This window comes from Pseudomonas sp. PHC1 (assembly GCF_046487845.1).
Taxonomy (GTDB): Bacteria; Pseudomonadota; Gammaproteobacteria; order Pseudomonadales; family Pseudomonadaceae; genus Aquipseudomonas; species Aquipseudomonas sputi.
In genome coordinates, this window is the sequence record NZ_JBJXHJ010000003.1 from 344,317 (window position 1) to 457,195 (window position 112,879).

The window sequence follows — 112,879 nt, forward strand, 5'->3', positions numbered from 1 at the left end:
TTCGACGCGGGCGCTGATGTCGAGCCGGTCACCGCCGGCAATCCCGCCCGGCGGGTGGACGATGATGTGCTGGCAGACCTCGGGCCCTTCGGCGTACAGATGCTTTTGCACCCGCAGCGGGCCGAGGTGCCGGCGGCGGGTCGGCCGCGTGCAATCACCGAAGCGGGCGTAGGCCAGCTCCAGCTCGGCATGCCAGCTCGGGGTAAACAGGGCAGTCGCAACAGGTAAGTTCATGTTTTCTGATTATCGTTAGGACGCTACAGATTAGACCGTAACCTCAAATAGTCACCAGCCCGCGTACACCTTCGGCTTCCATATTTTCGCCACGGCCCTGCTGCACGATCTCGCCCCGGGACATCACCAGGTACTGATCGGCCAGTTCGGCGGCAAAATCGTAGAACTGCTCCACCAGCAGGATTGCCATGTCGCCACGGGCGGCGAGCTTCTTGATCACCGCGCCGATTTCCTTGATCACCGAGGGCTGGATGCCTTCGGTGGGCTCGTCGAGGATCAGCAGCCGTGGACGGCTGGCCAATGCGCGGCCAATCGCGAGCTGTTGTTGCTGACCGCCGGACAGGTCGCCGCCGCGCCGCTGTTTCATTTGCAGCAGCACCGGGAACAGCTCGTAGATGAACGCCGGCACCTCCTTGGCTTCGCTGCCGGGGAAACGCGACAGCCCCATCAGCAGGTTTTCTTCCACGGTCAGCCGGCCGAAGATCTCCCGGCCCTGCGGCACGTAGGCGATCCCGGCGTGTACCCGTTGATGCGGTTTGAACGTGGTGATCGGTTGGCCTTCCCAGTTCACCGCGCCTTCCTTGGCCGGCAACAGGCCCATCAGGCATTTGAGCAGTGTGGTCTTGCCCACGCCGTTACGCCCGAGCAGACAGGTCACTTCGCCGACCTTCACGTCGAAGCTCAGGCCGCGCAGGATGTGGCTTCCGCCGTAATACTGGTGCAGCTTGTCGACTTGCAGCATGTTGGAATTCCTCTTCAGCGGCCGAGATAGACTTCGATCACGCGCTCGTTGTCCTGCACCTGTTCCAGTGATCCCTCAGCCAGCACACTGCCCTGATGCAGCACGGTGACGTGGTCGGCAATCGAGCCGACGAAGCCCATGTCGTGTTCCACCACCATCAGCGAATGCTTGCCCGCCAACGACTTGAACAGCTCGGCGGTGAACTCGGTTTCGGCGTCGGTCATGCCCGCCACCGGTTCATCGAGCAGCAGCAGTTGCGGGTCCTGCATCAGCAACATGCCGATTTCCAGAAACTGTTTCTGCCCGTGGGACAGCAGCCCCGCCGGGCGATTGACCGAAGGGGTCAGGCGAATGGTGTCGAGCACTTCGCTGATCCGGTCTTTCTGCTCGCCGCTCAACGTCGCCCGCAGGCTGGCCCACACCGACTTGTCGGTTTTCTGCGCCAGCTCCAGGTTCTCGAACACGCTCAACGCTTCGAACACCGTCGGTTTCTGAAACTTGCGACCGATGCCAGCCTGGGCGATTTGCACTTCGCTCATCTGCGTCAGGTCGAGGGTTTCACCGAACCAGGCCTTGCCGTGGCTCGGCCGGGTCTTGCCGGTGATCACGTCCATCAGCGTGGTCTTGCCCGCGCCGTTGGGGCCGATGATGCAGCGCAGTTCGCCGACGCCGATGTACAGGTTCAGATTGTTCAGCGCCCGGAAGCCGTCGAAGCTGACGCTGATGTCTTCCAGGGTCAGGATCGTGCCGTGTCGGGTGTCGAGGCCCGGACCGACGCGTTGCCCGAGGCCGATCGAGTCGCGGCTGGTGCCTTCGTCCTTGTTGGGCTCCACCGGGAAAAAGGCCGGTTCCAGCATGAATTCAGCGCTCGCCGTGACTCTCATGATTCACCTCGTTTCTTCAGCAGACCGATCACGCCTTTGGGCAGGTACAACGTCACGACGATGAACAGTGCGCCAAGGAAGAACAGCCAGTATTCGGGGAAGGCCACGGTGAACCAGCTCTTCATGCCGTTGACCACACCGGCGCCGAGCAGCGGGCCGATCAGGGTGCCGCGCCCGCCAAGGGCCACCCACACGGCGGCTTCGATCGAGTTGGTCGGCGACATTTCGCTCGGGTTGATGATCCCCACCTGCGGCACGTATAACGCGCCGGCCAGACCGCACAGCACCGCGCTCAACACCCAGACGAACAGCTTGAAACCGCGCGGGTCGTAGCCGCAGAACATCAGGCGATTCTCCGCATCGCGCAACGCCGTCAGCACCCGGCCGAACTTGCTGCGGGCCAGCCGCCAGCCGATGAACAGGCTTGCCACCAGCAGCAACACCGTCGTCAGAAACAGCACCGCGCGGGTGCCGGGCTCGGTGATGCCGAAACCGAGGATCGTGCGGAAATTGGTGAAGCCATTGTTGCCGCCGAAGCCGGTCTCGTTGCGGAAAAACAGCAGCATCCCGGCGAAGGTCAGGGCCTGGGTCATGATCGAGAAATACACGCCCTTGATCCGCGAGCGGAAGGCGAAGAACCCGAACACCAGCGCCAGCAACCCCGGCGCCAACACCACCAGGCACATCGCCCAGAGGAAGCTGCCGGTGCCGCTCCAGTACCACGGTAACTCGGTCCACGACAGGAAGGTCATGAACGCCGGCAAGCCGTCGCCGGCGGCCTGGCGCATCAGGTACATGCCCATCGCATAGCCGCCGAGGGCAAAGAACAGGCCGTGACCCAGCGACAAGAGACCTGCGTAACCCCAGACCAGATCCAGTGCCAGGGCGACGATGGCGTAGCAGAGAATCTTGCCCACCAGTGTCAGGGTGTAAGCCGAGACATGCAGTGCGCTGTCTGCCGGCAACAACGACAGCAGCGGCAGGGCGATCAGCACGACGAGCACCAGCGCGCCGATGGCGAGGGTGACTTTGGGGCCGGCCTTTTGCGTGGCCGTGACGAGTAGAGGCTGGTTCATCAGTCGATCACCCGTCCTTTCAGTGCGAAGAGGCCTTGCGGACGTTTCTGGATGAACAGAATGATCAGCGCGAGGATCAGGATCTTGCCGAGCACCGCACCGATCTGCGGTTCGAGAATCTTGTTGGCGATGCCCAGGCCGAACGCGGCGAACACGCTGCCGGCCAGTTGGCCGACGCCGCCGAGCACCACCACCAGGAACGAGTCGATGATATAGCTCTGGCCGAGGTCCGGGCCGACGTTGCCGATCTGGCTCAGGGCCACGCCACCGAGCCCGGCGATGCCCGAGCCGAGGCCGAAGGCGAGCATGTCAACGCGCCCGGTGGGCACGCCGCAGCAGGCGGCCATGTTGCGGTTCTGGGTGACGGCGCGCACGTTCAGACCGAGCCGGGTCTTGTTCAGCAAAAGCCAGGTCAGCACCACCACGAACAGGGCGAAGGCGATGATCACGATGCGGTTGTACGGCAGCACCAGATTCGGCAGCACCTGAACCCCGCCGGACAGCCACGCCGGGTTCGCCACTTCAACGTTCTGCGCACCGAACAGCAACCGGACAAGCTGAATCAGCATCAGGCTGATACCCCAGGTGGCGAGCAGGGTTTCCAGCGGTCGGCCGTAGAGGTGACGAATCACCGTGCGCTCCAGGGCCATGCCGATTGTCGCCGTGACAAAGAACGCCACCGGCAGCGCAATCAGTGGATAGAACTCGATGGCCTGCGGCGCGTAGCGCTGGAACATCAACTGCACGACATAGGTCGAGTAGGCGCCGAGCATCAGCATCTCGCCGTGGGCCATGTTGATCACACCCAGCAGACCGAAAGTGATCGCCAGCCCCAGGGCCGCGAGCAGCAGAATCGAACCGAGGGACATGCCGCTGAACGCCTGACCGAGCAGTTCGCCGACCAGCAGTTTGCGTTTGACCTGGGTGAGGCTGGTTTCGGCAGCGGTGCGCACGTTGGCGTCGGTTTCGACACCAGGTTCGAGCAGGCCTTCGAGGCGGGTTCGGGCCAGCGGGTCGCCGGTTTCACCGAGCAGACGCACGGCCGCCAGGCGCACTGCCGGGTCTGTGTCGACCAGTTGCAGGTTGGCCAGCGCCAGGCTCAGGGCGGCGTGGACGCTTTCGTCTTGTTCGCCAGCCAGTTGCTGGTCGAGGAATTTCAGCTGCGCCGGTTTGGCGCTTTTCTGCAATTGCTGCGCGGCAGTCAGACGGGTTTTGGCGTCGGCGGCGAGCAATTGGTGGCTGGCCAGTGCGGTGTCGATCAGACCCCGCAGGCGGTTGTTCAGGCGCAGGGTTTTGGGTTGGCCGTCGACGGTCAGTTCGCCTTGTTGCAGGGCGTTGATCAGTTCGATGCGCGCCGGATCGGGCTGCGCGGCCCAGGCTTCCAGCAGTCTGGCCTGTTGCATCGGGTTGGCGGCGACGAAGTCTTCGGCGTCGCCTGCATGGGCGGCCATCGGCAGCAAAAGTGCGATGGCCAGGAGCAAACGGTAAAGGGCAGTGGGCATAACGGGCGTTCCTGTAGTGATCGTTCCCACGCTCCGCGTGGGAATGCCTCAACGGACGCTCTGCGTCCGCTCTTGGGACGCAGAGCGTCCCCGGCTGCATTCCCACGCAGACGGTTCGACGCCTCGACGTGGGAACGATCAGGTTGAGCGGGTTAACTCAGTTGCTCTTCACCGCATAATCCGGCTTCTTGTCATTACCCGGAATGAACGGGCTCCACGGCTGCGCCCGAATCGGTCCTTCGGTCTGCCACACCACGTTGAACTGACCGTCGGCCTGGATCTCGCCGATCATCACCGGTTTGTGCAGGTGGTGATTGGTCTTGTCCATGGTCAGGGTGTAGCCGGACGGCGCGGCGAAGGTCTGGCCGCCGAGGGCTTCGCGGACCTTGTCGACGTCGGTCGATTTGGCTTTCTCCGCCGCTTGCGCCCACATGTGGATGCCGACGTACGTGGCTTCCATCGGGTCGTTGGTCACCGCTTTGTCGGCGCCCGGCAAGTTGTGTTTCTTCGCGTAGGCTTTCCAGTCATCGACGAACTTCTTGTTCACCGGGTTCTCCACCGACTCGAAGTAGTTCCACGCCGCGAGGTTGCCCACCAGCGGCTTGGTGTCGATGCCGCGCAGTTCTTCTTCGCCCACCGAGAACGCCACCACCGGTACGTCGGTCGCCTTCAGGCCCTGGTTGGCCAACTCTTTGTAGAACGGCACGTTGGAGTCGCCATTCACGGTCGAAATCACAGCGGTCTTGCCGCCGGCCGAGAATTTTTTGATGTTGGCGACGATGGTTTGATAGTCGCTGTGGCCGAACGGGGTGTAGACCTCTTCGATGTCTTTATCCGCGACGCCTTTGGAATGCAGGAACGAACGCAGGATCTTGTTGGTGGTGCGCGGGTACACATAGTCGGTGCCGAGCAGGAAGTAGCGCTTGGCGCTGCCGCCTTCTTCGCTCATCAGGTATTCAACCGCCGGGATCGCTTGCTGGTTCGGCGCAGCACCGGTGTAGAACACGTTCGGCGACATCTCTTCGCCTTCGTATTGCACCGGGTAGAACAGCAGGCCATTGAGTTCTTCGAACACCGGCAGCACCGATTTGCGCGACACCGAAGTCCAGCAGCCGAACACCACCGCGACCTTGTCCTGGGTCAGCAGCTGCCGGCCCTTCTCCGCGAACAGTGGCCAGTTCGACGCCGGGTCGACCACCACCGGTTCAAGCATCTTGCCGTTCACTCCGCCCTTGGCGTTGATCTCGTCGATGGTCATCAACGCCATGTCCTTGAGCGATGTTTCGGAGATCGCCATGGTGCCGGACAACGAATGCAGAATCCCGACCTTGATGGTCTCGGCGGCCTGTACAGTCCAGGTCATGCCCATCGCGGCAATGGATGCCGTGAGTGTGAAAGCCTTGATCAAACTGCGACGCTTCATTGTGCGATCTCCATGAACGTTAAAGTTTTTTATGGTTGGCAGATGCGAACGACTGAAGGCTGTTTTGCAAGGGCTGTGCCCGGTCGGGATCGGGCAGCAAAAGGTCGGTTTAGAGCGGTTGCGCGCAGCGGTGGCGCACCAGGAGGGGACAGGCGGCAGGGTGTGGTGCGGGGAAGTGCTTCATTATGGTGCTGCCGCGAGGCGGCAGCGGGGATGCGTGACAGGTCAGTTCACGCCAGGCCAGGAGTCCACGTACTTGATGGTGAAATCAGGGTAAGAGTCGACGATCTGAATCTTGTAGTCGGGATACTGATCAACGATCTGCCATTTACCCACCGAGTCTGGCCATTGAGTGACTTGCTTCACTTTCAGATCGGGCCAGGAATTATCGATCTTTACTTTGTAATCCGGGTACGAGTTGACGAACTGGATCTTGCCGTAGATCTTCGAGACATCGACGGTCGTATCGGCCAGCACCGCGCTGGATCCCACAAACAACAACGCGACAACAGCTGCTTTCAACATGACGCTCATCCTGAGAAAAAACGGGTGTGCAGTCTAAGGCAGGCTCAGCGGCGGCGCATCAGGCCGATGAAAAACAGCCCGCCGAGCGCTGCGGTGGCGACGCCAATCGGCAAGTCCTCCGGTGCGATAAGCGTCCGTGCTGCGACATCGACCCATACCAGAAACACACTGCCGAGCAACACGCACACCGGCAGCAGACGCCGGTGCTCGGCACCGATCAGGCGCCGGGCAATGTGCGGCACCATCAGCCCGACAAAACCGATGGAGCCACTGATCGACACCAGCACCCCGGTCATCAGCGAGGCAATTACGAACACCCGCAGACGCACCGCCCGGGCATTCAGGCCGAGGGTGACGGCGGTCTGTTCGCCGGCCATCAAGGCATTCAGCGGTCGGGCCATGCCGATCAGCAGCAGCAACCCGAGCAACACGCTGAGCGCCGGCACCGCCAACAATTCCCAGCGCGCCAGGCCGAGGCCGCCGAGCATCCAGAACATCACCGCCGAGCTGGCCCGGTGATCGCCCATGAACAACAGCAGGTTGGCGATCGCCATCATCACGAACGACACCGCCACGCCACACAGCAGCAGACGATCACTGTCCAGCCGACCCTGACGGTTGGCGATGCCCAGCACCAGAAACATGCTCGACAACGCGCCGATGAACGCGGCGATCGGCAAGGTCAGCAGGCCGACGATTTCGCCGATGTGCAGCACCACGATCACCGCGCCGAGGGTCGCACCGGAGGTGACGCCGAGCAGGTGCGGATCGGCCAGCGGGTTGCGCGTGACTGCTTGCAGCACCGCGCCGATCAATGCCAGCCCGGCGCCGACCAGTGCACCGAGCAACATGCGCGGCACGCGGATCAGCCAGACGATGTGCTCCTGGCCGGCGCTCCAGTCCGGCACGCCGAGGCCGAACAACTTGTGCAGCAGAATCCGCCACACCACGTCCACCGGCACCCGCGCCGGGCCGAAGCCCAGCGACACCACGCACGACACCAGCAGCACGGCACCGAGGGCGATCAGCAGCAGCGCATAGCGACGATCGATCATTCGCCGTGGAAACCTTTGGCCAGGGTTTCCACCGCCAGCACGTTGTCGATCCCCGGCGTGGCCTGCACGTAAGGGATGATGATGAAACGCTGGTTCTTGATCGCGTCCACCGATTGCAGTGCCTTGTTCTTCAGCAGGAATTCAATCTTCTGCTCGGCCGTGATTTCGCTGTAGTCGACGATGACGATCACCTGCGGATTGCGCTCGACCACGGTCTCCCAGTTGACCCGGGTCCAGCTCGCTTCGACGTCATCGAGAACGTTGCGTCCGCCGGCGGCGTCGATCAGCGCCTGAGGCATACCGAGGCGGCCAGAGGTCATGGCGCGGTCTTCGCCGCTGTCGTACAGGAACACCCGGGGTTTTTCCGCAGGCAGGTTTTTGCGGATGTCGGCGACCTGGTTTTGCATGTCGGCGATCAGCGCGTTGGCGCGGTCCTGCACGTCGAAAATCTTTCCGAGGTTGCGCAGGTCGTTGTAGGTGTCATCCAGCGTGGCGGCCGGGCGCTTCATCACGAAGGCGCAGGACTCGGTCAGTTCATACACATTGATGCCCAGCGGTTGCAGGGTCTGCGGCGTGAGATCGCCGCCGACGCGCATGCCGTAGTCCCAGCCGGCGAAGAAGAAATCGACGTTGGCGTTGAGCAGGGTTTCCACCGACGGGTACTTGGCTGCCAGTTCCGGCAAACCGTCGAGCAGCGACTGCATTTCAGGCGTCACCGACTTCCAGCCACTGACGCCGCTGTAGCCGGCCATCTTCGATTTGAGGCCGAGGGCGAGCATCATCTGGGTCATGTTGATGTCGTGGCTGACCGCGTGTTGCGGCGCTTGCTGGAAGGTCACTTCGCGGTTGCAGCTGTGGATCGTCAGCGGGTACTTCGTGGCCTCGGCGAAGGCGTGGGTGGAGCCCAGCAACAGGGCGAGGCAAAGCAGGGAACGCACAGTCATGGTCGGGTTATCCAGGTGATTCGCGGGTAGCCGTGGAGGGGGTGTGGATCGATCAATGCTTGAACGCCGAACACATCGCGCAGCAGTTCAACAGTGAGCACTTCTTGCGGCGTGCCGCTGGCGACGATCCGGCCGTGGTTGATCACGTACAAACGGTCGCAGAACGCGGCGGCCAGGTTCAGGTCGTGGATGCTTGCCAGCGTGCCGATCTGCAAACGCTTGACCAATTGCAACAGTTCCAGCTGATAGCGCGGGTCGAGGTGGTTGGTCGGCTCGTCGAGGATCAGCAGTTGTGGTTGCTGGGTCAGGGCGCGGGCGAGGATCACCCGCTGTTTTTCTCCGCCCGACAGCGTGGCGAATGCGTGGTCTTCGAAGCCGTCGAGGCCCACGGATTTGAGGGCCTGGGTGGCGAGATGGCGGTCCTCCAGCGTGTCGCCGTCGAACAGACCTTTGTGCGGCGTGCGGCCCATGGCGACCACCTCTTCGACGGTCAGGCCGAAGGCGTCGGGGAATTCCTGCAGCACCACGGCGATGCGTTGCGCGCACCAGCGTGAAGATTGCTTCCACACGTTGTGATGATCGAGTCTGACCTCACCGTGTTCCGGCTGGCTGAAGCGATAGGCGCAGCGCAACAGGCTGGTCTTGCCGCTGCCGTTAGGCCCGATCAGCCCGACGAACTCACCGGCGGCCACCTGCAACGAGGCGTCACGCAGCTGGAACTGGTGATGGCAGTGGCCGTGGCCCAGAGGTGTCCAGGCGAGATGGGTGAGGGACAGTGAGGTCATTTCGTTCCTGTTCTAGAAGGTGTAGTCAGCGGTGACAAAGAACGAACGAGGCTCACCCAGAATCCACTGCTGGCCCTCATTGTATTGGCTTTGTGCGTACGTCCGGTCAAACAGATTGTTCACCCGCAGCCCCAGCGTGGTGTTGCGCAGGGCTTTCCATGACAGCGTCGCATCGACCACGGTGTAGCTCGGCAGCTCGTTGCGGTTGGCCATGTCGGCGTAGCGTGCATCGACGTAACGCACGCCGGCGCCGGCCTTCAGGTCATCGGTCAGCGCCTTGCTCAGCCACAGATTGGCGGTGCGGCGTGGCACGTCCACCGGGCGATTGCCGTTGCGCGACACGGGCACGCCGCCGACCCCTTCTTCGAAATCGTCGTACTTGGCTTTGGCGATTGCGGCGTTGGCTTGCAGTTGCCAGGCCCGTGGCAGTTGCAGGTCGAGGCTGGCTTCCAGGCCGTTCGACGATTGCTGGCCGACCTGCTGCTTGAGCGTCGGGTTGCCCGGATCGTCGGTCAGCAACTTCTTCTTGACGATGCGATACGCCGCCAGGGTGAACTCGCCGCGCTGATCCCAGAACAGCTGCTTCAGGCCGATCTCGGTTTGCCGCGCGGTGGACAGGTCATATTGCTGCTGGCTCGGGCTCAGGGAAATCAGGCCGCCGATGCCATCGGTGCTGGTGGCGACCTGGCCGTAGAACGAAGTGTCCGGGGTCAGCGCGAACACCAGGCCGGCCTTCCAGTTGTTGCCGGTCAGGGTCTTGTCGCTCTGACTGCCGTCGACCAGGTTGTTGCGATCCACATGCACGTAGTCGCGGCGCACACCGGTCACCAGCGACCAGCGCTCGCTCAGTTGCGTGCGGTTTTCGGCGAACACCGACATCTGTCTGGTGGTGCTGTCGAATTGATCGCGATACGCATTGGCGCTTTCGAAATAGCCGGTCTGCGGGTGATACCGATCCAGCGGCTGGCCGTTCGGCAATACGTCGTTGAACGGCGAGTTGCTGTTGAGTTGGAAGCGGATACGGTTGTAGTCGACGCCGGTCACGGTCTGGCTGTCGAGGCCGAACAGCGAGTGTTTGAAGGTGAAGGTCTGGCGGTCGCCGACCTGTTCCTGTTGGTGGCCGATGTCGAAGTAGCCGCTGCGGCTAAGTTGTTGGCTGCCGGGCTCGAAGTTGTAGTTCTCGGCGTTCTGCCAGCGGCGTTGAGCCTTGAGGTAGTACAGCTCGTTGCTGGCGCTGACTGCATCATTGATCTGCCAGTCAGTGGTCAGGCGCGTCCATTGATCGTTGTAGTGCTGCTTGTCGTCGCGCACGTTGTAGTTCTTGTTACGCAGGCTGTCTTTCAACTGGCCGTTGATCAATGGTGTGCCGAAGTAATTCTGCGGGCGCTGATCGCCGTAATCGTGGGCGAGGGTGAAGGTCAGATCGTCGGTGGCCTGCCAGCGCAGGGCGGCGCTGATGAAGTTGCTGGACGCGTCGCCGCGATCGACCCAGCCGTTGCTTCGCAGGCGATTGAGGTTGAGGCGATAGCTCAGGGTGTCGGTCAGCGAGCCGCCGCTGTCGAACGCCTGCTGCTGGCGGTCGAACGAGCCGTAGCCGACGCGCACATGGTTTTCGATTTCACCTTCGAACGGCTTCTTCGGGATCACGTTGACCACCGCGCCGGTCGCGCCCTCACCGTACAGCACCGAGGCCGGGCCGCGCAGGACATCGACGCGCTCCACCGACCAGGTGTCGACCGGAAACGTCACGGTGCCCATGCCGGTGTACAGGCGGTTGCCGTCAAACAACTGCATCACCGAGCTCTGCCCGGTAAAACCCCGGGCCTGCAACGAGGTACCGCCATCGCCCGGCGTGCCGGTGCGGCTGATGCCGGTGCTGCGCGATACCGCGTCCTGCACGCTGCGATCGCCACGGGCGCGGACTTGTTCGCCGCTGAGGCTTTCGACACTGGCCGGGGTTTCCATGGCCGTGAGGTTCAGGCGCGAGCCAGCGCTGGTCGGCGTGGTCAGGCTGACGATCGGGTCGTCATTGGCCGGGGCGGTGATGGTACCGGTGGGCAGCGTCAGCGGGGCGTTGTCGGCGTGGGCGCTGTTGTTCAGGGCGAACAGGCAGAGGCTGGACAAGAGGTACTGGTTCATCGGGGCGGTGAATCACTTCTTCAAAAGAAAAGCCCGCAGGCTCATGACAGTGCATGGCGGCGGGCAGAGCAGCAAATTTGCGTTATACAGTAACACTAAAAAATGCCGGAGTTTAAGCCCCGGCAGTTTAAAGATCTGTCTAGGTCGCGCATCTCGCCTGTTTCATGATGAAGTTGAGGCAGATTCAGTTTGTCGGCCCAGACGCGACAACAGCAGCCGATCCAGCAACCACACCACCACCAGCGAAGCTCCCACCAGCGGAAACACCACCGCCAGCACCAGCATGATCGCCACGCCGGTTTTCCATTTCGGCAGATCGTGACGCAGCGGCGGTACGCCGAACTTGCCCTGCGGGCGGCGCTTCCACCAGATCACCACACCGCTGACGGCGCTGAGCAGGATCATCAGGCAGATCAGCAGAACGATGATCTGGTTGAAAGTGCCGAACATCTTGCCTTCGTGGAGCATCACGCCGATCTCGGTAGCACGGGCAACCGCGCCGTACTGCTCGAAGCGCACGTCGGCCAACACCTTGCCGGTGTACTGATCGACGTGCAGGGTGGCGTCGTTACGCGGGTCGTCGGCAAACACGGCGATGGTGAACACGCCGGTGGCGGTGGTCGGCAGGGTGATGCTGTAACCCGGCTCGACCTTGCGCTCGGTGGCGATGTTCTGCACGTCCTGCAGGCGGATGCTCGGCGCGGCGGGACCGTGTTGCATGCCGCCGTGGGCCATGTGTTCGGCGTGGTCGCCGGACATCGGCATCGGCGTGTTTTCCATCGCCCAGGGTACGGTCTGGCGCGCGGCGTTGTTGAGGCTGCCGGCCTCGACGTCGGAGGTCGGCACGTTGTTCCACATCGCCGCCGGGAACACGTTCCACACCTGGGCATATTGCTTGCCCCAGAAGCCGGTCCAGGTCATGCCGCTGAGCAGCATCACCAACAGCAACGCGGCGCCCCAGAAGCCGGTCACGGCATGCAGGTCACGCCACAGAACACGACCGCGACTGCTCAGGCGTGGCCACAGAATTCCCGCTGCCTGACCGCGCGGCCACCACAGGAAAACCCCGGACACCACCAGCACCACGCCCCAGCCGGCGGCCATTTCGATCAGCCGGTCACCGACGGTGCCGATCATCAGTTCGCCGTGAATGGCCCGGGCGATGGCTTGCAGGTTCTGCTTGGCATCCTGCTCGCCGAGGATGTCGCCGTGGTACGGATCGACGAACACGTTCAGCTCATGGCCGGCATTGGCCACGACAAACTGCGCGCTGCGCTCGGCATTCACCGGCGGCAGGTACTGAGTGACCTGGCCCTGTGGATAAGCGCTTTTGACCTTTTGCAGCAAATCGTCGGCCGGCACGGTGTGATGCCCGGCCGGGACGTTCAGCAGGCTGCTGTACATCAGCGAATCGAGTTGCGGCTTGAACAGGTAAATGATGCCGGTCAGGGCCAGCATCACCATGAACGGGGCGACGAACAATCCGGCATAAAAATGCCAACGCCAGGCCAGGTTGTAGAAATTCGGTTTGGGCTGTTTCATCACGAGTGCTCCGCTTGGCTTGGATCTTTTAGTTGTCTGTGGCCGCCCGCCCCCAGAAGGGAGCGGGCGCCCTTGAGGGTTAGAAACTCATGTCCACCTTGGTCCAGAGCGTGCGCCCTGGCTCATTGATCGCTTGCGGGTCGTTGGCCGGGTAGCCGAATCCGGCGTTGCCCGCCAGGTTCAGGTGTTCGGCGTAGGCCTTGCCGAACAGGTTGTCGACGCCGGTACTGACCTTCCAGTGTTTGTTGATCCGGTAGGCACCGTTGAGCGAGAACACGCCGAAGCCTGAACTCTTGTCGTAATCCTTGCCGACCACGTTGCCTTTGTTCCGGTCGATGCGGTTTTGCGCGGCAACCACCCTCCACAGGGCGCCGGCGCTCCAGTTGTCTTCGGTATAGGTCAGGCCGAAGCGGGCATCCAGCGGCGGCATCTGCGGCAGGGCCTTGCCGTCGCTGCTGTTCTTGCCCCAGGCGTAGGCCAGGGTCGCATCGGCTTTCCAGTTGTCGGTGAGTTTGTAGGCGGCGCCGAGTTCGCCGCCCATGATCCGCGCATCGATGTTCTCGGCCCGGGAGGTGCTCATGCCCATCATCCCCGGCGTGTAGTCGAACAGGATGTAATCGCGCACCTGGCCGATGTAACCCGAGGCCCAGGCTTCGAGGTCGGCGCTCTTGTAGTTCACGCCGAAGTCGAGCTGAGTGGTCTTTTCCGGCTTGATCGAATCGAATGCATTGACCGAACCCGCCGGGCCGGACTTGGGCGAAAACAGCTCCCAGTAATCCGGAAACCGCTGCGCGTGGCCGAGGCCCGCGTAGAGCGTGGTCGGGCTGTCGGCCAGGTCATGCTCATAGCGGATGAAACCACTCGGCAGGGTATCGGCGCGGGTATCACCGGCGGTCGGGTTCGGCCGGGACATCATTCTCGAACCGGTGGTCTGGCGGAAATCTTTGGCCGAGGCGCGGTCGACCCGGGCGCCGGTCATCAGCCGGTCGCGGTCGGCGGCGTACCAGGTCATTTCGCTGAACACCCCATAGTTATGGAAGTCGGCGTCCTTGGTGTACGGCTGATCCTTGTAGGTATCGATGCCCATGCCGCTGCGCTGACGGTGTTCGTTGGTCTGCGCGTCGAGGCCGGTGATCAGCTGGATGTCGGCCCAGCGCCAGGTGGCCTTGATCCGTGCACCGAGGGTGCGGCGGTCGACGTTGGACGCCATGGGACCTGCCATCATCCCGGTGCCGGACGGCGTGCGCAGGGTGTAGTTGTCCATCACGTGGTCGGCGTAGTTGTAGTAGACCTGGGCTTCGAGCTTTTCCAGCACGTCGGTGATGTTGGACTTCTCGACGCGCAGACCAAGGCTTTCGCGCAGGAATTGCGAACCGTCCATGCCGCGTCCGGCGTAGCGCGCTTCGCCGTCGCCCTTGCCGGCGGTGAGTTCGATCAGGGTGTCGGCGTCCGGGGTCCAGCCCAGCGCCACGTCGCCGTTCCATTTGTCATAGCGCGAGGCAACGATGTCGTTGCTGCCGTCGCGGTAGTCGTCCGAGTGCGCGGTGTTGCCGATCACCCGCACGTAGCCCAGCGAACCGCCGGCTGCCGCGTCGACGACTTTGTCGAAGCGCCCGTGGGAGCCGGCCAGCACGCTGGCGTTCACGCGGGTGCCGAGTTCGCCGAAGCTTTCCGGCTCGCGGTCGAACAGGATCGTGCCGGCCGAGGCGCCGGGTCCGTAGAGCACAGTCTGCGGGCCTTTGATCACGGTGAGTTTGTCGTAGGTCTCGGGCGAGATGTACGAGGTCGGCGCGTCCATCCGGCCGGGGCAGGCACCGAGCATCATGCTGCCGTTGGTGAGGATGTTCAGCCGCGAGCCAAACATGCCGCGCAGCACCGGATCACCGTTGGTGCCGCCGTTGCGCACCAGCGCGAAGCCGGGAATGGTCTTCAGGTAGTCGCTGCCGTCGCTGGCCGGCACCGGTTGGCGCGGGTCTTTCGGGTTGGTGACGATGGTCAGCGGCGAGCTCGGGGCGATGGCGGTGATGACCGTCGGGCTCAGCTCATCAGTGTGGCTGGCGTGTTCATCGGCGTGGACCAGCGGGGACAGCAGGACGCCGCAAAGCACGGCGGTCGCGTGCCTGAACCGAACGCGGGATTCGTTCAGGGCAAAGGACGCCGGGGCAGACCCCGGGCGTGGGACAGCAGAAAACCTGGACATGACAATTTCCATCAAACAGTCGTAAACAACACGGCCGGCAGCCTGAAGCTGTCTTCTCAACCGTGTGCAATCAGAGTTGGGTGTTTACGCTGCGACGGGCGGGGCGCGGGTGCGGGCGCCGGGGAAGAATGTCTGCCGGGCATGGCCCAGACGCGGGGAGGGTGGGGTGAAGGTGTTGATGAGCGGAATGCTGAAAGTGGCGAAGCTGCCGCCGCCGGTCAGCGCCGGGCAGTTGAACAGCAGGCTGCAATAACCGCATTTTTCCCACAGTACGTGGTGCGAAGATTGCGGTGGACAGTGTTCAGCGGTGGGCTGCGCGGTGTGCCCGGAGTGATCCATACCCGCCATGTCCATCGACATGTCCACGTTCATCGGCATGGATGTCGAGGCGTGCTGATCCATCGGCATCGACTGGGAAATCAGCGGGCCGATGAAGATCATCAACATGGCAAACAGGGCGATCCAGCTGCCGCGGGTCAGGTGTTCGGTCTGACGGCGTTGCAGGGAGGGCCTGGCGCTCAGGGGGCGCATGGGCGGAGTCTGCCGGAACGGTTACTGGGCGTGCGCGTGGGCTTGTGTGGCTTCCGGTGGCTTCTTCTGCACGGCGACCTCGACGGTCACGTCACCGGCCTTCTCAAAGTGCATCGTCAGGGGAAAACGCTTGCCGTCGGTCAGCAGGCTGCGGTCAGTCGGGTTCATCAGCATCACGTGATAGGCCATCGGCGCGAAGGTCACGTTTCCACCGGCCGGGATGGCCACGTTCGGCACCTGTTGCATCTTCATCAGATCGCCCTGCATCACGTGCTCATGCAGTTCTGCTGTCGGGGCTATCGGGGAGTCGACGCTGAGCAGGCGATCAGCCGTCTTGCCGGCGTTGTGAATAATGAAGTAGGCGGCGACCGTCGGCGCGTTCGGCGGCAGTTCCTGCGACCATGGATGGGCGATTTCCAGCTCGCCGGCCTTGTATTCGTGGGCATGGGCGAAGCACGCCGGCAGCAACAGCGCAGCGATGACGATGAATTTGTTCAACATGGCAGTTCTCCAGAACGATTTGAAACGCAGGTCAAATGCGGGAACAAATCAAACCAGAGGAGAGGCGCGGGGGTTGAGGCTCGGCCATTGCTGGCGCGGTGTCGGGGTTTGCAGCAAGACGGGCGCCACGCTGCGATTGCTTTCGTACCGGGCGAAATACAGCTGCGGCGAATGCCCCGGCAACGCCAACACCGGCGCCGATCCGGAACAGCACCAGCAATGCTGCATGGTCGAATGAGTGTCACCGCTCTGCGGCGCTTTCTGATCGAGGCTGCCGATGTCGATCGCCACCATCTTCGTCCCGCTGCCGGTGCAGAAACTGCTCCAAAGCAACTGCTCGGCCGGCGTCTGCGCCGCCTGCGCCATCGTTCCCGTCAACGGCATGGCGAGCATGTTGAACAGCACTGCGAAGCAGGCGATCCAGGCAAATGCGAGCCGGTGTCGGTTCATGGGACAGATCCGTAGGGTGGGCGATCAGGCGCGGCTATTTAGCCTGATCAGGGCCGATAAGTAAAAAAGCGTCGTGCGGTTTGGTGTCGCAGAGGATTCAGCCTGCTACGGCATGCAACCGCAAACCCAGCGCCTTCATGACTTTCATGATAGTCGCGAATTCCGGATTTCCAGTGCTGCTCAGCGCTTTATAAAGGCTTTCGCGACCCAGCCCTGCATCTCGTGCAACCTGGGTCATGCCTTGGGCGCGGGCAATGTCATTAAGTGCTGCACGGATGAGAACGCCATCGCCAGCATCTTCGTCAAAACAAGCGTCCAGGTAAGCCGCCATTTCCTCGGGCGTTTTAAGAAACTCTGCAGCGTCGAAGCGGGTGAATTTTTCGGTCATGACTTACTCCTCATTACCGATGCTTTGCGCCATCCGGATGGCGCGTTTGATATCTCGTTTTTGTGTCGACTTGTCGCCCCCCAGCAGTAGCAGATAAATCACGTCACCTTTATGTGTGAAGTACATCCTGTAGCCGGGACCGTAATGAACACGCATTTCATAAACGGCACTGCCAACGAACTCGCAATCACCCATGTTTCCATGCTCTGCGCCTCGAAGTCTGGCGATGATGCGAGCTTTGCCGTTGGTGTCTTTCATCGAGTCGAGCCAATCGGCAAATGCAGGGGATCGTTCAAATTCGATCATGTCGAAATCGTATTCCTTGGGATACAGACTGACAAGCCGCATTTTTCTTGAACGCTGCAATGCGCTTCAAGAATTTGCTCGCTGCAAATCTGTGGGGATTAAAGGAATCGAAATCTTGGCGTGAGGTGGCAAGAGCGAACAGTCAGCTGCTTCCTGAAAATTTGCCGGTCAAATCAAGGATTAGCTCGAAATCAGGAATTATCTGACGTAGAGAGGGCTTCCAGGACTTCAGACGTACTCATGAACTCCCGATCAACCCCCGCCAATTTCGGCCGTTTCAAAACCATCACCGGCACCCCAAGCTCCCGCGCCACTTCCAGCTTCGGCTCGGTCGCGGTGCTGCCGCTGTTCTTGCTGATCAGCACGTCGATCTGCCGGCGTTCGAACAGTGCCCGCTCATCCTCCAGCAGATACGGCCCACGGGCGCCGATGACTTCGCAGCGTTCGTTGCCGGGGTAGGCGTCGAGGGCGCGCAGGGTCCAGAACTGGTGCGCGGGGATTTCGTCGAGGTGTTGCAGCGGTTCGCGGCCAAGGGTGAACAGGGGGCGGCGGAAGGGTTCGAGGGCGGTGATCAGTTCGGCCCAGTCGGCGACTTCGCGCCAGTCATCGCCGGGTTGCGGTTGCCACGCGGGGCGGCGCAGGGCCCAGCAGGGGATGCCGGTGAGTTGCGCAGCGGTGGCAGCGTTCCGGCTGATTTGTGCGGCGTAGGGATGGGTCGCGTCGAGCAAAAGTGTGATGCTTTCGTCGCGAATGAACTGCGCCAGACCTTCGGCGCCGCCGTAGCCGCCGACCCGCACCTGACACGCCAGATCGGTTGGCACCCGGCCCACCCCGGCCAGGCTGTAAATGTGTTGCGGCCCCAACGTGCGCGCGATCGCCAGCGCTTCAGTCACGCCGCCCAGCAACAAGATACGTTTCACACAAATGCCCCCGCATGACCGACGATGCCGCCCTGACGATCAATCGCAAACACCTCGACCTGCACCTGCGCCGGCACCACGCTGCGGGCGAATTCCAGCGCATGGCGGCAAATTTCATCACCCAGCGCAACACCTGCCGCACTGGCCATCGCTAACGCTTGCTGACTGGTGTTCGCCCCGCGAATGGCCTGCTGCAAGGTGTCGTCGGCGCCAATCGCCGCCGCCCATTCGGCCAGTTGCGGCAGGTCGATGCTCGAATGGCGCGAGTGCAGGTCCATGTGCCCGGCCGCCAGTTTGCTGATTTTGCCGAAACCGCCGCACAGGCTGAGTTTATCCACAGGCACTTTACGCAGGTGCTTGAGTACTGCGCCGACGAAGTCGCCCATTTCGATCAGGGCGATTTCCGGCAGGTTGTAGACCCGGCGCATGGTGTCTTCGCTGGCATTGCCGGTGCAGGCGGCGATGTGCAGGTAGCCGTTGGTTTTCGCCACGTCGATACCCTGATGGATCGAGGCGATGTACGCCGCGCAGGAAAACGGCCGGACGATGCCGCTGGTGCCGAGAATCGACAGGCCACCCAAAATCCCCAGGCGCGGGTTCATGGTTTTCAATGCCAGGGCTTCACCGCCCTCGACATTGACCGTCACCTCGAAGCCGCCGCGATAGCCGGTTTCTTCGGCGAGCAGCGTCAGGTGATCGCTGATCATCTTGCGCGGCACCGGGTTGATCGCCGGCTCGCCGACGCCCAGCACCAATCCTGGCCGGGTCACGGTGCCGACGCCCTTGCCGGCCATGAAGCGAATCCCCGGCCCGGCCATCAGTCGCACCCGCGAATAGAGCAGGGCGCCGTGAGTCACGTCCGGGTCATCGCCGGCATCCTTGATCGTTCCCGCTTCGGCGCCGTCTTCGGTCAGTCGGCAGAACTCCAGGCGCATCTGCACCTGCTTGCCCTTGGGCAACACGATCTGCACGGCGTCCGCCACCACGCCGCCGAGCAACAGGCGGGCAGCGGCGAGGCTGGTGGCCGTGGCGCAGCTGCCGGTGGTCAGGCCACTGCGCAGGGGCGCGGGTTGTTCGGCGGTTTCGTCACGCATCGAGGGGTTTGACCAGATCGAGCAGAGTAATCGGCAACGCTTGGCGCCAGGTATCGAATTCGCCCAGCGGTTGCGCCTGGGCGATGTGGATGCGGGTCAGCTCGCCGCCGTGGCGTTCGCGCCAGCTCATCAAGGTCATTTCGCTTTGCAGGGTCACGGCGTTGGCCACCAGTCGGCCGCCGGGTTTGAGGTGTTCCCAGCAGGTGTCGAGCACGCCTTCGCGGGTCACGCCGCCGCCGATGAAGATGGCGTCCGGACGTTCCAGCCCGGTGAGGGCCTGCGGGGCACTGCCGCGAATCAGTTGCAGGCCGGGAACGCCCAAGGCATCGCGGTTGTGTTCGATCAACTGCTGTCGGCCGTCGTCGGCCTCGATGGCCAGGGCGCGGCAACTCGGGTGAGCGCGCATCCACTCAATGCCGATCGAGCCGCTGCCGGCGCCGACGTCCCACAGCAGTTCGCCTGGGGTCGGGGCGAGGCGGGCGAGGGTGATGGCGCGCACGTCGCGCTTGGTCAGTTGGCCGTCGTGCTGGAAGGCCGAGTCCGGGAGGCCGGCGAGACGCGACAGGCGCGGTGTATCCGGATCGCCCAGGCATTCGATGGCGATCACATTGAGGTCGGCAATGAGCGGATCGTTCCAGTCGTTGGCGGTGCTGTCGATCCGGCGTTCGGCGCTGCCGCCCAGATGCTCCAGGACGCTCAGACGACTGGCGCCGAATCCGCGTTCACGCAGCAACGTGGCAACCGCCGCCGGGCTCTGGCCGTCATTGCTCAGCAGCAACAGGCGCACGCCGCTGAACAGTTGCGCATTGAGGGCCGCAAGAGGGCGGGCCACCAGCGACAGCACATTGACGTCCTGCAACGACCAGCCCAGTCGGGCGGCCGCCAGCGAGCAGGAGGAGGGCGATGGCAGAACCAGCATCTCGGCGTCCGGAACCTGCCGCGCCAGACTCGCGCCAACGCCATAGAACATCGGATCACCGCTGGCCAGCACGCACACCGCTTCGCCGCGACGTTCGAGAACCGGGGCCAGGGAAAACGGGCTCGGCCACAATTGGCGCTCGCCACGGATGCACACCGGCAACAGGTCCAGTTGACGCCGGCCGCCGATGATCCGCGAAGCGCCCATCAAGGCGCGCCGGGCATTCTTGCCCAGGCCCTTGAAGCCGTCTTCACCGATTCCCACTACCGTCAGCCAGGGTGTCATGCCGTTCCTCAATCTCATGCGCCGTTCAAGCGGCGCATGATAGCGCGGCTTCTGTTGTCTGGCGCTGCTGCCTTGTTGCAGGCGAAGGCAGCGGTAGACATGTTATGTGGTTGAAAACCGATTGGCGGATCTAACGTCTTTGTTATTTTGGTTTTTGATCAAGTTGAACGTTATCCATAAAACGGGCTGGATCATCTTCTGAACGATTATTTAATTAACTAGTGATTGAACGCCTTGCTGGCGTCCGGTGATAGGGATGTGAGGATAAACATGGATGACATAAAACATAATGCGACACTTGTCGGCGATATATTGCTGACCGGTAGTCGGGGGCAATCAAACGAGGATTATCAGTTCGCGTTGAACTGTACTTACCTGGCACAGCGCCAGGCGGATATGACTTATAACAGTACGACCCAGCCTGGACGATGGACCGATTATTTTACCGATGTACTGTGGTCGCATGGCTGGAGCCGCGATTATCAGCCGATCGAGCATGTTCAGACGCAGTTCAGGGGCAGCGTGCGCGAGGTCTGGTCACGACTGGCATCGCCGCTGCTGAGTGCTGAACAGGTGGCTGGCGTTGATCGAGGGCTGGTGGCGCTCGAAGGCGACGTTGCACTGTTGAAAAAGATCAAAGGCCTTAGTGGCAAAGTCTTCGATTTCAAAATCATGCCGATCAATTACAACGCCAATGGTGATATGGAATTGATCGTGACAAATACCCGGTTCATCAAGTCGAGCCTGAACACCGGGTATTTTTTCTGGAACGTTTCGCAAGTAATGACTCAGCTGGATGTTCTGGCTCGGAAGGTGGTGATCAGTCGCCGGGTCATGGACGCTCGTCGAGCCGGTGTGAGAAAGGCGCTGGAGGGGATCAAATTCAATTTCGAGGATTACCCGCTGTGACCGCCTCCCTTTGCGGCGATTTTCTTCCGCGGGAATAGCCCGGCAACGCAGAATCCGACCGGCAGGCATTTTCATGCGCTCGGGCAAAGCAGGCATAATGGCGACCTTTCGCCCTCACGGTGCTGCCAGCCAGCCGGTCATCCCTTGAACGAACGCTCGATGTCAACAGCTCTACGCCCCTCGGCTTGTCCGGGGTTGCTGCGTATCGTCCAGGCGCTGGATGGCGGTATCTGCCGGATCAAACTCAATGGTGGTTCGATCAGCGCCGATCAGGCTGAGGTGGTGGCGCATGCCGCCGAGCGTTTCGCCAGTGGCGTGATCGAGGCCACCAACCGCGCCAACCTGCAGATTCGCGGGATCGATGAGCACGGCACCGCGCTGATCGACAGCCTGCTGGCCGCCGGCCTCGGGCCGCGAACCGCCGCCGGTGATGATGTGCGCAACCTGATGCTAAGCCCTGCTGCAGGGATCGACCCGCAGATGCGCCTGGATACCCGCACGCTCGCCGGGCAGATTCTCGATACCCTGCAAAGCCATCCGCGTTTCCACGAGTTGAGCGCCAAGTTCGCCGTGCAACTGGATGGCGGTGAAGCGCTGGCGATGCTCGAACATCCCCATGATCTGTGGTTGTCGGTATACGAAGAGCGCGGGGAAACGCTGTTGGCATTCGGCCTGGCAGGTTGCCCGACGGATCGACCGCTGGCTGCGGTGGCGCTTGCGGACGGGCATGCGCTGGTGGTGGCGGTGCTGGAACTGTTCCTCGATCTGGCCCGGCCGGAGCAGACGCGAATGCGCCATCTGCTGGATGAATGTCCGGCGCCGGTGTTCCTGGAAAAACTCGGTCAGCGGATCAATCTGAAAGCCGTCGCTGATTGGCCGCGCGAAGCCGGACCGGAAGGTTTGCACCTCGGCATCCACCCTCAGCAATCGGCCGGTCAGGTCTATGTCGGTGCTGCACCGGCGCTCGGTCGCCTCGCTCCGGACATGCTGCGTGGTGCCGCGCAACTGGCCAGAACTTTCGGCGACGGCACCCTGCGTTTCACCCCTTGGCAGAGTCTGTTGCTGCCCAATGTGCGGGAAACCGCTGCGGTTCAAGTGCTCGACGAATTGGGCAAGCTGAACCTGCTGACCCATGCCGAAAATCCTGTAGCGCACCTGATCGCCTGCACTGGCTCCAACGGTTGCGGCAAAGGCCTGGCCGACACCAAACACGATGCCCGCCTTTTGGCGACGCTGTTACCCCGCGCCGTGGATGTGCACCTGTCCGGCTGCCCGCGTTCCTGCGCCGCCGCCCACCACGCTCCGGCAACGTTGCTGGCCGTCAGCCCCGGTCATTACGACCTCTATATTCGCGATGCAGCGGTGCCGGGTTTCGGCGCGCTGCACGCTCACAACCTTACTATCGAAGTGGCCGCGACCCTGCTCGCCGCCCGCTCACGGAGCCCCCTTGATGCTTGATTACATCCGCGACGGTCAGGAGATCTATCGCAACTCTTTCGCGATCATTCGCAGCGAGGCCAACCTCTCGCGCATCCCGGCCGACCTGGAAAAACTCGCGGTGCGGGTGATCCACGCCTGCGGCATGGTCGAGGCGATCGACGGGCTGCAATTCTCCGAAGGCGCCGGCAAGGCCGGGCGCGATGCGCTGGCCGCCGGTGCGCCGATCCTGTGCGATGCGCGGATGGTTTCCGAGGGCGTGACCCGTGCGCGCCTGCCGGCCAACAACCCAGTGATCTGCACCCTGCGCGATGACAGCGTGCCGGAGCTGGCGCGCGAGCTGGGCAACACCCGCTCGGCAGCGGCGCTGGAACTGTGGCGTCCGCATCTGGAAGGCAGCGTGGTGGTGATCGGCAACGCGCCGACCGCGCTGTTCTATCTGCTGGAAATGCTCGACGCCGGCGCCCCGAAACCGGCGCTGATCCTCGGCTTCCCGGTGGGCTTCGTCGGCGCTGCCGAGTCCAAGGCCGAGCTGGCCGCCAACAGCCGTGGCGTGCCGTTCGTGATCATGCAGGGCCGCCTCGGCGGCAGCGCCATGGCCGCCGCCGCGGTCAATGCCCTCGCCACGGAGATCGAATGATGCAGGCTCAAGGACGTCTGATCGGCCTGGGCGTCGGCCCCGGTGATCCGGAACTGATTACCGTCAAGGCCCTGCGCCTGCTGCGTGAGTCGCCGGTGGTGGCGTATTTCGTGGCCAAGGGCAAAAAGGGTAACGCGTTCGGCATCATCGAAGCGCACCTGCAGGACGCGCAGAACCTGCTGCCGCTGGTGTACCCGGTGACCACCGAAGTGCTGCCGGCGCCGCTGTCCTACGAACAGGTGATCAGTGATTTCTACGATGACGCGGCAGAGGAAGTGGCCGCGCATCTGGACGCCGGTCGTGACGTGGCGGTGATCTGCGAAGGTGACCCGTTCTTCTACGGTTCCTACATGTACCTGCACGATCGCCTCGCCAGCCGTTACGAAGCCGAAGTCGTGCCGGGCGTCTGCTCGATGCTGGGCGGCGCGTCGGTGTTGGGCGCGCCGCTGGTGTATCGCAATCAGAGCCTGTCGGTGCTGTCCGGCGTGCTGCCTCATGAGGAGCTCAAGCGCCGTCTGGCCGATGCCGATGCGGCGGTGATCATGAAGCTGGGGCGCAACTTTCCGAAAGTGCGCGACGTGTTGGCGGAGCTGGGCCTGGCCGAGCGTGCACTGTACGTCGAGCGCGCGACCATGGCCAACCAGAAGATCGTGCCGCTGGATGAGGTCGAGCCGATGTCGTCGCCGTACTTCTCGCTGATCATTGTGCCCGGCGAACGGTGGCAAGGCTGATGACCCATTCCACACCGGCCATCGTCATTCTCGGCCAGGGCGCGCTGGCCACGGCCCGTCGTCTGCAGCAGGTCTATCCGGGCGCGCAGGTTCTCGGACTGAAAGGGCGCGTCGAAGGCGCCGACCGGACTTACAGCGAATTCGGCGCGACCCTGCGCGAGCTGTATCAACAGGACACGCCGATCATTGCCTTGTGCGCGGCGGGCATTGTCATCCGCACACTGGCGCCGCTGTTGCTGGAGAAAGGCGCCGAACCGCCGGTGCTCGCCGTGGCTGAAGACGGCAGCGCCGTGGTGCCGCTGCTCGGCGGTCTGGGCGGGGTGAATGTCATGGCCCGCGAGATGGCTGCGGCGCTTGAAGTGGCCGCAGCGATCACCACCAGCGGCGAATTGCGTTTCGGCACTTGCCTGCTCAACCCGCCCGGCGGTTATGCCCTCGGCGATCTGGAGCAGGGCAAACGCTTCGTGTCCGATCTGCTCGCCGGCCACAGCGTGCGCATCGACGGTGCTGCGCCGTGGCTTGCGCAGGCGCAACTGCCGGAAGATCCACAGGCGCAGCGCTCGATTCACGTGGGCAGCGATGCTCGTGCGGCGAGCGCCAGTGAGTTGTTGATTTATCCACGCAGTGTGGCGGTAGCGGTAGGTGCTGATGTGGTCGACCTGCCGGGCACCATCCGTGATGCGTTGCGGCAGGCTGGTGTGGCGATTCAATCGCTGGCCTGTCTGGTGGCGGCGGACGTTCAGATGGCCAGCCCGGCGTTGCGTGAAGCAGCGCTCGAGCTGGGAGTGCCGCTGCGCTTTGTCGCGCCGGCGAGTGACATCGGTGAGCTGGCTCGCGATGCTGTTCCCGACGCTCGAATCATCACAACATCCCGCGACATTGCCATCGCCGTGACCGAACAGCCGTTGGATGTTTCGCAGGTCGGCCGTCCACGCGGTCGCCTGGCCGTCATCGGCCTCGGTCCGGGCGCGGCCGAGCTGATGGTGCCGGCGGTGAAAGCCGAGCTGGCCCGTGCCACCGACGTATTGGGTTATGAAACCTACGTGCGCATGGCAGGTCCCTTCCGCGACGATCAGGTGCAGCATTGCACCGACAACCGCGAAGAAATGCAGCGTGCCCGCCACGCTTTTCGACTGGCCGCACAGGGCCGTTCGGTGATTGTGGTTTCGTCCGGCGATCCGGGGGTGTTCGCCATGGCGGCGGCGGTGCTCGAAGCGTTGCACGAGTCGACGGATCCGGCGTGGCACAGCGTCGATCTGGAAATCCTGCCGGGAGTATCCGCTTCACTTGCCACCGCCGCTCAGGCCGGTGCACCGCTGGGACACGACTTTTGCGTGATGTCGCTGTCGGACAACCTCAAGCCGTGGTCGATCATTGAGAAGCGCCTGGACCTGGCCGCCGAGGCCGATCTGGCATTGGCGTTTTACAACCCGATCTCTCGCGCCCGTCCGTGGCAGTTGGGACGAGCCCTGGAAATCGTTGCCCAACATCGCACGCCGCAGACGCCGGTGGTGCTCGGTCGCGATATCGGCAGACCGGGGCAGACCCTGCGTACCACTACGCTGGGAGCGTTGACCCCGGATCAGGTGGACATGCGCACCATGGTGCTGATCGGTTCATCCACCACCTGCACCTTCCCCCGCTTAACGGGAGGCGACTGGGTATACACGCCTCGTTGGTATGGCGAAAAACCGAAAGGTTGATGCAAAAAAAGCGGCTCCTCGGGAGCCGCTTTTCATTTCGGTGTTTTTTGCAGGTCCGGTATCACGGCACCAGATAGCCTTTCACGCCGGTGAAGATGATCTGCGCAGCGAGCGCACAGACGAACAGCCCCATCAGTCGGCTGACGATCTGCAAGCCTTGATCGCCGAGGATCCGTTCGATGCGGTTCGACAGATAAAGCACGACGCCCACGGTAAAGCTGGCCAGGGCGATGCTCATGATGGCGGTGAGTTTATCGTCCCAGTGGGGCTGACTGACGCCCATGACCAGCAACGCACCAATAGTGCCCGGGCCGACAGTCAGGGGAATGGTCAGCGGCACGATCGTCACGTCCTGCTGCACATTGTCCGTCTGCACCACCGACTTGCCTTGCGCCATGCCCAGTGCAGAGATGAACAGCACGCTGCCGGCGCCGATCCGGAAAGCATCCACGGTAATGCCGAACACATCGAAAATCACTCGCCCGAACAAATACAGAAGAACGCTGGAGACCAGCGTGGCGATCGCCACTTTCCAGGCCAGGCGTCGTTGCTCCTTGCGCGAATAGCCACGGGTCAGGCTGATAAAGCAGGACAGCACGAAGAACGGGCTGTAGAGCACAAGCATCTTCAGGTAAACGCTGAACAACACATGGAGCATGGCTTCGACTCGCCGCTGTGGAGTGGACGACGTGGAGTCTATCAGTGGTTTAGTTGTTTGTGTCTGGAAGCGTGGTTTTAATCAGGTTTTATTTAACTTGTGTTGAAGTTGCTAAGTGGGTGAAAAGTTCAGATATGAAGTTACATGTTTTGCTTTGTTGTTTGTTTGATGCTTGGTTATTGTTATTTGGCAAGTTCATGAGGAGCTTGTGATTCTAACTAATGGATGTGTCGAATGTATAATCAAGCTGTTCGTGAAAGTTATGTAAACACCTGTCTTAAAACGCTGGGTGAGTGTGATATCGGTGACCCGCTGGTTATCAAGCCACGTGGCTTGCAGATTTCCGGCGATGATGTCGAAGCGCCGTCGCGCGGTAGCATCGTCGGTGAGGGCGTGCTGGGTTTCTCCAGTAAACTCACTGGCGATAACAAGTCCGATGCGCAGAATGCTTTTTTATTCGCAACGCGTGCAGCAAACAAAAAATACCCTGAAGAATCTCAGGGCAAGGAATGGTACCTGTACTTCCGGGAAATCATGACCATGGCAGGCTGGACACCCGTCAGCCGTTACTACAGCGATCTGCATGTGGGTGGTACCAGTGTTCGCATGGACAAACTGGTTCTGGAGATTCTGTCTTCGGTCGTCGCGGGTGTTGCCTTGCCTGGCCCAACCAGCGCATTGATGCTGAAAGTAGCGGGCGATGCCATTGCCGCCCTGCAAAAGCGTGACACCGCAGCACTGACCGTTTACGAACGCAATCTGCTCGAGCATGGCGTCGGTGGTGTTTCCAGCGCCGCCTGCGTGGAAGTCGACGGTGAAGCGATCATGGCGGTCGGCGCGGTGCGCTTCCTGCGTCGGAACACCTCGACCAAAGTCATGTTTGTGGATGTTGATATTCGTAATGTGAAGTTGTATCGCGGTGAAACGGTATTTGCCAAAAATACATTGGTGGCTGATGGTGTTCGTGATTTGATCAAGAACAAGTTGGTTCCGCACAAGGACAAGATTGACGAGATCGACATTTGATGAGTGAAAAGGCGGCCGTAACAGGTCGCCTTTTCTACGGGGGGACGATATGAAACTTGATTATTCGGTTTTAATCGTTGGCGCTTGCGTGATGTTGCTACCGGCAGCGGACGATGCGGATAGTTACAGCGATCTGGTCAACTCAGTGTTGTTGGCGCAGTTGGCCGCGAGCAAGAAAGTCGAAAAGTCGCAAGGTACCGACTGGTATGACGCTTACATCCAATTGATGGATGACTACTGGCTGCGATACGCGCGCGCCCGACAAGACTGGTCCGTCAATGAGGGGGATGTCGAATCCGTCAGCGAGTGGATCAGTGGCGCTATTGCCAAAGGTGATTCGCAAAACGCCAGTGCTGCGTTGGCGACCTTGCAGCGTTTGGCTCAGTTATCGGGAGCCGAACCCGTCATGGCGCTGCTGCGAGCCCATGTACAAAGGAACATGTCCCTACCCGGTGAGGCTCATGCCCCTGCCGGCCCCGTTCGATTGCTAGCGATCATCGCCTCGACGCCAATGCGCATTTCGAGCGTCTATGTTGAGTTTCAGGCTAATGGGTCTATCGAACTCAACCCGCTGGCCCAGCGTTACGAAGCACGGGACATACAGGGAGCGGTCTGCTTGCGCTACGCCAAAGCCAGTTTGTCGGAAACACTCTACGGGCCTGTACGTGATGCCATCGCCTTGAAAGTCAGGGACAGGCATGCGGCTCACGTTTTGGCGATGGCTGTTGAATAGCGGCGAGACGCATGATCGGCAACGCCGCTCAGAACGTTGAGGCGGTGCGATTCTGTTGGTCGCGCTGCGCCACCCAGTGTTCGATCAGCTCACGCAGTTGCGACAGCTCCACCGGTTTGGCCATGTGCCCGTCCATCCCGGCCTGACGCGCGCGCTCCTTGTGTTCAGCGAGGATGTGCGCGGTCAGCGCCACGATCGGCGTGCGGATGCGCTGGTTGCTGACTTCCCATGCGCGCAATTGCTGAGTCGCCGAGAACCCGTCGAGGATCGGCATTTCGCAGTCCATCAACACCAGGTCATAACGCTGGGCTTTCATTGCCTGCAGGGCTTCTTCGCCATTGCTGGCAGTGTCCGGTTGCAGATTGAGTTTGCCGAGCATGCCACGGATGACCTTGGTGGAAATCGTATTGTCTTCGGCCACCAGAATGCGGAAGTCGCTTGGCACCTTGACCGGCGCAGCGGGGCTGGCTGGCTGCGGCTGGAACACCACCTGGCCGCGGTTGCGCTGGTTCAACTCGTCAGCGAGCGTGGTCTTGAGGGTGTAGCCGGCCACCGGTTTGGCCAGGATGCGCTTGATCCCCGAATTGCGCGCGATGATCTTGCTCGGCGCATTGCTGATGCCGGTGAGCATGATTAGCAGGATGTCGTGGTTCAGGCTCGGGTCTTCCTTGATCTTGGCCGCCAGTTGCATGCCGGTCATGCCGGGCATGTTCTGGTCCAGCAGAACCACGTCAAAGTAATCCCGCAGGTGTGCCTTGGTGCGCAGCAGGGCCAGCGCTTCCTTGCCCGACGGCACGGCGCTGACGTTCAGGCCCCAGGCGCTGCATTGCTGCACCAGCACCTTGCGGCAGGTGTCGTTGTCGTCGACCACCAGCACGCGGGCGCCTTGCAGCGGGCTGTCGAGGTCCGAGGTCGGGTGCTCCAGACGATCGGGGTCCAGCGGCAGGGTCAGCCACAGCGTGCTGCCCTGGCTGGCGCCGCTCTTGATGCCGAACTCGCCCTGCATCAAACGGATCAATTGGCGGGCGATCACCAGACCGAGATTGCCGCCCAGGCGGTTGGCCGACAGGAAGTGCTTGCTGTGCAACTCGGCGTGCATCAGTGCGTCGCGTTCTTCCTGATCCATCGGCTGGCCGCTGTCCTGCACGGCAATGCGCAGGCGTGGCCCGGCGCCGCGTTCGTCGAGGGCGACCACCACCAGCACTTCGCCTTCTTCGGTTTTCTTCAGGGCGTTTTCCAACAGACTCAGCAATGTCTGGCGCAGGCGCGTCGGGTCACCACTGATGACCCGTGGCACTTGCGGCTGGATGAAGCTGATCAGTTCAACGTTCTGCTGTTCGGCCTTGGCGCGGTAAATACTCAGGCAATCATCGATCAGCGCGTTGAGGTCGAACTGCACATCGTCCAGTTCGATCTGGCCGGACTCGAGCCGCGAGATGTCGAGGATCTCGTTGATCAGGGTCAGCAGTTCGTTGCCGGCGCTGTGGATGGTCTGCACGTAGTCGCGTTGCTTGACCGACAGCGGCGTGCCAAGCAGCAGTTCGGTCATGCCCAGTACGCCGTTCATCGGCGTGCGGATTTCGTGGCTGATCTTGGCCAGGAATTCGGCCTTGGCATTGATCTCGGCGTTGCTCGCCGCAAGGTCGCGGCTGATGCTGAAGCGGCTTTCGGTGATGCTGCGCTGGCGCTCGCCCAGGGCGATGCTCATCAGCAGGCCGCTGATGCAGATGAAACCCATCAGGGTCATGATCAGGCCTTGTGGCGCCACCAGGGTCAGACCCAGCAAGGCCGGGAGGATGATCAGCGTGCCGATGTTGAACACCACCATGGCGGCAACGAACAGCCGGGCAGGGCGGTAGCCTTTTTGCCAGTGATAGGAACCCACCAGCAACATGCTCAGGCCGGCCAGGGCGACGAGTGCATAGGTAATGATGTTCAGCGGCAGGGTGTTGACGAACAACAGCAACAGGCTGCAGATCACGATGAACAGAATGTCGCCGATCAGCAGCTTGTTCAGCGGATGCGGGCCGAGCGGAGCGAAAAAGCGGTAGGCGAACATCAGGCCGGCCGGTGCGGTCAGCAGCAGCGCCAGATAGGCGCCGGGGGTCTGGATCGCGTGCCAGTTCGGCAGCCACGGCCCGGCGAGGTTGAGCAGCAGCAACAGGCTCAGGCTCAGCAGCGCTTCACAGACGGCCAGCCACAGGCTGCTGCGCGAGCGGGTGTAGGCGTAGCGGATCAGGTTGTGCAGGATCAGCATCGCCAGACAGCCGAACAGCAGGCCGTAGACCAGGGTCTGGTTGTGATTGGCCGCGGCCATCACCGCCGATTGCAGGGTGATGTAAGGGCGCAACTGATGATCGGAGACCAGTCGCAGGTAGACATCGAGGGGCTTGTCGCTCTGCGGCAACGGCAGCATGAAGTCGCTGCTCGGCAACGGTCGTTCCACCTGGGGTTGAGCGGTGCCGGTGTCGCGTTGCTCGATCAGACGGTCGCCGTCGAGGACATACAGATTGAGGTGCGACAGGTCTGGGGCGAAGATCCGCAGCACTTGCTCGTGCTTGCCGGGCGCCAGCCTGAAGCGCAGCCACAAGGCGCCATCGGGTTCGGCCGCGGTGAGGCGGTCAAGCTCGATAGGGCTGAATTGATTGGTGTAGCGGGCGGAGCGGATGTCGCTCAGCTGGAGGTTGCCCTGATCGTCGAGCAATACCGACCAGCCACTGCCTTGTGCGGCCTGGGCCGGGAGCATGCAGAGCAAGGTCAACAGCGTGACGGTGAAGCCTATGGCAATCCTGAGCCAGCGCACGGCGAAATCCCTTCGTAGGTTGATGCCAGAATATAACGATGCGCAGCGTCGGAACAGTCCGGCAAGGGCGATGAGCCCCTGCCGGAAACACAGCGTAGCTTATTACTGAGACTCACCGCGTTCACGGGCAATGGCACGGTAGCCAATGTCGGTGCGGTAGAAGCAGCCTTCCCAGTCGATGGCCTTGGCCAGTTTGTAGGCCTGCTCCTGGGCGGCGCCGACGCTGGCGCCCATGGCGGTGGCGCACAGCACCCGACCGCCGGCCGTCACGACGTTGCCGTCCTTGAGCGCAGTACCGGCGTGGAAGACCTTGCCTTCCAGTGCAGCGGCGGCGTCCAGACCGTTGATCGGCGCGCCCTTGGCGTAGTCGCCCGGGTAACCGCCGGCGGCCAGCACGATGCCGACGCTCGGACGTGGATCCCACTGCGCTTCAACCTTGTCCAGCGCCTGGGCCAGTGCCGCTTCGACCAGCAGCACCAGGCTCGATTGCAGACGCAGCATCACCGGTTGGGTTTCCGGATCGCCGAAACGGCAGTTGAACTCGATGACCTTTGGATTGCCGGCCTTGTCGATCATCAGACCGGCGTACAGGAAACCGGTGTAGACGTTGCCTTCCTCGGCCATGCCGCGCACGGTCGGCCAGATCACCTGGTCCATCACGCGCTGGTGCACGTCAGCGGTCACTACCGGAGCCGGGGAGTAAGCACCCATGCCGCCGGTGTTCGGGCCGCTGTCGCCGTCGCCGACGCGTTTGTGGTCCTGGCTGGTGGCCATCGGCAGGACGTTCTTGCCGTCGACCATGACGATGAAGCTGGCTTCTTCGCCGTCGAGGAACTCTTCGATGACGACGCGCGAACCGGCGTCGCCAAAGGCATTGCCGGCGAGCATGTCGCGCACGGCGTCTTCGGCTTCGGCCAGGGTCATGGCGACGATCACGCCTTTACCGGCGGCCAGGCCGTCGGCCTTGATCACGATCGGTGCGCCTTTTTCACGCAGATAAGCCAGGGCCGGCTCGATCTCGGTGAAGTTCTGGTAGTCGGCAGTCGGGATCTTGTGGCGCGCCAGGAAATCCTTGGTGAAGGCTTTCGAGCCTTCCAGCTGCGCGGCACCGGCGGTCGGGCCGAAGCAGTCCAGGCCACGGGTGCGGAACAGGTCGACGACGCCAGCCACCAGCGGCACTTCCGGGCCGACGATGGTCAGGGAAACGTTTTTCTCGGCGAAGTCAGCGAGCTGCTCGAGGGCCAGCACGTCGATGGCGACGTTCTCGCACTTGGCTTCAATCGCGGTACCGGCATTGCCCGGCGCGACGAAAACCTTCTGCACACGCGGATCCTGAGCCACTTTCCAGGCCAGGGCGTGTTCGCGGCCACCGCTGCCAATGATCAAAACATTCATTTCAAAAACCTCGGATGACGCTAATTCTGTTTTAGAACCTGAAGCGCTTCACGCTCCAGAAGGTCGCAATGAAGTCGGTAGATGCAAGGCGGAGTCGAGCTCGGTGAGCGGAGTTGCCGTTTGGCAATGAGCATCATCGAGGTCGGCTCCAACGCTGCAGATGCCGGCTTCTGTGCGGCCGTTGTCTGATTAGTGACGGAAGTGGCGCATGCCGGTGAAAACCATGGCGATGCCGGCTTCATCAGCCGCTGCAATCACCTCGGCATCACGCATCGAGCCACCCGGCTGGATCACCGCCGTGATACCGACCTTGGCCGCATTGTCCAGACCGTCGCGGAACGGGAAGAACGCGTCCGATGCCATCACCGAACCAGCCACTTGCAGACCGGCGTGCTCAGCCTTGATCGCCGCGATACGCGCCGAGTTCACGCGGCTCATCTGGCCGGCGCCGACACCGATGGTCTGACGGTTCTTGGCATAGACGATGGCGTTGGACTTGACGAACTTGGCCACTTTCCAGGCGAAGATCAGATCGTGGACTTCCTGTTCGGTCGGGGCGCGCTTGGTCACCACTTTCAGGTCGTCGGCGCCGATCATGCCGATGTCGCGGCTCTGTACCAGCAGGCCGCCGTTGACGCGCTTGTAGTCCCAGGCCGGAACGCGATCGGCCGACCACTCGCCGCAGGCCAGCAGGCGCACGTTGGCCTTGGCGGCGACAATGGCGCGGGCTTCTTCGCTGACGCTTGGGGCGATGATCACTTCAACGAACTGACGCTCGACGATCGCCTTGGCGGTCTCGGCATCCAGTTCACGGTTGAAGGCGATGATGCCGCCAAACGCGGATTCGGTGTCGGTGGCGTAGGCCAGTTCGTAGGCCTGACGGATACCGCCTTCGGCGTCCGGGCTCACGGCCACGCCGCACGGGTTGGCGTGCTTGACGATCACGCAGGCCGGTTTGACGAAGCTCTTCACGCATTCCAGCGCGGCGTCGGTGTCGGCCACGTTGTTGTACGACAGTTCTTTACCTTGCAGCTGGGTGGCGGTGGCGATGCCGACTTCGGCCGGTTTGGCTTCAACGTAGAACGCCGCGCTCTGGTGCGGGTTCTCGCCGTAGCGCATTTCCTGGGCCTTGATGAACTGGCTGTTGAAGGTGCGCGGGAATTCGCTGCGGCCTTCGGTGCTCAGGGTTTCGGCAGCCTGGTTCACGGTGCCCATGTAGTTGGCGATCATGCCGTCGTAGGCAGCCGTGTGTTCGAACGCCTTGAGCATCAGGTCGAAACGCTGAGCGTAGGTCAGGCCGCCGGCCTTGAGGTTTTCCAGGACGTTGGCGTAATCGCTGGCATTCACCACGATCGCCACGTCTTTGTGGTTTTTCGCCGCCGAACGGACCATGGTCGGGCCGCCGATGTCGATGTTCTCGATGGCGGTCGGCAGGTCGCAGCCTGGCTTGCTGATGGTGGCTTCGAACGGGTACAGGTTGACGGCTACCAGGTCGATCGGCTTGATGCCGTGCTCATTCATGATCGCGTCGTCGATACCGCGACGACCGAGGATCCCGCCGTGGATTTTCGGGTGCAGGGTTTTCACCCGACCGTCCATCATCTCTGCGAAACCGGTGTAATCCGCGACTTCCACTGCGGCCACGCCATTGTCCTGCAGCAGTTTGAAGGTCCCGCCGGTGGAAAGGATTTCCACGCCCAGGGCTTCCAGCTCCCTGGCGAATTCGAGGATCCCGGTCTTGTCGGAAACACTGATCAAGGCGCGGCGGATCGGCAGGCGGGTAGTCTGGTCGGTCATCTCAATTTCCATCAAAAGCAAGGGAAGTCAGCAAAAAAGGCGACCGGTTTTACGCGGGCGCCTTTCTGGTTTGATTGAATGCTTACAGCAGATCGTACTGCTTGAGTTTCTTGCGCAGCGTGCCACGGTTCAGTCCGAGCAGCTCGCTGGCCTTGGTCTGGTTGCCCTTGACGTAGTTCATCACGCTTTCGAGCAGGGGAGCCTCGACTTCGGAGAGCACCAGGTTGTACACGTCCGTGACGGACGCGCCCTCAAGGTGGGCGAAATAATTGTGCAGCGCCTTCTCGACACTCCCGCGAAGGGTCTGGCCTTCTTCGCTCGGGGTATTGAGGTGCTGTTTCAAATTCACGTTGTCGCTCACGGGTGTTGTTCCACTCACTAAAGTCTCGGTCATCATCGTCATGCGGCCACCCCTTCTCCGTCCCCTGTCAGGCTCTTGTAACGCTCGGCGAAGAACTCCCGAACGTTGGCGCATTGTGTTTCCGTACCATCCAAACGATTGAAGTGGGCGCGAAATTCCCTGGCGCCCGGCAAGGTTGCGAGATACCAGCCCACATGTTTGCGGGCAATTCGCACGCCCATCACGTCCCCATAGAAGGCGTGGAGGGCGGCCAGATGCTCAAGCAGAATGCGTTCCACCTCGATCAGCTCCGGCGCCGGCAGTTTTTCGCCGGTACGCAGGAAGTGTTCGATCTCACGAAAAATCCATGGCCGCCCCTGGGCGGCCCGGCCGATCAACAGGCCATCGGCACCGGTCGCGTCGAGCACGTAGCGGGCCTTTTCCGGCGATACGATGTCGCCGTTGGCAAAGACCGGAATCGACACTGCCTGCTTGATCGCGGCAATGGTGTCGTACTCGGCTTCGCCGGTGTACAGGTCGGCGCGGGTGCGGCCATGCACCGCCAGCGCCGTGATCCCGGCCTGCTCGGCGATCTTCGCCACCGTCAGGCCGTTCTTGTTGTCACGATCCCATCCGGTGCGGATCTTCAGGGTCACCGGTACATCAACCGCCGCCACGACGGCATGCAGGATCTCGGTAACCAGTGCCTCATCCTTCAACAACGCGGAGCCGGCGGCCTTGTTGCAGACCTTCTTCGCCGGGCAACCCATGTTGATATCGATAATCTGCGCGCCCAGCTCGACGTTGGCCCGGGCCGCATCCGCCAGCATCTGCGCATCGCCACCGGCGATCTGCACCGAGCGTGGCTCGGGATCACCTTCGTGGATCATGCGCATGCGCGACTTGCGGGTGTTCCACAGGCTCATGTCGCTGGTGACCATTTCCGAGACTACAAGCCCTGCGCCCAAACGCTTGCACAGCTGACGAAAGGGCTGGTCGGTGACGCCCGCCATCGGGGCGAGGATCAAGCCGTTCTGCAATGTATATGGGCCGATGCGTACCGCCGACATAGGACTTCCCTGAAGTGGGGCCGGATCATGAGAGTTCGAAAAAGGGTTGGCATGATACCCGCTCTCGATGACTGGATAAAGGCTGAATTGAACAAAATCTGAACAGTTATTCTGTTATTACCGCCGGTTTGGTCGCGCGCTGCGCAGTCAGAAATCTGCCGTCAATCGGGGAGCGGTGAAGCGTTTCACTCGGGCGAGTGGAAACTCAGGCTGTAGTTCACGGCTTTCGGGCCTGGATCAAGGATGTCCAGCGCGATGTGGATCGGCGTCTGCGGCGGCATTTCCGCCATGCCTTCGAGGTCGCCGTTGAGGTATTCGCCGGGTTTGAAGCGACGACTGGCGATCAGGTGGCCATTGAGGTCGGCGAAGCGCAGCTCCAGCAGCGGAAACGGCTGCGAGAAAGGGGCGCGGTTGTAAATGATCGCGTCCACCACCAGCGCACCGCTGAACTCCGGGTGGCTGCGCACCACCAGGTTGCTGCTCTTGATCTTGGCGATATCCACCTTGGACGGCACCGTGCAGCCGATTTGCGGGCACAGTTGCTGGAACCACGGCCGGTATTGATCCTGGCGCGCCAGTTCGTCGAAGTGATAGGCGATGTACTGTCCGGCCAGACCGGCGGCGGCGAGCGCGATCAGCAACAGCCAGAGCAGGCGACGGCCCCAGGGCGAGCGGCGTTTCTGCCAGTCCAGTTGCAGCGGATCGTCGGTCAGGTCCTGCAACGCTTCGGCGCGCGCACTGGTTTCGACGCGTTCGCGTTTTTTGCGCGCAGGCACGATCAGTGGCCGTTCGTCATCCATGTCGTCGCTGGCCGACAGGCGTTCGCGTCGGGCATTCGGGTCGATCGGATCGTGCAGGCGCATTGGCGGAATTGGCGGTTCGTCATCGAGATCCACCGGCTCCAGCGACAGCGAGGGCTCGGTGCGCTCCGGTCGGAGCGGCTCGGGCTCGATGACTTCGGGTGTCTCTTCGACCTCTGGTGTGCGCTCATCCGCCGGTTCGCTGAACAGACTGTCCGGCCACGTCGTCTCTTCCGGTTCGTGGCTGTCGCGGCGAGCGCTCAGGGCATCTTCGCGCGGGCGACCGAGCTCGGTGGTCGGCTGGATTTCCCGTTGCTCGAGGCGGGCCAGTTCTTCGTCCAGGTCCAGGCTGTCCAGATCCAGCTCGGCGGCGCTCCGTTGCTTCTGGCTGATGGCGCGTGGTTCGGGCGTTTCGACGATGGCCGATGGCTCGACAGGCGCCGGCTCGCTGATTAACGGCGCCACCGGCGTGACAGCTTCCTTGCCAGCGTGTTGCTCCAGCAATTGCTTGGCGGCATTGAACACTTGCAGGCAGGAGCCGCAACGAACCACCCCGCGGGCCACACTCAACTGAGCGTGGCTGACGCGGAAACTGGTTTGGCAATGCGGGCACTGGGTGACGAAGCTGTCGGTCATGCGGCGATCCGGATTGAGCAGGCGGTCATTCTAGCGCCGACGGCCGGTGATGCGCACCCAGCCATCGCGATTGGCGATCGGGTCGAGATCGAAGTCCTGCGCGTAGGCGGCGGCGACTTCGTCACCTTGTTCGGCGAGGATCCCGGACAGCGCCAGACGCCCGCCGGATTTGACCAGGCTGGACAGTTGCGGTGCCAGGGAAACCAACGGACCGGCGAGGATGTTGGCCACCAGCACGTCGGCTTTGACCTGCGGCAGGTCTTGCGGCAGGTACAGCGGGAACAACTCGTCAGCGATGTTGTTGCGCCCGGCGTTGTCGCGAGAGGCTTCCAGCGCCTGCACGTCGATGTCGGTGCCCACGGCTTCCTTGGCGCCGAGCAGCAGGGCGGCGATGGCCAGAATCCCCGAGCCGCAGCCGAAATCCAGCACGTTGCAGTCTTTCAGGTCCTGGCCGTCCAGCCATTCCAGGCACAGCGCGGTGGTCGGGTGGGTGCCGGTACCGAACGCCAGGCCCGGGTCCAGCAGCAGGTTGACCGCGTCCGGTTCCGGCGCGGCGTGCCAGCTCGGCACGATCCAAAGGCGCTGACCGAAGCGCATCGGCTGGAAACCATCCATCCAGCTGCGTTCCCAGTCCTGGTCTTCGATCACTTCGCTGTGATGCTCGGGCAGCGGGCTGCCGGTCAGCAGTTCCAGATGGGCCAGTACCGGGGCGGCTTCGGTGCCGCCCTCGAACAGGGCCAGCAAGTGGGTGTGCGCCCACAGCGGGGTCGTATTGAGTTCCGGTTCGAAGATCGGCTGATCTTCGGCATCCATGAAGGTCACCGAAACGGCGCCCACTTCAAGGAAAGCGTCTTCGTAGGTTTCGGCTTGTTCTGGGCTGATGGCGAGACGGACTTGCAGCCAAGGCATGGCGGGCACCTGTGAAAAAGATTGATTGCAGCCTAGCGGCCTGCGAGAAGCGCGCAAGTTTACGCGAGCGCGACGGTTTTGTGGGAACGGGGAATGTGTGAGCAGATGAAACCTTCGGAAACAACAAAGCCGCCCGAAGGCGGCCTTGTCAGGTGCGGGCTGAAGCTTAGTGCTTGTCGCCAGCCAGCTTGTGCTCGAGGTAGTGAATGTTCACGCCCCCTTTGCAGAAGCCTTCGTCGCGGGTCAGATCACGGTGCAGCGGGATGTTGGTCTTGATCCCGTCGACCACGATTTCGTCCAGGGCATTGCGCATGCGGGCCATGGCTTCGTCGCGGGTCGCGCCGTAAGTGATCAGCTTGCCGATCAGCGAGTCGTAGTTCGGCGGAACGGCATAACCGCTGTACAGGTGCGAATCGACGCGAACGCCGTTGCCGCCTGGTGCGTGGAAATGCTTGACCGTACCCGGGCTCGGCATGAAGGTTTTCGGGTCTTCGGCGTTGATTCGGCATTCCAGCGAGTGACCGCGGATGACCACATCGTCCTGGGTGTACGACAGCTTGTTGCCAGCGGCGATGCTGAGCATCTCCTTGACGATGTCGATACCGGTGACCATTTCCGAAACCGGGTGCTCCACCTGAACACGGGTGTTCATTTCGATGAAGTAGAAACGACCGTTCTCGTACAGGAACTCGAAGGTGCCGGCGCCACGGTAGCCGATGTCGATGCACGCCTTGACGCAGCGAGCCAGGACTTCCTTGCGCGCGTTCTCGTCGATGCCCGGTGCCGGCGCTTCTTCGAGAACTTTCTGGTGACGGCGTTGCAGCGAGCAGTCGCGGTCACCCAGATGGATGGCGTTGCCCTGGCCGTCGGACAGAACCTGCACTTCGACGTGACGCGGGTTGGTCAGGAATTTTTCCAGATAGACCATCGGGTTGCCGAACGCCGCGCCTGCTTCGGAGCGGGTCAGTTTGGCCGAGGCGATCAGGTCTTCTTCCTTGTGCACCACGCGCATGCCGCGACCACCACCGCCGCCGGCGGCCTTGATGATCACCGGATAGCCGACTTCACGACCGATGCGCAGCGCCGTTTCCTCGTCTTCCGGCAGCGGGCCGTCGGAACCTGGAACGGTTGGCACGCCGGCTTCGATCATCGCGTGCTTGGCCGATACCTTGTCGCCCATCAGGCGAATGGTTTCGGCTTTCGGGCCGATGAAGGCGAAGCCGGAGTTCTCGACCTGCTCAGCAAAGTCGGCGTTTTCCGCGAGGAAACCGTAGCCTGGGTGAATGGCGGTGGCGCCAGTCACTTCAGCGGCCGCAATGATTGCCGGGATGTGCAGGTAGGAGTGCGCGGCAGAAGCCGGGCCGATGCAGACGGATTCGTCTGCCAGACCCAGGTGCATCAGCTCTTTGTCGGCCTTGGAGTAAACGGCGACGGTCTTGATGCCCATCTCTTTGCAGGCACGCAGAATCCGCAGGGCGATCTCACCGCGGTTAGCGATCAGAACTTTTTCCAACTTCGCAGTCATCAAAGGCTCTCCGCAGTTCAAACGATGGTGAACAGCGGTTGGTCGTACTCAACCGGCTGGCCGTCTTCGACGAGGATGGACTCGATCACACCGCTGGTTTCAGCTTCGATGTGGTTCATCATCTTCATGGCTTCGACGATGCACAGGGTGTCGCCTTTCTTCACGGTCTGGCCGACTTCAACGAAGGACGGCGAGGTTGGCGAAGATTTGCGATAGAAGGTGCCGACCATCGGCGAACGGGCCACGGTGCCGTTCAGCGCTGGAGCAGCAGCGGCAGCTGGAGCGGCGGCTGCAGCAGCCACCGGAGCGGCAGCGGCGGCAGGTGCAGCGGCCGGAGCCTGCATCGGAGCCGGAGCGTAGTACTGCTGCGCCGGGGTCTTGCTGTGACGGCTGATGCGTACGGACTCTTCGCCTTCCTTGATCTCGAGCTCGTCGATGCCGGACTCTTCCAGCAATTCGATCAGTTTCTTAACTTTACGGATATCCATGAATCATCAACTCCCAAGGGTCGGTCAGGGGCGTATAGCTTGGTGTTCAAGCTGCTCTAGTGCAGCCTCCAGGGCCAGTCGATAACCGCTGGCGCCAAGGCCGCAGATCACTCCTACCGCTACGTCGGAGAAGTAGGAGTGATGGCGGAAAGGTTCGCGTTTGTGCACGTTGGACAAATGCACTTCGATGAATGGGATGCTCACTCCCAGCAGCGCGTCACGTAATGCGACACTTGTGTGTGTAAATGCTGCCGGGTTGATCAGAATGAAGTCGACGCCTTCACCGCGTGCGGCGTGGATGCGATCGATCAATTCGTACTCGGCGTTGCTTTGCAGATACAGCAGATGATGGCCGGCTTCGCGGGCGCGGCGTTCCAGATCCTGATTGATCTGCGCCAGGGTGGTCGACCCGTAGGTCCCGGGCTCCCGGGTGCCGAGCAGGTTCAGGTTGGGGCCGTGCAGCACCAGTAGCGTTGCCATCTGCGTGTTCCTTGTTATGGGTGAGCCTTCGTCAGAACTCGGCGACTATGCCGCAAAGACTTTGTGACTGTCCAGTTCTCTGCAATAGCCAGCACGATGTCCGATGTTTGCGCAAAATATGTGACCGACCGATTAAATCCGGTCATTCGCTTTGGCAACACGTTCGGCGAAGTCGCTGGCGTTGATCTCGCCGATCACCCTCACATCGCGACGTTCCACCCCGTCCTTGCCAAAGAACATCAGCGCCGGTGGGCCGAACAGGCTGTAGCGATCCAGCAGGGTGCGTTGCTCAGCATTGCTTTCGGTGATGTCGAAGCGGATCAAGCGATAGCCCTTCAGCCGATCCACGACCGTGGCGTCATTGAGCACTTCGTGCTCGATGACTTTGCAACTGATGCACCAGTCGGCGTACCAGTCGAGCAGCAGCGGGGTGCCGGCGGTTTTCGCTTCGAGCAGCACCCGGTCCAATTCCGCCGGGGTACTGACGGTCTGCCACAAACCGCTGTTTTGTGCGGTCGCGCCGCTCTCGGCAAGGCGCGCCGGGGCTATCGGATTCAACGGATCGGTCTGCCCGCTGAACGCGCCGTACCAGCAGGCCAGCGCATAAAACAGCAGAAACATCCCCAACAACTGGCCGAGGCGTTTGCGCGGCGGTTTGTAGACGAATTCCAGAGCACCGAGGAACAGGCCGACACCACCGGCCAGCAAGCCGATCAGCAGCAACGTGATCTGCCCCGGCAGTACCCGGCTGAGCAATCCGATGGCCAGCCCGAGCAGCAACACGCCGATGCCGTTCTTCACGTACATCATCCACGGCCCGCTTTTCGGCAGCCACGCCGCGCCGCCGGTGGCCACCAGCAACAGCGGCGCGCCCATGCCCAGGCCGAGCATGAACAGCTTCAGGCCACCGCCCAGCGCATCGCCGCTGGCGCTGATATAAAGCAGTGCGCCGGCCAGCGGTGCGGAAACGCACGGCGAGACCAGCAGACTCGACACCACACCCAGCACCGCCGCGCCCCACAGCGAGCCGCCTTCGGTGCGCCCGGCAATCCGGTCGAGGCGGCTGCTGATGAAGTGCGGCAGTTTCAGCTCGAACACGCCGAACATCGCCAGCGCGAACACCGCAAAGAACATCGCGAACGGCACCAGCACCCACGCCGATTGCAGCCGTGCCTGCAGATTCAGTTGCGCACCGAACAGCCCCATCAAGGCCCCGAGCAGCGCAAAGCACGCGGCCATCGGCAGCACATAAGCCAGCGACAGATTGAAACCACGCCATCCGCCGACCTGACCGCGCAACACCACTCCGGACAGGATCGGCAGCATCGGCAATACACAGGGCGTGAAGGTCAGCCCCAGGCCTGCCAGGAAGAACAGCGCCAGATCACGCCAGTCCCAGCCCGTCACTGGAGCGGACGCGTCGCTTGGCGCTGCGTTGCCTTCGATGCTCAGGCGTTCGGTTTCCGGTGGATAGCACAAGCCCTTGTCGGCGCAGCCCTGATAGGTGACGGCCAGCGTGAACGCCCGGGAATCATTGCGCGGCAGTTGCACATCGAGAATGCCGTGGTAGACCTCGACGTCGCCGAAATACTCGTCGTGCTTCTGCTCGCCTTGGGGCAGTTGTGCGGCACCGAGTTTCACTTCGGCAGGCTCGGCACGAAACTGGAAGCGATGGCGGTAGAGGTAATAGCCTTCGCTGGCGACGAAGCGCAGCTTGACCGATTGCGGCGTGCTCTCGACCAGGCTCAGTTGAAAGGCTTCGCGCACCGGCAGGAAATCGGCGCTGTTGTTGACCGAGCCCAGCGTGGCGCTGGGCTTGCTGTCGAACAGACCGGCGGCGCCGGCCGGCAGGGCGAAGACGAAAAACAGCAGGCAGAGCAGACGGCGCATGACAATCTCGCGAATCAGAGGTGTGGGAATGATAGCGGACTTGGCCCTGCGCTGTGTGTCACACGCGGAACGCCTGCACGGCGGTGTGCAGTTGACCGCCGAGCAACAGCAGGTTCTCGCCTTGCTCGCGACCCTGGCCGATGCGCAGCAGATTGTCCCCGCCCAACTGGTGAATCCGTTCGCTGTGATCGCGGATCTCGCTGACCGCGCCGCTCTGTTGCGCGGTGATGTCGGCGATGCGGATGGCCGTGTCGGAGATGGTCTGGATCGCGCCGACAATCCTGTCCAGCGCACCGTCTGCCGATTGCGCCTGATTGGCCGTAGCCTCGGCGTGTTCGACCTGGGCGCGCATGCCCTCGACCGATTGCCTCGCTGCAGTTTGCAGGCCGGCGATCAGGGTCTGGATTTCTGCGGTGGCGCCGGCGGTGCGTTGCGCCAGCGAGCGCACTTCCTCGGCCACCACGGCGAATCCGCGCCCCATTTCCCCGGCGCGGGCGGCTTCGATCGCCGCGTTGAGCGCCAGCAGGTTGGTCTGGTCGGCAATCGAGCGAATGACCGTCAGCACGCCGCCGATGGTCGCCGACTCTTCGGCCAGGTGTTCGATCATTTGCGCGTTGCCTTGCACTTCGCCGACCAGCGCGTGCAGGCCGGTGAGGCTCTGGCCGATCACTTGTTGCCCGTGTTCGACGGCGAGCCCGGCATGGCGGCTGGCATCGGCGGCCTGGCGTGCATCGCCGGCCACTTGCTGAATGGTCGCTTCCAGTTCGCCGAGGGAGTCACGGATCAGCGCTGTATCGCCGGCCTGGTGTTCGGCGCCGCTGTGCAAGTCATTGCTCAGCTCGGCGAGGGTGCGGCTGCTGCCCGCCACCTGCTCGGCATTGCCGCGAATGGTTCCGACCAGATCCACCAGATAGGCGCGCAGACGATTGAGCGAGGCTTCGATGTCGTGCAGCTCGCGGTTGGTCTTGCCCAGGTGAATATCGCGGCTGAAGTCGCCTTCGGCCCAGGTCGACAGCGCCGGCGCGAGGTTGGTCAAGGTTCGGGCCAAGCGTCGTTGCAGGGTATCGATCAGCAGCGCGATCAGCAGAATCAGGCCGATCATCACGCCTTGCATCAGCCGTACTTCGCCCTGGATCTGCCCGTGCTGGGCGCGCACCACTGGTTCAAGACCGGCGATGGCTTGCTGCACGGCAGCGATTTTCTGGTGGGTCGCGGTGCTCAGGTCGGTGCGTTTCTGGATCTGATCGCGGGTGCGCGCCAGCTCCGCCGGATAACGACCGAGCAGGCTGTTGAGTTCGCGTTTGAGGCCGACGCCGGCGTCTTCGGCGGCGGCTTTTTCTGTGCTTTCGATGCCCATCATCGCGGCGAAGTCGTCGCTGCCGGATTCACTGCTGGCGACCACGCCGAGCAAGGGCAGGGCGTCAATCGTTTGGGCCTGGGCGCGGATGTTGCTGACTTCGCGCTCGACATCGGCGGCCAGTTCGCTGCGTCCGCTGCTGACCAGTTTGTCCCGGGCCAGCGACAGTTTGCCCAGTTGTTGGGAGGCAATCAGCAGGGGCGTCAGGTAGGTCGCGTTGCCGCCGGCGTAGGTGCTGAGCTGATCAAGGCTGGCGCTCAATTCGCGCTCGGCCTGCAACAGCAGGGCTTGTGGGTCACCGGCCAGTTTGCCGGCGGCCAGCAGGTCGGTCTTGCTGAATCCATCGAGGTCGGTGAGGCTCGGGCGCAGGGTGTCGGCCAGGGCGGGCGGCAACTCGCCGAGTTCTTTCTGCAAATGATCGATGGCCTGACTGGCGCTGCTCAGACGCAGGGCGTCGCCACTGGCCAGGTAATCCTCGACATTGCGTGCCACGTCATTCTGAAATTGCTGCGACAGCCCCAGGTAACGCTCCATCAACAGATACGGGCGTTCCAGAGCTTTCTGCGACCACCACAGCGTGGCACCGAGAGCCACGCAGACGGCGACCAGCAACAGAGTATTGAGATTGGTGAGCAACTTCAGGCGCATGACGGCTACCAACGGCAGAATGGTAAGCGCCTGAATTTATTGCGGTTCTGTTACAGGGTTATGACCGATTGGGTCGATTCCGATGAAAAAGTGGCACTTTGCTTTGAGTCGCGCGCGGTCTGCACCCGATTGCGTCCTTCGCCCTTGGCGCGGTACAGCGCCTCGTCGGCCTGGCTGGCCATCATCAGGCTGTCGGAGTCGTCGCGCATCTCCACCACGCCGGCGCTGAAGGTGCACCACAGATCCTGCGGCTGGGCCGGATAGTGAATCTCGGCAAAGCGCTGGCGGATTTCATCGAGCACTTTGTGCGCGGCTTCTATATCGGTGTCGGGCATGACGATGGCGAACTCTTCGCCACCGTAGCGGCCGATGAAATCGGTCTTGCGCAGACGCTGCTTGAGGAACAGCGCCAGGCTCTTGATCACGCGGTCGCCCATGGGGTGGCCGTGGCTGTCGTTGACCCGTTTGAAGTGATCAATGTCGAGCATGGCAAAGCTCAGCGGCTTGTTCTCGCGGCGGGCGCGGAACGAGCAGTCTTCGAGCAATTGCAGAATGTGGGTGTGGTTGTACAGGCCGGTGAGGCTGTCGCGGACCATCCGCGCTTTCAGGTTGCGCGCGCGGGCGGCGCGGTTGCGCACGGTGGTGATCAGGTGACGCGGCTTGATCGGCTTGGTCAGGAAGTCGTCGCCGCCCTCGCTCATGGCGTCGAGCTGCTTGTCCAGATCGTCTTCGGCCGACAGGTAAATGATCGGCACGCTGACGTAGCGGTCGTTGTGACGGATGACCTTGGCCAGTTCGGTGCCGGTGCAGGCCGGCATGTACATGTCGAGAATGATCAGGTCCGGCTGAAAGTCCGCCAGCTCCGCCATGGCCTGGATCGGTTCGATCAGGGTGCGGGTGACGATCCCGGCGCTGTTGAGCAGGCGCTCGGTGTGCAGTGCCTGGGCGCGGGAGTCGTCGATGATCAACACTTTATAGGGTTCGTACTGGGCGACGCAGGTCAGGACTTCGATCTTCTCCAGCAGGCTCGAGGCTTCGAGGGTGCCGGTGAGAAATTCCTGGCCTCCGGCGCGTACCGCCGCGAGGCGGGTCGGGGTGTCGGTTTCGTGCAGACTGAAGAACAGCAGCGGCAGCGGTTCTTCCAGACCCTGCTGGGCTTCGGCGGCGAGTTTCAGGCCGACGCCGGCACCGCTGAAATCCACGTCCATGACGATCGCGGCCGGCAGGCGCTCGACCATCGAGGAGCGAAACGCCGACACACTGTCCAGCGCCTGGGCGCTCAGACCGAAAAACTCCAGCTGCTTGGCCAGCCGCTCGGCGCGGTCGTGATCCTGCAGCATCACGTAGATCGGTTTGCGCAGGGGCGGCAGGAAGGTCTGATCGAGCTGATCGCCATGGCGCAGCCCGGTGCGCGACAGGCGCTGCATCAAACGGTTGAGGTCGGTGATCAGGCCGCTGCTCAGGCGTCCGCGATTGGCATCCACCGCTTCCAGCGACTGGCTGATGTGGCGGGCCAGCTGCGTGTGTTCGGGCTGTTCGAAGCGCTCGGCAAAACGCAGCAGGCGCAGATTGGCCTCGCTCAGTTCGGCGAGATCGGCAGTGGACCACTCACTGCGTTGCAGGCGCTGCCATATCTCAAGAATCTGACGTGCCTGATGAATTACCCGCTGGGCAAAGTGGTGCTTGAGGCGCTCACGGCTGGGGTCTTCTGGCTCGGTCATATCCTGACTACTAGTTAGGCTGCATGCTGAGATCGACTGGTGGCTCTATGCTAGCACCTCTTTTCCCTTACATGAGTGTCGTACGTCAATAATCTGCTGTGCGTCACCATTCAGTTTCTGACTGGGCGGTTTTGTCCGGGACTTGCTCGTCGATCAAGTGCCCGTGAACCGGGCCTTAAAGGATGTTTCTCAAGGCTTTTGAGGACGCTTCCCCCGCACTGGATGGTCATCGTCTGTCAGGGCTTTCTGATTTTTCCCAAGGTCGGTTTCGCAAGGGTTTTGCGCTGGTAGGGTCAGGGAAACCCCTACCGGATGTTTGCCCGAACATGGCCCAGTGTTTCAACAAACACCCCAGCGATGCCCAGCGCCTGAATCACAGCATCACGCCGGTCGCCGACTGCGAGTGCAATGAAGAGAGGTTGTATGGCGAACGGGTGAGGGTGACCGAGGTACCGGTTTTGACGTGCCAGTGCCTTTGGCGTGCCTATCAGCGGGAGGCGGAAAAAATCGTCGCTCCTGACGGCGTGTTGATCGCCGATCCCGTGCAGCGCAATCGGGCGATCAACGCCGCGTATGCCCGACTGTGGCTGCATGACTCGCGGTTCCAGTGGGCCGGGCTGGCGGCGTTCGCGTCCAAGCAGGTCGGTTGTGGATTGCTGCATGCGGCGGACAGTATCGAGCTGATCCGCCAGGAGCATGAGGCGCGGCAGCGGGTGCGGGGCGGGCGCCGTGAGTCCGGGCTGCTCACTCCGGACAAAATGCCCCGACAGGCCGAGGACTGGGGGGATTACCAAGAGGCGAGGGCGCGCAACCCTGTGCCTTCGCTGGATTTGCGTACTTCGGGTGAAGAGCTGTCATTGGTGCAGCAACAGTTCCGGCATGTGTACGACATGATGGCGATGGGCAATACCACGCTGTTTCTGGACGTTTATCCGCTGCATCAGTTTTATGCGGTGCGAGGGTTGGCGGAGTTGAAGAAGTGTTTGAGGGCACGCGAAGGCATTTATGGGTACGCAAAGTTTCCCGTGCTTTGGCCGGTAAGTCAGGAAACGCTCCCGTTTGGGAAGGCGTTTGAACAAGTCTTGAATGCCTTCGAGGCCATTGAGGCGGGAAACATTGCCTCAAGCGTGCAACATCTGGCCTGGCACGAACAGCAAAACATTCTTCAGCCGAGCATCTACGAAAACCGTCAATTGGTAATGCTGCTGCGTAGCAACCATTTTTCCTACGTGACCGGCTTCCCTTCCGGTGTAGCCCAGGCCATCGAGCTGACCCTCTCCAGTCAATGTCAGCGGGTCGATGACGGTCGCACCATCGATTTTGGCCGCAACCCGCTGGCGGACCTGTCCGATCTCGATCAGCGAATGGCGTTTGTCCTGCGGGCCGCAGCCCGTTTTCACCAGATGCTCAATGACAGCAACAGAGACGCACTGGCGCAATCCATCCGTGAGATTGCTGCCTTGGAGGGCGCTTGATGCGCTTGCGTGCCTGTCTGTCCAGATGGCGTTGTTGGGCATGGCTGGGGTTTTGTGGTGTTTTGGCAGTGGCTGCTGCACGTCAATTGACACAGCCTCTGTGGGGCGATTCTGTGATCGCCATGTCCGTTGGAGGAACGTATGAATACATGCGTGACCATTCGACCGCACCCCTCGTTATATGGGGCCATGTTGGCAGGCGCGTCTGGGGTGGCGCTTCCAGGACAGATGCGCGCCTGCGATTTGTCGATCCGCAGTACGGTTTCGAAACGCCGCTGGCGCGGTTCTTTACGTTCACTTTCAAGGGTGACGTGGTCGGTAATATTCGTATGTCTCCCCAGGTCGAACCGTTGCTGATTGAAGATGCCTTGAAGGTCGTTCTCGATCTGCAAGCCCAATGGTGCGCGAAAGGGTGGAAACCCATGGGGACGCGGCACAATCCCACCATCGCGGACACCCCCGAGTGGCGGGCCTTTCTAAGGCCGGGGGTACGGACTGGTACCACTTACTGGAAGGCCGGCGAGCAGTACGAAGCGATGTTGTTTCTTGGACGATTCGCCGACTCCAGACACCCCGATCAGGAGCGCTATCTCATCACTCTAGAGCTCAGCAGACCCTGGAGATTCGAGGAAACGGAAGACCTCTACGAAGAACCCCACCCCTTTCCCCCGCCGCAACCCAAAAAAGGAGCAATACCATGCCAACCCCAGCCTTCATGACCATTCTTGGCAGCCGCCAGGGCCTGATCAGCGCCGGTGCCTTCACCGAACCGTCGGTGGGCAACAGCTACCAGAACGGGCGTGAGGACAAGATCATGGTTCAGGCCTTCAGCCACGGCATTCTCCTGCCCAACGGCGCGGGTGCCGGGCGGCGAATGCACAAGCCGCTGGTCATCACCAAAACCATCGACAAAGCGTCGCCGCTGATCCAGGTCGCCCTGTGTTCCGGTGAACGGCTGAGCAAGTGTTGTCTGGAGTTCTATCGAACATCGGCCCACGGTACTCAGGAGCACTTCTATACGATTGAACTGGAGGACGCGCAGATCGTCAGCGCCGAGGTCTTTATGCCCGACTGCCAGGACCCAGTCACAGCGCACCTGACACAACGGGAAAAAGTCCACTTCAGTTACCGGCGCATCTACTGGCGGCATGAGATCAGCCGGACAATGGGCTCGGATGAGTGGCAGAGCGAGGGCCAGGGATGAGGCTGGTTCACCATTCGCACCTGACCGAAAACGAGCGCCTGCATGTCTATCCGGTGGATCAGGCGCTGGAGCGGGTTTGCAAGGTATTGCTGGAAAGGCAACCCCTCGAAGGTCTCGATCAACTGCGGGCAGGCCTGATGCTCGATCTGGACAGCGAAGTACTGGAGCACATCGAGCGCGGCGACTGGCGGTTGCTCAGGTCAGAAGCCGATTACAGCGAATGGCCGGTTGCCCAGGCAGCCTTCGATCAGGCGGTGCTCGACCTGATGAACAATCCACCGGCTCAACCCACCCGAACACCGCGAATCTATCGTCTGGTCGACAGCATGACCGGCGAGCCATTGCCGCTGCAGGCCTACATTGCAACCATCGATGGGGTTCCCACCCAGCGCCGAACTGATGCCGAGGGCATTGCTCATCTGTTCATGCCGGAGGATGCCGGGCAGATTTCAATGCGAATTTTCAACGTCTGAAGCCTGCGTCTATCCTTTCGTTCACTGACGACCTCCACTTGTTTTTCTCCGCTACCCTGATCGCGGGTGCCCGGTCGAGGCACGTTGTTGTATGGTTGTGGTCGAACCGTTGAACCCAAGATTGAAAGGATATCGCCATGCTGGACTGGAAGAACCGCGCGGGCAGCGCGCCTGAACGTGCCGCCGAGCCCAAGTCGGCCACCCGCAGCTATGTCGGCGGGCTGTTGTTCAGCCGGGCGCTGGCCACGCTGGTCGCCATTTACCTGTTGGTGACCATTGCCCTTGGCTGGTACTGGAGCCAGGAGCCGGCGCTGTTTCCCGTGGCGCAGAACGCTCAGGTTGCCGCCGAGAAAGAGGGCAGGCAGATGGTGGTCGGCTACACCACCGTCGAAACCCTGAAAACCGTTGCCGGCACTTTGCTCGACAAGCCGGGTGGCTATATTTCCAACGACCGTTTCCCGCCGGGCTTGTGGATGGACAACATGCCGAGCTGGGAATACGGCGTGTTGGTGCAGGTCCGCGACCTGACCCGCGCCTTGCGCAAGGATTTCGCCCGCTCGCAGTCGCAATCGGCTGAAGACGCCGACCTGGCCAAGGCCGAGCCGCGCTTCAACTTCGACAACAAGAGCTGGATCCTGCCGTCCAGCGAGTCGGAATATCAGGAAGGCATCAATTCCCTGAGCCGTTATCAGGCGCGCCTGTCCGACCCGGCCCAGAAAAGTGCGTTGTTCTATGCCCGCGCCGACAACCTGAACAACTGGCTGGGTGATGTCGGCACTCGCCTCGGTTCTCTGTCGCAACGCCTGTCGGCCAGTGTCGGCCGGGTCAAACTCAACACTGCGCTGAAAACCGAAGTGCCGGCGGTGGGTGAAGTGCCGCAGGTCGACGAGGAAGTGGTCGAGACTCCCTGGATGCAGATCGACAACGTGTTCTATGAGGCCCGTGGCCAGGCCTGGGCGCTGTCGCACCTGCTGCGCGCGATCGAGGTCGATTTCGCCGACGTGCTGGCGAAGAAGAACGCGACCGTCAGCGTGCGTCAGATCATCCGTGAGCTGGAAGCGTCTCAGGAACCGGTCTGGAGCCCGATGATCCTCAACGGCAGCGGCTTCGGTGTGCTGGCCAACCACTCGCTGGTCATGGCCAACTACATTTCCCGGGCCAACGCGGCCGTGATCGATTTGCGTCAACTGCTCAATCAGGGCTGAGTCATGGACGAGAGCGCCAAAGAGGCGGCTCACCGCGCCGCTTCGGATGCCGAACAGATCGCCTGGGTCGACGAGCAGGACAACCTGCTCGGTGCGCTGGTGCGTTCGGACCTGCGAGAACGCGGACTGATCGGCCGTGGTACCTACATCATGCTGTTCAACTCCGCCGGTGAGCTTTGCGTCCATCGGCGTACGTTGAGCAAAGCCATCTATCCCGGTTACTGGGACGTGGCGGCGGGCGGCATGGTGCAGGCGAACGAGACCTACGCCGAGTCGGCGGCCCGTGAGCTGGAAGAAGAGTTGGGAGTGAGCGGCGTCGAGCTGACGGCTCACGACCACTTCTACTTCGAGGACACCGGCAATCGCCTGTGGTGTTCGGCGTTTTCGGCAGTGTGGGACGGGCCGCTGATCCTGCAGCCGGAGGAGGTGCTCGAAGCGCGCTTCATTCCCGTCGAGCAGGTCATGCGGGAAATCCGGCAAAAACCTTATTGCCCGGACTCTCTGGCCGCGTTGCAACGCTATTTGAAGGCGCAACAAAGCGACGTCGCAAAGAACACATAAATTGGCGCCGATTGGCACTTAGCAATCGGCGTTTTTGCCGTTACACTGCGCGACCTTTTCAAGCTGTGCCGGTCCGCTTTCAGGAGCTGATGGCACAGTAGCGCTGCCCCTGCCTGAGTGGGGCTTCGCGGTCGATAGCCTTGCCCGAGGCTGCGATCAGTCTTTGTCCTCCCGAGAGGATTGCCGGTGGCCAAAAAAGCCGCATCCTTCGCCGCCCTGGGCGGCCTGGTATTTTCCACCGACGCAGGTCGTCATTGCCCGGAATGCAGCAAGCCGGTGGACGCCTGTATCTGCAAGCAAACCGTGATTCCGGCCGGCGACGGCATTGCCCGCGTGCGCCGCGAGAGCAAGGGTCGTGGCGGCAAGACGGTGACCACCATCACCGGTGTGCCCCTGGCCGAAGACGCACTGAAGGAGCTGGCGACAACGTTGAAGAAACGTTGCGGCACTGGCGGTGCGTTGAAAGACGGGGTCATCGAGATTCAGGGCGACCATGTCGAGCTACTGCTGGCCGAACTGATCAAGCACGGTTTCAAGGCGAAGAAGTCCGGCGGCTAGCAGCCTCTGTGAAACCCACCGGCGGCTTGATTCAGCTCCAGAGTCCCTGGGTCTGACGTCGTTTCCATGGTTTTCACAGAGCCTGTTCATGAACGGTTTCTAAACTCAACGCAGTCAGCGCGGTCTACCGCCCCGCTGACGAACCGTCATTTTCATTCTTTAGACTGCGCCGGCCTGCGATCAGGCGACGCACTATGACTTCTTTATAGGGGACTTCGATGTCCGTACGACGCACACGCAAAGACGATGGCAGCCAATGGACAGTTGCGGACAGCCGCAGTGTTTACGGGATTCGCCATTGGGGGGCCGGGTATTTCGCGATCAATGACGCCGGTCGCGTCGAAGTTCGTCCGAACGGCCCGAGCAGCTCGCCTATCGATCTGTTCGAACAAGTCGACCAGTTGCGCAAGAGCGGCTTGTCCCTGCCGCTGCTGGTGCGTTTCCCCGACATTCTGCAAGACCGTGTCCGTCAGCTGACCGGCGCGTTCGACGCCAACATCGAGCGTCTGGAGTATCAGAGCAAATACACCGCGCTTTACCCGATCAAGGTCAACCAGCAGGAAGCAGTGATTGAAAACATTATCGCCACCCAGAACGTTTCGATCGGTCTGGAAGCCGGCTCCAAGCCTGAACTGCTGGCGGTGCTGGCGCTGGCGCCGAAGGGCGGGACCATCGTCTGCAACGGTTACAAGGACCGCGAGTTCATCCGTCTGGCGCTGATGGGCCAGAAGCTCGGCCACAATGTATTCATCGTGATCGAGAAAGAATCGGAAGTCGGTCTGGTGATCGAAGAAGCCGCCTCGCTCAAGGTCAAGCCGCAGGTCGGCCTGCGCGTGCGTCTGTCGTCCCTGGCGTCGTCGAAGTGGGCGGACACCGGTGGCGAGAAATCCAAGTTCGGTCTGTCGGCGGCGCAACTGCTGTCGGTGGTCGAGCGTTTCCGCGCGGCGGGCCTGGATCAGGGCATCCGTCTGCTGCACTTCCACATGGGTTCGCAGATCGCCAACCTGGCTGACTACCAGCACGGCTTCAAGGAAGCGATCCGTTACTACGGCGAGCTGCGCAACCTCGGTCTGCCGGTCGATCACATCGACGTCGGTGGTGGCCTGGGTGTGGACTACGACGGTACACACTCGCGCAACGCCAGTTCGATCAACTACGACATGGACGATTACGCCGGTGTCGTGGTCGGCATGCTCAAAGAGTTCTGCGACGCGCAGGCCCTGCCGCATCCGCACATCTTCTCCGAAAGCGGCCGCTCGCTGACCGCGCACCACGCGATGCTGGTGGTGCAGGTGACCGACGTCGAGAAACACAATGACGACGTGCCGCAGATCGAAAACAAGGAAGCGCTGCCGGAAACCGTGCAGTGGCTGGTTGACCTGCTCGGTCCGACCGACATCGAAATGGTCACCGAGACCTACTGGCGCGCCACCCACTACATGAGCGACGTGGCCGCCCAGTACGCCGACGGCAAACTGACCCTGGCCGAGAAAGCCCTGGCCGAGCAGTGCTACTTCGCGGTGTGCCGTCGTCTGCACAACTCGCTGAAGGCGCGTCAGCGTTCGCACCGTCAGGTGCTGGACGAACTCAACGACAAGCTGGCCGACAAGTACATCTGCAACTTCTCGGTGTTCCAGAGCCTGCCGGACACCTGGGCGATCGATCAGGTGCTGCCGATCATCCCGCTGCACCGTCTCGACGAAGAACCGCTGCGTCGCGCGGTGCTGCAGGATCTGACCTGCGACTCCGACGGCAAGATCAACCAGTACGTCGACGAGCAAAGCATCGAGACCAGCCTGCCGGTGCACGCGCTGAACGAAGGTGAAGACTACTTGCTGGGCGTGTTCCTGGTCGGGGCCTATCAGGAAATCCTCGGCGACATGCACAACCTGTTCGGTGACACCGACTCGGTGAACATCTACCAGAACGCCGACGGCAGCGTGTACCACGCCGGCATTGAAACCCACGACACCATCGAAGACATGCTGCGCTACGTGCACCTGTCGCCGGAAGAGTTGATGACCCACTACCGCGACAAGTGCGCCAGTGCCCGCATCAGCGCCAGCGAGCGTACCCAGTTCCTCGATGCATTGCGCCTGGGTCTGACCCGCTCCTCTTACCTGTCTTCCTGAGGCCAGGTTTCGCTTTCATCTGGTTGTCTGAAATTGTTCCGCCCATCGCGGACGTTTCAGATAACCGGGTGAGACGCTTCTTTTTCTCTTCGCGAAACGGCCTGCTTCCGGGCGAGCAAAGTGACGTCGTCTGCTTTTCGCGTAGGTCATTTCCGAATTTGTAGTTCGGCCCTCTACTCGGCCATGGGTCTCGGCGAGAATCCCCGCCCGCCCCCCTGTAGAGATTCCCTCCATGTTCGATCCAGCCGACGAGCCGTCGTTTCGTCTCGATGTAGCGGGCCTGTCCGACTCGCTTGAAGTCCTGGCATTCACGGGTTGCGAAGCCATCAGCGAGCCTTTTGCGTTCGAGATCGACGTGCTGGTCAATGATCCGCACCTGGACCTTGCCGGGCTGATGTATCGTTCGGCGCGCCTGTGTTTCGGGCCTGGTGACAATGGTGTTCACGGGCAGTTGCACAGCCTTGTCCAGCATGAACAAGGACGCGGTGCCCGGTTGTGCCGGGCGCGGCTCGGGCCGCGGTTGAGCTGTCTGGGGCTGCGCTTCAGCCAACGCATCTTCAGCGACCGCTCGGTGCCGCAGATTCTTGATCAGGTGCTCAGAGAGCACGGCATCAGTGGCAACTGGCGCCGGTTCGATCTGCAGGCTGTGTATCCGCCCCGGACATTCTGCACCCAGTACGGCGAGTCGGATCTGCAACTGGTGCAGCGGTTGTGTGGGCAGGCACGCATTCACTATCACTTCGAACATGGGAGCCGAGGACATTGCCTGGTGTTCGGGGATGACCCGGCCCGGCTGCCGCGCGCCGGCAATCTGCGATTCGAGGGCGAGCAAGGGGAGCGGTCGCCGACAGTGCGCCGCTGGCAACTGGGCGAGCACGCGTGCCTGCACGCAGAAGGCTCGCGGCGAACGCGTACGGCGCAGGGGCACTCCGACTCGCCAACCCTGCGCAGTGGCCAATGGTTGACGATCTCCGGCGAGCCCCTGGCAGACGCGAATACGCAATGGCTGGTGAGCCGAATCGAGCACCGGGCCGATCAGTCACTCGAACCGCCCTACAGCAACAGGATTTTTGCCGCTGACCAGTTATCGGCATCCCGGTCATCCGTTGACCACCAGGGGGCGCGCATGTGCAGCCCGCAACGTGCGTGGGTGGTGTCGGTCGAGGACGCGCAACCTGATGCCGTGCGGCCGGTGGCCGTTCAGTTCGACTGGCTTTATCAGGGCGAGGGGGCCCGTCCCAGCCACTGCTGGCTGCCGCTGGCTCCGGCGTTGGCCGATACGCCGATGGCATCATTGAAGGACGGGGTCGAGGTGGTGGTGAGCTTTCTGGAAGGTGACCCCGAGCGGCCCGTGATCAGTGGCGTCTTGCAGGCCCCGGCACTCACCGAGGCCGTCGAGGATGACGCACCGTCGCTGCCCGAACACCTGGATATCACGGGCTTGCCTCAATGGTTGAAGGCGGCCGAGCCTTTGTTGTTGCTGTGCCTGATACCGGGGGGCGGCAGTTATCGCCATTGCGCGGCATCACTGTGCAGCTGTCGATTGGTCGCCGGGCTCAAAACGAGCGACGGAAGATGAGCGTCGCGGCTCCCGGGCAACGTGCGCAGTGGTTGCTGCTGGACATCGCACAGGCACCGCAGGCAGTGAAGACGTTACGCCAGGGATTCTCCGGTGTGAACAGCCTGAAGCTGTTTGACGGTACCGAGTTTGAGCCGGCCAGTGAGCAAGGACCATGGCTGGTGGACCTGCGCGATAGCCCTGCGCTGTCGGCGCTCTGCCACACCGACCCGCTGACCTGGCAAGGGCTGTTGCTGGGCAGCGACGCTGCGGCGCAGGCATTGCGCGAACACTTGCAGCGGATGCTGACCGTGTCCATCGGCCTGAACCACCGGGCACTGCTCAATTTCTACAATCGTCAGACCGCCAGCTACTTTTTCGATGCCTGCGATGCCCGGCAATTGAGCTGCTGGCTTGGGCCGATCGGATGGCTGCGCTGGTTCGGCGGGACCTGGGCCGATCTGGCCGGCGGCAGTCAGGGCTGGCAGCAACTGCGCAATCCGGGGCTGGCCGTGGAGCCGCTGCGGATCGAGCAAAGCCTGACCCGCCGACAGCGTGAACGCTTGCATCGTTGTCTGCTGGATCAGCATGTCTGGCGCTGGAGTCAGGCGACGGGGAGCGACTATCGGTTGATGTCAGCCTTTCAGGAGCAAGGCCTGGCGCTGGGGTTCAGCGAGCCGGCGCTGCTGGACGACTGGTTGTGGCTGCGGTTGCAGCATCCGCGTGCCGAACTGATGCCGCTGCCGCAAGGTTTGACCCCACGGGAGCGGCTCGAACTGTTACGTCGGCGCTGGCTGAATGATCCGTCGTGAGGCGTCGCTTCAGTGAGCGGCACCGTTGAACCAGCCATCGGTGCGCCGCAGCCACCACGCCAGTCCCCCGAGCGTCAGGCTGCGCAGCACCATGAACAGCAGGAATGAAATCCACAGGCCGTGATTGCCCAGACCTTGGAGCGCCCAGGCGATCGGCAGCAGCAGAATCACGGTCGCCAGCATGCCGTTGCGCATTTCCCGGGCGCGGGTGGCACCGATGAACAGGCCGTCGAGCAAGTAGCTCCAGACCGCGATCAACGGCAGGACGGCCAGGTAGGGCAGGTAGATGAACGCGGTATCGCGCACGCTCTGGATGTCGGTCTGCATTGCGATGAACAAGTGGCCGGCCAGCAGAAACAGTGCGGCAAAGCCCAGGCTCGCCAGCAACGACCAGCCACCGGCAACCACCAGCGAACGACGCAGGGCCAGACGATCCCGGGCGCCGATGGCGTGGCCGCACAGGGCTTCGACGGCGTGGGCCAGACCGTCCAGTGCGTGGGCGGTCAGCAGCAGGCCGTTGAGCAGCAGCGCGTTGGCCGCGACCGTGGCATCGCCGAGCCGGGCACCCTGCACGGTGATCAGGAAAAACACCGATTGCAGAGCCAGGCTGCGAATGAAAATGTCGCGGTTGACCGCCAGCAGCGGACGCCAGCTCTGCCAGACCTTCAGTGCCGCCCAGGCGATGTGGCCGGGATAGGCACGAAGCGCCTTGCGGGTCATCCACAGGCCGAGCAGGGCGCCGCTCCATTCGGCGATCACCGAGGCCCGCGCCGAACCGACCACGCCCCAGTCCAGGCCGATCACGAACCACAGGTTGAGCACGATGTTGATCAGGTTGGTGCTCAGCAGAATGACCAGCGGCGCCCGGGCGTTCTGGGTGCCGAGGAACCAGCCGACCAGCGCATAACTGGCCAGCGCCGCCGGCAGCCCGAACAGCCGGGTGTGGAAGAAGTCGCGGGTCAGCTGATCCAGTTCCGCCGACGGTTGCATGAAGTGCAGCGCAACCCCGCTCAGCGGTACGCCCAGCGTTCCGAGCAGCAGCGCCAGCCCCATCGCCAGCAGCAGACCCTGAAGCAGAATCTGTCGCAAGGCCGCACCGTCGCTGCGTCCGGCGGCCTGGGCGGCGAACCCGGTGGTGCCCATGCGCAGAAACCCCATGGCCCAGGCCAGAAAGGTATACAGGCTGGCGCCCACCGCCACCGCGCCCAGCTGATGGGCGTGGGGCAGATGGCCGATGACGGTGCTGTCGACCAGTGCCACCAGCGGCACGGAAATGTTGGACAGGATCATGGGGGCGGCGAGGGCCCAGACCCGGCGATGGGTCGGGCGATCGCGCCAGTCGGCGATCAGGTTGGACATGCGGGCTCCTTGGGGAGCGGCATTGTAACGGGAGGCGTCAGTGAATGATCCAGCTCAGCAGCCACAATCCCAGCAGCAACCAGATGATCCCGGCGATGATCGAGGCATTCATGAATGCGCGAATCGCCGACCACAGCAGCATCAGGCCGACGATCAGCGCGATGATGCTGATGATCGAGGTGTCCATGCCCAGCGCCTTCGACAGCCCGTCGACAAAGTTGCCACCGGCGTTGCCCAGCAGATTGAACAGGCCGCTGAGGCCGTCGACGATGAATCGGATGATCGAGCCGAGCGCCTGCCCGAGCCATTCGAAAAAGCTTTCTACCTGCATGTCTGTTTCCTGATGAAAGAGCTGAGCCTTGGGCCGCAGCGAGGGCGGTCGAGTTCCCTGCAAGCATAGAGGGTTTTACCGGGCGACTGGCGCTTGCCTTCGCTCCGCATCCCCCCGAAGCTATACGCCTTCAGGAGAGCCCGATGAACCTTGTTGAACTGACCGAACGCCTGCACGCCATTCGCGACCGCAATGACTGGCGGCAATTTCACAGCCCGAAAAACCTGGCCATGGCTGCCAGCGTGGAAATGTCCGAACTGGTGGAAATCTTCCAGTGGCTGACCGAAGACCAGTCCCGCGAACTGCCAGCGGACAAACTCGCCCACGCCGGCCAGGAAGTCGGCGACATTGTTCTCTATCTGTTGCTGCTGTGCAGCGAGCTGGGCCTGGACATGAATGAAGTGGTGCGCAGCAAACTCGCCGACAGCGAACGGCGGTTCAGCTGATGAGCGACCGTCATTTCGACCAGTTGGCGACCCGTTTCGCCGAGAAAATCTACGGCGGTGCCAAAGGCGCGATCCGTCTCGCGGTGCTGCAGGCCGACCTCGCCGAAGCCTTGCCGGATCGCCCGTTGCGGGTGCTGGACATCGGTGGCGGCCTGGGCCACATGTCGTTGTGGCTGGCTGAGCGCGGGCACGAGGTGACCTTTACCGAGCCGGCCGAACCGATGCTCGAAGGCGCACGCCAGCGCTTTGCCGAAGCCGGGCAAACCGCGACGTTCATTCAGGCGCCCTGGCAGGAACTGCTCGGCCAGCTCACCGAACCCTTCGATCTGGTGTTGTGCCATGCGGTGCTGGAATGGCTGGCCGAACCCCACGCGATTCTGCCGGTGCTGCATCAGTTGACCAAACCCGGCGGCTGGCTGTCGCTGGCGTTCTACAACCGCGATGCGCTGATTTACCGGAACCTGCTCAAAGGCCATTTCAAGAAAATGCGCAAGAACGACATGGCCGGCGAAAAGCAGAGCCTGACCCCGCAGCAGCCGCTCGATCCACGGGAACTGGCGACGCAACTCACCGGGTTGTGGCAGGTCGAAACCCAGAGCGGGGTGCGGGTTTTCCACGATTACATGCCGGTGGAATTCCAGGCCCGCGCCGAGTTGACTGATTTGCTCGAGATGGAACTCGCCCACCGTCGTCACCCAGGCTTCGCCGGGCTTGGGCGTTACTTGCACTGGATCTGCCGGCCGATCTGATCGGAGCGAGATATGAAAGGTCATTCAGGGTTACTGCTGATCTGTCTGGGGTTGGCCGCTTGCCAGGGCAGCAACCCCTACGTGGCGCAGTCGCGACCGTTGCCGCCGGCGCCACCGCAGGCGGCAACCACTTTCGACCGCAGCGCTTATCCTGCGCCGCCACGGGATTACGGGCGCTATCGCAGTTGGGCGTGGCTCAACGGTCAGCTGCCGCCGGGCACGGCCTGGGCGGATTCGGCGCAAGTGGCCGAAGCTGTCAGCAGTGCGCTGGACCAGCGCGGCCTGCGCCCGCTGCATGACAACCGCCCCGCCGATCTGCTGGTCAGTGCCCACCTGAGCCTGGAAACCCGCCTGCGTCAGGTGCAGGACGATTACGGTTACTACGGCGGCGGATACGGCGGTTATGACCGTTACGGTCGGGGTTACGGGATGTACAACACGGTGCCGATCGTGCGTACCTATCAGGAACAGGTCGTGGTGGTGCGGGTTGATCTGTTCGACGCCGGCAGCGGTCAACCGGTCTGGAGCGCCAGCGCCGAAACCGGCACGCAAGGCAAGCAAAGTGATCGCACCGATGCGATTCGGCAGGCTGTCGAAAAGGCCCTGTCGGCGTATCCTCCCGGTTAGCCTTCTGCAAATGAAAGCGCCCCTCAGGTTCATGTCTTCCACCGGAGAAAAACCATGTTCCGCCGTCTCGCTTTACTGGCCGTGGCCGCGCTGCTCAGTGCCTGCGCCTCGAACCAGGTCAATCATGATTTCGACGCCAGCCGCGACTTTGCCGCTTATCGCAGCTGGAGCTGGAAAGACCCCGCCCTGCAATACCGCCCCGATGATCCACGGATCAAGAGCGACCTGACCGAGCAGCGCATCCGTCAGGCCGTCGCCGATCAACTGGATCAGCGTGGCCTGCGCCCGGCTGCCTCGGGCACCCGAGGCGATCTGAATGTTCAGACCTACCTGATCGTCGAGGACCGTCAGCAACAGGTGACCACCAACTACGGCGGCGGTTGGGGTGGCCCGTGGAACGGTTACTGGGGCGCGCCGATGTACAACGAAACCCGCAACATCACCTACAAGGTGGCGACCATTCAGGTCGATCTGCTCGATGGCAAGGACGGCAAACTGGTGTGGCGCGGCAGCGACGAGCAAATGCTCAGCCGCACGCCGAACCCGGCGGATCGCAGCAATGCCATCCGCGAAACCGTGGCGCGGATCCTGTCCAACTATCCACCGCGTTGAGTCTGTTGAAAAAGTACGGGAGCCAGATGGCTCCCGTTTTTTATGGGCGGGTGAAAATGGCGCGTTGCCAGCAGTGTTGTCTGCGCGTGTCTACACTCATACCCATCCATGGAGGTTGCGCCCGGCCGTGCGCCGGCAAAGGAGTGCGCCATGTCGCGTCATCCGCAGTGCAGCGGGCCAGCCCGGCAGCGGGGAGCCATCGGCCTGATGGCGGCCGCCACCCTCAGTCTGGCGCTGGTGTTGATGTTGCTGGTCGTGGACACCGGTCGCCTGTACATGGAACAACGCAAACTGCAGCGTCTGGTGGACACCGCCGCCCTTGAAGCCGTCAGCCGTGGCGGCAACTGTCTGCCGGGCCTCACCGCGGCCAGTTACGCGGGGCAAAGCGCGACCCGCAATGGCTTTGTCGCCGATGCCACCAACGTCCTCGTGATCGATTGCGGACGGTTGGCGACAGCCGCCACCGGCCTTCGCACCTTTACGGTGGACGCGACGCAATCGGAGGCGGTCAAGGTCGCGGTCAACCGAACCGTCACCACCAGTTTTGCCGGTGGTGTGCAGGCGCTGTTCAGTGGTACACCGGTCAGTCTCAACACCGTGCTTTACGCTTCGGCAGTGGCAGCCAAACCCCGGCCAACCGTCGCTCAATTGAACATCCGCAGTAACCTGGCCAGCATCAACACCGCGCAATCGAACATCCTCAACCCGCTGTTTTCCGGACTGCTTGGCGGCAACGTCAACCTGACGGCCCTGGGCTGGGACGGCCTGCTCAACACCGACATCAATCTGCTTAGCTACCTGAATCAACTGGCGATCAACCTCAACGTGGCCGCCGGCAATTACAGCCAGTTGCTCAATACCCAGGCCACGGTGACGCAACTGATCCAGGCCGCGATTACGGCGGTGCAGCTCAACGGTGCAACCGCTGAGGTGATTACCGCGCTGGGTCAGCTGCAAGTGGCGGCGATCAATGCTGCGCCGGTCAAGCTTGGCGACATCCTGCAATTGCAGACCGGCACCACGGCCGCCGGGCTGGATGCCAATCTGCAGTTGCTGCAACTGGTCCAGGGCGTGATTCAGCTGGCCAACAGCAAGAGTGCGGTGGCCGCGACCCTGCCGATCAGCGTGCTGGGGCTGGCGAATGTCACGGTGCGGGTCAAAGTCATCGAGCCGCCGCAGTTTTCCGCTATCGGCGATCCGGCGCTGGCCAAGGCCGATCCCACCGGGCCGAACCGGATCTATGTGCGCACCGCGCAGATACGCACGCTGCTTTCGGTGAATCTGCCGGTGCTGTCCGGGGTGACGGGGTTGACCAATGCGGTACTCGGGCTGGTTGGCACGCTGACACCGACCCTCAATGCACTGTTGGGCCTGAATCTGGTCGCCACACTGAATTCGGTCGGCTGCCTGCTCGGTGCCGGTTGCGAGCAGCTGGATCCGAAACTGCTGCCCTCGCCACAAATCGACATCAGTCTGGATGCCGGCGGTGCCATCAGTTATGTCACCGATTACAGTTGCCCGACCGACAACACCGGGACCAAAAGCCTGACGGCCCACACCATCACTTCGATTGCCGACCTCAAGCTGGGCAAGATCGACCCGACCAACGCCTTCTCATCTGCCGCCCCACCCACCGTCACACCGCTGCCGCTGGTGGATCTGGGCACGGTGACCTGCCACAAGATTCTGGGGATCGGCAGCTGTGACCCGAGCACCCACGTGCCATATGGCGCCGGCGGTATTGCGATCATGGTCAATACCAGCGTGGCACAGAACACCCAGAACCTGGTGTTCTCCAGCGGTAATCCGTTCGCCACCCCGCCCAACCTGAAACTGCCGCCCAGCGTGATTGCCGCCGCCCCCAGCAGCAACATCGTCAACAGCCTGGCAAGCACCCTCGCCGGGATCAATCTGACCGTCTACAAACCCCAGGGCAGCAACCCGCTGGGGGCGGTCGTCACCGGCGTTGCCAGCCTGATCAGTGATGTCACGACGATCCTGCAACCGCTGATCACCAACGTGGTGAGTCCGCTGCTGGATCCGCTGCTCAACAATGTGCTCAAGGGGCTGGGGATCAACCTGATGGATGTCGACGTCGGCGCCAACATGACCTGCGGCCAGACCGGCAAGGCCTATCTGGTGATCTAGTCGTCGGGGGCGATCGGCAGCTCGATGCAGAACCGCGCACCGTCCACCGAGTTGCGCACACTGAGGTGGCCGCCCATGTTCTCGATGATCCCGTAACTCACCGACAACCCCAGGCCGGTGCCGACACCTATCGGTTTGGTGGTGAAGAACGGTTCGAAAATCCGCTCCAGCAGGCGCGGGTCGATACCGCCACCGTTGTCTTCGACCCACAGTCGCACGTTCTGCTCGTCGCGTTCGGCGTAGATCGAAATCCACGGCTTGAATGCCGAGTCGGACTCGCGTTTGCCCAGCAGCGCATCCCGGGCGTTGACCATCAGGTTGATCAACACCTGTTCAAGCTGATCGACGTACCCGCGCACCTGAACTTCGAATGCGATTTCACTGATGCGCAAATCCACGCCTTTGCCGCGCATGCCTTCGGCCAGCATCGACAGCGTGCCTTCGATGGCACTGGCCGGGTTGAAGAGTTGCTGCTCGATCTCGGAACGGCGACCGAACACCCGCATGTGATCCACTACTTTTGCGGCGCGCTGCACCTGGGCGTCGATGCGATTGAGTTTGTCGGTCAGGTAATCGATCTGCGCATCGCCGTTGCTCAGGCGCTTCTGTACGTTGACGATGGCCATGCGCATGACGTTCAGCGGCTGATTGATTTCGTGGGCCAGGCCGGTGGCCATTTCGCCAAGGGTGGCCATTTTTGCGCTTTGCGTGAGCTGCTGTTGAGAGCGGCGCACTTCGGTGTTGTCACGGCCAACGGCTTGTACTTCGATCAGTTTCCCGTGCTCATCGAACACGCCGCGATCCGACCACACCCACCATGCATGTTCGCGCCCCGGTAATTGCAGGTTGATTTCGGCGGTGCTGACGGGAGATTGCGGGGTCAATTGCGCCAGGCGCTCAACGAAGGCCGCGCGCTGAACGTCGGACATCCAGCTGCCCAGATCGACCCCGGCCAGGGCTTCGGGGGCGCATTCCAGATAGGTCGCCAGCGGCCGGTTGCCGAACGTCAGAACCAGATCCGGGCGATAGCGGCAGATCATCGCCGGTGAGTCCTCCACCAGAATCCGGTAGCGTTCCTCACTCTGTCTGACCTGCTCGGCGGCCAGCGTTGCTTCGGTGACGTCCAGCCACAAGCCGACAGCTTCCACCGGCAGGCCGAGGTCGTTGCGCAACAGCCGGGCTTCGTCGAGCAGCCAGTGGTAATCGCCGCGACTGTCGCGCATGCGATAGCGGGCGCGCACCGAGCCTTCGCGCAGCAGTTGCCGGGTTCGCTCGAAATACAGGGCGCGGTCATCCGGGTGAATCCGCTCTGCCAGCCCGCTGACGTCGCAGTCTTCCAGGCTCCAGCCCAGCAGCGGTTGCAGGCTGGCGCTGAAAAACGCCGGCAGCAAAGCGCCTTCGACGTAGTGCTGGACGTAAATCACCGCCGGTGAGCTGGCGATCAGGTTGTCCAGCCGTGCATGGGCGGCAGCGGCCCGTTGCTGCTGGTTCTTGATGTCGCTGATGTCGAGCATGAACCCCGCCAGCCGCCGATGCTCCCCGGTGCCGGTCACCTGCCCCTGAAGGCGATACCAGGCCGGCGCCTGGCTGGCATCTCGAGTCTGCAGGCGCACGCACAGGTCGAGGACTTCCCCGTGCAGTTGCAGGGCTTGCAGGCGGCTGCGGACTTCCTCGCGATCGGCGGGATGGATCAGGCTCTGCCAGGCGTCGAGCGTCAGCGTCGAGCTGTCCTGTTGCAGGATGGCGGCCAGCGTCGGGGCCAGTTGAATCTGCTCGCTGTGGCTGATTTCCCACCAGCCTGTACCGAGCAGCGTCTGCAACGACTCCAGCCGTTCCAGTTGCAGTTGATGCTGTTGTTCGCGCAAGCGACCGAGCAGAGGCCCGGCCAGTGCGCCCGCCAGCATCAGCCAGTCGCGGTCGGTCAGATACGGCGCGGTCTTGTCCACCGCATAAAAACCGCAGAGCAGCCACGCCATCACACCTCGATCATCGCTGTAGGGCACGGCAAAACCTTCGGCATTGCCGAACAGCCCCTGGACCCGCGAGTGTTCGTACTGGCCGTAGTGCTCACCCAGGCGCTGCGGGCCGGTGCCATTGAGGCTGTCGAGCGGCGTACCCAGACGCTGGCCGTCATGCCACAGCGCCGGGGCGTCATGGGCGTGGAATTGCTGATGGATTTGCCAGCCCTGTTCCTGTTCATCGAGCAGGGCGAGCGCCAGGCACGGGATCTGCCAGCGCTGGGCAATCACCTGCAACTGTTCGCTGACGAGTATCGGCAACCGTCCCAGGCTGCAGCTGCGCAACTGCTTGCTGATCTGCTCGGCGAGCATGTGGCATGCCTCGCGCTGATGCGCTTGTCGGCGTTCTGACAACAGGTCGGCAATGTCGATCAGTTGCAGCAGCCAGCCATTGGCCAGCGGCTGGACCCAGCCACGCAGGTGCAAGGTCTGGTCGCCCAGGCCGGGAAAGTCCAGGTCCAGCAGTTGCCCTTGCCAGTCCTGCGGACGACCCTCGATGGCCAGTGTGCTGTGCGCCAGCACGTACTCGTGCAACGGCAACGGTTTGTCACGGGGCGTCTGCTGCGCCAGCAGCAGACGCAACGGGCCGGCCACTTGCAACACGCCAGCTTCGCTGTCGAGGTGGATATGCAGGCCCGTCAGAGGAGTGCCGAGCACGTCCGGCAGATCGCTGGCGACCATGCTTCGCTTGAGCAGGCGGCCGAGCAGGTTGTCACCCGGCGTCAAAATTTCAGGCTCGAAATGGCGGTCAGGTTGGCGGGCAGGCTGGGGACAGCGCCGACGCCCGGCAACACCAGAAACGGGATGACCTGATTGAGTTTGCTCACCGGGTAATTGACGCTGACGGTGAGCGTGCCCTGAGTCGGGTCGTAGACCGTTGACGTATCCGTGCCGACCACCACGTTCAGCGACGACGGCAACACCGACAATTGCTGGGTCAACGCGGCATTCGCGGTGCTGACCAGCACAGTCGAATAATTGGCAACCGTGGGGTCGACCGCCACCGCGCGGCGGATCGCTTCGGCGGTGACCTGGTTGAACGTCTGCATCAGCACGAACGGCAGGCTGTAGCTGATCAGGCCATAAAACACCGCGAAAAAGATCACGAATACCAGGGCGAACTCGATCGCCACCGCACCTTTTTGCGCCTTCCGAGAGCCGGTTTTCATCCGTGCGTCTACCCTGACAGTCACTGCTTAGTATCAGCATAGAATCATTCAGCAAAAACGGACGGTTTTTACCGCATGCAAAGCCTTGTCCTTCTGATCTGGTTGACGGTCTGCGCCGCCCAGGATGCCCGGCAACGAAGGATTGCCAACGTTCTGACGCTGGGCGTCGGGACACTCGCGCTGGTCTATCTGTTGTCTTTCGGTACCACCTGGATGGGGGCCGAAGCCGTGCAGGGCGGCTGGGCCTGTGTCGTGGCGCTGGCATTCACGCTGCCAGGGTATTTCATGGGGCGAATGGGCGCCGGCGATGTAAAACTAATGACAGCTCTTGGCCTTTCGACGGATGGCCTGTCGTTGCTCGGGATATTCATCGGTGCCGGTGCGGCGAGTCTGCTCTGGATGCTGCTGGCGCCAAGAGTCTGGCTGCATATGAGTCAAGGGCTTAGGGCGCGTCTTCGGTATATGGCGCCATCCGTGTCAAAAAAGCTGCCATTTGCACCGTTCGTGCTGATCGGATTCATGCTTGCACTACCCTGGATCCATTAGTCGTCAAGCGCCACTCGTCTTATGTACATAGTCGGAAAGTGCGTCTACCTTCAAAAGTAACGGGTTATTCAGTCAGCGGCTGACAGTGCAGGAATGGTCAGTTTTGGCCTGGGCATGGAGTGGCATGTGAACAAGCTTATATCCGCGGTAAAAGTCATCGTTGTCGATGATCAGCCTCTGATCGTCGAAGAGCTCTGTGAATTTCTCGAGAGCAGCGGCTACCGCTGTGTGCCGTGCGAGTCCAGCAAAGAGGCGATCGAGCGTTTTACGGGCGACACTGCGATCGGTCTGGTGCTGTGCGATCTGCATATGCCGGACATGGACGGCATTCAACTGGTGCAGGAATTACAGCGTTTGTCCGGCAAACACCGGGCGTTCGAAGCCATCATGCTCACCGGTCGCGCCGACAAGCAGGACGTGATCAAGGCCTTGCGCGTCGGGATTGCCGACTACTACCAGAAACCGGTCAATCTGGATGAATTGCTCGAAGGCCTGCAACGGCAGGAAGCGGTGCTGCAGGAGCGGCAGAAAACCCTGCAACTGGGCCATCTGAATCACAAGCTTCAGGAGCTGTCCTCGTCCATCGATGATCTTTATCAGGATCTGGACAAGGTGCGTCGCGGACCGGCGCCCGTCAGTGACGAAGCCACCTGTGAGACCGCTGAACTGGAGATCCCGGCGATCTTCAATCAGCTGTCGCCACGGCAACTGGACGTGGCGCGCCTGGTGGGCAAGGGACAGACCAATTATCAGATTGCCTGTGAGCTGGGTATCACCGAAAACACGGTGAAGCTGTATGTTTCGCAGGTGTTGCGCCTGACCCATATGCATAACCGCACGCAGTTGGCGCTGGCGTTATCGCCGGGCAATTCCGCTTTGCGTCAGCGCGTGACTGCCCACTGAAACGGACTGCCGGGCATTCGTTTCACCCGGCATTCACCCTCGGCTTGGGAAACAGATTGTCCAGGGTCTCCAGCAGCCGCACGTGATAGATCGGCTTGCGGAACAGGTCCAGCACCTGCAACCGCAGCATGTCGCTCACGTCCTCCATGTCCGCATGCCCCGACGTCACGATCACCGGCAGATGCTGACGCGAGGTGTGTTCGCGCAAGCGCTTGATCAGCGACATGCCGCTTTCCTCCGGCATGCGCAGATCGGTGATTACCAGGGCTATATCGGGATGGCGGGTCAGGTGATGCAGGGCGAGTTTGACCGAGGTCGCGGTATGACAGATGAAGCCTTCGCCTTCCAGCAACTCCGCCAGTTCCAGCAACGCGTCCTCTTCGTCGTCAACCAGAAGCAACTGTTGGCGGGCAGAAGAAGACACGTTCATGGGCAGTACCTGAAGGCTGAATGGAAGATCGAGTGTAGCCCGACATCCGCAAGGTGCTGTCGATTACGGGACGGTTGGCCGGGTTTCCGCCGTGCCGCCCAGCGACACCAGAACGTTGTTGAAGATCGCCAGCATACGATCACCCAGCGGAGTGACGAAAGCGACAACCACCACGGCGACCATGGCCACGACGATGGCGTATTCGATGGCCGAAGCCCCGTCTTCACGTTTGTAGAGCAGCAGAGCTCTGGCCATTAAATAATCAACGATCATTCGCAACATATGCCCACTCCTTTGCGCTCCTGGCGCCGATGTAACAGCAGCGGCAAAGCGTTCGCCGTGCCATTTGAGCATTGTCAACAAACCCCCACCCAACAACTGTAAGAACGGATTAGTCATAAAGTATGAGTCGCTCCTTCATTCCCTGTATTTCGACTGCTGATTGGCCAACACCCATACTTTCGTGGGTAATTTGCCTGTCAGTAATGGCGTTTTGGCTTATTTCAGCTAGCGTGGAAATAGCGAAATAGTTGGATGTTCATAGCTGCCTGATTGCGAAGTTCCCTAGGTAGGAAGTGCGGGCTGGTAGTGCAGCAGGGAAGGGAGAGCCGTCATGAACAGTCGTGTGACCATGGGCCTTGCAGCGGTGCTTTTACTGGGAGCCATCGTTGTCGGATATTGGGGCCTGGTGCTCAGCCGGCATCCCGCTCCGGTTGCCGAGGCTCCCGCACCGACCGTGGTCACGGTCGAAAAAACCGTCGCTGCCGCCGAAGACCAGACCCGCCAGCCCGTTGTGGTGCTGGTGCGAGACGTCCCGCCCTTCACCCCCCTCACTGCCGCCGATCTGGCCGTTGAAAAACTGCTCAGCGCCCCCGCCGGCAGCCTCGGCACAATCGAACAGGCTGTGGGCCGCACACCGTGGCGCCATCTGAGTGCCGGCACCTGGCTCAACGAAGAAAGCTTTGAAGCCGGCGGCACACTGGCGCGCATGATCCACAGTGACGAGCGCGCACTGGCGGTGTCGGTCGATGAAGTGATCGGCGCGGCCGGGCAGTTGATCCCCGGGGATTACGTCGACGTGCTGTTGTTCCTGCGCCAGGACGCCAGCAACCCGCAGCAGTCGGCACAGATTGTGGTGCCGGCCATGCGTGTGCTCGGTGTCGGCGAACAGTACGGCCTGACCAACGACGGCCAGCCGTCCGCTCCTGCAATGAGTGCCGACGACAAGATCAAACAGGACCAGCGCCGGCTCACCGCGCGCACCGTGGTGCTGGCGGTGCCGGAACAATTGTTGAGTCGAATGATGCTCGCCACCCAGGTCGGGACGTTGCGCCTGGCCGTGCGCAGCAGCGAAGAACAGCGCCTGGCCAGGTATTGGGCCGGCGAACGTCAGGCGCCGGACAAACTGGTGGCCGCCAACAGCCAGCTTTTCCAGTTCACTCAACTGGCGCTGGGGACAGCGCCGAAGGCCGCCGCCGGTGGCGAACACGGCGGTTCGGTTCGGTCCGCGGTGGAAGTGATTCGCGGCAATCAGACCCCCCAAAACCCATGATTGAGCAAGGATCCAAGTGCATGCAGAGTCGTTCCTGGCCGATCTTCAATCCCGTGCTCCGGGCCTTGCTGGTGATGGGACTGTCAATCAATGCCGCGCACGCGGCCACTGGCAACTGCGCGGCCCTCGGACGCTTGCCTGCGGTGATCGAGATCAACGAAGGCTGGCAGCAGGACATGCAATCACCGGTGGCGATTACGCGCCTGGCCATTGGCGATCCGAAAATCGCCGACGTGCATGCCAATGGCAACTCATCGTTCCTGCTCACCGCCGTGGCGCCGGGCGCCACCAGTCTGATGGTCTGGACCGGCTGCTCCAGTGAACCCCGCCAGAGCATGGTGTTCGTCAAGGGCGCCGCGACCTCGGCCCTCACCAACACCGGTGCGCTGCCGTCGGATGATGCGCTGCTGCCCTCCCAGGTGCAGACGGATATTCGCTTCGTCGAAGTCAGCCGCACCAAGCTCAAACAGGCCTCGGCTTCGCTGATCGGCACCCGCGGCAATTTCCTTTTCGGCTCGCCCGGAACACTGCCGCCCATCGACGGCGTCCCGCAGCCGCGGTTGCCGGTGGACAACTCGCTGTTCAACTTCTCGTGGATCGGCGGCAAGACCATGGCGATCATCAATGCCTTGGAGGGCAGCGGCTTCGCCTACACCCTGGCGCGGCCGAGCCTGGTGGCCCTCAACGGGCAGAGCGCCAGCTTCCTCGCAGGCGGGCAGATTCCGATTCCGGTGCCCAGCTCCGGCAGCGACAACGTGTCGATCGAATACAAGGAGTTCGGCATCCGCCTGACCCTGACGCCCACCATCATCAGCCACGATCGCATCGCCCTGAAAGTGGCGCCGGAGGTCAGCGAACTGGATTTCAGCAACGCGGTGAACATCGCCGGCACCACTGTGCCGGCCCTGACCATCCGCCGCACCGACACCAGCATATCCTTGGCCGATGGTGAGAGTTTCGTCATCAGCGGTTTGATCAGCACCTCCAACAGTTCCCAGGTCGACAAGTTTCCAGGGCTGGGCGATATCCCGGTGCTCGGGGCTTTTTTCAAAAGCTCGCAGATCAAACGCGAAGAGCGTGAGCTGCTGATGATTGTGACCCCGCACCTGGTGCGTCCGCTCTCGGCGGAGGCACAACTGCCATCGTTGCCGGGTGAAAAACTGCGCAACTACGACCCGAATTTCTACCGCATGTTTTTCCTGGAAAACGGAAACTTCGACAAGCGCAGCGGGTTGTCCCAATGAGCCAGAACCTGAGTCAGACCTTTCTCGCCATCACCCGCAACAGCACCGATCTGGAGTGGCTGCAAAGCGCACTTGCGCCGCTGGGCCAGGTGGTCAGTGCCGGTGGCGGCAGTCTCGACGAATTGCTCGCACTGGTGGACGTCACCTTCGCCAGCCTGGTGTTCGTCGGCCTTGACCGGGAACACGTGGTAGCCCAGAGCGCGCTGATCGAAGGTGCGCTGGAGGCCAAGCCGATGTTGGCGATCGTTGCCCTCGGCGACGGTATGGACAACCAGCTGGTGCTCAATGCCATGCGCGCCGGGGCGAGGGATTTCGTCGCCTATGGTTCGCGCTCCAGCGAAGTGGCCGGGCTGGTGCGCCGCTTGAGCAAGCGCCTGCCGCCGGTGACCCACAACGCGCAACTGGGTGCCCTGACGGCGTTGTACGGCGTACAGAGCAGTTCCGACGGCGCACTGCTGGCCAACCATATGGCACTGGTGGTGCAAAAAAGCGGGCAGCAAACTCTGCTGCTGGATCTCGGGCTGCCCCGTGGCGACAGCCTGGCGTTGCTGGGACTGGAGAGTTCGTTCCACTTCGGCGACGCCTTGCGCCACCTGCGCAGGATCGACGCCACGCTGATCGACAGTGCGTTCACCAGCGCCGAAGCGGGGCTGCGGATTCTGGCGTACGCCGACAATGACGAACCACTGGAAAACACCAGCGCCGCCGAGCTGTTCATGTTGCTCAGCACCTTGCGCCAGCATTTCCAGCATATCGTCGTGAACCTCACAGGCCAGCCTGACAGCGAGGCCCTGCGTACCTTTGTCAGCCATTGCGACAAGCTGATCTGGTACACCGACCAGAACGTGCTCGATTGCCGGCGCAACCTGGCGCTATTCAACCTGTGGCGGGAAAAAGGCATGAAGCTCGATCACGGTCGGCTGCTGGTCGACCGCTATCTGAGCCATGTCGCGCCGGATGCGGACACCCTCGGCAAGACCTTCAACCTGGAAGTGATCGCGGTGCTGGCCTTGAGTCCGGAGCTGCGCATGAACGCCAAGAATCAGGGGGTCAGCCTGTTTGAACTGGCGCCCCGAGAGAAACTCACCCAGAGCCTGCGGGTGCTCGGCGAACGGCTGGCCAAACGCTCCGAAGGGCTGGCCAAACCCAAGGTCTCCTGGTTCGACCGGTTGCGAGGCACCTCATGAGCCCGGAAAAACTTTTCGGTGCGCCGGCGAGTGGCCAATCGGGCAACGCCGATCACGAAGGCCTGAAGCTGGTCCTGCATCGCTACATCATCGATGCCATCGAGGAATCCGGGAAAAACCTGCTGGAAGGTTCACGGCAGTTGCTGGCGCAATTCGTCACCGACAAGGTCGCCGAATACATCGCCCGTCTGCACCTGGCGATTTCCCGTTACGAGATGGAGCGGCTGGGCGAAGAAATCGTCGATGAGCTGACCGGGTTCGGCCCGCTGGAAGTGTTGCTGCGCGATACCGCCGTGACCGAAATCCTGGTCAACGGCCCGCACCGGGTGTTCGTCGAGCGTGACGGCGTACTGCATCAGAGTGACCTGCGCTTTATCGATGCGCACCACGTCGAACGGGTCATGCAGCGCATTCTCGCACCGCTCGGTCGGCGACTGGACGAATCTTCGCCAATGGTTGATGCACGCCTGCCCGATGGCAGCCGGGTCAACGCGATCATCCCGCCGATCGCCCTCGACGGCCCCTGTCTGTCGATTCGGAAATTCCGCAAGGACATGCTCAAGAGCAGCGACCTGATCGCCATGCAGACCATCGACCTGCCGATTTTCGAGTGCTTTCAGGAGGCCGTCGGCAAGCGCTGCAACATCCTGATCAGCGGCGGCACGGGCACCGGCAAGACCACGTTGCTGAACATCCTCAGCCAGTTGATCAACCCACACGAACGGCTGGTGACCATCGAAGACGTCGCCGAACTGCAGCTCGGGCATCCCCACGTGGTGCGTCTGGAAACCCGGCCGCCGAATGCCGAGGGCCATGGCGAAGTCAAGGCCAGCGACCTGATTCGCAATGCCCTGCGGATGCGTCCGGACCGGATCATTCTCGGCGAAATCCGTGGCGTCGAAGTGCTCGACGTGCTCACGGCGATGAACACCGGTCACGACGGCTCGATGAGCACCGTGCACGCCAACAATGCCCAGGATGCGTTGCTGCGTCTGGAAACCCTGGTCGGCCTGACCGGGCGCACCGTGGCCGAACGCACCCTGCGGCAGATGATCTGCGCAGCGCTCGACGTGATCATTCAATTGACCCGCATGCCCGACGGCCGCCGCTGTGTCAGTGAGGTGGTGGAAGTGGTCGGCGTGCGCGAAGACGTCTACGTGACCAATACTCTGTTCCGTCTGGATCGACGTACCGGTTTCGGCTTCCTGCGCGAAGCCGTCAATCCGGCCGGCGACAAGTTGCGGCACGAGTCGAGTCTGGGCTGAGCGCATGGAGGCTTCGTCATGATCGCACCGGTGATCCTGATTGTCCTTTGCCTGTTGCTGTTGGGATTGTCGATTCGCCTGTTCCTGCAGGGCGTGCGCAAGACTGCCAACGAACGGGTGCTCTCTCGCCTCGCCGCCGGGCAACCGCAAGCAACGGCCGAAAAAACCTCGTGGACCGGGCTGGAGCGGATGTTCCTGCGGGCAGGCCTTGGCCGGCCGAGCGAGCGATTCGGGCTTTGGCTGTCGTTGTGGGGCGTGGGCATGATGCTCGGTTATCTGCTGGCCGACTGGATCGGCCTGTTGCTGCTGATACTGGCGCCGCCGCTGATTCTGCGGTTGTACATCGCCTGGCTGTACCGGCGTCGGCTCAAGCGGATGATCGAACAGTTACCGCAGTTGCTCGACCACACCGTGCGCAGCCTCAAGTCCGGCCGGACCCTGAGCGATGCAGTGATGGGCGGCATCGAAACCAGTGAGGATCCGTTGAAAACCGCGATGGGCCGGGTGCAGCGCAACGTCCAGTTGGGGGTGAACCTGCCGGACGCGGTCAGCGATTTCGCCGAGCTCTACGAGCAGGACGAACTGCGCATGTTCGCTCTGGGCCTGAAGGTCAACCATCGCTACGGCGGCAACGCCAGCGAGCTGCTGGAGAACCTGATCAAACTGATTCGCGAACGCGACCAGGGTGCCCGCCAACTGCGTGCCCTGACCGGCGAAACACGGATGACCGCGTGGGTACTCGGATCGTTGCCGGTGATTCTGGTCAGTTACTTCATGCTGACCAATCCCGGCTACATGCTCGGCATGTGGAACGACTCGGGCGGTCGGACCATGCTGATTGTCGCGGTGGTGCTGCAGGTCTCCGGTTGCCTGGCGCTGTGGCGCATGTTGAGGAGTGTCTGACATGCTGATGCTGGCCAGTCTCATGCTGTTGCTCGGGGCGCTGTTGCTGGTCGGCAATCACCTGCTGACCGAGCGGCGGCGGGTGCGTCAGGTCAATCAGCGTCTGCAGGGGCAGCTGGTGCGCGAGAACCGCTTTGGCAACTGGCTGCGGGCGCTGGGCAGCAGCCGGTTCGGCCAGCGCTCGGTGAGCATCGACAGCGAAACCCAGACCCTGCTCAGTCGTCTCGGCTGGCGTCGGGCCAGCGAGCGTTCGCTGTTTGCCGCCTGCCAGATCGGTACGCCGCTGCTGACACTGGGGCTGGGCCTGTTTCTGAAGGAGGTGTTTTTCCCCCTCGCACCCAACGGCTGGCTGGTACCGATGATCGCCACCGGCGTCGGCTATCTGCTGCCCAAACGCCTGCTGGCGTATGCCGCTGCCCGCCGGCAGAAAATCATTGCGGTGGAAGTGTCGACGTTCATTCCCCTGCTGCGGATCCTGTTCGAGTCCGGCATGGCCGTCGAGCAGGCTTTGCGTGTGCTCAGTATCGAGGGGCAAAAACTGCTGCCGGAACTGACCAGCGAATTGCGCCTGATTCTGGCCCGTGTCGATTCGGGCCTGGAACTCGGCCAGGAACTGAACAAGGCCGCGGCGATGCTGGCGGTGGATGAATTCACCGACACGTGCGTGATCCTGCAACAACTGATTCAGCAGGGCGGCGGCGCGATGAAGTCGCTGCTGACGCTCAAGCAACTGCTGGATGACCGACGCCTGACACGCTTGCAGGAATACATCTCGAAGATGTCGGCGAAGATGTCGGTGGTCATGATGCTGCTGCTGTTTCCGGCCTTGCTGATCGTTTTGGCGGGCCCTGGTTTTACCGCGATCACCCGGGCATTTGCGTCCTGACAATGACAATGACAATGGCGATGGAGAGCGATTGATGAAAGCACTGATGGTCGTGGCAAGTCTGTTGCTGCTTGGCGGTTGCGCAACGGACGGTCAGGCGCCGTGGACGACAATGCTGGCGCCGGCCAGCTGCAGCAAGTTGAGTTCCGAACAGGAGCTGTCGCTGAACCTGGCCGATGACCTGGTCAACGACGGCAAGCTGCACGCCAGCCTGGCCAACCTGCAGAGTTTGCCCGACCACCTCGTCGAGGTGCGTCTGCGCAAGGCCAAGGTCTATCGCCTGCTGGGACGCAGTGAAGCCGAGCCGTTGTATCGCAGCCTGCTCGGTACCTGCCTGAACGCCGACGCCGAACATGGCCTGGGCCAGTTGTACGCCGCCCGTGGCGACAACGGCCAGGCGCAGGCCCACCTGCAGCGGGCGGCGCGGCTGGCGCCGACCAATGAAAACATCCGCAATGACTTGGGCGTGGTGTACCTCAATCAGTTGCGGCTCGAAGACGCTCGCTTCGAGTTCCTGACGGCCATCGAGCTGAAACAGAACAATCAATTGGCGACGCTGAATCTGGTCACCCTGCTGCTCTACCAGAATAACTGGCAGCAAGCCGCCGAAGTGGTCAGCCGGGCGCATCTGACCCCGGAGCAGTTCACCGATGCCCAGGAGCGCGCGGAGAAACTCAAGTCGCCGGTCAGGGCCAGACCCGTTGCGGGCAATCAGGTCGCGGTCGCGGTTGACGCGCAACCGGCGACGATCAAGTGAGCCTCAAGGAGGTGCCATGAATACGTTCAAGACCCTGTGCTGCCTGAGCCTGCTGACTCTGCCGCTCGGTGCCCTGGCCATCGACGCCGGCCCGGCCTCGGCCCAGCAGCAGGAAACCGAAGGCTGGCTGTTGCTGCAAAGCCGCAACAAGGCCGCGTCTCCCGATCCGCAGGCGGCCACGGCCACCGAGCGTGAGCTGGCGATGCAGCGCTGGCTGAAGAAGTACAAGTACGAAATCCCCGATTTCTACGACCCGGATGTCGGCGGCAAGATCGAGACGAATGACTAGCTCGTCGCAGGCAACCGGGGATGCCTGCGACGATGGCTTACAGCTGATAACTGAAACTGATGCTGTAACGCGGCCGGCGATTGAAGGTATCCAGCGCTTCATCCGACATCGCCTTGGCGGCTTCCAGGGCGATGTTGTAGTACTTCGCATCGCCAAATCTGAGGCCGACCGCCGCCGATGACAGGTTGTTGGCCTGCACCGGCAATTCATTGAACCAGCTGCGCGAGCGGTCGAGCACGAAGTACGGTTGCAGGATGCGCACCCAGTTGCCGTCGCGGTTGAAGCTGTAGTTGATTTCGTAAGCCACGCCCCAGCCCTTGTCGCCGGATGCCTGATCGTCGGGATAACCGCGACCGAAATTCTGCCCGCCGAACACCGCGCGCTCGCTGTCGGGCAGGGTGTCGTCGCTCCAGTACAACGCGGCTGACAGTACGCCTTGCCAGTTGTCGAGGAACTTGTCGCTTTGCACTCCCGACAGACGCACCCGGAAAAAATCCAGGTCGATGGCGCTGTTGTTGGTGTGCGCACCCAGGCTGTCGAAGCCCTGATACACGCCGCCACTGAGAATGCGCAGTTGCCGGGCATCGACCTTGCGCCAGTCGCTTTCGAAGGCGAGGGCGCGGATGTCGGTGCGTTCTTCGACGCTCAGCGGGTAGCCAATTACCTTGTAGCGGGTCTTGTCGTTGACCGCGTACAGGCGCGATCCGGCGGTCAGCAATTCATCCGAGGCGGCAATCAGCGGCAGGCTGAAGCCGAGCGAGTAACGATCGTTTTCGCGGTGTGGCTTGAGTTCCAGACCGTTGTTCAGCCGCACATTGGTGCCGGGATCTGCGCGATAGCGTGAGGCCGACAGGCTCAGTTGCGCACCCTCGTCGTTGATGAACTGGTTGTAGTCCAGCCGGTAGTAACGCTCGTGGTCATCCCCCGGTGGAATCAGGCCGCTGAGGCTCAGTTGTTCGCCCATCGAGGTTTGTGAATTGCTGCTGACACCGAGCAAAGCCTGGGTGCCGTTGCGGTTGTCTTCGGTGGCGCTCAGGGTGCTGGTGAACGGTTTGCGGCTGGCCTGGGCAATCAGCGTGGTGGCGCCGTCGGTGGTGCCGGGCGGCGGCACCTGGGCCTGGATCGTGACGCCGGGAATGCGGGTCATCAGTGTGGTGTAGCGTTCGAAGGTCTTGCGTGTGAGAGGGCGCTCGGCCTGGAGCTTGGCGGCCAGTCGCTCGAGCAGGGCCTTGACCCGCCCGACGTCGCCCGCGATCTGCACGTCCCGCACGTAGCCTTCGACCAGCACGACGCGCGCCACGCCGTCGTCGAAGTTCTGTTGTGGCAGGAAGGCGTAGGACAGCAGATAACCGTCCTGCTGGTAGCGACGGGTGATGTTGCGGGTGGCTTCGATCAGATCGGCGAGGCTGCTCTGGCGGCCGATCAGGGGTTTATAGATCTCTGCCAGGTCGTTCAGCGGGTAGAGCGTGCCGCCTTCGATCTGCACGGTCCTGAGGTTGATCTTTGTACTCATCAGCAACGGCTGGGCGGCCGTGGCGCCGGGATCCGGCACTTGCAGCGGCGCGGCGTTGGGCCGGTAGGCGTCGGCGGGCAGGTTCGGCACCGGCAGGTTGCGGATGGTTTCGTTGCTGTTGAGAAAGCTGGGCAGGGTGTCGGCGACGGCTGTGGAACTGAGACTGAGAAACAGCAGGGATGCCATAACGCGCATAGGACACTCCATGTTCAAACCCCAGTGGGTGTTCTCCTAAGAAAAAAAGCGGAAGACTCGTGGGAATCTTCCGCCCTCAACCAAGCGTAGGCGCTGTAGGTTCGGCCGTCGAATCGGCCAGGTGCAATTCAGCGTTTGTTGCCGCCCAGGGCGCCGGTCAGACCGCCGAGGACACCACCCAGTCCGCCGCCAGTTCCGGTGGCGGTGCCACCGTTGACCAGTCCGCCGACTGCAGTGACCGTGTTGCCCACCGTGGTGACGGTGTTGCCGACCGCCGTCACGACCGGGTTGCTGTTGGTGCTGGCAATCGTGTTGCCGAGACTGCCGACGGCACCGCCGACCTGGCCGGTGAGGCCGGCGACCGGAGTACCGAGCCCGGTGGCGGCACCGACATTCTGGGTCAGGCTGGTGACCGCCGTGGTGACTGGCGCAAGCCCGGCACCCACGTTGTTGCCCAGGGTTGCCAGTGGAGTGGTCGGGCTGGTGATCGGCGAGCCCGAACCGCCGAGCACGGTATTGAGCGAGGCCACGGTATTGCCCGCCGCGGCCAGCACGCCGCCGGGTGCGGCGAGGGTGCCATTGCCGCTGCTCAAGCCGGCGCCGACGTTGACCACGGCGCCGCCAACGGTTTGCAACAAGCCATTGCTGCCCAGACCGCCACCGACGCCCGTTCCCGAACCGGTGCCGTTGTCGACCAGCCCGCCGGACTTGCCGACAGCGGTGCCGACATTGCTCAGGGCGCCGCCGACGGTGTTGGTCAGTGCGTTGCCTTTGCCCGCAACGGTCACCTTGTCACCCACACCATCAACCGTGCTGCCGACTTTCTGAATCAAACCGTTCAACGGATCGCCCAGCCCCGTGGCGCTGCCGAGTTTGTCCGTGGTGCTTTCAACCATGGCAATCACCGGCACCAGTTTGTTGCCCACCTCTTTGGTGACCGAGCCGAGCGGGCCGGTGGTGGTGGCGGTGCTGAGGGTGTCGCCGAGCATGGTGACCCGTTCACCGACACCGTCGAGCACTGGGGCGACCTTGGTTACCACACCGCCGACCACGGGAACGCTGCCCGTGGCAGTGGCCAGCTTGCCGCTCAGGTCGGACACGCCGTTACCCACATCCTGTACCACGCCGCCGACTGCCGAAGCGGTGACGCCCAGGCCGTTGTCAGTGGTTGTCAGTTTGCCGATGCCGTCGGCCACGCCGTCACCCAGCGTGGTCACTACGTTGCCGGCAGTCCGGGCCGCGCTTTGCACCACACCGCCAACGACCGGCACGCCGCTCAGGGAGTCACCGACCTGGCCGACGCCGTCGCCGACGCCGCTGACGGTATTGCCGACGTCCTGCACCAGGGTGGTGGTAACCAGAGGTGTCGGAGTGCCCGGATTGGTGGGGTTGGTGGGATCTGTCGGGTCGGTGGGATTGGTCGGGTTGGTTGGATCCGTCGTCCCTCCCGTTCCGCCAGTGCCACCGGTACCGCCAGTGCCCGCGGTGTCTCCTGTTCCACCCGTACCGCCAGTACCCGCAGTCGAGCTGTCGGGGGAGGAACTGCCGGAGCTGCTGTGATGACCACCGCCGCCACTGCTGCAACCGGTCAGACCGAGGGAGAGAATGAGGGCCAGTGCCGTCGCCGATTTGCACCACGCCGCTTGAACTTTCATCTGAGTTTTCATGAGCGTTATTCCTTGCACCTGTCACAACGTTTGTTGTTTTCGATGGCCCGCCGATTCTGTTGCCGGCAGTGCCTTCGTCCGTTGTGCTCATATCAGTCGCAAGGCCGGATCCATGCCATTCTCAAGTTGGTATTAACGCCTTTATGCAGGTGGCTGCCGGTGCCGCCTAACGACTAATACCGAGGATATAGGCGCGCAAAAAAAAGCCTTGAAAATCAAGGCTGGGTTTTGACGCGGGAGGCGTGTGCGGCGCGGAAAAACTTTAGTGATATATACACAATTGAACAGGTTATCCCGGCCTCGATGTCAGGCTACCGGCTGCCAATTGCCCACCATGTGCTCCAGATCCCCGGCGCCGATCAGGCGTAACTCACCGCTGGAACCGGCGGCGCTGGCGAACAGGTTTACCTCGCTCGGCAGGCGCACCGGTTTGCGAAAGTGCACGGTGACCTCAAGGTTGGCCTTGGGCAGATGATCCGCCAGCGCCGCCAGCGTGCGGGCCTTGTTCCACAAACCGTGGGCGATGGCTGTAGGGAAACCGAACAACTTGGCGCTGGCGGCACTCAGGTGGATCGGGTTGTAGTCGCCGGAGACTTTCGCGTACTGCCGGCCGATGTCCGCCGGCGCCTTCCATTGCGCGACCTGCGCCAGAGGCAGCGACGGCTCCCAGCTCTGTTCGAGCGGTTCGCCTTCAAGTTTCACGCCGCGACAGAGCATCCGGCTTTCGGCTTCCCACAACGGGCCGAGTTGATCGTCGAGGGTGGTCAGCAGGTCGAAGGTCGCGCCTTTGGGATGGGGTTGCAGGTTATGCACCCGGACACTGACTTGCGCGCGACTGATCCCGCCCATCGGCCGCCATACGCGGATGCGATTGCTCAGATGAATCAGCCCCAGCAGCGGGAACGGAAAGTCTTTGGCCGTCAGCAACTGCATCTGCAGGGCGAACGCCAGGATATGCGGATAGGTCGGCGGCAGCAGGCCGTCATCGGCGAAACCGCAGACCTTGCGATAGGCCGCCAGCCGTTTGCCCTCCACCTCGACGGCGCAACGCAAGCCGCTGGTGGGCAAGGTGGTGCCGGTGATTTTGCGTCGGGTGGCCGCCCGGGCATACAACCCCGGCAGGCTCGGTTCGCGGTGCAGCGTTTTCCATTCGATGGTCATGTTCAGGCCCCCAGAACACTTTGGCCGCACACCCGCAGCGCTTGCCCGGTGAACGCGCCGGTGCCCGGTTGTGCCAGCCAGGCCACGGCTTCGGCGACGTCTTGCGGCAGGCCGCCCTGGCCCAGCGAACTCATGCGACGCCCGGCTTCACGCAGGCCGAAGGGGATGTGCGCGGTCATCTGGGTCTCGATGAAACCCGGCGCCACGGCGTTGATGCTGATGCCGCGTTCCAGCAGGGTCGGCGCCCAGGCCTGGGCCAGTCCGATCAGCCCGGCCTTGCTCGCCGCATAGTTGGTCTGCCCGCGATTGCCGGCGATGCCGCTGATCGATGCCAGCAGGATCACCCGGGCGTTATCGCGCAGGGTGCCGCTGTCGAGCAGGGCCTTGGTCAGCACTTGCGGCGCGTTGAGGTTGACCGCCAGCACGGCGTCCCAGAATTCCGGGGTCATGTTGGCCAGGGTCTTGTCGCGGGTGATGCCGGCGTTGTGCACCAGAATGTCGAGGCCGTCCGGCAGTTGTTCGATCAATTGCGCGGCCGCGTCTTCGGCGCAGATGTCGAGGGTGATGGCGCGCCCGCCGAGGCGAGCGGCCAGGGCTTCGAGATCGGTTTTCGCGGGCGGCACATCGAGCAGGATCACCTCGGCACCGTCCCGGGCCAGGGTTTCGGCGATGGAGGCGCCGATGCCTCGCGCCGCACCGGTGACCAGCGCCTTGCGTCCGGCCAATGGGCGCGTCCAGTCGGTGACTTGAGTGGCGCAGGCCGTCAGCCGGATCACCTGCCCAGAGACGAACGCACTTTTTGGCGACAGGAAAAACCGCAGCGGCCCTTCGAGCTGATCCTCGGCACCTTCGCCGACGTAGATCAGCTGCAGCGTGCCGCCGCTGCGCAGTTCCTTGGCCAGCGAGCGAGAAAAACCTTCAAGTGCGCGCTGTGCACTGGCGGCGAATGGTTCGCCCCGGGTTTCCGGGGCGCGGCCGAGGATCACCAGATGCGCGCTGCCGTCGAGGTTCTTCATCAGCGGCTGGAAGAACTCGCGCAGTTGCTTGAGCTGGTCGGTGTGCTGCAGATCGCTGGCGTCGAACACCACGGCCTTGAGTTTCGGGCCATGGCCGGGAATCCATTGGGTGGCACTCGCCGGCTGGTCGCCGTAGCGATAAATGGCATCGGTCAGCCGGTTGGCGAATGCACTGACCCGTTCGGCCAGCGGCCCGCCGCCGATCAGCAGTGCACCCTCTACCGGCCGCAGGCGCCCGGCCTGCCAGCGTTCCAGCCGCACCGGCGACGGCAGGCCCAGGGCCCCGACCAGACGGTGGCCGATGGACGAGTTGGCGAAGTCGATATAGCGGTCAGACATGGAACGCTCTCCAGAAGATGGGGTTCAAAGTGTGGACTGCGAAGGGCAATCAATCGTTCGATCCACGCAATAAGGCCTACGCTAGAACAGCAGAGTAGTTTGCCCTCGGCGCTTTTGTGGCCCGACCGGGTTTTCAGCGCTCGATTTTCAGACCGGATATTTCACAAGGAGCCTTTCATGAGTCAGCTGCGCCGCGTCGCGATCATTGGCGGCAACCGCATTCCGTTCGCCCGCTCCAACGGGCCTTACGCCACCGCGAGCAATCAGGTGATGCTCACGGCCGCCCTCGAAGGCCTGATCGAACGCTACAACCTGCACGGCCAGCGCATCGGTGAAGTGGTCGCGGGGGCGGTGCTGAAATTGTCACGGGATATGAACCTGACCCGCGAATGCGTGCTCGGCTCGCGCCTGTCACCGGCCACCCCGGCCTACGACATCCAGCAGGCCTGCGGCACTGGCCTGGAAGCCGCACTGCTGGTGGCGAACAAGATCGCCCTCGGCCAGATCGAATGCGGCATTGCCGGCGGTGTCGACACCACGTCGGACGCGCCGATCAGCGTCAGCGAAGGCCTGCGCAAGATCCTCCTGCAAGCCAACCGCGCCAAGACCACCGGCGACAAGCTCAAGACCTTCCTGCAATTGCGTCCGAAACACCTGATCCCCGAATTCCCGCGCAACGGCGAACCGCGCACCGGCCTGTCGATGGGCGAGCACTGCGAATTGATGGCGCAGACCTGGAACATTCCCCGCGAAGAACAGGATCAACTGGCCTTCGAAAGCCACCACAAACTGGCGGCGTCCTACAGCGAAGGCTGGCACAACGACCTGATGACCCCGTTCCTCGGCCTGACCCGCGACAACAACCTGCGCCCCGACCTGACCCTGGAAAAACTCGCAACCCTGAAACCGGCCTTCGAGAAGAGCGCCAAGGGCACGCTGACCGCCGGCAATTCCACGCCGCTGACCGATGGTGCGTCGGTGGTGTTGCTGGGCAGCGAGGCGTGGGCGAAGGAACGTGGTCTGCCGATCCTTGCGTACTTGCGCGACGGCGAAGCGGCGGCGGTGGACTTCGTCAACGGCGCCGAAGGGCTGCTGATGGCGCCGGTCTATGCGGTGCCGCGCTTGCTGGCGCGCAATGGGCTGACCTTGCAGGACTTCGACTACTACGAAATCCACGAAGCCTTTGCCGCGCAAGTGCTGTGCACGTTGAAGGCCTGGGAAGATCCGGAGTACTGCAAGACCCGGCTGGGGCTGGACGCGCCGTTGGGCTCGATTGATCGCAGCCGCTTGAACGTCAAGGGCAGCTCACTGGCGGCGGGGCATCCGTTCGCCGCGACGGGCGGGCGGATCGTGGCGAACCTGGCGAAGTTGCTGGATGCGGCGGGACAGGGGCGGGGGTTGATTTCGATTTGTGCGGCGGGGGGGCAGGGTGTGACGGCGATCGTCGAGCGCTGAAAAAGCAAGACTCCCCTCTCCCCAAAGGAGAGGGGATTGCGAAGGTCACTCAGGTACGAAACCTGCGTACCAACCCATCCAGCTCATTCGACAACCCCGCCAGACTCTGCGAATCCAGCCGCGCTGAATTGGCCAGCTCCGCCACCAGCTGCGCATCCCCATGAATCTGGCTGATGTGCCGATTGATGTCCTCGGCCACCTGATGCTGCTCTTCCGCCGCCGTCGCAATCTGCGTGTTCATGTCGCGAATCACATCCACCGACTCTCGGATTTGACCGAAGCTTTCCCGTGCCTCGCCGATACGTGCCACCGATTGCTGGGACACGTCGAGACTGGCGCGCATCTGCTGGGTCACCGCGCTGGTGCGTTTGGCGAGGTTGCCCAGCAGCCCGTCGATTTCCGCCGTCGAATCCGCCGTGCGTTTGGCCAGTGCGCGCACCTCATCGGCCACCACCGCAAAACCTCGGCCTTGCTCGCCGGCACGCGCCGCCTCGATGGCCGCGTTGAGCGCCAGCAGGTTGGTCTGTTCGGCGATGGAACGGATGGTGCCGAGGATCGACTGGATGTCGTTGCTGTCGCGTTCCAGTTGTTGCATCGACTGCGCCGACTGCTCCAGTTCCTGGCTCAGTTGATCGACGCTGTGCACCGCCGCATCGATCTGCTGCTGACCTTCGCGGGCCTGGCGCTGGCCGCTGTCGGCCGACTCGGCCGCCTGGCTGCACGAGCGGGCGACTTCGTTGGCGGTGGCGACCATTTCGTGGAACGCGGTCGAGACCATGTCCACCGCTTCGCGCTGGCGTCCGGCCGCTTCGGCCATGTCGCCGGAGACCCGGGTCGAACTCTGCGAAGTGGCGAGGATTTTCCCGGCCGCGCCGCCGATGTGCTGGATCAGGCTGCGGATCGCAGTGAGGAACTGGTTGAACCAGTTGGCCAGTTGCGCGGTTTCGTCGCTGCCACGGATGTCGAGGTTCTTGGTCAGGTCGCCTTCGCCCTGGGCGATGCCTTCCAGACCGCTGGCCACACTGCGGATCGGCCGCACGATGAGGCTGGCGAAGCTGGCGCCGACCACCGCGAAGATCACCGCCAGCACGGCCGCGATGATTGCGATCAGCCAGGTGAGTTGAGTGGCCGAACTCATTACGTCGTTCTGTTTGATCAGGCCGATGAAGGTCCAGCCCAGTTGCTCCGACGGCCAGACGTTGGCCATGTAGCGTTCGCCGTTGAGCTCGACTTCCACCAGTCCTTTGCCGGCCTTGGCCAGTTGCGCGTAGCCCTCGCCGAGGCTGTCGAGGGGCTTGAAGTTGTGCTCGGGCTGCATGGGATCGACCAGCACCGTGCCGCTGTTTTCCAGCAGCATCAGGTAGCCGCTTTCGCCCAGTTTGATCTGTTTGACGATCTCGGTGAGCTGCTTGAGGGTGACGTCGATACTGACTACGCCGCCGTTGCTGCCCAACTTGTTATCGATGGTGCGCACAGTGCTGACGTAAGTCGCATCGTCCTGTGCCCAGTAATAGGCGGCGGTGCGCAGCGGCTTGCCGGGTTTGGCCTGCGCGGCCTTGTACCACGGGCGCTGACGCGGGTCGTAGTTGTTCAGCTTGGGATCGTCGGGCCAGGAGACGTAGCCGCCGGCAGCGGTGCCGACGATTGCGTAGGCGTAGGCCGGGTGACTGTTGCCCAGGTCCTGCAGAAAGGCGAAGACCTTCTTGTCCATCTCGCCCTGCGCAATGCTTTCGGCGTTGGCGCTCATGTAGGTCTTGAGGCTGTCGTCGGTGTTCTTGATCAGCGGTTGCGTCGCCAGGTACTCGACGTTCTGGCTGATACCGTCAAAGAAAAGCTGCATGGCATTGCTGACCTGACGGATCTCGCGCCCGCTGCTGTCGACAAAATCGTCCCGGGCATCGCTGCGCAGGTTCAGTACCACCAGCGTGGCGACCAGCACCACGGGCAAGCAGGCGATGATTGCAAACGCCCAGGTCAACTTCTGTTTGATGTTCATCCGCGCTCCAGATTTTCTTGTAGGCCCACGCAGTGCAGATGACTCGCGGTAATTGGCAGCCGAAAAACGTTGTTTTTCACCCGTTTCCTTGAGTGCGACATCGAAAGTTTTTGTTGGAACGATTGTCGGACAAATCCCTCTGTCTCTGAGGAATTCGGCTGCGTGAAGGGGAAATTGAGGCCGGAAGAGAAAATTCTTACGAGTCGCGTGCGGCGGGATGTCAGATTCTGTCGCAAATGCCCTCAAGTCCTGTCGCCAACAACTTCGACAGCCTCGGCTATGATTCGCAGCGGTCGCCAACGAGGCTCCGGTCGGCCCGGTTTATCCGGCACAGTGTGTGCATCCACAGGTTCACAGGTCGGCAACCCCTCCCCGTGATGCGAGGATTGCCGTATAACGAATGACATTCGCGTGTTTGGTAATAAAGGACCCACAATAAAAGCTGATGAAGACTCCAAAACGCATTGAACCCCTGATCGAGGACGGTCTGGTCGACGAAGTGCTGCGTCCACTCATGAGTGGCAAAGAAGCAGCTGTTTATGTGGTGCGCTGCGGTAATCAGTTACGTTGCGCAAAGGTCTACAAGGAGGCGAACAAACGCAGTTTCCGCCAGGCAGCCGAGTATCAGGAAGGCCGCAAGGTTCGCAACAGCCGACAGGCCCGGGCGATGGCCAAGGGCTCCAAGTTCGGCCGCAAGGAAGCCGAAGACGCCTGGCAGAACGCCGAAGTCGCGGCGCTGTTCCGCCTGGCCAACGCTGGGGTGCGGGTGCCCAAGCCGTACGACTTCCTCGAAGGCGTGCTGCTGATGGAACTGGTGGCCGACGAATACGGCGATGCCGCGCCGCGTCTGAACGACGTGGTGCTGGAGCCGGACCAGGCCCGCGAATATCACGCGTTCCTGATTTCGCAGATCGTGCTGATGCTGTGTACCGGTCTGGTGCACGGTGACCTCTCGGAGTTCAACGTGCTGCTGACGCCGACCGGGCCGGTCATCATTGATCTGCCGCAAGCGGTGGACGCCGCCGGCAACAACCACGCGTTCAGCATGCTCGAGCGTGACGTAGGCAACATGGCGTCGTACTTCGGCCGGTTCGCCCCGGAGTTGAAGAAGACCAAATACGCCAAGGAAATGTGGGCGTTGTACGAAGCGGGTACGTTGCACCCGGCCAGCGTGCTGACCGGCGAGTTTGACGATCCCGAGGACCTGGCCGATGTCGGCGGGGTGCTGCGCGAGATCGAAGCGGCGCGTCTGGATGAGGAGCGCAAGCAAGCCATCCGTGCGGCGGACGACGAGCCCAAGGGCAAGTCCGACGAACCGCCTCCGCCACCGTGGATGCAGTGAGCACCTGAAAAAGAAAACCCGGCTTCGGCCGGGTTTTACACATTCAAGGATTGATAGTGATCACCACTTCCCGCAATGCCCGGCTGATCATCACGGCCCGGCTGATTTCCGATTTCGGCGCGTTCCTGAACATGGTTGCGCTGGCCACTTATGTCTATCTGCTGAGCAACAGCGCGATGAGCGTGGGGATCTTCCTGGCCAGTCGGGTGGGTGGCGGGATTTTCGCCAGTCTGATCGGCACCGCGTTTTATCGTCGATGCAGCGGTCGCTTGCCGTTGATTGCCTTCGATCTGCTGCGTGCTGCTGTGCTCGGATTGTTGCTGATCGTCCCGGTCAGTCAGCAGGCGTTGTGGCTGCCGCTGATTGCGTTCGGCCTGGGCTTTGGCAATTCGATGTTCGCCATCGGCCTCAACAGTCAGTTGCCGCGCTTGATCGAGCCGGCGCAGTTGCTCAAGACCAATGCGTGGATCACGTCCGCCTCGTCCATGGCGATGGTCGGCGGCAGTCTGGTGTCCGGGTTGCTGGTCGCGGGATTTGGATTTGAAACGGTGTTCGCGCTGAATGCGCTGACCTATCTGTTGGCGGCGCTGTTGATCGCGCCGCTGCGCTTCAGCGCACCGGAACCCGTCAACGAATCCAGCGCTGAGCGCAGCGAATGGGCAGCCTTGCTGCAGGGCCTGCGCAGGGCCCCGGTGGTGGCCGCGATGCTGGCGGTGACCATGGCCGACACCCTTGGCAGCGCTGCGCACAACGTCGGTTTTCCGATCATTTCAAAACTGCTGACGCCGGAATCGGCCAGCACCACGCTGGGCCTGATGCTCGCGGTGTGGGCCACCGGCAAACTGCTCGGCGCGCGGATCGCCAGTCGTCTGAACGGCGCCGACAACATTCATCTGGAACGGCGCTACTTCGGCGGCGTGTTGTTGATGTCCTGCGGTTTTATCCTGATGTTCCAGCAGCACAGCGTTGTCGGTCTGTTGCTCTTTTCGCTGCCGGCCGGGTTGGGCGACGGCTTCTCGGAAGTCGGCTTGATGTCTCGTCTGCAGCGGGAGCCGGAGCCTTTGCGCCTGCCGATCTTCAGCGTTCTGACGTTGTTGCAGATGACCGGATTCGGCGTCGGCATGCTGATCGCCGCACCGTTCTATGACTGGTGGGCGCCGGGTGCCGTGGTGCTGTTGTTCCACGGCATTCCTCTTGCCACTGTGCTGTCGATGAAGGTCCTGCTGCTCAGACGCGGGCGGGATGCGCGCAGCAGCCCGACGCCAGTTCCTTGAGGATCGGGCAGTCCGGGCGATGGTCGCCGTGGCAGTGTTCCACCAGATCCTGCAGGGTGTCGCGCAGTTCGCCCAGTTCGCGAATCTTCTGATTCAGCTCGTCGATGTGCTGGCGGGCCAGGGCCTTCACATCGGCGCTGGCGCGCTGGCGATCCTGCCAGAGGGTCAGCAGCTTGCCGACTTCCTCCAGTGAAAAGCCCAGGTCCCGCGAACGCTTGATGAACGCCAGCGTGTGCAGATCATCGTCGCCGTAGACGCGATAACCGCTGTCGGTGCGATGGGCGGCCTTGAGCAGGCCGATCGATTCGTAATACCGGATCATCTTCGCGCTCAGGCCGCTGTGGCGGGCCGCTTGGCCGATGTTCATCGGTTGTCCTCCAGATCCTTGGGTTTCCAGGTTTTCAACAGTAGCGCATTGCTGACCACGCTGACGCTCGACAGGGCCATCGCCGCGCCGGCCAGCACCGGATTGAGGAAGCCGAACGCCGCCAGCGGAATGCCGATCAGGTTGTAGACGAAGGCCCAGAACAGGTTCTGGCGGATCTTCGCGTAGGTCTTGCGGCTGATCTCCAGAGCAGCCGGCACCAGCCGTGGGTCGCCGCGCATCAGGGTGATGCCGGCGGCGTGCATGGCCACGTCGGTGCCGCCGCCCATGGCGATGCCGATGTCGGCCGCCGCCAGCGCCGGGGCGTCGTTGATGCCGTCGCCGACCATGGCCACGACTCCGGTTTTCTTCAGCTCGGCGACGGTGGCAGCCTTTTCCGCCGGCAGCACTTCGGCGTGGACGTTCTCGATGCCCAGCGCTTCGGCAACCACTCGGGCGCTGCCGCGGTTGTCGCCGGTCAACAGGTGGCTGTGGATGTGCTGGGCCGCCAGTTGTTGCACCGCGTGCAGCGCGCCGGGCTTGAGGGTGTCGCCGAAGGCGAACAGCCCGAGCACGCGGGGTTCCGGACTTTGCTCGATCAGCCAGGACAGCGTGCGGCCTTCGGTTTCCCAGGCCTTGGCCGATTCGCTCAGGTTTTCGGCGTTCAGACCGCTTTCTTCCAGCAAGCGCCGGTTGCCCAGGGCCAGGCGCCGGCCGTCGAGGCTGCCGGCGATACCGCGCCCGGTCAGGGATTGGCTGTCGCTGACATCGGGCACGTTCAGATGGCGTTCGGCACAGGCATCCAGCACCGCTTTGGCCAGCGGATGCTCACTGCCGCGTTGCAGCGCACCGGCTGCTGTCAGCAGGGCGTTTTCGTCACCGTCGATCGCACTCAAATGTGCGATGCGCGGCGTGCCGGAAGTCAGGGTGCCGGTCTTGTCGAACACCACGGCGCTGACTTGATGGGCACGTTCCAGTGCTTCGGCGTCCTTGATCAGAATCCCGTGCCGCGCCGCCACGCCAGTGCCGGCCATGATTGCGGTCGGTGTCGCCAGGCCGAGTGCGCATGGGCAGGCGATCACCAGCACCGCGACGGCGTTGATCAGCGCGGTTTCCAGCGGCGCGCCGTACAGCCACCAGCCAATCAGCGTGGCCAGGGCCAGCAGCAATACGGTCGGTACGAACACCTGACTGACTTTATCCACCAGTTTCTGGATCGGCGCTTTCGCGGCCTGGGCGTCTTCCACCAAGCGAATGATCCGTGCCAGCACGCTCTCTGCGCCAAGCGCCGTGGTGCTCACCAGCAAGCGGCCTTCGCCGTTGATCGCTCCGCCGGTGACCTTGTCGCCCGGCTGTTTGGGCACTGGCAGGCTTTCGCCGCTGATCAGCGCTTCATCGGCGTGGCTCTGGCCTTCCAGCACTTCGCCGTCCACCGGGAAGCGTTCACCGGGTTTGACCAATACAAGATCGCCAAGGCGCAGGGCACTGATGGCGACATCCTGTTCGCGGCCATCGATGACTTGAATCGCCCGCTCCGGCCGCAATGCTTCCAGTGCGCGGATGGCGCTGGCGGTCTGACGCTTGGCGCGGCTTTCAAGGTATTTGCCGAGCAGCACCAGCGCGATGACCACTGCCGAGGCCTCGAAATACAAATGCGGCATGCGCCCGTCAGCAGTCGCCCATTCGTAGAGACTCAGGCCATAACCGGCGCTCGTGCCCAGGGCTACCAGCAAGTCCATGTTGCCGGCGCCTGCGCGTACGGCTTTCCACGCGGCCACATAAAAACGTGCGCCGAAAATGAATTGCACCGGGGTCGCGAGGGCGAATTGCGCCCAGGCCGGCAGCATCCAGTGTATGCCGAACGGTTGCAGCAGCATCGGCAGCACCAGCGGCAAGGCGAGGGCGATGGCGCAGATCAGCGCCCAGCGCTCATGGTTCAGGCGTTGCTGGCGATTGTCGGTTTGCGGGTGTTCGGCTTCGAAGAGGCTGGCCGAATAACCGGCCTTGCTCACGGCGGCGATCAGGATCTGTGGGTCTACAGCGCCGAGCAATTCGAGATGAGCGCGCTCATTGGCGAGGTTGACGCTGACGCTTTTCACCCCCGCAACCTTGTTCAGGGCGCGCTCGACGCGACCGACGCAGGAGGCACAGGTCATGCCGTCGATGTTCAATTCCACGGTTTGCTGCGGCACGCTGTAACCGGCGCGCTCGACTGCCTCCATCAGCGCCGGCAGGCTGTCGCCGGGGGCCTGCACCCGGGCCTGTTCGGTGGCGAGGTTGACGCTGACGGCACTGGCGCCGCTGACTTTGCTCAACGCCCGCTCGACACGACCGGCACAACTGGCGCAGGTCATGCCGCTGATGGGCAGATCGAAGGTGATGGAATCGGACATCGGTCGTACTCCCTGTAGAAGATGCCTACAGGATCAACCTTGCCATGCTGGCAAGGTCAAGTGCTCATTTTCGCTACCCGCCGCCCCACTCGCCCGATCGTCCCCACGCAGAGCGTGGGAACAAGCGTGCCTCAATAGCCGAGGCCGGTCGGCTTGAGGTACATGCCTTCCTGGTTCATTGCGATGCGGAATTTCAGGATGTCGCCGGCACGCACTTTGATCTCCTGCGAGCCCGGCGCGAGCATGCCCGGGTTGCAACCCGGCATCTGTCCCGGCAGCAGTTTCAGGCGCAGCGAGACATTGCCCGGCGGCAGGTTGAACGACGTGCTTTGCTCCTGGAACAGGCGCGCCGACAGTTGATCCTGGATGTACACGCCGATTTCGCAGGAGGTCGCCACTTCCAGGCGCTCTCGGGAAATGATCAGCACCCCGTAATCTTCCCCGGCGGCATGCACCGAAGGAATCGCGGCAAAGAGGCTGAGAAAGCCAAACAGGCTGAAAGCTGACCAGCGCATGGCTGAATCTCCTGAATTCATGTCATTGATGCGTGCAGCTTGGCCGAGCGTGGCGCCGATTGCCAGCCCGGCAGTTTTTTGCAGAACTTGACCTTGCCATCGTGGCAAGCTCGAAACTGCCGGCAACCTCACTCAAAGGAGTCATTCCATGCAAGTGTTCACTGTTGAAGGCATGTCTTGCGGTCACTGTGTCAAAGCCGTCACCCAGGCGGTGCAGAGCAAGGATCCGGCCGCCAGCGTGCGGGTCGATCTGGCGGCGAAGGAAGTCGGCGTCGAAAGTGCGCTGAGCGCCGAGCAGGTCATCGAAGCGATCAGCGAAGAGGGTTACGTCATCAAACTCGCCTGATCTTTTTTAATAGTTAGCGAGCTATCGGAATGTTCAAGGCGTCCTCGCCCGGCTAGACTGTCGGGCTGCACTTTCTACCAAAGTGCCCACCCCACTGCCTGCCGGACCTGGACGCCTGATGAACTTCCGTACCCTTTTGATTCTCGGTGCCCTGACCGCTTTCGGTCCGTTGGCGATCGACTTCTATCTACCCGCGTTTCCCACCATGGCGCTGGCGTTCGGCACCGATGAGAAACACGTCCAGCTGACGCTGTCGGCTTACTTCTTCGGCCTGTCCATCGGCCAACTGGCTTACGGGCCGGTGGCGGATCGCTTCGGCCGGCGGGTTCCGTTGCTCATTGGCCTGACACTGTTCACGCTGGCGTCCGTGGCCTGCGCCTATGCGCCGAACCTGGAATGGCTGATTGGCGCCCGGCTGGTACAGGCGCTGGGCGGTTGTGCGGGAATGGTGATTGCCCGGGCGGTGGTCAGCGACAAATGTGATGCGGTGGGTTCGGCGAAAGTCTTTTCGCAGCTGATGCTGGTGATGGGGCTCGCACCGATTCTGGCGCCGATGCTCGGCGGCCTGCTGGTCAACACCACGGGCTGGCAGTCGATCTTCCTGGTACTGACCGGATTCAGTGCGCTGGCCGGACTGGCAGTGGCCGTCGGCCTGCCGGAAAGTCTGCCGGCGCATGTTCCGCGCCAGCCGTTGTCCGGCGCCCTGCGTCAGTATGGTCGGCTGCTGGCCGATCCGGTGTACATGGGCCATGCCCTGACCGGCGGCATCGCCATCGCCGGGATGTTTGCCTACATCGCCGGCTCCCCGTTCATCTTCATCAAACTGTACGGCGTGCCGGCCGAGCATTTCGGCTGGCTGTTCGGCACCAACGCGGCCGGGTTCATTCTGGTGGCGCAGGTCAATGCGCGCCTGCTGGCCAAGCGCGGTCCGGCCTTTCTGCTGTCACGGGCGGTCTGGGTTTACCTGGGCGCCGGGCTGACACTGCTCGCGGTCAGCGCCTTGCACACCGAGGCACTGTGGCCATTGCTGATTCCGTTGTTCGTCTGCGTGGCCAGCCTTGGCTGCATCAGCCCCAATGCGGCGGCGTGTGCGATGAACGGGCAGGGCGGTCGAGCCGGCAGTGCTTCGGCGTTGCTTGGCAGCCTGCAATTCAGCGTCGCCGCCGGCGCGTCGGCGCTGGTCGGGGTATTACACGATGGCTCCGCCGTGCCGATGGCCATGGTCATCAGCCTGTGCGGGTTGCTGGTGGTGAGCGCTGCATTGCTCACCCGGCGCATCCAGAATGCCCGGGCGCTCGCAAAGGCGCAGGCTGAAGTCTAGAAACGAAATACCTCAGCCGACAGCGCGTTGCTGGCCGAGGTCGGGAATCTGATGGGGCGCGCAAATACGCGCTTCGAGGGTGCGAGTGAAGGCGCGAGCTTCGGCCTCGCTGCGGAAGGTCACGGCGTGCTGGTCAAGACGAACTTGCCACTGGGACTTTGCCACTTCTTTTATCAGGATCTTCATTGCTGACCTCCCGTACGTAAAAGATTGCATCGCAGAGGACTCGATTGTAGTCCTGAATACGATCGCAATTGTGACAAGGGTCAAGCATCTGACTGACGGCAAAAAAAACACCGCAGCCCCGAGCCAGACATTTTTGGCGCTGGCGAAGGCTGCGGTCTTGCGTGTTTTAGAAACCTTCTAAAACAATTTTCCCCTTGGCCTTGCCGCTTTCCAGCAATTCATGGGCGCGGCGCAGGTTGCTCGCGTTGATCGTGCCGAAGTGCTCGCCGACCGTGGTTTTCAATGTACCGCTGTCGATCAGCCCGGCCACCCGGTTCAGCAGTTTGTGCTGCTCGATCATGTCCGGCGTTTCGAACAGCGAGCGGGTGTACATGAATTCCCAGTGCAGCGACAGGCTCTTGCGCTTGAGTTTGGTCACGTCCAGCGACTTCGGATCGTCGATCAGCGCCAGTTTGCCTTGCGGCGCCAGAGCCTCGACCAGTTGGTCCAGGTGCTGGTCGGTCTGGGTCAGGCTGGCGACGTGGGTCACGTGGGCCATACCGGCGCGCTTCAGTTCTTCGCTCAACGGCTGACTGTGATCGATCACCCGATCGGCGCCCAGCTCGGTCACCCAGTCGCGGGTTTCCGGGCGGGAGGCGGTGCCGATCACTTTGAGCCCGGTCAACTGGCTGGCCAGTTGGGTGAGGATCGAACCGACGCCGCCGGCCGCGCCGACGATCAGCAGGCTCTGGCCTTCCTCAGTGTTGCCTTCGCGAATTTGCAGGCGTTCGAACAACAGCTCCCAGGCCGTGATCGCGGTCAGCGGCAAGGCGGCGGCTTCGGCGAAGCCGAGGGTCTTCGGCATGTGGCCGACGATCCGCTCATCGACGACGTGCAATTCGCTGTTGCCACCGGCCCGGGCGATGGAGCCGGCGTAGAACACTTTGTCGCCGGCCTTGAACAGGGTCACTTCACTACCGACAGCCTTGACCACACCGGCCACGTCCCAGCCCAGCACCTTGGCGGCGCCGCCTTCCGGCGCGACGTTCTGGCGAACCTTGGTGTCGACCGGGTTGACCGAAATCGCTTTGACTTCCACCAGCAGGTCGCGCGGGCCGGGCACCGGTTCCGGCAGTTCGATGTCTTGCAGGGATTTTTCGTCGCTGATCGGGAGCGAGGCGTAATAGGCGATGGCTTTCATGGAGGTCTCCGAAAGTGAATAAAGGAAGGCTTCAGGCGATGACGCGCAGGCGCTTGAGTTCGAAGTGTTCAAGGAACGCCTCGGCCTGGCTGCGGAAATGCTGGATATGCGCGCTGGCATCGTGGGCCTGCAGCGCTTCGTCGCTGGCCCACTGTTCGATCATGTAGAAGGCCAGCGGATTGGCCAGGTCCTGGTGCAGTTCGTACTGACCACAACCGGCTTCGGCGCGGGTCGGTTCGATCAGGGCGCGCAGGTGCTGTTCGAGGGCGTCCTGCTGGCCAGGTCGGGCGATCAGGGTGGCGATGGCGGTGAAGGGCTGGGACATGTTCGACTCCGGGACGGGATGAATTCGATGGAAGGCATGATTGGCTATTTCTGCCGGAGAAAAAACCGGCTAAAAGAGCAGTCTCTTTCAATGTTTTTTTGATAATCGAGGCTGAGGATGCTGCGTTTCGATGACTTGCAATTGTTTGTCCGGGCGGCGGATCTGGGCAGCCTGTCGGCGGCGGCGCGGGTGATGGACCTGTCCGCTGCTGTGGCCAGTGCGGCGCTCAAGCGAATCGAGCAGCAACTCGGCGCGCGGTTGTTGGCGCGTTCCACTCGCAGTCTGCGGCTGACGGCCGAAGGTGAAGGGTTTCTCGAATACGCCCGCGCTGCCTTGAGCAACCTGGATGAAGGCCGCCGTCTGCTGGCCAGCGGGCAGGACCAGGTCAGCGGCATTCTGCAGCTGTCGGCGCCTTCGGATTTTGGCCGCAACCTGCTGTTGCCTTGGCTCGACGACTTTCAGCGCGAGCATCCGAAGCTGACCGTGCGCCTGTTGCTGGGTGACCGCATCGCCGATCTGTTTCGCCAGCCGGTGGACATCGCCTTGCGCTACGGCGAACCGGAAGATTCCAGTCTGGTGGCATTGCCGATTGCCCCGCACAACCGACGGGTGTTGTGCGCATCTCCTGACTACCTGGTCCGGCACGGCGAGCCGCTGCATCTGGAACAGCTCGCGCAGCACAACTGCCTGCTGTACATGCTCGGTGGCCGGGTGCATGACCATTGGAGTTTTCATGACGGCAAGCGCGAGGTCAGCCTCACGGTCAGTGGCGACCGCTTCAGTGACGACGCCGATGTGGTGCGCCTGTGGGCGGTGGCGGGCGCCGGCATCGCCTACAAATCGTGGCTTGATGTGGCCGGTGATGTGCTGGCGGGACGGCTGAAAGTGCTGCTGCCGGAGTTGCTCTGCGAACGCGCTCCGCTGAATCTGCTGTGCGCCCATCGCGCACAATTGAGTAAGCCAGTGAACCTTCTGAGGGAAATGCTCGCCAGCCGTTGCGCTGAATTGAGTAGCCGATTTCCCGTTTTTCAGGAGTCTGGCCATTAGTCGCAGGTAAATAGCGAAATTTCTCTCAGGAACAATCACCAGCCACGTCTCCTCCGGCGCAGGACGCAGCGAGCAACCCGCTTATACTAGCGACCGCCTGAAGACCGCACCGACAGGCCGGCAAGAGAACGATCAGACCGGAACCTGCGGGGCAGGAACGAGGGTCGCGACAGTACTGCGGTTTCCTCGCTGCGGCGCGCAAAGTGCCTCGGCTCAAGGCATTTTGCGCGCCTTGGCTGACGACTGATTACTGGTCAAGATGTCTATGAGCAGTAGACGATACGATTCAACAGGGAGTGAATACATGGAACATGCACCTTGCATCAGCCAGATCGCCACGTTGCTGGCCGATCCCAAACGCAGCGCGATGATGTGGGCGTTGATGGATGGCTCGGCGCGGCAGACCGAGGAGCTGGCGTTGTTGGCCGGGCTTTCGCCTTCGTCAGCCAGTGCGCATCTGGGGCGCTTGTCCGCTGGCGGTCTGTTGAAGGTCGAGGCGCGCGGACGCAAACGTTTCTTTCGTCTGGCGGCTCCTGAAATCGGCGTGGCCATCGAAGCGCTGGCCAGTGCCACCCTGGCCAGCGCCCCGCGAGAAATCCCCGAAGTGTTCAAGCGTGCCTCTCCGGTCGTCAGACCCCAGGCGGCCCCTTCGTCACTGCTGCGCGCGCGGTTTTGCGACGACCATCTCGGGGGAACGCTGGCTGCCGATCTGTACCAGCGGCTGCTCGACGCCGGCTGGATCGAGCAGCTTGAAAACCGGGTGGTCGTGACGCACAAAGGCTCGACACAACTGGCCGGGCGCGGGGTCTACATCCAGGCGCTGGCCCACCGCAATGCCCAGGTGGCGTGTGCCTGCCCGGACTGGAGCGAGCGTCGTCCGCACATGGGAGGCTCGCTGGGAGCGGCGCTGTTGCAGCTGTTCATGCAGTCGGGCTGGCTGGTGCTGCCCAATGATTCTCGCGCCCTGCAACTGACGGCGGCCGGCCAGCGGGAAATTCATCGATTTGCCTGTGAAACCGAGTTGGAAATGGCGTTGTAGAGCATTTTTGCCAACCAGGTGGTACCTGGCGTCGCCGACGGCTGCGAAAAAGTCGCATCTGGCACAGGCGCGCAACCGCTATCGCGCACACTCGAACCGGTGATTTTTTCGGATTGAGGAGGCGGCATGGACACGGGAAACTTCAGTGCGGCAGATCGACTGGAGCGTCTGCCAGTCAGCGGTTATCACCGGATCATATTCATCATCATTGCCCTGGCGTTTTTCTTCGACTCCATGGATCTGGCGATGATGACCTTCCTGCTCGGCTCGATCAAAGCCGAGTTCGGCCTGAGCAGTGCCGAGGCTGGTTTGCTGGCCAGTTCGAGTTTCTTCGGCATGGTGGTGGGAGCGTCGCTGTCAGGATTGCTGGCTGATCGATTGGGTCGCAAGCCGGTGTTCCAGTGGAGCATTGTCTTGTGGGGGCTGGCCAGTTACCTGTGCTCGACGGCGCAGACGGTCGAGAGCCTGACGCTGTTTCGCATCCTGCTGGGCATCGGCATGGGCATGGAGTTTCCGATTGCCCAGTCGATGTTGTCGGAGTTGATTCCTGCCCAGCGTCGGGGCCGTTACATCGCCTTGATGGATGGTTTCTGGCCTCTGGGTTTCGTCGCGGCTGGCGTGCTGTCGTATTTCCTGCTGCCGTTGATTGGCTGGCGCGACATTTTTCTGGTGCTGGCGGTGCCGGCGGTGTTCGTGCTGGCGATCCGCTTTTTCATTCCCGAGTCGCCGCGCTGGCTGGAGCAAGCAGGCAAGCATGAAGCGGCGGACAAGGTATTGCGCGGGATTGAAGCGCGGGTACAGGCATCGCTCGGCGGCGCCGCATTGCCGGAGCCGGTTCGCCTGCCACGGAACGTGACCCCGCCCGGCCATTTCCTTTCAGCGCTCAAACAGATCTGGTCGCCGCAGTATCGCCAGCGCACCACGATGATCTGGAGCCTGTGGTTTTTCGCGCTGCTCGGCTTCTACGGCCTGACCTCGTGGCTCAGTGCGTTGTTGCAACAGTCGGGTTTTGCCGTGACTCAGTCGGTGTATTACACGGTGCTGATTTCCCTCGGCGGGATTCCCGGGTTCCTGATGGCGGCGTGGCTGGTCGAGCGCTGGGGACGCAAGCCGGTGTGTATCGTCACGCTGCTCGGCGGCGGGGTGATGGCGTTTCTGTACGGGCAGAGCGCAGTGTTCGGCGGCAACGTGGCGCTGCTGATCGGCACGGGGCTGTTGATGCAGTTTTTCCTGTTCGGCATGTGGGCGGTGCTCTACACCTACACACCTGAACTGTACCCGACCTCGGCGCGGGCGACGGGCTCTGGGTTTGCCTCGGCCATCGGGCGCGTGGGTTCGTTGCTCGGGCCACTGGTCACCGGGCTGGTGTTCCCGATCACGGGGCAGGGCGGGGTGTTTGCACTGGGGGCATTGTGTTTTGCGATTGCGGCGGGGGTGGTGTGGCTGTTCGGGATGGAGACCCGGGGCAAAACACTGGAAGAGCTGACGCAAGCGGTTGTGCGCTGAATCCTGAAAGCCGTTCGAACACGGGGGTGTTCGAACGGCTTTGTGCTGTTACGGTTTTACCAACCGTGCATCCAGGCTGTTCTGCGCCAGGCGCTTGGCCTGATCCTGGGTCATGCCCAGATGGGTGTGCAGCGCATGGAAGTTTTCGGTGACATAACCGCCGAAGTACGCCGGGTCATCAGAGTTCACCGTGACCTTCACGCCACGCTCGAGCATGTCGAGAATGTTGTGCTGCGACATGTGATCGAACACGCAGAGCTTGGTGTTCGACAGCGGGCACACGGTCAGCGGGATCTGCTCGTCGATGATCCGCTGCATCAGGCGCTCATCTTCGATGGCGCGCACGCCATGGTCGATTCGCTGGATTTTCAGCAGGTCGATGGCTTCCCAGATGTACTCCGGCGGGCCTTCTTCACCGGCGTGGGCGACCGTCAGGAAGCCTTCGTGACGGGCACGGTCGAACACGCGCTGGAACTTGCTCGGCGGGTGACCCATTTCGGAGCTGTCCAGACCTACCGCGACAAACGCATCGCGGAACGGCAGCGCCTGGTCGAGGGTTTTCTGTGCTTCGTCTTCGCTCAGGTGACGCAGGAAACTCAGGATCAGGCCGCTGGTGATGCCCAGTTGCTGCTCGCCATCCTTCAGCGCAGCGGCGATCCCGTTGAGCACCACTTCAAACGGGATGCCACGGTCGGTGTGGGTCTGCGGGTCGAAGAACGGTTCGGTGTGGATCACGTTCTGTTCTTTGCAGCGCAGCAGGTAGGCCCAGGTCAGGTCGTAGAAGTCCTGGGAGGTGCGCAGCACGTCGGCGCCCTGGTAATACAGGTCGAGAAATTCCTGCAGGTTGTTGAAGGCGTAAGCCTTGCGCAGGGTTTCGACGTCACTCCACGGCAGGGCGATCTTGTTGCGTTCGGCCAGGGCGAACAGCAGCTCGGGTTCCAGCGAGCCTTCGAGGTGCAGGTGCAGTTCGGCCTTGGGCAGGGCGTTGAGCCAGTCGTACATATTCTTTTCTCATCAGGTGCAATGGCGAGCATTCTACAGATGCCCGCCGAAACAATTGGCAAAACCTGACCAACCGATCCGTCACACCGCTTCCTGCTCCCGTCGATAGGCGTAGGTATCGGCAAAGCGCGACAGCAGGAATTCGGCGCAGGTGGTGGTCGGATATTTCGCCGGATGCTGTGCGTCCTGGCAACCGGGCAGGCATTCGATGCGGGTGTCCGGATGCGGTTCGGCGAAGAACGGCATCGAATAGCGATCCACGCCAAGCGGGCTGATCACCCGGTGCGGGGTCGAGCGATAACGGTCGTTGCTCCAGCGCGCCATCATGTCGCCGAGGTTGACCACGAACGTGCCGTCGATGGGGGGGGCGTCGATCCAATCGCCATTGACGTTCTTCACCTGCAGGCCGCCGGCGCTGTCCTGATAAAGCAGGGTGATGCAGCCGTAATCGGTGTGCGCGCCGGCACCTTGCTGTTCGGCGGAACTGGCGGTGTGGCGCGGCGGGTAATGGATCATTCGCAATACGCTGACCGGCTCGTTGAACCGCGTGTCGAAGAAGTCGCGCTCGATGCCCAGCGCCAGCGCCATGGCCCGCAACAGGGTTTGCGCGAGGGCCTGCATGTCGAGGTAGTGCTGCTCCATCAGCGCCTCCCAGCCTGGGATGGCCGGATGACGGTTGGGGCCGCGCAAGGGTTTTTCTGCCAGCACCTCGGGATGATCGGCCGGCAGGTGCAGGCCCATGTCGAAGGTTTCCTTGAGGTCGCTGGGTTTGTCCGGATCCAGTTGTTCGGTAGCGATAGCGCCGTAGCCGCGGTGATGACGGGTCTGTGTGATGTCGATCTTGAGTTTTTCTTCTGCCGGTTGCGCAAAGAAGCGCTTCGCCTGATCGAGCAGGGATTCGATGCGCTGCGCAGAAATCGGGTGACCCTTGATGTAGAAGAAGCCCCATTCGCGGCAGGCGTGGTCGATCTGTTCGGCAACGGCGGGCCAGGCGTTCTGGTCGTCGGAGTAGAGCGGCGAGATGTCGATGATCGGGAGTTGGTTCATTTCGAATGCTCTTTAATGATCGTTCCCACGCTCTGCGTGGGAATGCCTCAATGGACGCTCCGCGTCCGCTTTCGGCAGGGACGCGGAGCGTCCCGGGCTGCATTCCCACGCGGAGCGTGGGAACGATCACAGGGTAGATGTTGGAATTTACTTCGGCATCTCGGCCTTCATGCCTTCGACGTAGTAATTCATCGACGCCAGTTCGGCGTTGGTGGCACTGACCCCGGCCGGGATTTTCTCGACGCCGGCCTGATCCTTGATCGGTCCGGTGAACGGTTGCAGGGCACCGCTCTTGATGTCGGCGATGATCTGCTCGGCTTCGGCCTTCACCGGTGCCGGCACCAGATCGCTGATCGGCAATTCGACCGTGCCTTCCTTCAACCCGCCCCAGTAGTCCTGGGATTTCCAGTTGTGGTCGATCACGCTCTGGGTCGCCTGGATGTAGTGCGGCGCCCAGTCGTTGACGATTGAGGTCAGCACCGCTTTCGGGCCGAAGTGCGCCATGTCCGAAGCGTAGCCCACGGCATAGACACCACGTCGTTCGGCGGCCTGGATCGGCGCCGGGCTGTCGGTGTGCTGGAACACCACGTCCACGCCCTGATCGATCAGCGCATTGGCCGCGTCGGCTTCCTTGCCCGGATCGAACCACGAGTTGACCCACACCACTTTGATCTCGGTGCCGGGGTTGTATTTGTTCAGGGCCAGTTGAATGGCGTTGATGTCACGGATCACTTCCGGAATCGGGAACGAGGCGACGTAGCCGATTTTTTTGCTCTTGGTCATCTTCGCTGCGAGGAAGCCACCGACGTAGCGGCCCTCATAGGTACGCGCCAGATAGGTGCCGAGGTTCTTGTCCTGCTTGTAGCCGGTGGCGTGTTCGAAGGTCACCTTGGGAAACTGTTTGGCGACTTTCACCGTCGGGTTCATGTAGCCGAAAGAGGTGGTGAAGATCAGGTCGTAATTGTCCTTGGCCATGTTGCGGATCACCCGCTCGGCATCGGCGCCTTCGGCGACGTTCTCCACATAATTGGTGGTGATCTGCGAACCGAGTTTTTCCGCCAGCGCCTTGCGCCCCTGTTCATGCTGATACGTCCAGCCGTGGTCGCCGATGGGGCCGATGTAGACGAAGCCGACTTTCAGTGGATCGGCGGCACTGGCGCTCAGGCTGAGGCCAAGGCCCATGGCGATGCACAGCAGTGTTTGCAGTGGACGTTTTTGCATGAACGCGAACTCCCTTTTGTTGTGTGTGGGGAGGGCAATGCAAAAGGCTGACCAAGCGGACAACAAATCGAGTCGAAATCACGGCGAGGCCTTCGCGAGCAAGCTCGCTCCTACGAAAACACCGCGATCCCAGTGGGAACGAGCTTGCCCGCGATGAGGCAGGTCAAGGCCAATAAAGTGCACCTGCCGAACCGGTTGCCATTCCGTGGTGCGCTAAGGTGTAACGAAACGTTAGCGCCGTCCCGCAGTCAGTAGCTCATTCGCACTCTTCGGCAAAAAAGGCCTGTCATGTTCACCATCCTCAAGCAAGAAAGCTTTCTGCTGTTGGCCGTCATCGCCGCTTGTGTCGCGTATCTGCTGGAGCACTGGCTGCTGCACAGTGGCCAGTTCGTCGCGCTGACCGCCGGGCTGCTGCTGATCGCCTTCATCGTCGCCGCCTCGATGCGCGTCGCCCACCAGGCTGAATTGCTCGCAGAAAAAGTCGGCGACCCGTACGGCACGATGATCCTGACCCTCGCCGCCGTGCTGGTGGAAGTGGTGATCCTGGCGATCATGATGAGCAACGAAGCCTCGCCGACACTGGTGCGCGACACGATCTATTCAGCGGTCATGCTCGACATCAACGGCATCCTTGGCCTCGCCGCGTTGATGGGCGGGATCAAGCATGGCGAGCAGTCCTACAACGACGATTCGGCCCGCAGTTACAGCGTGATGATCCTCACCGCCATGGGCGTGTCGATGGTGGTGCCGGAGTTCATTCCCGAGGCCAACTGGAAAATTTATTCGGCGTTCACCATCGGCGCGATGGTGGTGCTTTATGCGTTGTTCCTGCGCATGCAGGTCGGGCCGCACAGTTACTTTTTCAGCTACAGCTACCCGGACAAACGCCGCAAGAAAGAGCCGGCGGAACAAGCACCGAAACCGGTCAGCCTGGCGCTGTCGATCGGCATTCTGGTGTTTGGTGTGGTGGTGATCGGCGCACTGGCCGAAGTGATGTCCAAGACCCTCGATCTGGGCCTGGAAGGGACCGGGGCTCCGCCGGTGATCACGGCGATTCTGGTGGCGGCGATTTCCGCTGCGCCGGAAATCCTGACCGCGTTGCGCGCGGCGTTGGCCAACCGCATGCAGTCGGTGGTCAACATTGCGATGGGCGCTTCGTTGTCGACGGTGATCCTGACGGTGCCGGTGATGGAAGCGATGGCGCTCTACACGGGGCAGCCGTTTCAGATGGCGATGACGCCGGTGCAGACGGTCATGATCTTCATCACGCTGATTGTCAGCGCGATCAATCTCAATGACGGCGAGACCAATGCCATTGAGGGCATGACCCATTTTGTGCTGTTTGCGACGTTCATCATGTTGTCGCTGCTCGGACTTTGAGAGCGACCACCGCTGACCGATCGTTCCCACGCGGAGCGTGGGAACGATCAGAGGGGTGATCAGGTACCGGCGATCAACTGCCGAGCCGCCTGACTGTGATCGGCAATCAGGCCTTTGAGATCCAGTCCTTCAACCTGTCCGTCAATCACGCGCCACTTGCCGCCGACCATCACGCGATCCGCCCGGTCCGCGCCGCACAGCAGCAACGCCGAGATCGGGTCATGGCTGCCGGAGAAGCGCAGCTCATCGAGCTTGAACAACGCCAGATCCGCCTGCTTGCCCACCGCCAGTTCACCGATGTCGCTGCGGCCCAACAGGCTTGCCGAGCCCTTGGTCGCCCAGCCCAGTACACGTTCCGGGGTGATCTTTTCGGCGCCATAACGCAGGCGCTGGATGTACAGGGCCTGACGTGCTTCGAGGATCATGTTCGACGCATCGTTGGACGCCGAGCCATCCACACCGAGACCGAACAACGCGCCGGCATCGGTCAGTTCGATGCTCGGGCAGATGCCGGACGCCAGGCGCATGTTCGAACTCGGGCAATGGCAGATACCGGTGCCCGCCGCGCCGAGACGGGCGATTTCGTCGGGGTTGAAATGGATGCCATGGGCCAGCCAGGTGCGCGGGCCGAGCCAGCCGACGCTGTCCAGATAATCCACCGTGCGCAGGCCGAAGCGTTGCAGGCAGAAGTCTTCTTCGTCGAGGGTTTCGGCGAGGTGAGTGTGCAGGCGCACATCGAGTTTGTGCGCCAGTTCGGCGCTGGCGGACATGATTTGCGGGGTCACCGAGAACGGCGAGCACGGCGCCAGAGCGATCTGGATTTGCGCGCCGTCGCCACGTTCGTGGTACTCGTGGATCAGGCGCTGACTGTCGTCGAGAATCACCTGGCCTTCCTGCACGGTCTGTTGTGGCGGCAGGCCGCCGTCTTTCTCGCCGAGGCTCATCGAACCACGGGTGAGCATGGCGCGCATGCCCAGTTCGCGTACGGTTTCGACCTGCACGTCGATGGCGTTTTCCAGGCCATCCGGGAACAGGTAATGGTGATCGGCAGCGGTGGTGCAGCCCGACAACAGCAACTCGACCAGCGCGACTTTGCTGGCGAGGGCGAGTTTTTCAGGCGTCAGGCGCGCCCAGACCGGGTACAGGGTTTTCAGCCACGGGAACAACGGCTGGTTGACCACCGGCGCCCAGGCGCGGGTCAGGGTCTGATAGAAGTGGTGATGGGTGTTGATCAGGCCCGGCAGGATCACATGTTCACGGGCGTCGAACACTTCATTGCATGGCGCGGAAGGTTGCTGGTCGGCGCCGAGCACTTCGGTGATCACACCGTCTTGCAGCACCAGACCGCCACGGGCATCGAGGCCGTTGGCCGTGAAAATGGCGAGGGGATTTTTTAACCAGATACGGGTCGCAGGCATTGTGGCCGGCTCCTCTGAAAGTGGGGTTCAGGGTTGCCAGCTCAGTGTTGCCCTGTCTGCTGATCCAGGGTCGCCGCGAGGGGCGAGGTGCGGAGTTTCGAACAAAATGTTGCGACGGGCAAGCCCAACCCGACCAGACACCGGGATAACCCTGTGGGAGCCAGCCCCCACAGGGTCCAGTGATTACCAGGGAATGGTTTCACCCTTGTAGTTCACGAAGTGATGGCCGCCCTTGCCGGCAAACGCGTCCACCTGATCCACCAGGCCACGGGTGCTGGTCGCCACGTCGATGTCGGCACCTTCGCCGCCCATGTCGGTTTTCACCCAGCCCGGATGCAGCGACAGCACGGTGAGTTTCTGCTCGCCCAATTGAGTGACGAAGCTGTTGGTCATCGAGTTCAGCGCCGCTTTGCTGGCCTTGTACAGCGCCAGTTCCGGCGCGTCGGGCATGGTCACGCTGCCCAGCACCGAACTCATGAACGCCAGCACGCCGCTGCCGTCGCGAATCTGCCCGACAAAGCGCTGGGCCAGATTGATCGGCGCTACGGCGTTGGTGAAGAACAGCTGACCGACTTCCGCCAGCGTCGCGCCGCCCGGCGTCTGGACTTCAGGGCCTTTGACCCCGGCGTTGACGAACAGCAGGTCGAAGGTCTCGCCCTTGAGCTTCTGGCTCAGAGCGATCACCGCTTGCTGGTCGTCCATGTCGAGCTTTTCGATCTGCACGTTGCCCAGTGCTTTCAGCGCCTCGGCGTTCGAAGGGTTGCGAACCGTAGCGGTGACTTGCCAGCCGTCGGCCAGCAGGGTTTTCACCAGTCCCAGGCCCAGGCCCCGGGAGGCGCCGATGATCAGTGCGTGCTTGGCAGGATTGAGTGCGGACATGACGGGCTTTCCTTGAAGGTTGAAAGATCACGGGTTCAATGGACAGCGTTGACCGAGCCGATGCTGCAATTCGTGGCGCAGCTCGCCGAGTTCGGCGATGCGGGTTTCGACCAGCTTGAGTTTGTCTTGCAGCAGTTGCGTGACGGTGGTGTCGGGGTTTGGCGATTGCCACAGCGCGCCAACGCTGCTGCCGATCTCGCCAAGGGTAAAGCCCAGACGCTGCGCCGTTTTGATGTAGAGCACCAGTTGCACCATCTCCGGTGGATAGTCGCGATAACCGTTGGCGCTGCGTTGCGCCGCGATCAATCCGCGCTCCTCGTAAAAACGCAGCGTGTCACGGCTGACATCGCAGGCCCGGGCCAACTCACCGATGCGCATCTTGCAGGTCTCGAAAGTGTTTGACCCTGGAGCATACTCCAGGCTTTACCGTGATTGCTCCCTGAATTTTCGGAGCAAGGATGATGTGGACTTCAACGCAGTATCGGCAGGTGGTGCGCGGCAGTGCCTGGTATGACTTGATCGTGACGGCGGCGTTTGTCACGCCGTGGAGTTTTGCTGTGTTGCACGGGGTGTTGACGGCGCTGAGTCAGGCGCTAAACCTGCCCGGCGAGCTGCCGCCGTTCGAACCTGCACACCTGTTGATAGCCAATTTGTTTGGTTCGGTGGTGTGCTTGTGGGCGGTGCTGCGGATTCGTGATCCGCAGCCGGTTTATGGGCGCTATGACGCGGTGGCGCGGTTTCTGTTCGCCGCGTGGATGACGTATGCCCTGGCCCACGGCGCCAGTTCGCTGGTGGTGGGTTTCCTGCTACTCGAACTGGCGTGGGGCATTGCCCAGGCGTTGCCGGTTCGGCCGCTGTCGCGAGCCGTAACGGCTTAATGCCCGGCCTGCCACGGCTGCCCCAGTGATACCGGCGCATACAATCGCGTGCGCAGCGCATCCCGCGACAGCAACACCAGCACCAGAATCGTCGCGACATACGGCAGCATCGCCAGCAGACTCGAAGGAATCGCCAGCCCCAACCCCTGCGCTACCAAGTGCAGGATGCTGGCGAGTCCGAACAGATAGGCACCGAGCAGCAACCGCCACACCCGCCAACTGGCGAACACCACCAGCGCCAGGGCAATCCAGCCGCGTCCGGCCGTCATGTTCTCCGCCCACATCGGCGTATACGCCAGCGACAGATAGGCCCCGGCCAGTCCGGCCATCGCGCCGCCGAACAGTACCGCCAGAGTGCGCACGGTCAGCACCGGTAAACCCATGGCACTGGCTGCATCCGGATTTTCACCGACCGCTTGAATGATCAGCCCTACACGGCTTTTCACGATCACCCACGCCACCAGCGCAAACAGCGCGAACGACAGGTACACCAGCAGATCCTGGGCAAACAGCATGCGGCCGATCAGCGGGATTTCGCTCAGGTAGGGAATCGCCATCGGCTCGAAACCGGCCAGCGGTTTGCCAACCCACGCCGCGCCGACAAAGGTCGACAGGCCCACGCCGAAAATCGTCAGCGCCAGTCCGGTCGCCACCTGATTGGCGTTGAACACCAGCGCCACCAGCGCAAACAGCGACGACAGCAACATCCCGGCGAGCATCGCCAGCACAACGCCCAGCCACAGGTTGCCGCTGTTGAACGCGACGATGAATCCGATCACCGCGCCAAACAGCATCATGCCTTCCTGCCCGAGGTTGAGCACGCCGCTCTTCTCGCAGATCAGTTCACCCAGCGCCACCAACAGCAGTGGCGTTCCGCAGCGCACCATGGCGTAGAAAATATTGCTCAGCAGATCGATATCCATCACAGCGCTCCGGCGGTTACGGCGGTGGTAGAAGTGCGGCGCGTCCAGCGCAGGTTCAGGCGTGGCCGATAGAGGATCAGCACGTCACAGGCCAGCAGGAAAAACAGCATCATTCCCTGAAACAGCTGGGTGATCGCCTGCGGCAGATTCAGCGTCATCTGCGCGCTCTCGCCACCGATGTACAGCAGCGCCATCAACAGGCTGGAAAACAGAATGCCGATCGGATTGAGCCGGCCGAGAAACGCCACGGTGATCGCCGCGTAGCCATAGCCCGGCGAGACCTGCGGCACCAGTTGGCCGATCGGCCCGGTGACTTCGCAGACACCGGCAAGCCCCGCCAATCCTCCGCTGATCAGCAGTGCGAGCCAGATCAGACGTTTCTCGCGAAACCCGACAAAACCTGCCGCGCGCTTGTCCAGGCCCAGCACCTTGATCTGGAAACCGACGAAGCTTTTTTGCAGCAATACCCACACCGCGACCAATGCGAGCAAGGCGAAATACACGCCGATGTGTGCCCGTCCGTCCTCCATCAACAGCGGCAGGCGGCTGGCATCGCTGAACATTGCCGACTCGGGAAAGTTGAACCCGGCCGGATCTTTCAGCGGCCCATGCACGCAGAACAGCAACAGGTTCAGCGCGATGTAGTTGAGCATGATGCTGGTAAGGATTTCGTTGGCATTGAAGCGTGTACGCAACCAGGCGGTGAGCCCGGCCCAGGCAGCGCCGGCGAGGGTGCCGGTGAGCAGGATCAGCACCAGCGCCCAGCGGCTTTGCAGATCAATGATGTTCACCGCCAGCGCACTGCCGGCCAGGGCGCCGAGCAGCAACTGGCCTTCGGCGCCGATGTTCCAGATCCGCGCCTGATAGGCCACTGCGAGGCCCAGTGCACACAGCAGGATCGGCAGGGTTTTGACCAGCAGTTCGGAGACGCCATACAGGTCGCTGACCGGGGCGATCAGCAAGGTGTGCAGGGTTTTCAGCGGGTCGTGACCGAGGGCGATGAACAGCAGGGAGCCGCAGACCAGTGTCAGCACCGCCGCCAGCACCGGCGAGCACCACAGCATCAGGCGCGATTGCCGGCCACGGGGTTCGAGGGAAAGCAACATGGGGAAACTCCGTTAAACCGTGGCCGGTTGTGATTGAGGGGTGTCGAACTGGCCGGCCATCCAGCCGCCGACGTCGCTGAGGCGGGTCAGCGCCGTGTCCTGCAACGCCGACAGGCGCCCGCCGCACAGCGCACCGAGGCGGTCGCTGATCTGGAACAGTTCGTCGAGGTCTTCGGAGATCACCAGAATCGCCGCCCCGGCATCGCGCAGGGCAATCAGCGCCCGGTGGATGGTGGCCGCCGCGCCGACGTCCACGCCCCAGGTCGGGTGCGCGGCGATCAGCAGTTTCGGTTGCTGGAGGATTTCCCGGCCGAGGATGAACTTCTGCAGGTTGCCGCCGGACAGGCTGCGGGCGGCGGTCTGGGTGTCCGGGGTTTTCACGCCGAAGCGCTGGATGATCGTTTGGGCGAGGGCTTCGACCTTACCGCGCTCGATCAAACCGTGGCTGACCAGGCCTTGTTGAAAGGCGGTGAGCAGGGCGTTGTCCGCCAGGCTCATGTCCGGCACCGCGCCATGCCCGAGGCGTTCGGCGGGGACGAACGCCAGGCCGAGTTTGCGTCGGGCATCCGGGCGCTGATCGGCGACGGCGTGTTCCTGAAAGCAGATGGTTTGCGCTGCCTCGCGGGGCAGTGTCTGCTCGCCGCTGAGCAATGCCAGCAGCTCGTCCTGCCCGTTGCCCGCCACCCCGGCGATGCCGACGATTTCACCGCTGCACACCTGCAGATCGATGTTACTCAGCGAGCAACCGAACGGATCCGGGTTGTGCCAGTTCAATTTGCTGACCTGCAGAAACGCCGCGCCACCGGTGACCTTCGCAAACTCGCCGATCAAGGTCGCGGCGTCGCCCACCATCAATTGCGCCAGTTGCCGGTCGGTGCAGTCGGCCGGCACGCAATGCCCGGCCACCTGCCCGCCGCGCAGCACCGTGGCGCTGTGGCACAAGGCGCGCACCTCAGCGAGTTTGTGGCTGATGAACAGGATGCTGCAGCCTTCGGCCGCGAGCCGGCGCAGGGTGATGAACAACTCGTCGGCTTCCTGCGGCGTGAGCACCGAGGTCGGTTCGTCGAGAATCAGCAGGCGAATGTCCTGCATCAGGCAACGAACAATCTCGACCCGTTGCCGCTCGCCAATCGACAGGCTGTGGACAAGTCGCTGAGGTTCGAGCGCCATGCCATATCGGCGGGACACGTCACGGATTTTCGCCTCAAGCTGTTTCGGCGAACCCGCTGCTGCGCCCATCGCCAGTGCGATGTTCTGCGCCACGCTCAGGGTCTCGAACAGCGAGAAATGCTGGAACACCATGCCGATGCCCAACTGCCGTGCCTGGGCCGGGTTGCGCATGGTCACTGGTTGACCCTGCCACAGCATCTCGCCCGAATCGGCCTGGGTGACGCCGTAGATGATCTTCATCAAGGTGCTTTTACCTGCACCGTTTTCACCGAGCAGCGCGTGGATTTCACCGGGGGCGATGCTCAGGTCGATGGCGTCATTGGCGAGGCAACCGGGATAACGTTTGCTGATGTGGCGCAGTTGCAGGCGCGGTGTGGGCGTGGGGTTTGGCATGACAGGCTCGGGTTGCTTGGAGTTGTGCCTGTGGATAAAGCAATTTCCTGGCCATTGAGTCAGGAACGCGGATAGCCGCCGTCTACCAGCCTGTGACGTAGAGCCCGCGAATCGAATCCGACTGCCCTCACGGCACCACTTGAGGGCAAAGCCGTTGATCAGGCTCCAGTTTTGCCCGCACCTGGCTGATCAAAAAACGAGCAACCTCGCCGAAGCCATGCAGAACCTGCGACTGCGCCAGCCATGAACGGCTTATCCACAGGTTGCTCCACAGTATTTGTGTGCAAGACAAAATCCGGGGCATAAGCACTGCCGGGCTTTCTTCTAAAGGCGATAAACAGCGCTAAGCGATTGTTTTTACGAAAATTTGTTCGCTGCGTTCGCGGGTTGGACGAAAAGTGAACAAATCCCGCAAAGCCACGTGACAGAAGGGTTACAGCATCCTGTGCTCAGGTTATCCACAGCCGGGTGCACAGCGGATGTGGGCAAGTCACGGGCAGAAGCCAAAAGGTCTCGCGCCCCAAAACATGGCGAGGGTTCAACGCTGCAGCAGGATCCGTCCACGGCTCAGATCGGCCAGCTGATTCTGCAACAACTCAAGGTGCGCTTCGCCCACGGCCAGTTGCAACTCGACGCCGTTGGCGGTGAAGGTTTCCTCGACCACCAATCCGCCCAGATCCGCGACCCGCAGTTTCACCAGTGCCAGTTCGCCAAAGGCGCAGGCGCAACGCACCGGCACGCGGCTGATCAACTCGATCTTCGGTGCTGCCTGCAGGCATTTGTTGGCGCCGCCGCCATAGGCCCGGGCCAGGCCGCCCGTGCCCAGTTGAATGCCGCCGTACCAGCGTATTACCAGCACCGCGACCTGATCGCAGTCCTGGGCTTCGATGGCCGCGAGAATCGGCCGCCCGGCAGTGCCGCCGGGTTCGCCGTCGTCGTTGCTGCGGTACTGATCGCCGAGTTTCCACGCCCAGCAATTGTGCGAGGCGTTCAAGTCGCTGTGCTGCTCGATAAAGGCTTGCGCCTCGGCAGGGCTGCCGATCGGCGCGGCGAAGGTGATGAAACGGCTTTTGCGAATCTCTTCGCGGAATTCGCAAAAGCCGCTGAGGGTGAATGGCATAGACGACTTATATGGAAGGAGTGAGGCCGCAGCCTTTGAGGATGATGCGGATCAGGTTGTTGCCGGCGTCTTCCATGTCTTGTTTGGTCAACTTGCTGCGACCGGTCACTCGGCAGATCTGGGTGGCGAAGTCGGCGTAGTGCTGGGTGCTGCCCCACAACAGGAAGATCAGGTGGACCGGGTCGACCGGGTCCATCTTGCCTGCGTCTATCCAGGCCTGGAATACCGCGGCGCGGCCCTGGAACCAGGCGCGGTAATCCTGGTTGAAATATTCGGTCAGGCATTCGCCGCCGCTGATCACTTCCATCGCAAAGATCCGCGACGCTTGCGGCTGGCGACGGGAGAATTCTATTTTGGCGCGGATGTAACGGGTCAGCGCTTCGGCGGGATCGTCCTCGGCCGTGAGTGAGTTGAAGGTGCTGTCCCACAATTGCAGGATGTTGCTCAGCACTGCCACGTACAACCCGAGCTTGTTGGTGAAGTAGTAATGCAGGTTCGCCTTGGGCAGCCCGGCCTTGGTGGCGATAGTGTTCATGCTGGTGCCTTTGTACCCGTGACGGGCGAACTCGTCCTCGGCGGCTTTGATTATGGTCTCTTCGTTCTTCTGACGAATGCGGCTGGCGGGTTTGCCGCCGTGAGCGGGGACTTCAAAGGTCATAGGCACTTCCGGGTTGGTCTGTGGGGTGCAACCAGTTGCGTTGATAGCGCAACCATCGGCGTGGGACAAGCCCCGGGCGAATAAAACCCCGCTCGTCAGCGGGTGGCGGCCAGGCTTTCGAGAAAACTTTCCAGCACCAGATGAGGGCGGCGACCCTTGCGGGTGACCGAAGCGAGGCTCAAATCGTAAAAGCGGGTACTGGCCTTGAGCGCGCGCAAGCGACCTTGCTGTACCCAGAGACTGGCGTAATGATCCGGCAAGTAGCCGATGTAACGCCCGGTCAGAATCAGAAATGCCATACCTTCCCGGTCGGAAGCGCTGGCGGTGCAATTGAGCGCCTGATAGTGCGCCTGGATCTCCGCCGGCAAACGGAAGGTCGGCGCGATGGCGTCCTGACTGTTCAGGCGTTCGTCATCCAGCTGTTTATCGTCGACATAAAACAGCGGATGGCCGACCGCGCAATAAAGCAGCGAGCGTTCGCTGTACAACGGCTGATATTCCAGTCCTGACAACGCACTGGCCTGCGGCACCACGCCGACATGCAGGCGTCCGTCGAGCACGCCTTGTTCGACTTCGTTGGGGGCGATCATGCGGATCTGGATCTGCACGTCCGGCCCGCGCTCCTTCAATTGCGCCAGTGCGTGGGTGATGCGCATGTGGGGCAGGGTGACGAGGTTGTCGGTCAGGCCGATGATCAGTTCACCACGCAGGTGCTGGTGCAGGCCGTTGACCTCGGTGCGAAAACTTTCCAGCGCACTTAGAAGCTGCAACGCCGACTGATAGACCTCGCGGCCTTCTTCGGTCAGGGAGAAACCGGCACGCCCGCGTTGGCACAGACGCAAACCGAGGCGCTGCTCCAGATCGCTCATCTGCTGGCTGATCGCCGAGCGACCGATGCCGAGCACGGTTTCTGCCGCCGAGAAGCCACCGCACTCCACCACGCTGCGAAAAATCCGCAGCAGGCGAATGTCAAAGTCACTGACCTGGGCCAGTGGATCGGGGCGGCGGCTGCTCATGCTGTTGTGCTCTTTGTTTAGCGAAGTTCTAACTGAAGGTTAGAAGAGTTGAATTTCACCGACTTTATCCGCGTGGCAATTTAGCTGCAACAACGCTTTCTATCTCTCTGAAGCTTATTGCCCTGCGAGGTTTTGCCCGATGAACATGCCTGAAAACGCGCCGTCGCCACTGGCCAGTCAACTGAAGCTGGACGCGCACTGGATGCCGTACACCGCCAACCGCAACTTTCAGCGCGACCCGCGCCTGATCGTCGGCGCCGAAGGCAGCTGGCTGATCGACGACAAAGGCCGCAAGGTGTACGACTCGCTGTCCGGTCTGTGGACCTGCGGCGCCGGGCATACCCGCAAGGAAATCCAGGAAGCGGTGGCCAAACAGTTGGGCACCCTCGATTACTCGCCGGGCTTCCAGTACGGCCATCCGCTGTCGTTCCAGCTGGCGGAGAAAATCACCGAACTGACGCCGGGCAATCTGAATCATGTGTTCTTCACCGACTCCGGTTCCGAGTGCGCCGATACCGCGGTGAAAATGGTCCGCGCCTACTGGCGCCTGAAAGGCCAGTCGACCAAGACCAAGATGATCGGCCGCGCCCGTGGCTATCACGGTGTGAACATCGCCGGCACCAGCCTCGGCGGCGTCAACGGCAACCGCAAGCTGTTCGGTCAGGCGATGATGGATGTCGATCACCTGCCGCACACTCTGCTGGCAAGCAATGCGTTCTCCCGTGGCATGCCGGAGCAGGGTGGTATCGCGCTGGCCGATGAACTGCTGAAGCTGATCGAGCTGCACGATGCTTCGAACATTGCTGCGGTCTTCGTTGAGCCGATGGCCGGCTCCGCTGGCGTGCTGGTTCCGCCGCAGGGCTACCTCAAGCGTCTGCGGGAAATCTGCGATCAGCACAATATCCTGCTGGTATTCGACGAAGTGATCACCGGGTTCGGCCGTACCGG

The 112,879-nt window shown here is 62.3% G+C and carries 107 protein-coding genes and 1 pseudogene (2 of these 108 running past the window's edge); 43 read left to right on the forward strand and 65 right to left on the reverse strand.

The features are described 5' to 3' along the window. From ACKJSM_RS06535 to cbiE, 21 genes are all read right to left on the reverse strand, one after another. On the reverse strand, positions 1-234 hold the 5' portion of the coding sequence (locus ACKJSM_RS06535) for an urease accessory protein UreD (RefSeq protein WP_236181963.1). It extends 606 nt beyond the left edge of the window; only the first 234 of its 840 coding nucleotides appear in the window; the start codon lies at positions 232-234; its stop codon lies beyond the left edge, outside the window. A gap of 43 nt (positions 235-277) precedes the next feature. Further along, complete coding sequence (gene urtE, locus ACKJSM_RS06540) at positions 278-976, reverse strand: urea ABC transporter ATP-binding subunit UrtE (RefSeq protein WP_039766753.1); 699 nt, start codon at positions 974-976, stop codon at positions 278-280. A 14-nt stretch (positions 977-990) separates the two neighbouring features. Next, positions 991-1,860, reverse strand: coding sequence for an urea ABC transporter ATP-binding protein UrtD (urtD, locus tag ACKJSM_RS06545; protein ID WP_373874328.1), 870 nt, complete (start codon positions 1,858-1,860; stop codon positions 991-993). Continuing rightward, complete coding sequence (gene urtC, locus ACKJSM_RS06550; protein WP_410236994.1) at positions 1,857-2,936, reverse strand: urea ABC transporter permease subunit UrtC; 1,080 nt, start codon at positions 2,934-2,936, stop codon at positions 1,857-1,859. Before urtC ends, urtD begins: the two co-directional genes overlap by 4 nt. Next, positions 2,936-4,438 carry an urea ABC transporter permease subunit UrtB gene (urtB, locus tag ACKJSM_RS06555; protein ID WP_410236996.1) on the reverse strand — a complete coding sequence of 501 codons (1,503 nt, stop codon included), beginning with the start codon at positions 4,436-4,438 and terminating at the stop codon, positions 2,936-2,938. Before urtB ends, urtC begins: the two co-directional genes overlap by 1 nt. A gap of 157 nt (positions 4,439-4,595) precedes the next feature. Further along, positions 4,596-5,861, reverse strand: coding sequence for an urea ABC transporter substrate-binding protein (gene urtA / locus ACKJSM_RS06560; RefSeq protein WP_236181966.1), 1,266 nt, complete (start codon positions 5,859-5,861; stop codon positions 4,596-4,598). Between the two features lie 225 nt (positions 5,862-6,086). Continuing rightward, positions 6,087-6,386, reverse strand: coding sequence for a hypothetical protein (locus tag ACKJSM_RS06565; protein ID WP_102620101.1), 300 nt, complete (start codon positions 6,384-6,386; stop codon positions 6,087-6,089). Between the two features lie 44 nt (positions 6,387-6,430). Next, a complete protein-coding gene (locus tag ACKJSM_RS06570) occupies positions 6,431-7,441 on the reverse strand; it encodes a FecCD family ABC transporter permease (RefSeq protein WP_410236997.1) in 1,011 nt (336 codons plus the stop codon). After that, positions 7,438-8,385 (reverse strand): ABC transporter substrate-binding protein, encoded by a 948-nt coding sequence (locus ACKJSM_RS06575; RefSeq protein WP_410236998.1) that lies wholly within the window; start codon positions 8,383-8,385, stop codon positions 7,438-7,440. The genes ACKJSM_RS06570 and ACKJSM_RS06575 overlap by 4 nt, the downstream gene beginning before the upstream one ends. Further along, on the reverse strand, positions 8,382-9,170 hold the full coding sequence (locus ACKJSM_RS06580) for an ABC transporter ATP-binding protein (RefSeq protein WP_236181968.1): 789 nt from the start codon (positions 9,168-9,170) through the stop codon (positions 8,382-8,384). The genes ACKJSM_RS06575 and ACKJSM_RS06580 overlap by 4 nt, the downstream gene beginning before the upstream one ends. A gap of 12 nt (positions 9,171-9,182) precedes the next feature. Further along, positions 9,183-11,309: a TonB-dependent receptor gene (locus tag ACKJSM_RS06585; protein WP_410236999.1), complete on the reverse strand. Its 2,127-nt coding sequence runs from the start codon at positions 11,307-11,309 to the stop codon at positions 9,183-9,185. A 162-nt stretch (positions 11,310-11,471) separates the two neighbouring features. Beyond that, positions 11,472-12,851, reverse strand: a complete 1,380-nt coding sequence (locus tag ACKJSM_RS06590) for a PepSY-associated TM helix domain-containing protein (protein WP_410237000.1) — start codon at positions 12,849-12,851, stop codon at positions 11,472-11,474. A 79-nt stretch (positions 12,852-12,930) separates the two neighbouring features. Beyond that, on the reverse strand, positions 12,931-15,051 hold the full coding sequence (locus ACKJSM_RS06595; RefSeq protein WP_410237001.1) for a TonB-dependent copper receptor: 2,121 nt from the start codon (positions 15,049-15,051) through the stop codon (positions 12,931-12,933). An 84-nt stretch (positions 15,052-15,135) separates the two neighbouring features. Next, positions 15,136-15,582 carry a DUF2946 domain-containing protein gene (locus ACKJSM_RS06600; RefSeq protein ID WP_410237002.1) on the reverse strand — a complete coding sequence of 149 codons (447 nt, stop codon included), beginning with the start codon at positions 15,580-15,582 and terminating at the stop codon, positions 15,136-15,138. A 21-nt stretch (positions 15,583-15,603) separates the two neighbouring features. Beyond that, positions 15,604-16,083 (reverse strand): copper chaperone PCu(A)C, encoded by a 480-nt coding sequence (locus ACKJSM_RS06605; RefSeq protein WP_085703440.1) that lies wholly within the window; start codon positions 16,081-16,083, stop codon positions 15,604-15,606. Positions 16,084-16,131: 48 nt separating this feature from the next. Then, the gene (locus tag ACKJSM_RS06610; RefSeq protein ID WP_410237003.1) at positions 16,132-16,533 is read right to left on the reverse strand and encodes a DUF2946 domain-containing protein; all 402 of its coding nucleotides are present in this window, start codon (positions 16,531-16,533) and stop codon (positions 16,132-16,134) included. Positions 16,534-16,630: 97 nt separating this feature from the next. Further along, positions 16,631-16,921, reverse strand: coding sequence for an addiction module antidote protein (locus ACKJSM_RS06615; protein WP_085609233.1), 291 nt, complete (start codon positions 16,919-16,921; stop codon positions 16,631-16,633). 3 nt (positions 16,922-16,924) lie between these two features. Next, on the reverse strand, positions 16,925-17,227 hold the full coding sequence (locus tag ACKJSM_RS06620; RefSeq protein ID WP_236182366.1) for a type II toxin-antitoxin system RelE/ParE family toxin: 303 nt from the start codon (positions 17,225-17,227) through the stop codon (positions 16,925-16,927). Between the two features lie 191 nt (positions 17,228-17,418). After that, positions 17,419-18,147, reverse strand: coding sequence for a cobalt-precorrin-6A reductase (locus ACKJSM_RS06625; protein WP_410237004.1), 729 nt, complete (start codon positions 18,145-18,147; stop codon positions 17,419-17,421). After that, positions 18,144-19,241 carry a cobalt-precorrin-5B (C(1))-methyltransferase gene (locus ACKJSM_RS06630; protein WP_410237005.1) on the reverse strand — a complete coding sequence of 366 codons (1,098 nt, stop codon included), beginning with the start codon at positions 19,239-19,241 and terminating at the stop codon, positions 18,144-18,146. The genes ACKJSM_RS06625 and ACKJSM_RS06630 overlap by 4 nt, the downstream gene beginning before the upstream one ends. After that, positions 19,234-20,445 (reverse strand): precorrin-6y C5,15-methyltransferase (decarboxylating) subunit CbiE, encoded by a 1,212-nt coding sequence (cbiE, locus tag ACKJSM_RS06635; protein WP_410237006.1) that lies wholly within the window; start codon positions 20,443-20,445, stop codon positions 19,234-19,236. Before cbiE ends, ACKJSM_RS06630 begins: the two co-directional genes overlap by 8 nt. 270 nt (positions 20,446-20,715) lie before the next feature. On the opposite strand from cbiE, the gene ACKJSM_RS06640 reads away from it, so the two are divergent. The 5 genes from ACKJSM_RS06640 (at position 20,716) to cobJ (ending at position 25,865) form a co-directional block, all read left to right on the forward strand. Next, positions 20,716-21,354, forward strand: a complete 639-nt coding sequence (locus ACKJSM_RS06640; RefSeq protein WP_410237007.1) for a hypothetical protein — start codon at positions 20,716-20,718, stop codon at positions 21,352-21,354. A gap of 159 nt (positions 21,355-21,513) precedes the next feature. Then, positions 21,514-22,812: a precorrin-3B synthase gene (gene cobG / locus ACKJSM_RS06645; protein WP_410237009.1), complete on the forward strand. Its 1,299-nt coding sequence runs from the start codon at positions 21,514-21,516 to the stop codon at positions 22,810-22,812. Continuing rightward, positions 22,805-23,431, forward strand: coding sequence for a precorrin-8X methylmutase (locus ACKJSM_RS06650; RefSeq protein WP_410237010.1), 627 nt, complete (start codon positions 22,805-22,807; stop codon positions 23,429-23,431). The genes cobG and ACKJSM_RS06650 overlap by 8 nt, the downstream gene beginning before the upstream one ends. Continuing rightward, positions 23,428-24,162 (forward strand): precorrin-2 C(20)-methyltransferase, encoded by a 735-nt coding sequence (locus tag ACKJSM_RS06655; protein ID WP_410237012.1) that lies wholly within the window; start codon positions 23,428-23,430, stop codon positions 24,160-24,162. Before ACKJSM_RS06650 ends, ACKJSM_RS06655 begins: the two co-directional genes overlap by 4 nt. Further along, entirely contained in the window at positions 24,162-25,865 is a 1,704-nt protein-coding gene (cobJ, locus tag ACKJSM_RS06660) for a precorrin-3B C(17)-methyltransferase (protein WP_410237013.1), read from the forward strand. The genes ACKJSM_RS06655 and cobJ overlap by 1 nt, the downstream gene beginning before the upstream one ends. A 61-nt stretch (positions 25,866-25,926) precedes the next feature. Here cobJ and ACKJSM_RS06665 read toward each other — a convergent pair whose 3' ends face one another. Beyond that, entirely contained in the window at positions 25,927-26,523 is a 597-nt protein-coding gene (locus ACKJSM_RS06665) for a MarC family protein (RefSeq protein WP_064593220.1), read from the reverse strand. 234 nt (positions 26,524-26,757) lie between these two features. Here ACKJSM_RS06665 and ACKJSM_RS06670 point away from each other — a divergent pair, with 234 nt between their 5' ends. Next, complete coding sequence (locus ACKJSM_RS06670) at positions 26,758-27,549, forward strand: hypothetical protein (RefSeq protein ID WP_410237015.1); 792 nt, start codon at positions 26,758-26,760, stop codon at positions 27,547-27,549. Between the two features lie 49 nt (positions 27,550-27,598). Next, the gene (locus ACKJSM_RS06675) at positions 27,599-28,282 is read left to right on the forward strand and encodes a hypothetical protein (protein ID WP_410237016.1); all 684 of its coding nucleotides are present in this window, start codon (positions 27,599-27,601) and stop codon (positions 28,280-28,282) included. Positions 28,283-28,310: 28 nt separating this feature from the next. Here the strand turns inward: ACKJSM_RS06675 and ACKJSM_RS06680 are convergent, their stop codons facing one another. The 13 genes from ACKJSM_RS06680 to gcbA form a co-directional block, all read right to left on the reverse strand. Beyond that, positions 28,311-31,085, reverse strand: coding sequence for a response regulator (locus tag ACKJSM_RS06680; protein ID WP_410237017.1), 2,775 nt, complete (start codon positions 31,083-31,085; stop codon positions 28,311-28,313). Positions 31,086-31,187: 102 nt separating this feature from the next. Continuing rightward, entirely contained in the window at positions 31,188-32,480 is a 1,293-nt protein-coding gene (gene purD, locus ACKJSM_RS06685) for a phosphoribosylamine--glycine ligase (RefSeq protein ID WP_410237018.1), read from the reverse strand. Between the two features lie 189 nt (positions 32,481-32,669). After that, a complete protein-coding gene (gene purH / locus ACKJSM_RS06690; protein ID WP_039772035.1) occupies positions 32,670-34,277 on the reverse strand; it encodes a bifunctional phosphoribosylaminoimidazolecarboxamide formyltransferase/IMP cyclohydrolase in 1,608 nt (535 codons plus the stop codon). Positions 34,278-34,359: 82 nt separating this feature from the next. Beyond that, positions 34,360-34,680 (reverse strand): DNA-binding transcriptional regulator Fis, encoded by a 321-nt coding sequence (fis, locus tag ACKJSM_RS06695; protein ID WP_002555375.1) that lies wholly within the window; start codon positions 34,678-34,680, stop codon positions 34,360-34,362. Beyond that, positions 34,677-35,687, reverse strand: a complete 1,011-nt coding sequence (gene dusB, locus ACKJSM_RS06700) for a tRNA dihydrouridine synthase DusB (protein ID WP_007951027.1) — start codon at positions 35,685-35,687, stop codon at positions 34,677-34,679. Before dusB ends, fis begins: the two co-directional genes overlap by 4 nt. Before the next feature lie 185 nt (positions 35,688-35,872). Next, the gene (locus ACKJSM_RS06705; RefSeq protein WP_410237024.1) at positions 35,873-37,123 is read right to left on the reverse strand and encodes a DUF3426 domain-containing protein; all 1,251 of its coding nucleotides are present in this window, start codon (positions 37,121-37,123) and stop codon (positions 35,873-35,875) included. A 30-nt stretch (positions 37,124-37,153) separates the two neighbouring features. Next, a complete protein-coding gene (prmA, locus tag ACKJSM_RS06710; RefSeq protein ID WP_236182375.1) occupies positions 37,154-38,032 on the reverse strand; it encodes a 50S ribosomal protein L11 methyltransferase in 879 nt (292 codons plus the stop codon). A gap of 166 nt (positions 38,033-38,198) precedes the next feature. Continuing rightward, entirely contained in the window at positions 38,199-39,557 is a 1,359-nt protein-coding gene (accC, locus tag ACKJSM_RS06715; RefSeq protein ID WP_085655569.1) for an acetyl-CoA carboxylase biotin carboxylase subunit, read from the reverse strand. A gap of 17 nt (positions 39,558-39,574) precedes the next feature. Next, a complete protein-coding gene (accB, locus tag ACKJSM_RS06720; protein WP_064379210.1) occupies positions 39,575-40,045 on the reverse strand; it encodes an acetyl-CoA carboxylase biotin carboxyl carrier protein in 471 nt (156 codons plus the stop codon). Between the two features lie 24 nt (positions 40,046-40,069). Next, a complete protein-coding gene (aroQ, locus tag ACKJSM_RS06725) occupies positions 40,070-40,525 on the reverse strand; it encodes a type II 3-dehydroquinate dehydratase (RefSeq protein ID WP_064593231.1) in 456 nt (151 codons plus the stop codon). Between the two features lie 132 nt (positions 40,526-40,657). Further along, positions 40,658-42,415 (reverse strand): protein-disulfide reductase DsbD, encoded by a 1,758-nt coding sequence (locus ACKJSM_RS06730; RefSeq protein ID WP_410237026.1) that lies wholly within the window; start codon positions 42,413-42,415, stop codon positions 40,658-40,660. Between the two features lie 58 nt (positions 42,416-42,473). Next, the gene (locus ACKJSM_RS06735) at positions 42,474-44,420 is read right to left on the reverse strand and encodes a methyl-accepting chemotaxis protein (RefSeq protein WP_410237028.1); all 1,947 of its coding nucleotides are present in this window, start codon (positions 44,418-44,420) and stop codon (positions 42,474-42,476) included. A gap of 50 nt (positions 44,421-44,470) precedes the next feature. Continuing rightward, entirely contained in the window at positions 44,471-46,141 is a 1,671-nt protein-coding gene (gene gcbA / locus ACKJSM_RS06740) for a diguanylate cyclase GcbA (protein WP_410237029.1), read from the reverse strand. Positions 46,142-46,467: 326 nt separating this feature from the next. Here gcbA and ACKJSM_RS06745 point away from each other — a divergent pair, with 326 nt between their 5' ends. From ACKJSM_RS06745 to ACKJSM_RS06790, 10 genes are all read left to right on the forward strand, one after another. Then, entirely contained in the window at positions 46,468-47,616 is a 1,149-nt protein-coding gene (locus ACKJSM_RS06745; RefSeq protein WP_410237070.1) for a DUF2515 family protein, read from the forward strand. After that, a complete protein-coding gene (locus ACKJSM_RS06750) occupies positions 47,616-48,335 on the forward strand; it encodes a hypothetical protein (RefSeq protein WP_410237031.1) in 720 nt (239 codons plus the stop codon). Before ACKJSM_RS06745 ends, ACKJSM_RS06750 begins: the two co-directional genes overlap by 1 nt. After that, a complete protein-coding gene (locus ACKJSM_RS06755) occupies positions 48,314-48,820 on the forward strand; it encodes an Hcp family type VI secretion system effector (protein WP_410237032.1) in 507 nt (168 codons plus the stop codon). Before ACKJSM_RS06750 ends, ACKJSM_RS06755 begins: the two co-directional genes overlap by 22 nt. Further along, a complete protein-coding gene (locus tag ACKJSM_RS06760) occupies positions 48,817-49,293 on the forward strand; it encodes a hypothetical protein (protein ID WP_410237034.1) in 477 nt (158 codons plus the stop codon). Before ACKJSM_RS06755 ends, ACKJSM_RS06760 begins: the two co-directional genes overlap by 4 nt. 137 nt (positions 49,294-49,430) lie before the next feature. Next, positions 49,431-50,498, forward strand: coding sequence for a DUF2333 family protein (locus tag ACKJSM_RS06765; RefSeq protein WP_236182382.1), 1,068 nt, complete (start codon positions 49,431-49,433; stop codon positions 50,496-50,498). A 3-nt stretch (positions 50,499-50,501) separates the two neighbouring features. Beyond that, positions 50,502-51,059 (forward strand): NUDIX hydrolase, encoded by a 558-nt coding sequence (locus tag ACKJSM_RS06770; RefSeq protein WP_236182383.1) that lies wholly within the window; start codon positions 50,502-50,504, stop codon positions 51,057-51,059. A 186-nt stretch (positions 51,060-51,245) separates the two neighbouring features. Further along, on the forward strand, positions 51,246-51,617 hold the full coding sequence (locus ACKJSM_RS06775; RefSeq protein WP_041068080.1) for a translation initiation factor Sui1: 372 nt from the start codon (positions 51,246-51,248) through the stop codon (positions 51,615-51,617). A 218-nt stretch (positions 51,618-51,835) separates the two neighbouring features. Then, positions 51,836-53,749, forward strand: a complete 1,914-nt coding sequence (gene speA / locus ACKJSM_RS06780; protein WP_011332271.1) for an arginine decarboxylase — start codon at positions 51,836-51,838, stop codon at positions 53,747-53,749. A gap of 232 nt (positions 53,750-53,981) precedes the next feature. Further along, positions 53,982-55,328 (forward strand): type VI secretion system Vgr family protein, encoded by a 1,347-nt coding sequence (locus tag ACKJSM_RS06785; RefSeq protein ID WP_410237036.1) that lies wholly within the window; start codon positions 53,982-53,984, stop codon positions 55,326-55,328. After that, positions 55,325-56,119: a DUF4123 domain-containing protein gene (locus tag ACKJSM_RS06790; protein WP_410237038.1), complete on the forward strand. Its 795-nt coding sequence runs from the start codon at positions 55,325-55,327 to the stop codon at positions 56,117-56,119. The genes ACKJSM_RS06785 and ACKJSM_RS06790 overlap by 4 nt, the downstream gene beginning before the upstream one ends. A gap of 9 nt (positions 56,120-56,128) precedes the next feature. On the opposite strand, the gene ACKJSM_RS06795 is transcribed toward ACKJSM_RS06790, so the two are convergent. Together ACKJSM_RS06795 and ACKJSM_RS06800 are read right to left on the reverse strand one after the other, a co-directional pair. Continuing rightward, positions 56,129-57,478, reverse strand: a complete 1,350-nt coding sequence (locus ACKJSM_RS06795) for an MATE family efflux transporter (RefSeq protein ID WP_410237040.1) — start codon at positions 57,476-57,478, stop codon at positions 56,129-56,131. 37 nt (positions 57,479-57,515) lie between these two features. Further along, positions 57,516-57,809, reverse strand: coding sequence for a hypothetical protein (locus ACKJSM_RS06800; protein WP_007951010.1), 294 nt, complete (start codon positions 57,807-57,809; stop codon positions 57,516-57,518). A gap of 143 nt (positions 57,810-57,952) precedes the next feature. Here ACKJSM_RS06800 and ACKJSM_RS06805 point away from each other — a divergent pair, with 143 nt between their 5' ends. From ACKJSM_RS06805 to ACKJSM_RS06825, 5 genes are all read left to right on the forward strand, one after another. After that, the gene (locus ACKJSM_RS06805) at positions 57,953-58,255 is read left to right on the forward strand and encodes a MazG-like family protein (protein WP_011332275.1); all 303 of its coding nucleotides are present in this window, start codon (positions 57,953-57,955) and stop codon (positions 58,253-58,255) included. After that, positions 58,255-59,004, forward strand: coding sequence for a methyltransferase (locus ACKJSM_RS06810; protein ID WP_410237041.1), 750 nt, complete (start codon positions 58,255-58,257; stop codon positions 59,002-59,004). Before ACKJSM_RS06805 ends, ACKJSM_RS06810 begins: the two co-directional genes overlap by 1 nt. Before the next feature lie 12 nt (positions 59,005-59,016). Further along, on the forward strand, positions 59,017-59,631 hold the full coding sequence (locus ACKJSM_RS06815) for a DUF4136 domain-containing protein (protein ID WP_236182388.1): 615 nt from the start codon (positions 59,017-59,019) through the stop codon (positions 59,629-59,631). Positions 59,632-59,685: 54 nt separating this feature from the next. Continuing rightward, positions 59,686-60,243 (forward strand): DUF4136 domain-containing protein, encoded by a 558-nt coding sequence (locus ACKJSM_RS06820; protein WP_410237042.1) that lies wholly within the window; start codon positions 59,686-59,688, stop codon positions 60,241-60,243. Positions 60,244-60,393: 150 nt separating this feature from the next. Next, on the forward strand, positions 60,394-62,391 hold the full coding sequence (locus tag ACKJSM_RS06825) for a pilus assembly protein TadG-related protein (protein WP_410237043.1): 1,998 nt from the start codon (positions 60,394-60,396) through the stop codon (positions 62,389-62,391). Here ACKJSM_RS06825 and ACKJSM_RS06830 read toward each other — a convergent pair. After that, positions 62,388-65,135 carry an ATP-binding protein gene (locus ACKJSM_RS06830; protein WP_410237044.1) on the reverse strand — a complete coding sequence of 916 codons (2,748 nt, stop codon included), beginning with the start codon at positions 65,133-65,135 and terminating at the stop codon, positions 62,388-62,390. The genes ACKJSM_RS06825 and ACKJSM_RS06830 overlap by 4 nt on opposite strands. Next, positions 65,132-65,578, reverse strand: coding sequence for a TadE/TadG family type IV pilus assembly protein (locus ACKJSM_RS06835; protein ID WP_410237045.1), 447 nt, complete (start codon positions 65,576-65,578; stop codon positions 65,132-65,134). Before ACKJSM_RS06835 ends, ACKJSM_RS06830 begins: the two co-directional genes overlap by 4 nt. A 75-nt stretch (positions 65,579-65,653) precedes the next feature. Here ACKJSM_RS06835 and ACKJSM_RS06840 point away from each other — a divergent pair, with 75 nt between their 5' ends. Both ACKJSM_RS06840 and ACKJSM_RS06845 read left to right on the forward strand, forming a co-directional pair. After that, complete coding sequence (locus ACKJSM_RS06840) at positions 65,654-66,124, forward strand: prepilin peptidase (protein ID WP_236182393.1); 471 nt, start codon at positions 65,654-65,656, stop codon at positions 66,122-66,124. Positions 66,125-66,250: 126 nt separating this feature from the next. Continuing rightward, a complete protein-coding gene (locus tag ACKJSM_RS06845) occupies positions 66,251-67,027 on the forward strand; it encodes a response regulator transcription factor (protein WP_410237046.1) in 777 nt (258 codons plus the stop codon). Between the two features lie 22 nt (positions 67,028-67,049). Here ACKJSM_RS06845 and ACKJSM_RS06850 read toward each other — a convergent pair whose 3' ends face one another. Together ACKJSM_RS06850 and ACKJSM_RS06855 are read right to left on the reverse strand one after the other, a co-directional pair. Beyond that, positions 67,050-67,457, reverse strand: coding sequence for a response regulator (locus tag ACKJSM_RS06850; RefSeq protein WP_236182395.1), 408 nt, complete (start codon positions 67,455-67,457; stop codon positions 67,050-67,052). 63 nt (positions 67,458-67,520) lie between these two features. Further along, positions 67,521-67,730 carry a Flp family type IVb pilin gene (locus ACKJSM_RS06855; protein ID WP_410237071.1) on the reverse strand — a complete coding sequence of 70 codons (210 nt, stop codon included), beginning with the start codon at positions 67,728-67,730 and terminating at the stop codon, positions 67,521-67,523. A 340-nt stretch (positions 67,731-68,070) separates the two neighbouring features. Between ACKJSM_RS06855 and cpaB the strand changes: the two genes are divergently transcribed. From cpaB to ACKJSM_RS06895, 8 genes are read left to right on the forward strand one after another with little or no spacing between them, the layout of a single operon-like run. Further along, positions 68,071-69,009 carry a Flp pilus assembly protein CpaB gene (gene cpaB, locus ACKJSM_RS06860; RefSeq protein WP_410237047.1) on the forward strand — a complete coding sequence of 313 codons (939 nt, stop codon included), beginning with the start codon at positions 68,071-68,073 and terminating at the stop codon, positions 69,007-69,009. Positions 69,010-69,029: 20 nt separating this feature from the next. Then, positions 69,030-70,253 carry a type II and III secretion system protein family protein gene (locus ACKJSM_RS06865; RefSeq protein ID WP_236182398.1) on the forward strand — a complete coding sequence of 408 codons (1,224 nt, stop codon included), beginning with the start codon at positions 69,030-69,032 and terminating at the stop codon, positions 70,251-70,253. Then, positions 70,250-71,440 (forward strand): pilus assembly protein, encoded by a 1,191-nt coding sequence (locus tag ACKJSM_RS06870; RefSeq protein WP_236182399.1) that lies wholly within the window; start codon positions 70,250-70,252, stop codon positions 71,438-71,440. Before ACKJSM_RS06865 ends, ACKJSM_RS06870 begins: the two co-directional genes overlap by 4 nt. Beyond that, positions 71,437-72,705 (forward strand): CpaF family protein, encoded by a 1,269-nt coding sequence (locus ACKJSM_RS06875; RefSeq protein ID WP_236182400.1) that lies wholly within the window; start codon positions 71,437-71,439, stop codon positions 72,703-72,705. Before ACKJSM_RS06870 ends, ACKJSM_RS06875 begins: the two co-directional genes overlap by 4 nt. An 18-nt stretch (positions 72,706-72,723) precedes the next feature. Continuing rightward, the gene (locus ACKJSM_RS06880; protein ID WP_410237048.1) at positions 72,724-73,608 is read left to right on the forward strand and encodes a type II secretion system F family protein; all 885 of its coding nucleotides are present in this window, start codon (positions 72,724-72,726) and stop codon (positions 73,606-73,608) included. A gap of 1 nt (position 73,609) precedes the next feature. Beyond that, positions 73,610-74,494, forward strand: a complete 885-nt coding sequence (locus tag ACKJSM_RS06885) for a type II secretion system F family protein (protein ID WP_207984920.1) — start codon at positions 73,610-73,612, stop codon at positions 74,492-74,494. Positions 74,495-74,528: 34 nt separating this feature from the next. Continuing rightward, positions 74,529-75,251 carry a tetratricopeptide repeat protein gene (locus ACKJSM_RS06890; protein ID WP_236182403.1) on the forward strand — a complete coding sequence of 241 codons (723 nt, stop codon included), beginning with the start codon at positions 74,529-74,531 and terminating at the stop codon, positions 75,249-75,251. A 16-nt stretch (positions 75,252-75,267) separates the two neighbouring features. Further along, the gene (locus ACKJSM_RS06895) at positions 75,268-75,540 is read left to right on the forward strand and encodes a DUF3613 domain-containing protein (protein ID WP_236182404.1); all 273 of its coding nucleotides are present in this window, start codon (positions 75,268-75,270) and stop codon (positions 75,538-75,540) included. A 37-nt stretch (positions 75,541-75,577) separates the two neighbouring features. Here the strand turns inward: ACKJSM_RS06895 and ACKJSM_RS06900 are convergent, their stop codons facing one another. From ACKJSM_RS06900 to ACKJSM_RS06915, 4 genes are all read right to left on the reverse strand, one after another. After that, positions 75,578-77,248 carry a ShlB/FhaC/HecB family hemolysin secretion/activation protein gene (locus tag ACKJSM_RS06900; RefSeq protein WP_410237049.1) on the reverse strand — a complete coding sequence of 557 codons (1,671 nt, stop codon included), beginning with the start codon at positions 77,246-77,248 and terminating at the stop codon, positions 75,578-75,580. A 128-nt stretch (positions 77,249-77,376) separates the two neighbouring features. Next, entirely contained in the window at positions 77,377-78,915 is a 1,539-nt protein-coding gene (locus ACKJSM_RS06905; RefSeq protein ID WP_410237050.1) for a collagen-like triple helix repeat-containing protein, read from the reverse strand. Between the two features lie 306 nt (positions 78,916-79,221). Next, positions 79,222-80,076, reverse strand: coding sequence for a MaoC family dehydratase (locus ACKJSM_RS06910; protein WP_410237051.1), 855 nt, complete (start codon positions 80,074-80,076; stop codon positions 79,222-79,224). A gap of 2 nt (positions 80,077-80,078) precedes the next feature. Beyond that, positions 80,079-81,431, reverse strand: a complete 1,353-nt coding sequence (locus ACKJSM_RS06915; protein ID WP_410237052.1) for a 3-oxoacyl-ACP reductase — start codon at positions 81,429-81,431, stop codon at positions 80,079-80,081. A 177-nt stretch (positions 81,432-81,608) separates the two neighbouring features. Here ACKJSM_RS06915 and ACKJSM_RS06920 point away from each other — a divergent pair, with 177 nt between their 5' ends. Beyond that, positions 81,609-82,886, forward strand: coding sequence for an acetyl-CoA C-acetyltransferase (locus ACKJSM_RS06920; RefSeq protein WP_410237053.1), 1,278 nt, complete (start codon positions 81,609-81,611; stop codon positions 82,884-82,886). Positions 82,887-82,935: 49 nt separating this feature from the next. On the opposite strand, the gene ACKJSM_RS06925 is transcribed toward ACKJSM_RS06920, so the two are convergent. Together ACKJSM_RS06925 and ACKJSM_RS06930 are read right to left on the reverse strand one after the other, a co-directional pair. Further along, positions 82,936-83,703, reverse strand: coding sequence for a methyl-accepting chemotaxis protein (locus tag ACKJSM_RS06925; protein WP_371850984.1), 768 nt, complete (start codon positions 83,701-83,703; stop codon positions 82,936-82,938). Between the two features lie 90 nt (positions 83,704-83,793). After that, a pseudogene (locus ACKJSM_RS06930) lies at positions 83,794-84,882 on the reverse strand (cache domain-containing protein); the annotation flags it as partial. Between the two features lie 445 nt (positions 84,883-85,327). Between ACKJSM_RS06930 and ACKJSM_RS06935 the strand changes: the two are divergent. Together ACKJSM_RS06935 and ACKJSM_RS06940 are read left to right on the forward strand one after the other, a co-directional pair. Continuing rightward, positions 85,328-86,224, forward strand: a complete 897-nt coding sequence (locus ACKJSM_RS06935; RefSeq protein WP_011332300.1) for a PA4780 family RIO1-like protein kinase — start codon at positions 85,328-85,330, stop codon at positions 86,222-86,224. Positions 86,225-86,283: 59 nt separating this feature from the next. Beyond that, positions 86,284-87,498 (forward strand): MFS transporter, encoded by a 1,215-nt coding sequence (locus ACKJSM_RS06940; RefSeq protein WP_410237072.1) that lies wholly within the window; start codon positions 86,284-86,286, stop codon positions 87,496-87,498. On the opposite strand, the gene cueR is transcribed toward ACKJSM_RS06940, so the two are convergent. The 3 genes from cueR to ACKJSM_RS06955 all read right to left on the reverse strand — a co-directional run bounded on the left by cueR (position 87,452) and on the right by ACKJSM_RS06955 (position 90,770). Next, the gene (gene cueR, locus ACKJSM_RS06945) at positions 87,452-87,865 is read right to left on the reverse strand and encodes a Cu(I)-responsive transcriptional regulator (protein ID WP_236182846.1); all 414 of its coding nucleotides are present in this window, start codon (positions 87,863-87,865) and stop codon (positions 87,452-87,454) included. The two genes, ACKJSM_RS06940 and cueR, sit on opposite strands and share 47 nt — an antisense overlap. After that, positions 87,862-90,255, reverse strand: a complete 2,394-nt coding sequence (locus ACKJSM_RS06950; RefSeq protein ID WP_410237054.1) for a heavy metal translocating P-type ATPase — start codon at positions 90,253-90,255, stop codon at positions 87,862-87,864. The genes cueR and ACKJSM_RS06950 overlap by 4 nt, the downstream gene beginning before the upstream one ends. 131 nt (positions 90,256-90,386) lie before the next feature. Next, complete coding sequence (locus tag ACKJSM_RS06955) at positions 90,387-90,770, reverse strand: hypothetical protein (RefSeq protein WP_236182848.1); 384 nt, start codon at positions 90,768-90,770, stop codon at positions 90,387-90,389. Positions 90,771-90,918: 148 nt separating this feature from the next. Here ACKJSM_RS06955 and ACKJSM_RS06960 point away from each other — a divergent pair, with 148 nt between their 5' ends. Further along, positions 90,919-91,116 (forward strand): heavy-metal-associated domain-containing protein, encoded by a 198-nt coding sequence (locus ACKJSM_RS06960; protein WP_096819700.1) that lies wholly within the window; start codon positions 90,919-90,921, stop codon positions 91,114-91,116. A 118-nt stretch (positions 91,117-91,234) separates the two neighbouring features. Then, positions 91,235-92,437, forward strand: a complete 1,203-nt coding sequence (locus ACKJSM_RS06965; protein ID WP_236182849.1) for a multidrug effflux MFS transporter — start codon at positions 91,235-91,237, stop codon at positions 92,435-92,437. Positions 92,438-92,449: 12 nt separating this feature from the next. Here ACKJSM_RS06965 and ACKJSM_RS06970 read toward each other — a convergent pair whose 3' ends face one another. The 3 genes from ACKJSM_RS06970 to ACKJSM_RS06980 form a co-directional block, all read right to left on the reverse strand. Next, positions 92,450-92,623 carry a hypothetical protein gene (locus tag ACKJSM_RS06970; RefSeq protein WP_011332306.1) on the reverse strand — a complete coding sequence of 58 codons (174 nt, stop codon included), beginning with the start codon at positions 92,621-92,623 and terminating at the stop codon, positions 92,450-92,452. A gap of 166 nt (positions 92,624-92,789) precedes the next feature. Beyond that, positions 92,790-93,803: a zinc-binding alcohol dehydrogenase family protein gene (locus ACKJSM_RS06975; RefSeq protein ID WP_236182850.1), complete on the reverse strand. Its 1,014-nt coding sequence runs from the start codon at positions 93,801-93,803 to the stop codon at positions 92,790-92,792. A gap of 31 nt (positions 93,804-93,834) precedes the next feature. Then, positions 93,835-94,128 (reverse strand): putative quinol monooxygenase, encoded by a 294-nt coding sequence (locus ACKJSM_RS06980; protein ID WP_011332308.1) that lies wholly within the window; start codon positions 94,126-94,128, stop codon positions 93,835-93,837. 117 nt (positions 94,129-94,245) lie between these two features. Here ACKJSM_RS06980 and ACKJSM_RS06985 point away from each other — a divergent pair, with 117 nt between their 5' ends. The 3 genes from ACKJSM_RS06985 to ACKJSM_RS06995 all read left to right on the forward strand — a co-directional run bounded on the left by ACKJSM_RS06985 (position 94,246) and on the right by ACKJSM_RS06995 (position 97,720). Continuing rightward, positions 94,246-95,175: a LysR family transcriptional regulator gene (locus ACKJSM_RS06985; protein WP_410237055.1), complete on the forward strand. Its 930-nt coding sequence runs from the start codon at positions 94,246-94,248 to the stop codon at positions 95,173-95,175. Between the two features lie 304 nt (positions 95,176-95,479). Continuing rightward, positions 95,480-96,214: an ArsR/SmtB family transcription factor gene (locus ACKJSM_RS06990; protein WP_236182852.1), complete on the forward strand. Its 735-nt coding sequence runs from the start codon at positions 95,480-95,482 to the stop codon at positions 96,212-96,214. 126 nt (positions 96,215-96,340) lie between these two features. After that, positions 96,341-97,720, forward strand: a complete 1,380-nt coding sequence (locus ACKJSM_RS06995; RefSeq protein ID WP_410237056.1) for an MFS transporter — start codon at positions 96,341-96,343, stop codon at positions 97,718-97,720. A 48-nt stretch (positions 97,721-97,768) separates the two neighbouring features. Here ACKJSM_RS06995 and ACKJSM_RS07000 read toward each other — a convergent pair whose 3' ends face one another. From ACKJSM_RS07000 to ACKJSM_RS07010, 3 genes are all read right to left on the reverse strand, one after another. Next, positions 97,769-98,722, reverse strand: a complete 954-nt coding sequence (locus tag ACKJSM_RS07000) for an adenosine deaminase (protein WP_007958502.1) — start codon at positions 98,720-98,722, stop codon at positions 97,769-97,771. Positions 98,723-98,803: 81 nt separating this feature from the next. Next, positions 98,804-99,769, reverse strand: a complete 966-nt coding sequence (locus ACKJSM_RS07005; protein ID WP_410237057.1) for an isopenicillin N synthase family dioxygenase — start codon at positions 99,767-99,769, stop codon at positions 98,804-98,806. A 147-nt stretch (positions 99,770-99,916) separates the two neighbouring features. Continuing rightward, positions 99,917-100,990: a BMP family ABC transporter substrate-binding protein gene (locus ACKJSM_RS07010; RefSeq protein ID WP_197869828.1), complete on the reverse strand. Its 1,074-nt coding sequence runs from the start codon at positions 100,988-100,990 to the stop codon at positions 99,917-99,919. A 288-nt stretch (positions 100,991-101,278) separates the two neighbouring features. Here ACKJSM_RS07010 and ACKJSM_RS07015 point away from each other — a divergent pair, with 288 nt between their 5' ends. Continuing rightward, positions 101,279-102,370, forward strand: coding sequence for a calcium:proton antiporter (locus ACKJSM_RS07015; RefSeq protein ID WP_410237058.1), 1,092 nt, complete (start codon positions 101,279-101,281; stop codon positions 102,368-102,370). A 59-nt stretch (positions 102,371-102,429) separates the two neighbouring features. Here the strand turns inward: ACKJSM_RS07015 and ACKJSM_RS07020 are convergent, their stop codons facing one another. The 3 genes from ACKJSM_RS07020 to ACKJSM_RS07030 all read right to left on the reverse strand — a co-directional run bounded on the left by ACKJSM_RS07020 (position 102,430) and on the right by ACKJSM_RS07030 (position 105,045). Next, entirely contained in the window at positions 102,430-103,788 is a 1,359-nt protein-coding gene (locus ACKJSM_RS07020) for an 8-oxoguanine deaminase (RefSeq protein WP_410237059.1), read from the reverse strand. A gap of 183 nt (positions 103,789-103,971) precedes the next feature. After that, entirely contained in the window at positions 103,972-104,667 is a 696-nt protein-coding gene (locus ACKJSM_RS07025; protein WP_410237060.1) for an SDR family oxidoreductase, read from the reverse strand. Between the two features lie 27 nt (positions 104,668-104,694). Continuing rightward, positions 104,695-105,045 (reverse strand): MerR family transcriptional regulator, encoded by a 351-nt coding sequence (locus tag ACKJSM_RS07030; RefSeq protein WP_410237061.1) that lies wholly within the window; start codon positions 105,043-105,045, stop codon positions 104,695-104,697. An 83-nt stretch (positions 105,046-105,128) separates the two neighbouring features. Here ACKJSM_RS07030 and ACKJSM_RS07035 point away from each other — a divergent pair, with 83 nt between their 5' ends. Then, positions 105,129-105,545 (forward strand): hypothetical protein, encoded by a 417-nt coding sequence (locus ACKJSM_RS07035; protein WP_410237062.1) that lies wholly within the window; start codon positions 105,129-105,131, stop codon positions 105,543-105,545. Here ACKJSM_RS07035 and ACKJSM_RS07040 read toward each other — a convergent pair. From ACKJSM_RS07040 to ACKJSM_RS07065, 6 genes are all read right to left on the reverse strand, one after another. Further along, positions 105,542-106,468 carry an ABC transporter permease gene (locus ACKJSM_RS07040; RefSeq protein WP_410237063.1) on the reverse strand — a complete coding sequence of 309 codons (927 nt, stop codon included), beginning with the start codon at positions 106,466-106,468 and terminating at the stop codon, positions 105,542-105,544. The two genes, ACKJSM_RS07035 and ACKJSM_RS07040, sit on opposite strands and share 4 nt — an antisense overlap. Continuing rightward, positions 106,468-107,574, reverse strand: a complete 1,107-nt coding sequence (locus tag ACKJSM_RS07045; RefSeq protein WP_339490396.1) for an ABC transporter permease — start codon at positions 107,572-107,574, stop codon at positions 106,468-106,470. Before ACKJSM_RS07045 ends, ACKJSM_RS07040 begins: the two co-directional genes overlap by 1 nt. A 12-nt stretch (positions 107,575-107,586) precedes the next feature. Next, positions 107,587-109,137, reverse strand: coding sequence for an ABC transporter ATP-binding protein (locus ACKJSM_RS07050; RefSeq protein ID WP_410237064.1), 1,551 nt, complete (start codon positions 109,135-109,137; stop codon positions 107,587-107,589). 538 nt (positions 109,138-109,675) lie between these two features. Further along, on the reverse strand, positions 109,676-110,257 hold the full coding sequence (locus ACKJSM_RS07055) for an IMPACT family protein (RefSeq protein WP_410237065.1): 582 nt from the start codon (positions 110,255-110,257) through the stop codon (positions 109,676-109,678). Between the two features lie 7 nt (positions 110,258-110,264). Then, positions 110,265-110,915 carry a TetR/AcrR family transcriptional regulator gene (locus ACKJSM_RS07060; protein ID WP_410237066.1) on the reverse strand — a complete coding sequence of 217 codons (651 nt, stop codon included), beginning with the start codon at positions 110,913-110,915 and terminating at the stop codon, positions 110,265-110,267. Between the two features lie 95 nt (positions 110,916-111,010). After that, on the reverse strand, positions 111,011-111,931 hold the full coding sequence (locus ACKJSM_RS07065; protein WP_007958517.1) for a LysR family transcriptional regulator: 921 nt from the start codon (positions 111,929-111,931) through the stop codon (positions 111,011-111,013). A 139-nt stretch (positions 111,932-112,070) separates the two neighbouring features. On the opposite strand from ACKJSM_RS07065, the gene ACKJSM_RS07070 reads away from it, so the two are divergent. After that, positions 112,071-112,879, forward strand: partial view of an aspartate aminotransferase family protein gene (locus ACKJSM_RS07070; protein WP_236182864.1) — the 5' portion only. Its footprint extends 541 nt past the window's final position; the window shows 809 of its 1,350 coding nt (coding positions 1-809); its start codon is at positions 112,071-112,073; its stop codon lies beyond the right edge, outside the window.

Coding starts and splice junctions, on each gene's coding strand:
- urtE (WP_039766753.1), bottom strand. CDS start 976: ATGCTGCAAGTCGACAAGCTGCACCAGTATTACGGCGGAAGCCACATC.
- urtD (WP_373874328.1), bottom strand. CDS start 1,860: ATGAGAGTCACGGCGAGCGCTGAATTCATGCTGGAACCGGCCTTTTTC.
- urtC (WP_410236994.1), bottom strand. CDS start 2,936: ATGAACCAGCCTCTACTCGTCACGGCCACGCAAAAGGCCGGCCCCAAA.
- urtB (WP_410236996.1), bottom strand. CDS start 4,438: ATGCCCACTGCCCTTTACCGTTTGCTCCTGGCCATCGCACTTTTGCTG.
- urtA (WP_236181966.1), bottom strand. CDS start 5,861: ATGAAGCGTCGCAGTTTGATCAAGGCTTTCACACTCACGGCATCCATT.
- ACKJSM_RS06565 (WP_102620101.1), bottom strand. CDS start 6,386: ATGTTGAAAGCAGCTGTTGTCGCGTTGTTGTTTGTGGGATCCAGCGCG.
- ACKJSM_RS06570 (WP_410236997.1), bottom strand. CDS start 7,441: ATGATCGATCGTCGCTATGCGCTGCTGCTGATCGCCCTCGGTGCCGTG.
- ACKJSM_RS06575 (WP_410236998.1), bottom strand. CDS start 8,385: ATGACTGTGCGTTCCCTGCTTTGCCTCGCCCTGTTGCTGGGCTCCACC.
- ACKJSM_RS06580 (WP_236181968.1), bottom strand. CDS start 9,170: ATGACCTCACTGTCCCTCACCCATCTCGCCTGGACACCTCTGGGCCAC.
- ACKJSM_RS06585 (WP_410236999.1), bottom strand. CDS start 11,309: ATGAACCAGTACCTCTTGTCCAGCCTCTGCCTGTTCGCCCTGAACAAC.
- ACKJSM_RS06590 (WP_410237000.1), bottom strand. CDS start 12,851: ATGAAACAGCCCAAACCGAATTTCTACAACCTGGCCTGGCGTTGGCAT.
- ACKJSM_RS06595 (WP_410237001.1), bottom strand. CDS start 15,051: ATGTCCAGGTTTTCTGCTGTCCCACGCCCGGGGTCTGCCCCGGCGTCC.
- ACKJSM_RS06600 (WP_410237002.1), bottom strand. CDS start 15,582: ATGCGCCCCCTGAGCGCCAGGCCCTCCCTGCAACGCCGTCAGACCGAA.
- ACKJSM_RS06605 (WP_085703440.1), bottom strand. CDS start 16,083: ATGTTGAACAAATTCATCGTCATCGCTGCGCTGTTGCTGCCGGCGTGC.
- ACKJSM_RS06610 (WP_410237003.1), bottom strand. CDS start 16,533: ATGAACCGACACCGGCTCGCATTTGCCTGGATCGCCTGCTTCGCAGTG.
- ACKJSM_RS06615 (WP_085609233.1), bottom strand. CDS start 16,921: ATGACCGAAAAATTCACCCGCTTCGACGCTGCAGAGTTTCTTAAAACG.
- ACKJSM_RS06620 (WP_236182366.1), bottom strand. CDS start 17,227: ATGATCGAATTTGAACGATCCCCTGCATTTGCCGATTGGCTCGACTCG.
- ACKJSM_RS06630 (WP_410237005.1), bottom strand. CDS start 19,241: ATGCGTGACGAAACCGCCGAACAACCCGCGCCCCTGCGCAGTGGCCTG.
- cbiE (WP_410237006.1), bottom strand. CDS start 20,445: ATGACACCCTGGCTGACGGTAGTGGGAATCGGTGAAGACGGCTTCAAG.
- ACKJSM_RS06640 (WP_410237007.1), top strand. CDS start 20,716: ATGGATGACATAAAACATAATGCGACACTTGTCGGCGATATATTGCTG.
- cobG (WP_410237009.1), top strand. CDS start 21,514: ATGTCAACAGCTCTACGCCCCTCGGCTTGTCCGGGGTTGCTGCGTATC.
- ACKJSM_RS06650 (WP_410237010.1), top strand. CDS start 22,805: ATGCTTGATTACATCCGCGACGGTCAGGAGATCTATCGCAACTCTTTC.
- ACKJSM_RS06655 (WP_410237012.1), top strand. CDS start 23,428: ATGATGCAGGCTCAAGGACGTCTGATCGGCCTGGGCGTCGGCCCCGGT.
- cobJ (WP_410237013.1), top strand. CDS start 24,162: ATGACCCATTCCACACCGGCCATCGTCATTCTCGGCCAGGGCGCGCTG.
- ACKJSM_RS06665 (WP_064593220.1), bottom strand. CDS start 26,523: ATGCTCCATGTGTTGTTCAGCGTTTACCTGAAGATGCTTGTGCTCTAC.
- ACKJSM_RS06670 (WP_410237015.1), top strand. CDS start 26,758: ATGTATAATCAAGCTGTTCGTGAAAGTTATGTAAACACCTGTCTTAAA.
- ACKJSM_RS06675 (WP_410237016.1), top strand. CDS start 27,599: ATGAAACTTGATTATTCGGTTTTAATCGTTGGCGCTTGCGTGATGTTG.
- purD (WP_410237018.1), bottom strand. CDS start 32,480: ATGAATGTTTTGATCATTGGCAGCGGTGGCCGCGAACACGCCCTGGCC.
- purH (WP_039772035.1), bottom strand. CDS start 34,277: ATGACCGACCAGACTACCCGCCTGCCGATCCGCCGCGCCTTGATCAGT.
- fis (WP_002555375.1), bottom strand. CDS start 34,680: ATGACGATGATGACCGAGACTTTAGTGAGTGGAACAACACCCGTGAGC.
- dusB (WP_007951027.1), bottom strand. CDS start 35,687: ATGTCGGCGGTACGCATCGGCCCATATACATTGCAGAACGGCTTGATC.
- ACKJSM_RS06705 (WP_410237024.1), bottom strand. CDS start 37,123: ATGACCGACAGCTTCGTCACCCAGTGCCCGCATTGCCAAACCAGTTTC.
- prmA (WP_236182375.1), bottom strand. CDS start 38,032: ATGCCTTGGCTGCAAGTCCGTCTCGCCATCAGCCCAGAACAAGCCGAA.
- accC (WP_085655569.1), bottom strand. CDS start 39,557: ATGACTGCGAAGTTGGAAAAAGTTCTGATCGCTAACCGCGGTGAGATC.
- accB (WP_064379210.1), bottom strand. CDS start 40,045: ATGGATATCCGTAAAGTTAAGAAACTGATCGAATTGCTGGAAGAGTCC.
- aroQ (WP_064593231.1), bottom strand. CDS start 40,525: ATGGCAACGCTACTGGTGCTGCACGGCCCCAACCTGAACCTGCTCGGC.
- ACKJSM_RS06730 (WP_410237026.1), bottom strand. CDS start 42,415: ATGCGCCGTCTGCTCTGCCTGCTGTTTTTCGTCTTCGCCCTGCCGGCC.
- ACKJSM_RS06735 (WP_410237028.1), bottom strand. CDS start 44,420: ATGCGCCTGAAGTTGCTCACCAATCTCAATACTCTGTTGCTGGTCGCC.
- gcbA (WP_410237029.1), bottom strand. CDS start 46,141: ATGACCGAGCCAGAAGACCCCAGCCGTGAGCGCCTCAAGCACCACTTT.
- ACKJSM_RS06745 (WP_410237070.1), top strand. CDS start 46,468: ATGGCCCAGTGTTTCAACAAACACCCCAGCGATGCCCAGCGCCTGAAT.
- ACKJSM_RS06750 (WP_410237031.1), top strand. CDS start 47,616: ATGCGCTTGCGTGCCTGTCTGTCCAGATGGCGTTGTTGGGCATGGCTG.
- ACKJSM_RS06755 (WP_410237032.1), top strand. CDS start 48,314: ATGCCAACCCCAGCCTTCATGACCATTCTTGGCAGCCGCCAGGGCCTG.
- ACKJSM_RS06760 (WP_410237034.1), top strand. CDS start 48,817: ATGAGGCTGGTTCACCATTCGCACCTGACCGAAAACGAGCGCCTGCAT.
- ACKJSM_RS06765 (WP_236182382.1), top strand. CDS start 49,431: ATGCTGGACTGGAAGAACCGCGCGGGCAGCGCGCCTGAACGTGCCGCC.
- ACKJSM_RS06770 (WP_236182383.1), top strand. CDS start 50,502: ATGGACGAGAGCGCCAAAGAGGCGGCTCACCGCGCCGCTTCGGATGCC.
- speA (WP_011332271.1), top strand. CDS start 51,836: ATGTCCGTACGACGCACACGCAAAGACGATGGCAGCCAATGGACAGTT.
- ACKJSM_RS06785 (WP_410237036.1), top strand. CDS start 53,982: ATGTTCGATCCAGCCGACGAGCCGTCGTTTCGTCTCGATGTAGCGGGC.
- ACKJSM_RS06790 (WP_410237038.1), top strand. CDS start 55,325: ATGAGCGTCGCGGCTCCCGGGCAACGTGCGCAGTGGTTGCTGCTGGAC.
- ACKJSM_RS06795 (WP_410237040.1), bottom strand. CDS start 57,478: ATGTCCAACCTGATCGCCGACTGGCGCGATCGCCCGACCCATCGCCGG.
- ACKJSM_RS06800 (WP_007951010.1), bottom strand. CDS start 57,809: ATGCAGGTAGAAAGCTTTTTCGAATGGCTCGGGCAGGCGCTCGGCTCG.
- ACKJSM_RS06805 (WP_011332275.1), top strand. CDS start 57,953: ATGAACCTTGTTGAACTGACCGAACGCCTGCACGCCATTCGCGACCGC.
- ACKJSM_RS06810 (WP_410237041.1), top strand. CDS start 58,255: ATGAGCGACCGTCATTTCGACCAGTTGGCGACCCGTTTCGCCGAGAAA.
- ACKJSM_RS06815 (WP_236182388.1), top strand. CDS start 59,017: ATGAAAGGTCATTCAGGGTTACTGCTGATCTGTCTGGGGTTGGCCGCT.
- ACKJSM_RS06820 (WP_410237042.1), top strand. CDS start 59,686: ATGTTCCGCCGTCTCGCTTTACTGGCCGTGGCCGCGCTGCTCAGTGCC.
- ACKJSM_RS06825 (WP_410237043.1), top strand. CDS start 60,394: ATGTCGCGTCATCCGCAGTGCAGCGGGCCAGCCCGGCAGCGGGGAGCC.
- ACKJSM_RS06835 (WP_410237045.1), bottom strand. CDS start 65,578: ATGAAAACCGGCTCTCGGAAGGCGCAAAAAGGTGCGGTGGCGATCGAG.
- ACKJSM_RS06840 (WP_236182393.1), top strand. CDS start 65,654: ATGCAAAGCCTTGTCCTTCTGATCTGGTTGACGGTCTGCGCCGCCCAG.
- ACKJSM_RS06850 (WP_236182395.1), bottom strand. CDS start 67,457: ATGAACGTGTCTTCTTCTGCCCGCCAACAGTTGCTTCTGGTTGACGAC.
- ACKJSM_RS06855 (WP_410237071.1), bottom strand. CDS start 67,730: ATGATCGTTGATTATTTAATGGCCAGAGCTCTGCTGCTCTACAAACGT.
- cpaB (WP_410237047.1), top strand. CDS start 68,071: ATGAACAGTCGTGTGACCATGGGCCTTGCAGCGGTGCTTTTACTGGGA.
- ACKJSM_RS06865 (WP_236182398.1), top strand. CDS start 69,030: ATGCAGAGTCGTTCCTGGCCGATCTTCAATCCCGTGCTCCGGGCCTTG.
- ACKJSM_RS06870 (WP_236182399.1), top strand. CDS start 70,250: ATGAGCCAGAACCTGAGTCAGACCTTTCTCGCCATCACCCGCAACAGC.
- ACKJSM_RS06875 (WP_236182400.1), top strand. CDS start 71,437: ATGAGCCCGGAAAAACTTTTCGGTGCGCCGGCGAGTGGCCAATCGGGC.
- ACKJSM_RS06880 (WP_410237048.1), top strand. CDS start 72,724: ATGATCGCACCGGTGATCCTGATTGTCCTTTGCCTGTTGCTGTTGGGA.
- ACKJSM_RS06885 (WP_207984920.1), top strand. CDS start 73,610: ATGCTGATGCTGGCCAGTCTCATGCTGTTGCTCGGGGCGCTGTTGCTG.
- ACKJSM_RS06890 (WP_236182403.1), top strand. CDS start 74,529: ATGAAAGCACTGATGGTCGTGGCAAGTCTGTTGCTGCTTGGCGGTTGC.
- ACKJSM_RS06895 (WP_236182404.1), top strand. CDS start 75,268: ATGAATACGTTCAAGACCCTGTGCTGCCTGAGCCTGCTGACTCTGCCG.
- ACKJSM_RS06900 (WP_410237049.1), bottom strand. CDS start 77,248: ATGCGCGTTATGGCATCCCTGCTGTTTCTCAGTCTCAGTTCCACAGCC.
- ACKJSM_RS06905 (WP_410237050.1), bottom strand. CDS start 78,915: ATGAAAACTCAGATGAAAGTTCAAGCGGCGTGGTGCAAATCGGCGACG.
- ACKJSM_RS06910 (WP_410237051.1), bottom strand. CDS start 80,076: ATGACCATCGAATGGAAAACGCTGCACCGCGAACCGAGCCTGCCGGGG.
- ACKJSM_RS06915 (WP_410237052.1), bottom strand. CDS start 81,431: ATGTCTGACCGCTATATCGACTTCGCCAACTCGTCCATCGGCCACCGT.
- ACKJSM_RS06920 (WP_410237053.1), top strand. CDS start 81,609: ATGAGTCAGCTGCGCCGCGTCGCGATCATTGGCGGCAACCGCATTCCG.
- ACKJSM_RS06925 (WP_371850984.1), bottom strand. CDS start 83,703: ATGGCCGAAGCGGCCGGACGCCAGCGCGAAGCGGTGGACATGGTCTCG.
- ACKJSM_RS06935 (WP_011332300.1), top strand. CDS start 85,328: ATGAAGACTCCAAAACGCATTGAACCCCTGATCGAGGACGGTCTGGTC.
- cueR (WP_236182846.1), bottom strand. CDS start 87,865: ATGAACATCGGCCAAGCGGCCCGCCACAGCGGCCTGAGCGCGAAGATG.
- ACKJSM_RS06950 (WP_410237054.1), bottom strand. CDS start 90,255: ATGTCCGATTCCATCACCTTCGATCTGCCCATCAGCGGCATGACCTGC.
- ACKJSM_RS06955 (WP_236182848.1), bottom strand. CDS start 90,770: ATGCGCTGGTCAGCTTTCAGCCTGTTTGGCTTTCTCAGCCTCTTTGCC.
- ACKJSM_RS06960 (WP_096819700.1), top strand. CDS start 90,919: ATGCAAGTGTTCACTGTTGAAGGCATGTCTTGCGGTCACTGTGTCAAA.
- ACKJSM_RS06965 (WP_236182849.1), top strand. CDS start 91,235: ATGAACTTCCGTACCCTTTTGATTCTCGGTGCCCTGACCGCTTTCGGT.
- ACKJSM_RS06970 (WP_011332306.1), bottom strand. CDS start 92,623: ATGAAGATCCTGATAAAAGAAGTGGCAAAGTCCCAGTGGCAAGTTCGT.
- ACKJSM_RS06975 (WP_236182850.1), bottom strand. CDS start 93,803: ATGAAAGCCATCGCCTATTACGCCTCGCTCCCGATCAGCGACGAAAAA.
- ACKJSM_RS06980 (WP_011332308.1), bottom strand. CDS start 94,128: ATGTCCCAGCCCTTCACCGCCATCGCCACCCTGATCGCCCGACCTGGC.
- ACKJSM_RS06985 (WP_410237055.1), top strand. CDS start 94,246: ATGCTGCGTTTCGATGACTTGCAATTGTTTGTCCGGGCGGCGGATCTG.
- ACKJSM_RS06990 (WP_236182852.1), top strand. CDS start 95,480: ATGGAACATGCACCTTGCATCAGCCAGATCGCCACGTTGCTGGCCGAT.
- ACKJSM_RS06995 (WP_410237056.1), top strand. CDS start 96,341: ATGGACACGGGAAACTTCAGTGCGGCAGATCGACTGGAGCGTCTGCCA.
- ACKJSM_RS07000 (WP_007958502.1), bottom strand. CDS start 98,722: ATGTACGACTGGCTCAACGCCCTGCCCAAGGCCGAACTGCACCTGCAC.
- ACKJSM_RS07005 (WP_410237057.1), bottom strand. CDS start 99,769: ATGAACCAACTCCCGATCATCGACATCTCGCCGCTCTACTCCGACGAC.
- ACKJSM_RS07010 (WP_197869828.1), bottom strand. CDS start 100,990: ATGCAAAAACGTCCACTGCAAACACTGCTGTGCATCGCCATGGGCCTT.
- ACKJSM_RS07015 (WP_410237058.1), top strand. CDS start 101,279: ATGTTCACCATCCTCAAGCAAGAAAGCTTTCTGCTGTTGGCCGTCATC.
- ACKJSM_RS07020 (WP_410237059.1), bottom strand. CDS start 103,788: ATGCCTGCGACCCGTATCTGGTTAAAAAATCCCCTCGCCATTTTCACG.
- ACKJSM_RS07025 (WP_410237060.1), bottom strand. CDS start 104,667: ATGTCCGCACTCAATCCTGCCAAGCACGCACTGATCATCGGCGCCTCC.
- ACKJSM_RS07030 (WP_410237061.1), bottom strand. CDS start 105,045: ATGCGCATCGGTGAGTTGGCCCGGGCCTGCGATGTCAGCCGTGACACG.
- ACKJSM_RS07035 (WP_410237062.1), top strand. CDS start 105,129: ATGTGGACTTCAACGCAGTATCGGCAGGTGGTGCGCGGCAGTGCCTGG.
- ACKJSM_RS07040 (WP_410237063.1), bottom strand. CDS start 106,468: ATGGATATCGATCTGCTGAGCAATATTTTCTACGCCATGGTGCGCTGC.
- ACKJSM_RS07045 (WP_339490396.1), bottom strand. CDS start 107,574: ATGTTGCTTTCCCTCGAACCCCGTGGCCGGCAATCGCGCCTGATGCTG.
- ACKJSM_RS07050 (WP_410237064.1), bottom strand. CDS start 109,137: ATGCCAAACCCCACGCCCACACCGCGCCTGCAACTGCGCCACATCAGC.
- ACKJSM_RS07055 (WP_410237065.1), bottom strand. CDS start 110,257: ATGCCATTCACCCTCAGCGGCTTTTGCGAATTCCGCGAAGAGATTCGC.
- ACKJSM_RS07060 (WP_410237066.1), bottom strand. CDS start 110,915: ATGACCTTTGAAGTCCCCGCTCACGGCGGCAAACCCGCCAGCCGCATT.
- ACKJSM_RS07065 (WP_007958517.1), bottom strand. CDS start 111,931: ATGAGCAGCCGCCGCCCCGATCCACTGGCCCAGGTCAGTGACTTTGAC.